Raw genomic sequence first — 115343 nt, 5'->3', positions numbered from 1 at the left:
TTCCCTTGGCTTTCCTGTTTGCAATTATTATGTTGAAAATCCAAGGACTTCCAGCCAACCTGATTTCCATGGGAGCACTGGATTTCGGATTGCTTCTGGAAGGAACGCTGGTGATTGTAGAACATGTCTTTGTCGCCCTCGAACTTAAAGCAAAAAAGATTGGATTGCGGAGATTTAATAAAATTTCAAAACTGGGAATCATCAAGAAAAGCGCAGGAAGTGTGGCAAGTTATATTTTCTTTGCCCTGTTGATTCTTATTGTTGCCCTGATGCCGATTTTTTCTTTCCAGAAAGTAGAAGGAAAAATGTTCTCTCCATTAGCATTTACGCTGGGATATGCATTGTTAGGATCATTGATCTTAAGCTTGACCTACGTTCCGGCCATGTGTAAACTTTTGTTGACGAAAAATATTGAAGAGAAAGAAAACTTTATTTCAAGATTCTTCAGAGTCAATATTTATAGAATTTATGAATTCAGTGACCGTCACAAAAAAGGATTCATCATTGGGTTCGTTGCCTTGCTTGCCATTTGTGGCTGGAGATTTTCCAATTATGGATCCGAATTCTTACCTAAACTGAACGAAGGAGCAATCTATGTAAGGGCAACACTTCCAAACAGTGTCAATCTGGATGAATCTGTAAGGTTAACTAAGGAAATGAAGGAGATTCTCATGAAGTATGATGAAGTAAAATTTGTCATGACCCAGACAGGCCGTCCCAATGACGGAACCGATCCCACTGGATTTTTTAATATTGAATTTAATATCCAGCTGAAACCTGAAAATGAATGGAAGAAAAAAATATCCAAAGAAGAACTTCTTGAAGAAATGAGGGTTTCCCTTGAAAAATATCCGGGCATCAACTTCGGATTCAGCCAGCCGATTCAGGATAATGTGGAAGAATATGTAGCAGGAGTAAAAGCTCCGCTGGTCATTAAAATTTTTGGAAATGATCTTTTTGAACTTGAAAATTACGCTAATAAAGTAGCCAATTCCATCAGAACAGTTCCCGGAATATCAGATGTGAATGTTTTCAAAAATATCGGGCTTCCGGAGTTGAGAATACAACTTCACGATTCCAAGATGGCAAAATATGGAGTGTCCACAGCTGATGCGCAGGCTGTTATTGAAATGACGATCGGAGGACAGGCTGCCACAAAGTTTTATGAAGAAGAAAGAATGTTTGACGTAATGCTTAGGTTTGAAAAAGATTACAGAGATACACCGGAAAAGATGGGAAATATTCTTATTCCGACTCAGGATAATAAAAAAGTTCCATTAAAAGAAATTGCAACTATTGATTATCACACTGGTCCATCATTTATTTACCGTGAAGGAAACAGCAGATACATCGGAGTTGGGTTCAATATTGAAGGGCGTGATCTTGGAAGTACCATCAAAGAAGCAAAAGCGAAAGTAGATAAAGAAGTAAAGCTTCCGAAAAATCATAAAATGACATGGGCCGGAGAATTTGAAAGTAAAGAAAGAGCTGCAAAACAGCTTGCAATGGTTGTACCGATTTCTTTAGTTCTTATTCTGATGCTGTTATATTTCAACTTCGGAAATATAAAAGACACACTGATTTCTTCCATTACATTGGCATTTGCATTCATCGGAGGATTTTTATCCCTTTGGTTTACGGGAACCATCTTCGGAATTTCAGCGGGAATCGGTTTCATCATCCTTTTCGGAGTCGCCACCATAGACGGTATCGTTCTGATTGGGGTAATGAAAGAGAATCTGCAAAACAGAATGTCACTCAAAGAATCTATTTCTCTGGGAGTCAAAAGCAGAATCCGTCCGGTAGTAATGATTGCCTTAATGGGATCTATGGGACTTCTTCCTGCAGCGATGTCAAACGGAATGGGCTCTGAAATTCAGAAACCTTTAGCCATTATGATTGTTGGAGGATTGATTGTCTGTATGCTGCTGTCATTTACAATACTGCCAATTATTTTCCATTATGCCTATCGCAAAAAGCATAAGGAAGCAATATAGTTTCTTTTATTTTGTTCATTATGAGGCCGGGATCCGTGAGGAAGATCCCGGTTTTTTTTTATGAGTTTTTTGTAGATTCTAAAATCTCAATATTCTTTACCACATCACTGCTTTCACAATTTTTAAGTTGTTTCAAAAGGGCAGGAGTGAGAATCTTTGGATTCAGAATCTGGGTAGCGACTTTAGCGGCTGCATAATCCACAATGCCGATTACAGACTCTCTTAAGAAATTAGGCGTGTTGGAAGCAATGACTGCCGTTGCCCAGGAAGTGTCTCTTGCTTTGGAAATGGCAAAATCTAGCACAGCATTATCTTTTCCGTTAGAAAGTTTGTCAATAAGATCTACGGGATAACAGATTTTGTTCAGAGAATCTTGTACATTCTGATTAATGGAAGCAATGACATTATTAATGTTTTCAAAATCTTTTTTCAACGGATTTATCTTCCGGTAAGGCATAACAGATGCCGCAGAGATCCCGAGATCCAGATTAATGTGAGCATTCATGCCGAGGAAAATATGCTGTAATATCAGGAGATTTTTATTTTTGGTAGCTTCAAAGGCAATATACCATGAGTTTGTACATTTTTCTCCTTTGTTATAATTTTCCCATGCCTGAAGATATCTTTGAGCAAAAGCAAGATCCAGCAAAGTCATTCTTGGATTATCTTCAAATTTTTTCTGCTGAATTCCTTTCAGAACCTGCGCAGTCATGATCCGATACGTACAGGCAAAATATCCTGCCGGGCTTTTGTTTTCTTTGCACCAGATGATAATTTCATCCAGTTTTTTTAGAACTTCCTCAATGGTTTTCATGATAGTTTTGTTTATTTAAAGATAATAAAAAAGTGAGCCGGAAAGCTCACTTTATGTATTGTTCGTTCAAATTATGGGGTAATGATAACCGGATCTGGGAAGGGTTCAAGAACCAGTGGTTTACACATTGCTGCCGGCTGGCAGGTGCCTCCCATGCATATAAAATTAGTCATTGTGGTAGTGCCGTCCGGACATCTGATCATACCTTCACCATGGCATCCACCAGGACATTCTGCCGGATAAAGGGTTCCTCCAAATACATCTTTGAGTTTTGTTCTCGAAAGTTTTGTAAAATTCATTTTTTTCATGAGATTAATTTTTAATTACGGTATTGGTTTGTTGATAACTCACTTATAATTAGATAAATAAGTTGCGTTGTTAATAAGCTAAAGTAATTAAATCAATTCATTGAAACAAGAGATATTGATTTAAATTTTCTTATTGTTTATAGATAATTATTTGAAATGTAACGGATTAAAAAATAAATTGTATATTTATTTCCATGTAAAGGGAAATATATAAGAAGTTTCCTGGAGATTATATGAAGGTTACCTCTTTATTTTTTTTGGCTGTATAATATAATTCTGATCTTGTTATTTTTAATTTCAATAATAGCTGGTTTAGGTTGTTGAAGATAAATCTTCTGATAAGTTTCTGATTCCTTTATAATAAATGGATTATCAGAAAAAAAATTTTTATCAATTTCCTTTATTGTATAGAATTTATTGTCCCGGAGCTCTGAAATTGTAGCTTGCTTAGTTCTGTGGTTTAATAAGATTGAATATAGCTTTTGTTTATATACAAAACTTGACATAATAATAACTCCACTGGTATCTATCAGTTTTTTTGTTCCTTTTGAGGAGTGATATTCTTTTCTCATAATGATGTCAGAAGGGGAGACAGGGATTTTAGTAACCTGTTCCATTGTTTCAGGATCGGTAATTTCTAGAATATCCGAACTTCCGAAGAGGTGTGAGAGAGAATTGGAGATATAATAGTTATTATTAATTTTATTTACAGAAACTGGGCAGGTTGCTTCTGCGCAATATATTTTTCCTGTTTTTTTATTTTTAAAATAAACTGTTCCTCCCCATTCTCCGGAACAGGTTTTCCATACTTCATATGTTGTATCATTATAAAGTAATCCAGGAGGGGGCGGGGCTTTTAATCTTTTCAGATCATCAACAATATCTCTGTCCACCTTTTCAGTTGTAAACTGAAAAAAGGACTGCTGTTTTGCACAGCTCGCCATTGCCAATAGAGAGAAAAGCACAAGTAGAATTGGTACTTTATTTTGTTTAAGGATTTTCTTTTGAGATCTCATCATGATGCTTAAGATACAAAGGCAGTGCTGCTGAGCCATACCAAGGGAAAATTTCATAACTAAAAATACCAGCCTGTACTGCGGGATCTGTTTTTACCCATTGTTCAGCTTCTTCTTTAGACTTGGTATTGAAGATAAACATACCACGGTAGTTTTCCTTATTCTTTTCAAGGAAAGGTCCGGCAACTACAATTTTACCTTCATCTGCCAGTTTACCGATATTGGCCATGTGGCCTTTCATAAGTTCGCTCATTTTTGCTTTATCTTCAATCTTAGCAGTGCCTGTTGTCAGCATGACAATAGTATAAGGTTTCATTCCATATTTATCAGCTCCTAAAGAAGTTGCCAGTTCCTGATTGAATTTTGTTTTTTCTGCTTTCTTTTCCTGAGCAAAAGATAATGCTGATATGAGAAGGCATGCGGTTAGTAATGTTCTTGATTTCATCTTGTTTTATTTTGATAAATATAATAAAACCTTAGATTTCTGAAAACTGAATTTCAAATGATAATATCGTACAAAAAAACCTCGATAGTTACGAGGTTATTATCTATTTGTTTTGATGAGGTTACTAATCTTTTATTCTTAAAAATTCTTTTGCCAGTTCAATCATCTTTGGATCTCCTGTATATTTACCGTGTTCATCAGAAAGTTTTACCGTAGGAATCCATTCTTTGTTTGGAGCCTGTACCCCGATAAGCTTCATCACAATGTTCATTGGTTTCAGTCCTACATCATTCGTAAGGTTGGTCCCTATTCCGAATGAGATACCAATTTTTCCTTTGCAGTAATTCGTAATTTCCTCTACTTTTTCAAGATTTAATGCATCTGAAAAAATAATGTATTTAAACATAGGATTGATACCATTCCTTTGGTAATGAGCAATGGTTTTGTCTGCAAATTCTAAAGCATCACCACTGTCATGACGTACACCGTCAAAAAGTTTTGCAAATTTTTTGTCAAACTGCTGGAAGAAAACATCTGTGGTGTATGTATCAGACAAAGCAACTCCAAGATCACCTCTATAAACGTCTACCCAATGTTCCAGAGCCATTTCATTGGCCATTTTGAATCCATATTCGGCAGCATGGAACATAAACCATTCATGAGCATGGGTTCCGATGGGCTTTACACCATACTTCATGGCAAAATGAACATTAGAACTTCCGATGAAAGTTGAGTCCCTTTTTTGAGTCAAAGCTTCCATTACCAGATTCTGTACTTTATAAGAATGTCTTCTTCTCGTTCCAAATTCTGCAAAAGTTACTCCTAGTCTGCCTAATGAGTCAGCTTTTTCTATTGTTTTACTCATTACCACTTCATTGGAATCTCTTTCCATGTGGTTCATTTCATAATGCAGTTCACTGATCAATGCCAGCAATGGAACTTCCCAAAGAATCGTTCTGTACCAAAGCCCTTCTACAATTACGGATAGGTCGCCTCCCTCCTGATGAATTTTTACTTCAGACGGATCATAATGATACCCTTCTAAAAAATCGAGATAAGGAAGATCTATATAAGGACATGTTCTTGCCATGAACTTTTTTTCGTCTTTCGTAAGTTTAAGTTCAGCCATTTTATTAACAGCCTCTCTTAAAGCAACGTCAAATCCTTCCGGAAAGTGGTGCTTCCCCCTGTTGATAAATTCATATTTTACAATAGAACTTGGGAATAGTTTTACCACTGCATTCTGCATGGTTATTTTATAAAAATCATTATCCAGGATAGAGTTTAGTCTTACGTCGTTCATAATATGTGTAATTTTAACGCAAATATAAAAATAAAAAATAAAATCGCCTAAATGTAAGGCGATTTTTTTGAAATATTTCAATGCTTTTGATGGAGTTATTTTCCAAGGTAAGAATTGTACATCCAAACTTCTTTCTCCTGTTCGGTAATATAATCGCTCATTTGCGAATTAGTACCTTCATCTCCTGCTTCATCCGTAATATCTAAAAGTTCTCTCTGCAGATCAATGACTACTTTGAATGAACTTAGAATCTGTTCAACGCTCTTGGTACCGTCAGTTACTTCTTTACTCTCTTTAATAGTTGCTATCTTTAAATAATCTGAGTAATTGTGTGCTGGAGTAGCTCCTAATGTCAGGATTCTTTCTGCAATTTCATCAATCTTTAAAACAAGACTGTTGTACAACTCTTCAAATTTTGGATGAAGGGTGAAGAACTGTTCTCCTTTAATGTTCCAGTGAGAACCTCTTGTATTCTGATAGAATACGGAATAATTAGCTAAAAGTGCATTTAATTTTTCTGAGATTTTTTTGCAATCGGCTTCTTTAAGGCCAATAATACTAGCATTTTTCATATGTATATATTTATTTTTTTTAAGATCAGATACAATCACTGCTTCAGTGGTATGAAGACTTGTTATGGTGATTGATAAGTTTATCATTTTGTATATCCCAAATTTACGAAATATCGTGCCTAACTCCTCTGATTATTAATAGATCATAACTATAAGAAAGTTTTTAAATATAGTTTGGATATATCGGATGAGGTTTTCGGAATCTGTTTTGGATTAAAAATTTATAGATAATTTTTTAATAAGGTAAATTTCATAATTATTTAATACAGTTTTTTTTAAATGTGAAATCTATTTTTTCAATCCTTTTTCCTTTTATATATTAAGTTTCTTTAATTGTTGTATTGAAACGGGTTGTATTTTCCTGTAAGTATTTGATTTTAATTTTTATATAAGTGTTTGCAGATTAAAAAAATATTACTATTTTTGCACCCTAAAATAAAAAGCAATTAAATGCCTACTATTCAACAATTAGTAAGAAAAGGAAGAGCCACGCTTGCCAAGAAGAGCAAATCGGCTGCCCTTGATTCTTGTCCACAAAGACGTGGTGTATGTACGAGAGTATATACAACTACACCTAAGAAACCTAACTCTGCACTTAGAAAAGTAGCAAGGGTAAGACTTTCTAACGGTAAAGAAGTGAATGCCTATATCCCGGGCGAAGGACATAATCTACAGGAGCACTCGATAGTATTGGTTAGAGGCGGAAGGGTGAAAGACCTACCGGGAGTACGTTACCACATCGTAAGAGGTGCATTAGACACCGCTGGTGTAAATGGAAGAACTCAGAGAAGATCTAAGTACGGAGCTAAGAGACCTAAACCAGGACAAGCAGCTGCTGCTCCTGCAAAAGGAAAGAAAAAATAATCATTAAATAAGGTACAAAAGCAATGAGAAAGACAAAAGCGAAAAAAAGACCGTTGTTACCAGATCCGAAATTTAATGATCAATTGGTAACGAGATTCGTAAACAACTTAATGCTTGACGGTAAGAAGTCAATCGCATTCAAAATTTTCTATGATGCATTAGAGATCGTAGAAACTAAAAAAGGAGATAACGAAAAAACTGCACTTGAAATCTGGAAAGATGCACTTACAAATGTAATGCCTCACGTAGAAGTACGTTCTAGAAGAGTAGGTGGAGCTAACTTCCAAATCCCTATGCCAATCAGAGCTGATAGAAAAATTTCTATGGCAATGAAATGGTTAATCAAATATTCTAAAGCTAGAAATGATAAGTCTATGGCTTTGAAATTAGCTAACGAAGTTGTAGCGGCTTCAAGAGAAGAAGGTGCTGCTTTCAAAAAGAAATCTGATACTCACAAAATGGCGGAAGCTAACAAGGCTTTCTCACACTTCAAATTCTAATCTGAAATGGGAAGAGATCTTAAATTTACAAGAAATATTGGTATCGCTGCTCACATTGATGCAGGTAAGACTACCACTACAGAAAGGATTCTATTCTATACAGGGGTAAACCACAAAATTGGAGAAGTTCACGATGGTGCTTCTACAATGGACTGGATGGAGCAGGAAGCAGAAAGAGGTATTACCATTACTTCTGCAGCTACCACTTGTTCTTGGAACTTTCCAACAGATCAAGGAAAAGCTTTACCTGAAACTAAGCCTTACCACTTCAACATCATTGATACACCGGGACACGTTGACTTCACTGTAGAAGTAAACAGATCTTTAAGAGTATTGGATGGATTGGTATTCTTATTCTCTGCAGTAGATGGAGTAGAGCCTCAGTCTGAAACAAACTGGAGACTTGCTGACAACTACAAAGTTGCTAGAATGGGATTTGTAAACAAAATGGACAGACAAGGTGCTGACTTCCTTAACGTGGTAAACCAGGTTAAAGAAATGTTAGGATCTAACGCAGTTCCAATCGTTTTACCAATCGGTGCTGAAGAAGATTTCAAAGGTGTTGTTGACTTAATTAAAAACAGAGCTATCATCTGGGATGAAGCAGGACAAGGAGCTACTTTCGAAGTAGTACCAATTCCTGAAGATATGAAAGATGAAGTTCTTGAATATAGAGAGAAATTAGTAGAAGCTGTTTCTGAATATGACGAAACTTTGATGGAGAAATTCTTCGAAGATCCGGATTCAATTACAGAAGAAGAAATCAATGCTGCATTGAGAGCTGCTACTATCGATTTATCTATTATCCCAATGACTTGTGGTTCTTCATTCAAGAATAAAGGAGTACAGTTTATGTTGGATGCAGTATGTAAATACTTGCCTTCTCCATTGGATAAAGATGATATCAAAGGTACTGACCCAAGAACTGACGCTGAAATTACAAGAAAGCCGTCTGTAGACGAGCCTTTCTCCGCATTAGCATTTAAGATTGCTACTGACCCATTCGTGGGAAGATTAGCATTCTTCAGAGCTTACTCAGGAAGACTAGATGCTGGTTCTTATATCTTGAACACTCGTTCAGGAGATAAAGAAAGAATCTCTAGAATCTATCAGATGCACGCTAACAAGCAAAACCCAGTAGAATATATTGAAGCTGGTGATATTGGTGCAGCGGTAGGATTCAAGTCTATCAAAACTGGTGATACAATGTGTGATGAGAAAAACCCAATCGTTCTTGAATCGATGGTTTTCCCTGATCCGGTAATTGGTATTGCTGTTGAGCCTAAAACTAAAGCTGACCAGGATAAAATGGGTAACGCTTTAGCTAAATTGGCTGAAGAAGATCCTACGTTTACGGTTAGAACTGACGAAGCTTCTGGACAAACGATTATCTCTGGTATGGGTGAGCTTCACTTGGATATCATTGTAGATCGTATGAAGAGAGAATTCAAAGTTGAAGTTAACCAAGGACAGCCTCAGGTAGAATACAAAGAAAACTTAACAAAAGTTGCTCAACACAGAGAAGTTTACAAAAAACAATCTGGTGGTAAAGGTAAATTTGCTGATATTGTATTTGAATTAGGACCTGCTGAAGAAGGTAAAATTGGTTTAGAATTCATCAATGAGATCAAAGGTGGTAACGTTCCTAGAGAATTTGTTCCTGCAATTGAAAAAGGCTTTAAAGCTGCAATGAAGAACGGTCCTTTGGCTGGTTTCGAAGTTGAAGGTATTAAAGTTGTTCTTAAAGACGGATCTTTCCACGCGGTGGATTCTGATGCTCTTTCATTTGAAATGGCTGCTAAATTAGGATTTAAAGAAGCGGGACGTGCTGCTAAGCCAGTAATTATGGAGCCAATTATGAAACTGGAAGTTGTAACTCCGGAAGAATATATGGGTAACATCATTGGTGACCTTAACAAAAGAAGAGGTACTATCAGTGGTCAGGAAGAGAAAAACGGTGCTGTTGTAATCAAAGGTTCTGTTCCACTTTCTGAAATGTTTGGATATGTAACAACTCTAAGAACACTTTCATCAGGAAGAGCTACTTCTTCTATGGAATTAGAGAAATACCAAGCTACTCCACAAAACGTTGCTGAAGAAATCATAGCTAAAGCAAAAGGTTAATTTTTAAATTAAAGAAATGTCACAAAGAATCAGAATAAAACTAAAATCTTACGATTACAACTTGGTAGACAAGTCTGCTGAGAAAATCGTAAAAACGGTAAAGGCTACTGGTGCTGTTGTAAACGGTCCAATTCCATTGCCAACAAATAAGAGAATCTTCACAGTGTTGAGATCTCCGCACGTAAACAAAAAAGCAAGAGAGCAGTTCCAATTATCAGCTCACAAGAGACTAATGGATATCTACTCTTCTTCTTCTAAAACTGTTGATGCTCTAATGAAATTAGAACTTCCTTCAGGAGTAGACGTTGAAATTAAAGTGTGATAACTGCATACTTTGCAATGATTATACAAATCCGTTCCTTTTTAAGGGACGGATTTTTTTATGCATAAAACCTAAAATGTTCAATCAAGAGAAGAAAAGCAGATTTGTATATCGACAAATCTGCTTTTTTTTGATTTTACTTTCTGTAACCATAAAAGGCCTTGGGAGGACAACCCTTAATGATGCTATAGATCTGTTTGGAGATCGCAAAGGGTCGTTGGATATGATTAATGATCTGATATTAATAGTTCTTTTTCAGGTGACATATGTCACGCTTGTTTATTTATTTAGAATTAATAAAAATAATAATTTTGCTAAAAATTATCAGATGAATAAAGTAGTATCCTTTTCTCTGCTATTGTTGGGTGGAGTTCTGGCCAATGCGCAGAAAGTAAATGATTCAGTTAAACACAAGAAAATTGAAGAAGTAGAACTGTTTGGTGAAAAAAAGAAACAGCCGCAAGGTCTGGACGCAATTACCAGATTGCCATTGAAAACCAGAGATCAGATTCAGAGTATTTCTGTGATTTCTCATAAAGCAATTGAAGAATTAGGAGCACTTACAGTCACTGATGTTGCCAAAAACGTTCCTGGGGTAACCCTATTTTCAAGCTATGGCGGAGGAAACGAAAGTATGTCCATCAGAGGATATCGTGGAGTTCCTGTACTGAAAAACGGAGTTCAGCTGGATTCAGATTTCCGTACTGCAGGGATGATCACTGATATGCAGGGAGTAGAAAGTATTCAGGTTATTAAAGGATCTGCTGCTATTGGTCAGGGAATAGGAAATGGTTTGGGATCTGCAGGAGGAGTGATCAATGTTGTAACAAAAAGACCTCAGTTTATTGATCAGACGAATGTAGGATTCCGTTACGGAAGCTGGGATTTTTACAGACCTACAGTAGACTTCCAGAGAGTATTAGATTCTCAGGGAAAAGTAGCTGTGAGATTCAATGGAGCATACCAGAATAATAATTCATTCAGAAGTCATGTACAGGGAGAAAGGATTTATGTAAACCCATCCATCGCTTTCCGTCCGGATGATAAAACATTAATCAATGTGGAAATGGATTATCTTCATGATAAAAGAACACCGGACAGAGGAACAATAAACCTTGCACCGGGAACTGTTGAAGCACTCTATCATATGCCAAAAGGTAAGTTTTTAGGATATACATCTGATTATTCAAAAACTGAAACATACAATTTTGCGACTACAATTGTACGTAACCTTACGGATAAATTAAAAGTTAGAGCAGCTTTCGTGAATTCCGTAAGCAATACAGACTCTGAAGCTTCATCTGTGTCACTGCCGGCTGGTGAAACCAACTATAATATCAGACAGCGTACTATAGGAAAATCACAGGGAGAAGATATCAACAAAGTATTACAGTTAGACTTTATTGGAGAGCAGATAAAGACAGGATTTATTAAACACACATTCCAGGTTGGTTTTGACTGGAGAGAAACAGAAACCTCTTCTACAACATTTGAAGCATACAAAAACTCTATTGCACCAGGGAATTTAATTACTGCACGTGCTACAAAAATCGGAAATACAACTTATGCGGCCAACCCTCTTGATATTGTAGACGTAGTGAACGGAAACATTCCGAACCAACTTCCTGCAAATGTCATCTATAAAAATCTGGGAAGATCAAACGCAGTATTGACACCAAGTATCGGTGCAATGGCTCAAGATGTGATGACGATCGGGAAATATGTGAAAGCTCATTTGGGACTTCGTTACAGCAGACTTAATGGTTCTGCCAATGAATCTGTAGATACATGGAATCCTAATTTTGGATTGATTGTTTCTCCGCTTCCAAATGTTAATGTATTTGGATCATATACAACAACAACATCTTTAAGATCCTCTAATAATTTCCTTTTAGACGGTGGAAGAGTAGGCCCGTCAATGACTAAACAATGGGAAGCTGGTATTAAATCAGACTGGTTTAATGAGCGTTTAAGATTTAACGTAACAGTATTTGACATTAAAACAGATCACCTTTCTTTCACTATTCTTGATGAAAATTACAACCCTGTTGTGATAGACAAACAAACAATGTACGGTCTTGCAGGAAACCTTAGAAGAAAAGGAGTGGAAGTAGAATTGATCGGACGAATTCTGCCGAACCTTCAGGTAATGTCCGGATGGGCATATCTGGATGCTCAGTATCAGGACAGCCCTGCTTACATGAACGGATCTGCACCAATGAACGCACCTAAACATACTGCAAACGGATGGCTGAATTATAAATTCAATAAAGGTACTTTATCAGGACTTGATGTAGGAGCAGGAATTTATTATGTTGGAAAAAGACCGGTTGACGAATGGACTCAGAAAACATTTACAGCAGGTCACCTGAACAGTGTGAAACCTGGAGACAAACCTTTCGATATGCCGGAATACACTACAGTAGATGCCCAGGCAGGATATACCCTGAAAAATGGAATGGGAGTAAGAGTGTTCTTTAATAATATTTTTGATAGTGTAGGGTATAGCTCTTATTTCAGAGGTGGATATATCGATCAGATTCAGCCTAGAAACTTTGCTGTACAGGTAAACTATAAATTCTAATCAACAAAATCATTCATTATGAAAAGTATCAAAACAATATTCTTTGCTTTAGCTCTTAGTGCCATTGCAATGTCATGCTCAGGAGATAAAAAGAAAGGAATAGACTATAACCAGTTTAAAACAGAAGTGAAGCTTACTGCTGAACAGGAAAAGAACTTCAATGAGATCACTGCAAAATATCAGCAGCTTCAGGAGCAGAACTTCCAGGCGGCAAAAGCTCAGGGTGGTAATATGGACCGCGTAGCTTTAGGTATAAAAAATGAAGAACTGAGAGCACAGCAGTCTATTGAAATGGCTACCGTTTTGGATGCTCCTCAGATGGAAAAGTTCAATAAGTTTGTGGATGAAAATTCCAGAAAGAGACCGAGATATGACAATGCATTGTTAGAAAAAATCAAAACGGAAGCACAGCTTTCTGAAGATGAGTTCAAAGTAGTAAATGCAGCGAATGATGCTTTTGAAAAAGCATTTAATGATGCTCATGATGTATATCACGGAAATAACAATTTGGCCAAAGAATACTGGGAGAAATTTGATACCCAGAGAAAGGCTGCAATTCAGAAAGCACTAAGTCCTGAACATTTTACAAAGTTTGAAGAAATCGTAAAAGAAGTTCAGTTCAAAGGAAGAAAATAAACGACATTGATACCAGTGAGGGCTGGAAGCAGGAGAAGGAGAGAGATATGATATTGGGGCAAAAGTTCTTACTACTTTTAAGAAAACTTATTCAATTTGGTGAATGTAGATTAAAGTTAAACCAGTAATCTTTTAGACTCAATAACTTCCATCAAAAGCTTCATGCTTCCTTACCCGAATTTGTATTAACTTTTTTTAATTTATTCATATCAATTTTAATTTAAAACATTAAGACGGTCATACTGTCTTAATGTTTTTGCTGTTAGATAATGAGAGTATTATTGAAAAGCCTTTACAGGAAAAGAAGAAAAAACGAATCAGTTGCAAAATACCTGATGTGGATCACTCATCTCTGGCTGGGACTTTTATCAAGTAGTGTTGTTTTTGTGATGTGTCTCACCGGCTGTCTTTATGCTTTCAAAAATCAGATCAGTGATTTTAGCAACAGAGATAAAATTTATATCAGTCCAGGCTCAGGAATAGCTATGAATCCAGACTTGATTCAGGCAGAATTATTAAAACAGAATAAAGAACTTACTTCCCTGATGATTCCAGACGATAAAGGGAAAAGCTATGTGGTTGGTTACCGTGAAAATAACCTGGATAAAAGTACTTACTATAATCAATACACGGGACAACTTCTGGGGCAGCCCAATACTAGTTCGGCTCAATTCTTTGAAATAGTTCTTGATCTTCATAGAAATCTGATGATGGGAAATGCAGGAAGACAGGTTGTAGGAGCTTCAGTTCTTATGTTTTGTGTTCTGCTGATTTCAGGATTGATTCTTTGGCTCCCGAAGAAACTGAAGTTTTTGAAACAGGGGCTGACCGTCATGTTCAAAGCAAAATTTCAAAGGGTTAATTATGATCTGCACAATACATTGGGATTCTATACCTTTCTGATACTGTTCTTTATTGCCATTACCGGATTGTATGTGACCTATCCCTGGGTGAAGAATGCTCTTATCATAAGTATGGGAGGATCTTCAATAGATAATCTTTCAAAAGAAAAAGACAGTGGAGATGATGCTTTCGGAGGGCTTCTGGAAGATATGCTTCAGAAACAGGACGAAAAGAAAAACCTGAAAGACATTCCTTCCGCTTCTGTAGATAAAATTTTGAAGCTGGCAGACTATCATCTTCCTTATACTGCTGTTACAAGTATAGAGCTTCCTAATAAAGAAAATCCGAGATATGTAGTTATCAAAATCAATAAACAAAACTCTCTGGGAATAATGTTCCCGGATGAAGTGACATTTGATAAAACCGGAGTTTTCAAAACAAAAGAACTGTTTTCGGACAAGCCTTTGAACAAACAGTTTACAGCTTTGGCAAAACCATTACATACAGGAGAGATCATGGGGCTGCCAAGTATTATTCTCTACTTTATAGTTTCTCTTATCGGTTGTTCATTGCCGGTAACAGGATTTCTGATCTGGTGGCATAGATTCAGAAAAATGAAATAAGAGAATGAAGGTGAAATCAATCCGAAATATTTATATACCTCATATTCATTATCTTTTCCTGTTTTCAGATTAATTTTTATACATTTATTATTCTAAAAACAGAGGCTATGGGTCATAAAGATCATCATTTTTTTGAGAAATTTTCAAACTGGGCTGTAAAATTTACAGGGAGTCCATATGCTTTTATGGGGGCTTTCCTTATCGTGGTGATATGGGCGGTTTCCGGCCCTTTTTTTGACTATTCAGAAACCTGGCAGCTGGTAATCAATACCGGAACTACAATCATTACCTTTCTAATGGTATTCCTGATTCAGAAAGCTCAGAATAAAGATTCAAAAGCAATACAGATCAAGCTGAATGAGCTTTTAGCCTCCCACGAAAAAGCCAGTAACCGCATTGTGGATATTGAAGATCTTACAGAGGCAGAACTTGATCAGCTGCATATCTATTATGAAAAACTTGGTCAGCTTGCCAAAAAAGATACAGATATTCATATGTCTCATTCTATTGACGCTGCACAGAGAAATCAGGATTATAAATATGAGTTTTTTAAAAGAAGACATGAAGAATGGATGCAGAAACAGGAACAAAAAAAGTAAATGGACTTTGATTGAAAAAATTTCTTAAAATTTAATAATTATAATATTTTTTCAATATTATTTCTTTTCTAACTGCTTTATTGCTATTTTATTTGACTTTTTGTTTGTTTTTTAGTGTTTTATTTAGCGAATATTTAAATTTGTTAAAAAATATTAAATGAAAACAAAATTATTTTGTTTGCCGGTATTATTTTTAGCAATATCAGCAAATGCACAATGGAGCAGAGGGCTGCCAGAGCAGAAAGTCATTAAGAGAAGTGATCACTCAGTTTATTATAAACTGGATATAGATCAGATAAGAACTCAACTTCTGAGAGCACCTAAAATAGGTGAAGGTACTCCCATAAAGGTTAGTATTCCTACTCTGGACGGAAAAATTGAGAAATTTACAGTAAACAGTTTTCCTGTCATGGATGAAACCTTGGCTAACAAATATCAGCTTGGATCTTATGTAGGAGTAGGAACTGATGACCCTGCCAAGTATATCAGATTTAGTGTTGCTCCAAATGATTTCCAATCTATGATCATTGGTGCTGATGGGAAATATGAATTTATAGAACCGGCAACCGCTGACAAATCTTATTATTCTGTACATGGAAAGACAAGCAAAAATGGGCATGCATTTGTATGTAGTACAAAAGAGGATAAAGAAGCTGTTGCTAATATTCAGAAGCTGATGAATTCCGGAGCTACAGCAAAATCAGGTAACAAAACTTTTCATACCCTTAGATTGGCAATGTCTGTAACAGGAGAGTATACGGCTTATTTTGGTGGGGTATCAGGTGCTTTAACGCAAATCAATGCTACCTTATCCAGAGTAAATGGTGTATTTGAAAAAGAATTTAATGTGCATGTTAACGCAATTAATGCTCCTAATCTTATTTTTACCAATGCTGCTACTGATCCTTATAGTATTTCCGATCTTATGTGTAAGTGGAATTATGAGCTGATGAATACATTACATGGGGGAGCTTATGGTGTTACGGATGCAGATTTTGATATCGGACATTTATTTGGTGCATCAGGCGGCGGCGGGAATGCTGGCTGTATTGGTTGTATAGGAAGTAATGATGTATCTACGCTTATTGATCCCAACTGTGGGAGCTCAAGTTCTCCCCAAAATTATAAAGGTAGTGGATATACTTCTCCGGTAGATGATATACCGCAAGGAGATAGTTTTGATATCGATTTTGTAGCGCATGAAATGGGACATCAATTAGGAGATAATCATACATTTAGTAGATTTGAACAAGGAACTGGTTCAAATACATATGTAGAGCCAGGAACTGGTAGCTCAATTATGGGATATGCAGGGCTTTGGGGAAGTATGTCTGTACAACCTCATTCGGATGCCTATTTTAATAGTGTGAGTATTGATCAGGTACAGGCTAATCTTGCAACAGTAACAGCAGATGTAGAAACACCAATTACCAATAATGCACCTGTGGTAGCGGCAATGTCTACTACTTATACTATTCCAAAATCTACAGCATTTGTTTTGACAGCATCAGCAACAGATCCGGATGGAGATGCTTTGACCTATTGTTGGGAGCAGGTTAATTCAAGTACTCTGTCAGGTGGAGTAACAAAATCAAATATAGGAAACACAACATCCGGAGCAAACTTCAGATCTTGGGCACCAACAGCCAATCCTACAAGATATTTTCCTAAGCTGACAACTGTTTTGGGAGGAGCTGTAAAAAATACTGCGGAATTTGAAGCAGCAAGCACCGTAGCAAGAACCACTAATTTCAGAGTAACAGTAAGAGACAACAGACCGGGACAGGCACAGACTGCATATGCAACACAAACTATTGTAGTGGGATCTGCAGCAGCATTTACTGTCAATACAACATCACTTAGCCCGAATGTGAACTCTACTATTACATGGACGGTTTCCGGAACTGCAGTCGCTCCATACAATGCAGCCAATGTTAAAATTGATTATACAGAAGATAATGGAGCCACTTGGAATACTCTTGCAGCATCAGTTCCGAATAACGGATCGGCAAGTGTTTTTATCCCTGCATCATTGGCGGGTAAGACTATTCATTTGAGAGTGTCTGCTATTGGAAATGTATTTTATGCAGTGAAACAAGCTACAGTATCCGGTACACTGGCTGTTTCTGAAGCAAAAAGTGATGTGAAATCCGTTAAGATCTATCCAAACCCTGTAGAAGATGTATTAAATGTTCTGAATGTATCTGCAAATTCATCTTACGAAATCTTCAATGCTCCGGGGCAGTTGATTTCAAATGGAAATATAGGTGATGGTAAAATTAATGTCAGTACGCTTGTAAAAGGTGTATACTTTATTACGATCAACAACGGTAAAGAAGAAAAGACTACCACTAAATTTGTTAAAAAATAATTGAACAAAATACAAATAAAAAACCTCTGAGTCATCAGAGGTTTTTTTATGGTTTGTATTATTTCATAAAATAGCTGAAATAACTACAGCTTCCCATCAGGTTTTTCGTTGTTTCAGTATCAGAATACTGAGCTTTCAACTGAGCAAAATAGGTTCTGTATTTCTGGTTTTTAAGATTATCCATTTCCTTTTGGCGGGCATCTTCTTTTTCAGACCACTTAGGATCGGAATAATCAAAATCTTTTGGGGCCTTCGCTTCGTACTGATAGTATTTACCCTGTTCAGCGCTTGCCATCTGGAATAAGATTCTTGCTTTTTCTTCCTTATTGGTGGAAAGTTTAAGCGCCTTTTGATAATAGTTGATTGACAGATCAAAATTATCAGGCTCAATATAAGAAGTGTCAAGGAAATTCTTATAATAATACTTGTAAGGATTCTTTCTGTCTGTGCTCCAGAAGTCATATTTACCTCCGTTGCTGTTGTCGATATCCATTACAAACAATTCACGGTAATATCCTAAAATAGAGGTGTTGTACAATAGGTTTCCGATAAGCTGGTTGGCTTTTGCTGCCTTTTCACCCGTTCCGTTTCCTATCTTTTTAAGCTGAATCAATGCGTCTGCTAATTCAAGTTTGTCCATGCTGGTTTTAATGAAAGGGAAATCAGTATAGCTCTCAGCTTTCATACTTTCTGTATCCGGACTTCCGAAGCTTTCCCAAACATTATGCCCGAATACAAGATCTGAAATATTTTTGAATCCGTCGTATTCAGCAGGAGCATATTGTTTGGCTGTGATGGTCTGTCCATTCTTTTCTGTCCATTCATAATTCTGTCTTGGGATACCAGCAAAGTTTTTTGCTTTTTCATAATAAGATTTCGCTTTTTCAAAATCGGCAAGTCTCATTGCTCTGTCCCCATAAATGGTACTGAAGAAGGCATCGATATTACCTACGCTGTCCATGTTTTTGGCAATAATCTGCTGTTCAAACTGAGTTTTATTAGGCTTTCTGTAAAATTCTTCCACACTTTTTACAAGGCCAGAATTCGGGTTGTACTGAAGATCCGAAAGCTTATTGTTCATCAGGAATGATTTTCCGTCTTCTCCCTGAAGGAAATAACGGTTTGCCATAACATCCTTTAGAAAATCGGCAGTAGACGGCACTTCACCATAATAATCGAAATTATCAGTAGTGGCTGTGTCTTTCTCTACCTTTTTCTCCACGAAATATTCAGCATAATCTTTCATCAGGTGATCTTCATAGGCGGCATCAATTCTTGGCTGGGAAACAATGTCATTCAGAACTTTCATTCTTTTGATCTCTTCCAGATATTCAGGGTTTGTTGTTTTGATGTCTTCCAGGATTTCTGTACTTCCTTTGTAATCTTTTTTCAGGAATTTAAGATAAGCATCTGCGATCTGCCAATATTCATCCTTAGACTTTTCTTTGGTTTTGTCGGTGAACTTCTGAAGATCGTCAAGATAGTCCTTCATCTTATCATCGTATCCATAGCCAGAAGTAGTATAGAACGGAATCCTGTTTGGATTGTCCAGCAATTCATCATCGCTTTGATCTGTTTTCTTTCCATCCGCAGATTCTTTAGATTTTGAACCTCCGAAAAGATTTTTAAAGAACTTTACTATTTTTTGCCAGAAAGAAAGTTTTTCCTCTTTTACTTCAGTTTTTGTCGTGGTATTGGCATCTTTTGAAGCAGCATTGCTATCAGCTTTTCCTCTTTGTATATACGGATTATTGGCTGCATCTGAAGTATAATAATAAGTAGGCAGATAGCTTCTTTCCAGTTCATTGATGCTCCTGGCTGCCATTACCTTCAGAATTTCAGAATCAGGATTAATTTCATACATCTTTTCCATCGTAGGAATAGGATTGTTGAAATCTTCATATCCTAAAAGAAAATAAGCCATATTCTTTTCTTCGTTGGTATTGGCTCTTTTCATGATATTACTGAAAGATGCCGTATCAGACAGTTTCATAGAAACAAATGCAGATTCCTTACGGTCTTTGCTGTTCATGAATACCTGAAAGAAATTCCAATTGGCATCACTGTTCATTTCTAATCCTCTTTGTGCTCCTCCCAGCTGATCCAGAGACATGAAATAAACTGATCCTTTCAGTTTAATCGGGGCAACATAGGTTTTAAAAGCCTGCACTGCAGAATCATAATTTCTTGTATAATGATTCAGACGTACCAGCTGATATCCGTAACGTTGTTTGATTTCCGGGTTTCTCGCGGCATTGTACAAAGAAGTTAAAGCAGCAATGGTTTTATTATAATCAAGAGCTGTGGCGTTTTTCCTGTTGGCATCTCTGTCATAATAAAATGAATTCTCATTTTCAACATAATTGATGCTCATATAAGGTTCCAGATACTTGGCTTCAATCAAATAATCAAGGCCTTCCTTATATTTTTGGTAGAATCCTGTTCCTAGCTTTTGTAGGAGTGGATTTGTCGGGCTTCCATTCTTTAAGGCATTCAGGTCGTTCATGCTGACTTTATATACCAGATTCTGAGTTTCGGTATAGCTAAGCTGATTGTTAAAGAACTTTCTCCATGTTTCAATATTATCATCAGGAATCAAAGAGGGGTTGTACCCTCCATAGAACCTGCTCGAATAACTGTGCAGAAAAGGAAGGTAGGCCTTATCCTTGATAATGCTTTGTGTAAAAAGGTTGAAGTAATCATAATCAGGATCTGACCACGCACAGGCGTCAGATTTTGTATAGAAAAGTGATACAACCGCAAGTGAAAGAATATACTTTTTCATAGGATTCGCAGTGTTTTTTTGATTTTTTATAATAGTTTATGGTTTGGTCTTGACAGTTGGTGTGCCTCTATCTCTGAGAGATTAAAATTTTCGATCTAACACAAATTTACTATCTAATTGATAATAAATAATATTAAAATGTGGGATTTTTTTCTGTAAAAAAGCGATAACCTCTTCAAGCTGTTCTTCGGAGATTTCCTCTACCTTTATTTTGAAACCTTTGTTTAAATAACTACCAAAGTAAAATCCGTCTTTCAAAATCTGAATCTCATGATCGGATATCTTTTTGAAATTTGGGTTTTCAAGATCTCTTTTGGATAAAGCATTGATGAGTTTATGCTTACCCAAATGATTGGTGACAATTCCCCAGGAGTAAATAGGAAGTGCTACTTCAATCTTTTTGATAGGATAGTCTTCCATTTTTGAAAGATAGCTTTTTAGAATGTTTACATCCAGAATCGAGTTCCTGTCAGATTTTTCCAGTGGTGATGAAGTGGAGTAGCACATGAGATATACTTTTTCCACGGGAGGAATTCCGGTCTGCTTTTTATCTTTCACCTGATGAAGACGAAGTGTACAGGTGACTTCCTTTCCGGAGACCTTTTTGAGCTCTTTCAGAAATTTAAAATAATCATTTCTGGTTCCGGCCGTCCAGTCACAGTCGATCTGAATTTCATTGTTGGTTTTCAAATGGTGTTCTTTCGATTTCTTTTGAATTAAAAGATGGACGCTTTCCGCAAGAAACCTTATCTCTTCTGCAGAAATACCAAGAAATGTTTGATTGGTAATGAAAACCGTGGGAACAATCTGCTTATCCGTTTGAAAACTTTTGTCTTTTGTGATGACAGCCACCGGCTGAAATTTTCTGTTCACTTTATCTACATCAAAAAATCTTGTGTACAAATAAGGAACGGTTGCCTGATCTAATGTTTTCTTTTCTTCGCGGTCCAGCTTCAGATTGGTTTTCCAGTAATAAAATGTGTAAGGATGATCCTCTTTCCCGCTGCATGATACAACGAGAAAAAGAAGGAATAGGAATAAAATTTTAAAATGTCTCATTGATACGAATCACTCTTGAAGCGACAATTCATTGTAGCTATATGTTTTTTCAAAAATAAAGATATTTAAGGAGAATGTAAACCGTAAAATCCCGGTGATTAATTTGACGGGATTGCTTTTCATAACAAGAAAGCCGCCCCGGATGGAGCGACTCTCTCTATATATTATTTTACTACTTGTAAAGTTCACTTTCACATTTGCAGGTCTCTTTATCGATGCTCTCCCTGGAAGAGCAGCAGCCATCAAGATGTAAAATATTTCCCCTTTCATCGGTAAGATAAATCTTGTCTTTGTCGAATTTCACAAGAAAAGTCTCTTCATATTTCTTAAAAACTACTTTCATTACTTTATTGGGGGCGTATTTTCCGGCATTTACTTCCTCTTCTGTCTTTTCTCCGTCAGCCTGATTCACCTGAACATATCCAAAATGAACATCGCCATTCGATTTTATATCCAGATAATAGTGGGGAGTACCGGTGCCACTATAACCTTTCATAATATCAAAGCTTCTGTGTCCGGTAAAAGGGACTTTTACCTGTTGTGCCAACGTAAAAATACTGATGCACAGGATCATTAAACTGAAAATCTTTTTCATTAATTTTTTTTCAAAAATAAAGATATTTATGCAAAATGTTCTCCGTAAAAACCCGGTTATTGGTGGTTTTTTTACCCTATTTTAAATTCATATAATGAGGAAGAGCAGTGTAACACAAAACCACCCCAAAAGGAGTGGTTTTTCTATAATTTAGTTTCATTCAGATTAAAAAACGGTTGCTGCAAGCTGAATTCTGGCGTATTTGTTAGAAGGATTCCACATGGCCATCATTGATACAGGAAGACTGTAGTGATCTGTGATCTTAACTACCTTACCTGCTTTTACACCTATATTGACAATGTCGAAGCTGTTCTTGCCGTTACCATACAAAAAGGTTTTGTCGTTAAGAGCAAATCCGGCTCCTACAAAAGCATCCAGGTTTACTTTCTGACCACTGATGACAGGATAACTTGCCTGAACATACGTAGAATATCTGTTTTTCTTATAACTTCCATCAGCTTCCAAAATGACTTCTCCCGCATTGGCTCCTCCATACAGCATAATGTCAGCTTCAATATTGATTGGAAAAGAAGGTCCGAAAGTATAATTTGTTCTTAAATCAATAATATGGGCTGTTCTTCTCTGTGAATAGCTGAAGATATCATCAGCGGCCACTGCAGTATTGATGTTTCTGGAGTTATAAAGATCCCATAATCCAATATAAAAACGCCCGTCAGAATACTGAACATAGTAATTGATCTCCTTATAATGAGTGTTGTCCTTATCATCCGCTAATGCAGAAGCTCCCCATATTCCCACTTTCCATTTCTTCTCCGCATCCAAAGCATATGAAAGATTTCCCATCACAACAGGCTTGTCTGTAATAATAAGCCCTCTCCATAAGTGATTGTTCTGAATGTTGGCTGTAAAATCAAGCCTTCCTTCTTTGGTTTCCTTGGTTTCACCATTTTCCTGTGAAAATAATCTTCCTGTGCCTATAGCAAGAAGAAAGATTCCCTTTAAGATTTTTTTCATCATTTGTTTTATTTTAAAAATCCATATATAACTGCTGCAATAATAGCACCTGTAATTGGGCCTATAACAGGAATCCAGGCATATCCCCAATCACTGCTTCCTTTTACAGGTAAGATGGCGTGCATGATTCTTGGGGCAAGATCTCTTGCAGGGTTGATGGCATATCCTGTAGTTCCTCCCAGGGATAAACCGATCGCCCAAACTACAAATGTAACAGGGATTGCTCCAATAGAGCCAAGGCCTACTTTGGCTGTAGGGTCTGCCTGTAAAGAAATACTAGGGTCTGCAAAGTAAAAGACACAGAATACCAGTACAAACGTTCCGATAATCTCACTGATAAGGTTGGAGGATGTTTTTCTGATAGCAGGACCTGTACTGAAGCATGCCAGTTTAGCTCCCTCATCTTCAGTAATCGCAAAATGATCTTTGTGGAACAGCCATACTAAAAATGCACCCAGCATTCCTCCTATCATTTGAGCTGCGATATAAGATGGAACCAAATCCCACGAAAATTTTCCGGCAGCCGCAAGACCAATGGTTACAGCCGGATTCAGATGGGCCCCGCTTATTGGCCCTGCAACGGTTACTCCCACAAATACGGCCAGTGCCCATGCGGTAGTAATAACAATCCATCCGGAATTATTTCCTTTCGTATCTTTCAAGACAACATTGGCTACAACACCGTTGCCTAATAATATAAGAAGCATCGTCCCGATAACTTCTGCGATAAATGGGGTCATATAAGTTTTTTTTGATAAGTGAATTAATCTTCTATCCAGCTTTGAGAACGTGATACAGCTCTTCTCCATGAGTGTACCATTTTATCAACATGTTCTTTTTCCAACTGAGGATGGAAATCTTTATCAACAATCCATTGAGACTGAATTTCAGCTACATCTTTCCAGTATCCTACAGCAAGGCCGGCAAGGTAGGCTGCTCCTAATGCTGTTGTTTCAAGTGTTTTAGGGCGTATGATTTTAAAACCGAATAGGTCAGACTGTATCTGCATCAGAAGATCACTTGCAGAAGCGCCACCGTCTACTCTTAATTCAAGGCTTGCTCTTCCGGAATCTGCTTCCATAGCTTTTACAATATCATAAACCTGAAATGCAATTCCTTCCAGTGTTGCTCTGGCGATATGTCCGTCAGTGGTACCGCGGGTGATTCCTACAATAGTACCACGAGCATATTGGTCCCAGTGAGGAGCCCCAAGCCCCGTTAATGCAGGGACGAAATAAACACCGCCGTTATCTTCTACAGAAGCAGCCAGTTCGTTCACCTGATCAGAAGAATGAATAATTTTAAGACCATCTCTCAGCCATTGAATAGCTGCACCTCCTACAAATACACTTCCTTCTAGTGCATAATTAACTTCTCCATTGATTTTCCAGGCTACTGTAGTAAGAAGATTGTTTTTAGAAGAAACTGCTTCAGTCCCTGTATTCATTAATAAGAAACATCCTGTTCCATAAGTGTTTTTTACCATTCCCGGAGTGGTACACATTTGTCCGAATAAAGCAGCCTGCTGGTCACCTGCAATTCCGGCAATCGGGATTTTGGTAGAGAATAGGGTTGTGGCAGTTTCACCATATATTTCACTGCTTTGTTTTACTGTAGGAAGAATAGTTTTCGGAATGTTGAATAATTCTAATAAATCATGATCCCATTCTAAAGTATGAATGTTGAGAAGCATTGTTCTGCTGGCATTGGAAACATCCGTGATAAACATTTTTCCGCGGGTAAGTTTCCAGACAAGCCAGGTATCAACAGTTCCGAAACATAATTTTCCTTCTTCCGCCTTTTGTCTGGCTCCTTCTACATTATCAAGAATCCATTTTAGTTTGGTCGCTGAAAAGTAAGCATCCAGAACAAGTCCGGTTTTTTCTTTGATCATTTCCGCGTGTCCCTGTTCTTTCAGTTCATCGCAGTATTTTGAGGTTCTGCGGTCTTGCCATACGATAGCGTTGTAAATAGGCTCCCCGGTTTCTTTGTCCCAAACGATTGTAGTTTCACGTTGATTCGTAATACCGATCGCGGCAACTTCCAGTCCGGAAATACCTGCTTTCGCTATACTTTCTGCGGCTACAGAGATTTGTGATGACCAGATTTCGTTGGGATCGTGCTCTACCCAGCCTGGAGTAGGGAATATCTGTTCGAAATCTTTTTGCGATACATATTTGATTTCTCCACTGTGGTTGAAGAGAATCGCTCTGGAGGAAGTTGTCCCCTGATCTAGAGCGAGAATTAGTTTTTCATTCATGTATATAATGCTAATTTAGGTTGATAACTTTAGGTGAATAGGGTGTTAATAAATACCCTCTTGCTAATTCAATAAATTCATTTTCCTGCTGCTGAGCCCATTCTTCAGAATATCCTTTTTCTTCAGCAATGATTCTTGCTACGTTATGAGCGCTGTCTATAGCAGCTCTTGCATCAAGGAACAGTAAGCGTACTCTTCTTGCCAGAATGTCTTCAATAGTTTCTGCCATCTCCGTTCTTACGGCCCATACTATTTCTGCTACTGTGAAAGGGTGATCTGGGTGGATTTTCTGAGCATAACGCGGATTGCTTTGCTGCAATGCTTTGATAGCTGGAATATCAGATCCGTAAACATATAGGTGATTTGTTCTGTCTACCTGTTCTGGCTTTACATTTCCATGAATGGAAAGATGTTCGGTTTTGGATTGGCTATTTCCCAACCTATGAATTTTCATAGCTTCATCTACGGTATCTTCTGCCATTTTACGGTAGGTAGTCCATTTTCCTCCGATAATAGAAACCAATCCTGTTTCTGAAGTAATAACCTTATGACTGCGGGAAACCTCTTTTGTGTTTTTGCTGCCATCTTTAGGAGCGGCAAGAGGTCGTAGTCCTGCGAAAACAGATTTTACGTCTTCACGAGTAGGTTTTTTAGCTAAATATTGTCTTGCTGTATTTAGGACAAAGCTAATTTCTTCTTCCAATGCACGAGGTTCAAAGCTTTCATCCTTTAAAAGAGTGTCTGTAGTTCCTACTAAAGCCCTGTCATGCCACGGAACAACAAATAAAACCCTGCCGTCTGAGGTTTTAGGAATCATAATTGCATCATCACTTTTCAGGAAAGACTTGTCTAATACAAGATGAATTCCCTGGCTTGGTACAACGAGTTTACCATGCTTAGGATTGTTCATATTAAGGATGTCATTCGTAAAGACTCCGGTTGCGTTAATGACTACTTTACCATGAATCTGATATTGCTGTTTAGAAAACTGATCTTCTGCAACCACACCGATTACCTTATCAGAAGCATCTTTCAAAAGGTTGACTACTTTTACATAATTAACCGCACTTCCGCCTTTTTCAATGATAGTTTGGGTAAGGTTGATCGCAAGTCTGGCATCATCAAATTGTCCGTCCTGGTAAACAACGCCACTCATCAAGTGATTTTGTTCAATAGTCGGAAGTTTTTCAACGGTTTTTGATTTGCTGATATACTTCGTTTTACCCAGACTCAATTTTCCGGCAAGGAAATCATAAATGGACAGTCCTATTTTATAGTAGATTCCTCCCCACCATGTGTAATTTGGAATAATGAAAGACTGATTTTTTACGATATGTGCTGCATTTTTTGCTAAGAGTCCTCTTTCCTTTAATGCTTCTTTTACCAATCCGACATCTCCCTGGGCAAGATATCTAACTCCACCGTGTACCAATTTGGTACTTCTGCTGGATGTTGCTTTTGCAAAGTCATGAGATTCAAGCAATAAAGTTTTGAATCCTCTGCTTACTGCGTCTAATGCCGAACCTAAACCACTGGCTCCTCCTCCTATGACAATAAAGTCCCATTCTTTTACTTGGGTTAACTTACTGAGTTCTTCGTTTCGTTTCATAAATGTTTCGTTTATGTTTCGTTTTCAAATATATAAATTAAAAATGAAAGCAAAAAGAAAATAAATGAAATTTTAAGATGTAAAAAAAAAACGGTATTTTTGATGAAACGAATAAAATGGAAAAGCTATTACCAAGGCAGGATGAAATACTGAAAGAGCTTGATGAGAAAGGACATGTACTTGTGCAGGATCTGTGTGAGAAGCTCAATGTTTCTTCAGTTACGATCCGAAAGGATCTGAATTATCTCGAAAGTCTTGGGCTTCTTTTCAGAAATCATGGAGGAGCAAGTAAGCAGGTAAGATATGCTTATGAAAAAAATGTTGGTGAAAAAGAAAATATCAATGTGGAAGCCAAACAGGCTATTGCTAAAGCTGCTTTATCATTGATTCAGGAAAATGACTGTATTATATTAGCTTCTGGGACAACAATGCATTATCTTGCCAGAATGCTGGTGAACTTTGGGCCGCTTACGGTACTCACATCTTCTTTGAGGGTAGCAATTGAGCTTTGTAATAATCCTAATATTAATATTATACAGCTGGGTGGAGAAGTGCGAAAAAGCTCTACTTCTATAGTAGGATCTATTTCTGAAGGAATTCTAAAACAGTTTTCCTGCAATAAGCTTTTTCTGGGAGTAGACGGTATTGATTCGGAGTTTGGAATTAGTACTTCCAATGCTGCGGAAGCTCACCTGAATCAGATTATGATGGAATGTGCGGATCAAACTGTAATTCTTGCAGATTCCTCCAAACTGAATAAAAAAGGATTTGGAAAGATTTCAGGATTGGATCAGGTGGATTATCTGATTACTGATAATGGAATTTGTGCTGAAGATAGGGCTGGGCTGGAAGAAGTTGGGGTAAAAGTGATGGCTCAATAAGGCCTTCATCTTGATTTCTTTTTTAAAATCAAAATAAATCTTTGAGAAATCTGTTCTGGATTTTTTCAAAATCACCTAATCGATTAAAAATCAAAATATTTTACTCAAAATATTTGTCAGTTATAAAATTATTCATAAATTTGCACACTCATTTTAGGAGCGTAGTATGCCTATATCAAAAGTAGAAATTACTTCAGACTTCCCAAAAATGGTGATAAATAAAGGATAAATTTTATTATAATATAAACAATGTCAGGTATTATTGGTAAAAAAATCGGTATGACGTCTTTGTTTAACGAAGAAGGAAAAAACATTCCTTGTACAGTTATTCAAGCTGGTCCATGCTCGATTTTACAGGTCAGAACCTTAGAAAAAGACGGTTATACAGCTGTTCAATTAGGTTTCGATGACAAGAGTGAGAAGAACGTTGGTAAAGCGTTAGCTGGTCATTTTAAAAAGGCTGGTTCTACTCCTAAAGCTAAATTAGTAGAATTCCACGATGGATTTACTGAAGCAAAAGTAGGAGAGGTAGTAAGTGTTGATCTATTCATCGAAGGTGAGTATGTAGATGTAACAGGAACTTCAAAAGGTAAAGGCTTCCAGGGTGTTGTTAAAAGACACGGATTTGGAGGTGTAATGCAGGCAACTCATGGTCAGCACAACAGACTTAGAGCTCCAGGTTCTATCGGTGCTGGTTCAGACCCTTCAAGAGTATTCAAAGGGATGAGAATGGCTGGAAGAATGGGAGGTGAGCAGGTAACTGTTCAAAACCTTCAAGTGTTAAAAGTTGATCAAGAACAAAATCTTTTAGTAGTAAAAGGTGCTGTTCCGGGAGCTAAAAATTCTTATGTAATTATCAGAAAATGGAACTAGTAGTATTAAATACATCAGGAAAAGAGACCGGAAGAAAAGTAACTCTAGACGAAACAGTATTCGGAATTGAGCCAAATCAGCACGCGGTTTACTTAGAAGTTAAACAGTATCTTGCTGCACAAAGACAAGGTACTCATAAATCGAAAGAAAGAAGCGAAATTACTGCTTCTACTAAGAAGCTTAAGAAGCAAAAAGGATCTGGATCTGCTAGATACGGGGATATCAAATCTCCAACTTTCAGAGGTGGAGGTAGAGTATTCGGACCAAAACCAAGAGACTACAGATTCAAATTGAACAAAGCTCTTAAGAGATTAGCTAAAAAATCTGTTTTATCTCAAAAAATGAGAGACAACAGCATTAAAGTTTTAGAAGATGTGAGCTTTGCTGCTCCTAAGACTAAAGATTTCATCAATGTATTAAATGCATTGGAACTTAACGGTAAAAAATCTTTATTCGTTCTTCCTGAAGCTAACAAGAATGTATATTTATCTTCAAGAAACTTACCTAAAACTAAAGTAATGAACTTCAACGAGATCAGTTCTTACGATTTAGTAAATGCAGGTGAAATTATTTTCTTCGAAGGTGCAGTTGAAAAATTCCAGGAAAATTTAAAGAAATAAGTCATGTCTATTATTATTAAACCAGTTATTTCAGAAAAGGCTAATTACCTTACAGATTTAAGAGGTTCTTATTCTTTCTTAGTTGATCCTAAGGCGAATAAAATCCAGATTAAAAAAGCTGTTGAAGCAGCTTACGGTGTAAAAGTAGCAGACGTTAACACAATGATTTATGCTCCGAAGGTTTCTTCAAAGTACACTAAAAAAGGTCTTCAAGTAGGAAAGACAAACAAATTGAAAAAAGCGGTAATCAAACTTGCTGAAGGTGAGGTTATCGATATTTTTGCTGTAAATTAATTATTAATTATAAATAATAGTAATGTCTGTTAGAAAATTAAAACCTATCACCCCGGGACAGAGATTCAGAATTGTAAACAATTTTGAGGAAATTACTACCAACAAACCAGAGAAATCTCTAACAGTTGGTATTAAAAAGTCAGGTGGACGTAACCAAACAGGTAAAATGACCATGCGTTACACCGGAGGTGGACACAAAAAGAAATACAGAATTATTGACTTCAAAAGAAACAAAGCAAACGTTGAAGCAACTGTAAAATCTGTAGAATACGATCCAAACAGAACTGCATTTATCGCTTTATTAGAGTACGCAGATGGAGAGAAGAGATATATCATCGCTCCAAACGGTATCAAAGTTGATCAGAAAGTAGTTTCAGGAGAAAGCGTTGAACCAAACGTAGGTAACGCAATGAAATTGAAAAACATTCCATTGGGTACTGTAATCTCTTGTGTTGAAATGAAGCCTGGTCAAGGTGCAATTTTAGCAAGAAGTGCTGGTTCTTCAGCTCAATTAACTTCTAGAGATGGTAAATATGCAATCATCAAGTTGCCTTCAGGAGAATCAAGAATGATCCTTACTGAGTGTATGGCAATGATTGGTTCAGTTTCCAACTCAGATCACCAATTAACTGTATCAGGTAAGGCTGGTAGAAGCAGATGGTTAGGTAGAAGACCAAGAACAAGAGCGGTTGTAATGAACCCAGTAGATCACCCAATGGGTGGTGGTGAAGGACGTTCTTCTGGAGGTCACCCAAGATCTAGAAACGGTATGCCGTCTAAAGGTTACAAAACTAGAAAGAAAAACAAAGTGTCTAACCGTTACATCGTATCTAAAAGAAAATAATTATGGCAAGATCACTTAAGAAAGGACCGTTCATTCATCATACTTTAGATAAGAAGGTTCAGGCAAATATAGAAGCTAACAAGAAAACTGTTATCAAAACTTGGTCTAGAGCATCGATGATCTCTCCGGACTTCGTAGGACAAACTATTGCTGTACACAACGGGAAATCTTTTATCCCGGTTTACGTTACAGAAAACATGGTTGGTCACAAGTTAGGCGAATTTTCTCCAACAAGATCTTTCAGAGGTCATGGTGGTAACAAAAATAAAGGAAGCAGATAATCATGGGATCAAGAAAACAAGATAGTTCAATCGCAAGAAAAGAAGCTAACAAAGACGTTGTAAAAGCTTCATTAAATAATTGCCCGTCTTCTCCAAGAAAAATGAGATTAGTTGCTGATATCATTAGAGGAGAGCAGGTAGACAAAGCACTTTATATCCTAAAATATTCTAAGAAGGATGCTTCTAACAAGTTAGAAAAATTACTTCTTTCTGCTATGGCAAACTGGCAGACTAAAAACGAAGGTGCTGATATTGAAGAAGCAAACCTTATCGTTAAAGAAATCTTCGTGGATAGTGCAAGACAATTGAAGAGACTAAGACCAGCTCCACAAGGTAGAGGGTATAGAATCAGAAAAAGATCTAACCACGTTACATTAATCTTAGGTAACAAAGAAAATTAATCAAGGTATGGGACAGAAGACAAATCCAATTGGTAATAGATTAGGTATCATCAGAGGATGGGATTCTAACTGGTTTGGTGGAAACGATTATGGAGACAGAATCGCTGAAGACTACAAAATCAGAAGATACCTTGAGGCTAGATTATCTAAAGGTGGTATTTCAAAAATCTATATTGAAAGAACACTAAAATTAGTAACAGTTACAATTACTACTGCTAGACCGGGACTTATCATCGGTAAAGGAGGTCAGGAAGTTGATAAATTGAAAGAAGAATTGAAGAAACTTACAGGTAAGGATATTCAAATCAACATCTTCGAAATCAAAAGACCTGAATTAGATGCTGTATTAGTTGCTGATAGTATTTCTAAGCAAATTGAAAACAGAATTTCTTACAGAAGAGCTGTTAAAATGGCAATGGCAAGTACTATGAGAATGGGTGCTGAAGGTATCAAAGTTCAAATCTCTGGTAGATTGAACGGTGCTGAAATGGCAAGATCAGAATCTTTCAAAGAAGGAAGAATTCCATTGTCAACTTTCAGAGCTGATATCGATTACCACTGGGCAGAAGCTCACACTACTTACGGTAGACTAGGTGTAAAAGTTTGGATCATGAAAGGTGAAGTTTACGGTAAAAGAGAACTTTCTCCACTAGTGGGACAACAGAAAAAAGGAGGTCAGTCAGACAGAGGAAACAGAGGAGGAGACAGAGACAACAGAAGACCTAGAAAAAACAACAACAATAACAATAATAATTAAAATTTTAGATTAGAAATTTTGAATTTTAAATTACCGTTACTTTTTTAAAATTAAAAAAAATCTAAAATCTAAAATCTAAAATCTAAAATTTAGAAATTATGTTACAACCAAAAAGAACCAAATTCCGTAGAGTTCACAAGATGAAGATGAAGGGGAATGCCCAGAGAGGTAGTCAACTTGCTTACGGAACTTTTGGGATCAAAGCAACGGAAGGAGCTTGGATCACTGCAAGACAGATTGAAGCAGCTCGTATTGCTGCGACAAGATATATGAAGAGAGAAGGTCAACTATGGATCAAAATCTTCCCAGATAAGCCAATTACTAAGAAACCAGCGGAAGTACGTATGGGTAAAGGTAAGGGTGCTGTTGAATACTGGGTAGCTGTAGTAAAACCAGGTAAGATTATGTTTGAAATCGGAGGTGTACCTTACGATATCGCTAAGGAAGCTTTAAGACTTGCTGCACAAAAATTACCAGTAGTTACTAAATTCATCGTTGCTAACGATTTTGTTAAACCTCTATAATCTTTGAATACAATGAAAAATGCTGATATTAAAAATTTAAGCGCGGGTGATATTCAAGCTCAATTAACTGAAGCAAAAGCTCAATATTCTAAATTGAAATTAGCTCATGCAATCAGCCCAATTGAAAACCCGATTCAAATCAGAGATTTGAGAAAAACAATCGCAAGACTAAACACTGAGTTAACTAACAAACAATAATTTCATTTTACAATGGATAGAAATTTAAGAAAAGAAAGAATCGGAGTGGTTTCCAGCAATAAAATGGAAAAAACTATTGTTGTTAGTGAAACTACAAGAGTAAAGCACCCGATGTACGGTAAATTCGTTTTGAAAACGAAAAAATATACTGCACACGATGAGAACAACGAATGCACAGAAGGTGATACAGTTTTGATCCAAGAAACTAGACCTTTGAGCAAGAGCAAGAGATGGAGATTAGTAAGAATCATTGAAAAAGCTAAGTAATAATGTTACAAACAGAATCGAGATTAAAAGTTGCTGATAACACAGGTGCTAAAGAAGTACTAGTTATTAGAGTTCTGGGAGGAACCAGAAGAAGATATGCTTCAGTTGGTGATAAAATCGTTGTTACTATCAAGGATTCTACACCATCAGGAAACGCTAAAAAAGGTCAGGTATCTAAAGCTGTAGTAGTAAGAACTAAAAAAGCAGTAAGAAGAAAAGATGGTTCATACATCAAATTCGACGACAATGCTTGTGTATTACTAAACGCAGCGGGAGAAATGAGAGGAACACGTGTTTTCGGACCGGTTGCTCGTGAGTTGAGAGACAAAGAATATATGAAAATCATTTCATTAGCTCCTGAAGTACTTTAATTTTTAAAATTTTTAAAAGAAATGTCAAAGTTAAAAATAAAAAGAGGAGATAACGTAATCATTACTACTGGTAAGAAAGATATCAAAGGTAAGACTGGTGAAGTTATTGAAGTGATTAAGAAAGAAGGAAAAGACCCTAGAGTAATCGTTGCAGGACTTAACATCGTTAAAAAACACGTTAAGCCTTCAGCTTCAAATCCTCAAGGAGGAATTACTGAAAAGGAAGCTTCTATTCATATCTCAAACGTAGCTTTAGTTGGTAAAGACGGAAAAGCTATCAAAATCGGTTACAAAATCGAAGGAGATAAGAAAGTGAGAGTTAACAAAAAAACGGGTGAAACTTTATAATTTGAATTAACATGGAATTTATAGCAAGACCCAAAAAAATATACAAAGAGCAAATTGTTCCTGCAATGATGGAAGAATTTGGGTACAAGTCTATCATGCAAGTACCTAGATTAGAGAAAATTGTTGTATCACAAGGTTTAGGAGATGCTACTGCAGATAAGAAAATCATTGATTATGCTGTAGAAGAATTGACAAACATTACAGGTCAGAAAGCAGTAGGTACAATCTCTAAGAAAGATGAAGCTGCATTCAAACTAAGAAAAGGAATGCCTGTAGGAGCAAAAGTAACATTGAGAGCTCACAGAATGTATGAGTTCTTAGACAGACTTACTTCTTCTGCTTTACCACGTATCAGAGATTTCTCTGGTATCAAAGCAGATGGTTTCGATGGTAGAGGTAACTACAACTTAGGTATTACTGAGCAAATTATCTTCCCTGAAATCGTAATTGACAAAGTGAAAAAAATCCAAGGGATGGACATCACTTTCGTTACAACTGCGAAGACAGATAAAGAAGCTAAAGCATTATTAACTCACTTCGGTTTACCATTTAAAAAGAACTAAGAAATGGCTAAAGAATCAATGAAAGCGCGTGAGCGCAAAAGAGAAGCACTAGTTGCTAAATACGCTGACAAAAGAAAAGCTTTAAAAGAAGCTGGTGATTACGAAGGACTTCAAAAATTGCCTAAAAATGCTTCTCCTGTAAGATTACACAACAGATGTAAACTAACAGGTAGACCAAGAGGATACATGAGAACGTTTGGTATTTCCAGAGTAACTTTCAGAGAAATGGCTAACAACGGTCTTATCCCAGGTGTAAGAAAAGCTAGTTGGTAATAATTACTAATTAAAAATCGGGACAATTAAGTTGTCAGGATACTAAAGAACAATAATATCAGACTGAAGTTTTCTGAAGTCTGATATTTTTCTCTTCAAGTCTTTTCAATACTGATTGTCTTTAACCAATAATTTATAAAAGAAAAATGGTAACAGATCCAATTTCAGATTTCCTAACAAGAGTAAGGAACGCACAAAGCGCAGGCCACAAAGTGGTGGAAATTCCTGCATCGAAAATCAAAAAGGAGATTACTAAGATCCTATTTGATCAAGGGTATATCTTAAACTTCAAGTTTGAAGATAACGCTGTTCAAGGAGTGATCAAAATCGCTTTAAAGTACGATAAGCAAACTAACAAACCTGCTATTAAGTCTATTCAAAGAGCTTCTAGACCAGGTTTGAGACAGTACAAAGGTTCTACTGAACTTCCAAGAGTACTAAACGGTTTGGGTATTTCTATCATCTCTACTTCTAAAGGAGTAATGACTGACAAGAAAGCTAGAGAAGAGAAAGTAGGCGGTGAAGTAATCTGCTATGTTTATTAATTTTTAATCAGAGGAAAATGTCAAGAATTGGTAAAGCAATTATAACAATTCCAGCTGGAGTTACAATCACTGAAAACAACGGTGTAGTAACTGTAAAAGGAGCGAAAGGAGAACTTTCTCAGGAGCTTACAGCAGGAATTACTTTAGAACAAAAAGATGGTGAGCTTAATGTAAACAGACCATCTGATTCTAAACAACACAAAGCGCTTCACGGTTTATACAGAGCGTTGATCGCCAACATGATCGTTGGTGTATCAGAAGGTTTCGAAAAGAAACTAGAACTAGTAGGGGTAGGATACAGAGCTTCTCACGCAGGTCAAAAACTTGAGTTAGCTTTAGGATTCTCTCACGGTATCGTATTAGAACTTCCAAGTGAAGTAAAAGTTGATACATTGACTGAAAAAGGTAAAAACCCAATTATTACTTTAGCGTCTCACGACAAGCAACTTCTAGGAATGGTTACTGCAAAGATCCGTTCTTTCAGAAAGCCTGAGCCATACAAAGGAAAAGGTGTAAGATTCGTAGGAGAAATTGTTAGACGTAAAGCTGGTAAATCTGCTTAATAAATTATAAGTATTATGGCATTAAGTAAATTAGAAAAAAGAATAAGAATCAAAAGAAGAGTAAGAGGGAAAATCTCTGGATCTTCTGAATTGCCAAGATTATCTGTATATAAAAGTAATAAGGAAATTTACGCTCAGTTAATCGACGATAAAAATGGTAAAACTTTAGCATCAGCTTCTTCTAGAGAAAAAGGTGTAGACGCTAAAGGTACTAAGACTGAAGTTTCTGCTGCTGTTGGTAAAGCTATCGCTGCTAAAGCTATCGCTGCAGGAATCGAAAGTATTGTATTTGACAGAAACGGTTTCGTATATCACGGTAGAGTAAAAGCTCTAGCTGATGGTGCGAGAGAAGGTGGACTTAAATTCTAATCATTAAATTTCGGAAAATATGTTAGGACTAGATAATATAGAAAGAGTAAAACCGGGAGGATTAGAATTAAAAGATCGTCTCGTAGCTGTTAACAGAGTAACAAAAGTAACTAAAGGAGGTAGAGCTTTCGGATTTTCTGCTATTGTTGTAGTAGGTAATGAAGAAGGTATTATCGGTTTTGGTTTAGGAAAATCTAAAGAGGTTGCTTCTGCAATTGCTAAAGCAGTTGAAGACGCTAAGAAAAACCTTGTGAAAGTTCCTGTAATGAACCACACTATCCCTCACCAAACTACTGCTAGATACGGTGGTGCAGATATCTTCTTAAGACCTGCTTCTCACGGTACAGGACTTATCGCCGGTGGTGCGGTAAGAGCGGTATTGGAATCTGCTGGTATTCACGATATCCTTTCAAAATCTAAAGGATCTTCTAACCCTCACAACGTGGTGAAAGCTACTTTCAAAGCGTTATTGGATATCAGAAGACCTGAAGAGATCGCAAGAATGAGAGGAATTTCTCTAAGTAAAGTGTTTAACGGTTAATATTAAAACAATGGCAACAATTAAAGTAAAACAAGTAAGAAGCGCTATTGGTAGAACAAAAACCCAAAAGAGAACGCTTGAAGCATTAGGATTAAAAAAACTTCACCAAGTTGTAGAACATGAAGCTACTCCTTCTATCTTAGGAATGGTAGCTGCAGTAAGCCACTTACTTGAAGTTCAAAAATAATTTTATAAAAGAGAATTAAAATGAATTTAAACAATATACAACCTGCTGCAGGATCTACTTTCAACTCAAAAAGAATTGGTAGAGGTCAAGGTAGTGGAAAAGGAGGTACTTCAACAAAAGGACACAAAGGTCAGAAAGCTAGAGCTGGTTATTCTCAGAAAATCGGTTTCGAAGGTGGACAGATGCCTTTACAAAGAAGATTACCTAAATTCGGATTCAAAAACGTAAATAGAAAAGAGTTTAGAGGAATTAACCTTGATACTATTCAAACTTTAATCGAGAACAAATCCATCACTGGAGATATCACGAAAGAAGTTTTAGTAGCAAACGGGATAGTTTCTAAAAACGAATTAGTGAAAATTATGGGTAGAGGAGAATTGAAATCAGCGGTTTCAATCTCTGCTGACAAATTCACTAAATCTGCTGAAGAGCTTATTGCTAAGGCAGGTGGAAAAGCAATTACCTTATAATACTTACTAATGAAAGAATTTATACAAACACTTAAAAATATATGGAGCCTAAAGGAGTTACGAGATAAAATTCTCTTTACGTTAGGTATTATCCTTGTGTATAGATTCGCATCTTATATCTCACTTCCTGCAATTAACCTTGCAGAGGTGGGAGATCTCTTAGAGCATTATAAAAATCAAGGCGGTAACAAGCAAGGAGCAGGTCTCCTTGGCTTGCTTTCGTCGTTTACGGGGGGAGCTTTCAGCCACGCTTCCGTAATGGCGTTGGGTATCATGCCTTATATTTCTGCTTCTATTATTGTTCAGTTGATGGGAATGGCTATTCCTTATCTTCAGAAGCTTCAGAAAGATGGAGAGTCAGGTAGAAATACATTGAACCAAATTACAAGATGGTTAACAATTGGAGTTTGTCTGGTACAGGCACCTTCTTATTTAACTTCTATTACTCAATTATTCTTACCATATGCTCAGTTCCAATCTGCATATTTTGTAGAGCCAAATTCTATCATGTTCTGGTTGCCAAGTATTGTAATCTTGGTTGCTGGTTCAGTATTCGCAATGTGGTTAGGTGAAAAGATTACCGACAAAGGAATCGGAAATGGTATTTCCATCCTTATTATGGTAGGTATTCTTTCAAGACTACCTGAAGCATTCGTACAGGAGATGGCCGTGCAGAACGGAAAAGGAGGAATGGGATCTATCATGATCCTTATTGAAGTATTATTCTGGATGGTAGTTGTTCTTCTAGCCGTGATTTTATCTGTGGCTGTTAGAAAAATTCCAATTCAGTATGTAAGCAGAGCTCAAGCAAGAGGAGGTGTAAACAAGAATCTTATGCAGGGCGCAAGACAATGGATTCCATTGAAAGTAAATGCTGCTGGTGTAATGCCGATTATCTTTGCTCAGGCATTGATGTTCGTACCAGGATTATTAACAAAATTCGATGAGTCTAACACTTTTCTTGCAGGTTTCAAGAATGTTTTTAGCTGGCAGTACAATGTATTGTTTGCGCTATTAATTATTATCTTCTCGTTTTTCTATACTGCAATTACAATTCCGGTGAACCAGATGGCTGATGATTTGAAGAGAAATGGAGGTTTAGTACCGAAAGTAAGACCGGGGAAAGAGACAGCAGATTACTTAGATGATATTTTATCAAAAATTACCTTGCCAGGTGCAATTTTTTTATCTATCTTTGCAGTCCTTCCAGCAATTGTGCATGGAAGCTTTGTTCAGACAGATGCGTTTGCCCTATTTTTCGGGGGAACGTCACTATTAATTATGGTAGGTGTAATTTTAGATACCGTTCAACAGATTAATACATATCTGCTGAATCATCATTATGATGGCTTAATGCAGTCTAAACTGTCTAGAACGACTGGATATTAATTTATGGCAAAACAAAAACATATTGAACAAGACGGCGTTATAACGGAAGCACTTTCGAACGCTCAGTTCCGTGTAGAACTTGAAAATGGGCATATCCTTATCGCTCATATTTCTGGTAAAATGCGAATGCACTATATTAAACTTTTACCTGGTGATAAGGTAAAACTAGAAATGTCTCCCTATGATTTAACGAAAGGGAGGATCACATTTAGATATTAAAACAATTAGCCAAATGGAAAACACTTTCCATTTGGCATTTGTAAAAAATAAATACTATCAAAATGAAAGTAAGAGCATCAATTAAAAAAAGAAGCGCTGATTGCAAAATCGTACGCAGAAAAGGTGTACTATTCGTAATCAACAAGAAGAACCCAAAATTTAAACAAAGACAAGGCTAACATTAAATTATGGCGAGAATTGCAGGTATTGATTTACCAAAAAACAAAAGAGGTGTTATCGGTTTAACTTACATCTATGGAGTAGGAAGAAGTACTTCTTCTGAAATCCTTAAAGCTGCCGGTATCAGCGAAGACAAGAAAGTCAACGAATGGAATGACGATGAATTGGCTGCAATCAGAACATATATCTCTGAAAACGTTAAAGTAGAAGGAGAGTTAAGATCTGAAGTGCAATTGAACATCAAGAGATTGATGGACATAGGATGCCAACGAGGAATACGTCACAGACTAGGATTACCTTTAAGAGGCCAGAGAACGAAAAACAACTCTAGAACCCGTAAAGGAAAGAGAAAAACAGTTGCTAACAAGAAAAAGGCAAGTAAATAATCGTTAGGAATTATGGCAAAACAAAGTAAAGTAGTTAAAAAAAGAAAAGTAAAAGTTGAAGCTATTGGTGAAGCACATATTCAAGCTTCTTTCAATAACATCATCATTTCTTTAACAAATAAAAGTGGAGAGGTTATCTCTTGGGCATCTGCCGGTAAAATGGGATTCAGAGGTTCTAAAAAGAACACTCCTTTTGCTGCTCAAATGGCAGCTGAAAATTGCTCTGCTGTAGCTCACGAAGCTGGATTAAGAAGAGTAAAGGTGTTTGTGAAAGGTCCAGGTGCAGGTAGAGAATCTGCAATCAGATCTATTCACAATTCAGGAATTGAAGTTAGCGAAATCATTGATGTGACTCCAATGCCGCACAATGGATGTAGACCACCAAAAAGAAGAAGAGTTTAATTTTTAGAATTTACCCATTATGGCAAGATATATTGGACCTAAAACTAAGATTGCTAGAAAGTTTGGTGCTGCAATCTACGGAGATGATAAAAACTTCGAGAAAAGAAAAAACCAACCGCCAGGACAACATGGTCCTAATAAAAGAAGAGGTGCTAAAAAATCAGAATATGCAGTTCAGTTAGCTGAAAAACAAAAAGCTAAATATACTTACGGTATTTTAGAAAGACAGTTTGCTAATTTATTTGAAAAAGCACACAGAAGCAAAGGAGTAACAGGTGAAGTTCTATTACAACTTTGTGAATCAAGATTGGATAACGTAGTGTACAGATTAGGTTTTGCTAAAACTAGATCTGGTGCAAGACAATTAGTTTCTCACAGACACATCACTGTGAACGGAGAAATTCTTAATATCCCTTCTTACTTGGTAAAAGCTGGTGATGTAATCACTGTAAGAGAAAAGTCTAAGTCTCTTGAAGTTGTTACCAATGCATTGGCTTCTAAGTCAAACTATGAGTGGTTACAATTCAACGATGAGAAGAAAGAAGGTACTTTCATTTCTGCTCCTGAAAGAATCCAGATTCCGGAGGACATTAAGGAGAACCTTATCGTGGAACTTTACTCTAAATAATTTTTTAATCAAATTTTTGCTCAACCCAATAATATGGCAATTTTACAATTCATAAAACCCGATAAAGTAATTTTACTTAACTCTGATGAATTTAAAGGTCAATTCGAATTCAGACCTTTAGAACCAGGTTTCGGGCTTACAATCGGTAATGCTTTGAGAAGAGTGTTGCTTTCTTCTCTGGAAGGATACGCTATTTCATCTATCAAAATAGAAGGTGTAGAGCACGAATTTTCAACTATTCCAGGAGTAATCGAAGATGTTACCGAAATTATTCTTAACCTTAAGCAGGTAAGATTAAAAGCTGCAGCAGAAGGCCAGGCTAACGAGCAGGTTGTTGCTAAAGTTTCAGGTCAGACGGTTATTACTGCTGGTGATTTAGGAAAGTCTATCAATGGATTTGAGGTTTTAAACCCAGATTTAGTGATTTGCAACCTAAACAGTGATGTAACTTTCGAAATTACTTTCAATATTGAAAAAGGTAGAGGGTATGTGCCTTCTGAACAAAATAAGTCAAACAATGCTCCTGTAGGAACTATTGCTATCGACTCTATTTTTACGCCGATCAAGAAAGTACAATATAGCATTGAAAATTATCGTGTAGAGCAAAAAACAGACTACGAAAAACTTGTATTAGATATAGAAACTGATGGGTCTATCAGCCCTCAGAATGCTTTAACAGAAGCTTCTAAGATATTAATTTATCACTTCATGCTATTCTCTGATGAGAGAATCACGCTTGAAACGGAAGCTGTAAAAGCATCTATCCAATATGATGAAGAAACTCTTCACACAAGACAACTTCTTAAGTCTAAATTAGCAGATATGGATCTTTCAGTAAGAGCCCTTAACTGTCTAAAAGCAGCTGAAGTAGAAACTCTTGGAGAATTGGTTTCTTACAGTAAGTCTGATTTGATGAAATTCAGAAATTTTGGTAAAAAATCTTTGACAGAACTAGAAGAATTAGTGCATTCAAAAGGTCTTAACTTCGGTTTCGACGTTGCAAAATATAAGTTAGACGCTGATAAATAATTAATAATGAGACACGGTAAAAAATTCAATCACTTAGGAAGAACAGCTTCTCACAGAAGCGCTTTACTTTCTAATATGGCTTGTTCTCTAATTGAGCATAAAAGAATCAACACTACTGTAGCTAAAGCTAAAGCTTTAAGAGTATATGTTGAGCCTCTATTAACAAAAGCAAAAGAAGATACTACACACAACAGAAGAATAGTATTCTCTTACCTTCAAAATAAATTTGCGGTTGCTGAATTATTCAGAACTGTAGCTCCTAAAATCGCTGAAAGAAACGGTGGTTATACAAGAATCATTAAGACAGGTTTCAGACCAGGTGATGCTGCTGATATGGCTCTTATCGAATTAGTAGATTTCAACGAGCTTTACAACCCTAATGCTGAAGAGAAAAAAGCTACAAGAAGAAGCAGAAGATCAACTGCTGCACCTAAAAAAGCTGAAGCTGTAGTAGCTGAAGCACCTGCAGTAGAAGAGAAAGTAGAAGAAGCTAAAGCTGACACTACTGAAGAAAAAACTGAAGAATAATATTCATTCAGATATATAAAAAAACCATCCGGAATCCGGATGGTTTTTTTATATATAATAATTTAAGCAATCATATTTTGTTGATAGAAATTATGGCTTAAAAAGATTTAAGATATATAAAAATAAAATGTCCCTTTATATTGAGGGACATTGCTATCTTAGATTTTTGTTCTTTTCAATTCTATCAGATTATTACCCTGTTCAAGATGAAGGCTATCACCTTTTACCCTTGCTGTCATATCATCTTTCTTGTAAATCGTTTCATCACCTTTGGTTTCTGTCTTAGGTAATGTAAATGTTTTCTTGTTGCTGGTAATGGCTACTGTACTTTCTTTCGGATCGTTTTTGAATACTACTTTTACCAATGTTCCATCAGTAGCTTTATAAACAAAATCTGTTTTCTCAATTTTCTTTCCGTTGATGTCTACAGTAGAAGAACTTTGTGTTACCGAATCTATTTTTCCATTGTTGTCTGTAACTACAGTTTCTGAGCTGTCTGTTTTGATAATGCTTTTGTTTCCGCTTTCACTTTTTTTACAGCTGACTACAAATAGTACCAATACGGCACCTAATGCTAAAAGACCTTTTTTCATGATTATATTATTTGATATTCAATATGATTTTTATATTTTAATTTTACAAAAATCATGCCTTACAATATGAGAAATTTTAACCGTTATTTATGTATAATTCTTTTATTTTTCTCCTTGAATACCATGTTTTCTCAAAAAGGGAAATTTGAAATTAAAGATGGGAGTTTCTTCTTAAACGCTAAACCATTTACAGTATATTCAGGAGAAATGCACTATCCGAGAGTTCCATCAGAATATTGGAAACACAGATTGGAGATGATGAAAGCAATGGGCTTAAATACAGTTACTACTTATGTATTTTGGAATTATCATGAAGAATCTCCTGGGAAGTGGAATTTTTCGGGTGAAAAAAATTTACAGAAGTTTATAAAAACGGCACAGGAAGTAGGATTATATGTCATTATCCGCCCTGGGCCCTATGTGTGTGCTGAATGGGAATTTGGGGGTTATCCGTGGTGGCTGCAAAACAATAAAGACCTTGAAATAAGAAGGGATAACCAAGCTTTTTTAGATGAATGCCGGAAATATATCAATCAGTTGGCAAAACAAATTGTACCGTTGCAGATCAATAATGGTGGTCCGGTAATTATGGTACAGGCAGAAAATGAATTTGGGTCTTATGTGGTTCAGAGAAAAGATATTCCTTTGGAAGAGCACAGAAAATACAGCCACAAGATAAAAGAGATGCTTTTGAAAAGCGGGATTTCAGTGCCGTTGTTTACCTCGGATGGGAGTTCACTTTTTAAAGGAGGCTCTATTGAAGGTGCCTTACCCACAGCAAATGGAGAAAGTGACATTGATATTCTAAAGAAAAGTATCAATGAATATAATGGAGGCAAGGGTCCTTATATGGTTGCTGAATACTATCCGGGATGGCTGGATCATTGGGCAGAACCTTTTGTGAAAGTTTCTACAGAAGAGGTGGTAAAGCAGACAAAACTCTATCTGGAAAATGGAGTCTCATTTAATTATTACATGATTCATGGTGGAACCAACTTCGGTTTTACAAGCGGTGCCAATTATGATAAAGACCATGATATACAGCCGGATCTTACTAGCTATGACTATGATGCTCCTATCAGTGAAGCAGGATGGGCTACCCCCAAATATAATGCACTGAGAGAAGTTTTTCAAAAAATAAACAAAAGCAGACTTCCTGATGTTCCCAGGCCGATGAAAGTCATCACAATTCCCACCATTAAATTTTCAAAAGTAAATAGTCTTTTTGATCTTACTGATCGGCAAAAACCAATTGTCAGTGACCAGCCACTCACCTTTGAAGATCTGAATATTGGCAGCGGATATATTCTCTACAGAAGAAATTTTGAAAAAGATCAGAAGGGAAAACTTGAGATAAAAGGATTACGTGATTATGCAAACATCTACATCAATGGGAAATGGAAAGGAGAGTTGAACAGGGTAAACAAAAAGTATGATCTGGATATTGAAATCAAATCCGGAGACCGGTTGGAAATTCTGGTTGAAAATATGGGCAGAATCAATTACGGGGCAGAGATTGTTCATAACCTAAAAGGGATTATCAGTCCTGTAAAAATTGATGGGGTTGAGATCTATGGAAACTGGGAAATGCTTCCTTTACCATTTAATACATTTCCTGAACATACTTTTAAAAATAAAAAAATTGAAGATCATTCACCCGTAATTCAGGAAGCAGAATTTACACTTGATGAAACGGGAGATACTTTTCTTGATATGAGGAAATTTGGAAAAGGAATTGTTTTCATCAATGGAAGAAATGCAGGCAGATACTGGAATACTGCTGGGCCCCAACAAACCCTTTACATTCCTGGAGTATGGCTGAAGAAAGGAAAAAATCTGATTCAAATATTTGAACAAATAGAATTTCATAATACAATAAGCAGTATTGATTATCCTATTCTTGATTATATTGTGAAATGATAATTAATTTTAAATTATTTATTTGAATTGTTTTCTTTTTGTTTTAATTTATTATTAATAATTAACTTTATGTTGTTTTTAAATGAAAAATTGATTAAATTTATTAAAAACTAAAGACTGAAATCATCATTGCAAACTCAAAGATTAATATTACCCAAAGGTGTAATTGATTTCCATTTGTTTTCTGTTGAAATTTGCTACAAACAAACAAAGTCATGAGCATTTCCATTGCCATAGTAGAAGATGAAAAAAACTACAACAACGCGTTGAAGAAAGTCATCAATTATCAACAGGATATGAAGGTAATTGCTCAGTTCTTTGACGGAAATGATGCCATGCAAAATCTCCCCGCCATTTCGCCGGATGTTGTGATGATGGATATCCAGCTGCAGGATATGCTCGGAATCGAAATCATAGAAAAGCTGCGAAAAGAGATGCCCGATACACAATTTATCATGTGTACCAGTTTTGATGATGATGAAAAAATCTTTAATTCTTTAAAAGCCGGCGCTATGGGGTATCTTGTAAAAGGAGAAAGTATGGACAAAATTCTCTCTTCTATCCGCGATGTATACCAGGGCGGAGCTCCAATGAGTTTTTCCATTGCCCGAAGAGTGCTCAAACATTTTGAAAGAAAACTTCCGGAAATTAAAGGTTTTGATGAGCTTACTGAACGTGAAAAGGAAATTCTCGAGTTACTTTCAGAAGGACTCCTTTACAAAGAAATTGCTGATAGAAAATGCATCAGCATTGATACGGTAAAAAAACACGTCGGAAATATCTACAGAAAACTTCACGTCAACAATAAAGTGGAGGCTATTAATAAATTAAACCAATCAAAAAACTAAGAAACAATGGAAAAAGAATTGCATGATTTTAAATGTGCTCTGGAGGCTGCTATTATTGCGATGCAAAAGGAAGGAACGATTAAAGACTTCTATGAAATGAAGGAGTTTACGGAACGTGAGCAATGGATAAAGGATTATATTACAAAGAATGGGGTGGATTTTTTCGTAACCCATCCTATAGGCGATGATGAATTCTTAAAAAATAGAGCGTTGTTTGAGCAGAGGGCTCCTGATATTAGCCAGGAATTGTACATAGATTTTCAATTATTTGAAACCCTTGTTAGGGACCATTTGAATGAGGGGTATACAATAATGAAAATATCTTTTAGAGAACTTACAAATACTACAATTAGTGAATTTTCTAGGATGATGCCTGAAAATCAATTAGCACTGAAAAGTATAGAAGGATACTTGTATGCAAGCCTTTCCTTCCATGAGGCATCAGATACAACTAAGTTGGATAAACATTATTTTGTTTTTAACCTGGATAGATTTTATGAGGTAGATGCATCCCAATTAGGAAGATTTGACAGTACAAATTTAGGGAGAACACTCACTAATGCATCCAATGACGCTTATGTAGCAAATTCTATACGCTATGAGTTGATTCTCGTAAAACAATATATTGATAGAATGCACATGTACCTGGAAGGATGTCTTAAAAAAAGTATTTCCAGACTTGACTTTATACCATGCATTGGAAGAAAAAAGACAGTAAGTTTTGGAGCAGGAAAACAGTCAATATATTTGGCAACTATGCCTTCAGATAATAATAAACAATTACTTAGTGCAGATTTCCCATATTATGATCAGGGAAGTTTAGAGCCATAAAATGCTTATTACAGCCTACTATATCATTTCTTCTATGGTGTTGATAAAAGGAATCATAGTTTTGAGAGGAAAAAAAATATCCTCTCAAGACTATTTTTTGTTATATCTCATCGTAAATTTTGTTGTAGATTTTTTTTCAGAAATTAATATTATTTCAACCAAATCAATTCAGTATAACTATTTGAATCTTTACAATAGCTTCTATTTTATCATTTTTTATTTTCGACACTTTAAAAATAGGAAGATAGCTGTTGTAATATCTACAATCGTCTTAATAGTAACAGTATTGAATATTGAACTTTTTTATGTTGATAAATATAATTTGAATATTGCTATTACGTATTGTGTTATCAATATATTACAGGTATTGTATTGGTGCAGTTATAAATTAAATAATATTAATAAGTCGAAAATTACAGACGATCCCGTTTTTTGGATCTCAACCTCGATACTTTTATGGAGTTGTTTTTTTCTTTTCAGGATTATCCCCATGTATCTGCTGAATGAAATTGATAAGCCATTTCTAAAACTGCTGAAACAAATATTAAATGTAATCAATATTGTATGCGGTGGTTTATTTTATATTGCTTTACATAAATATAACTCAATGAATAAAAAATGAAGTCTTTACCTTCAGAAATAAAACTTATTTTTTTAATTGCATTACTTTTAGTGGTGCTTTTGGTTGCTTTTACAATTTTCATCGTATTAATGTACAACCGAAAACAGCTTTTATATCTGAAAGAACAACAGCTCAAAGAAGCCGAACACCAAAACCAGCTCCTGCAGAAAGAACTCGAAAAACAAAAAGTTCTCGAACTGGAACGCGAACGTATTTCCCACGATATGCATGACGATCTGGGGGCGGGAATCTCTGCCCTGAAACTTCAGGCAGAATTTCTGAAACAGAAAGCTACAGATGACGATTTGGAAAGCGACATTGATGAACTTTTGAAAACCTCCGAAGAAATGAATATTTCTATGCGGGAAATGCTTTGGAGCTTGAATTCTGGAAATGATACGTTGGGAAGCTTTATTGATTATGCAATATTGTATACCGGAAACTTTTTAAAGAAAACAAAAATAATATTGCTTTCAGAATGTGAAGATATCACTGCGGAAACTCCTGTTTCTACTGAAATGAGACGTAATCTTTTTCTCTGCTTAAAAGAAGCGGTGAATAATGTATACAAACACAGCCATGCTGATACATTGAAACTTTCATTTTCACAGAAAGAAAATAACTTTTCTATGAAAATATCAGATAACGGAATCGGTATTCAGGAGGACCTGCCAAAAGGAAATGGCCTCAGAAATATGAAAAGAAGAATGAATGAATTATCCGGTGAATGTCATATTTCATCTGAAAACCCCGGAACCTGCCTGGTTTTTAAAATAATAGTATAAAAATTACCCTTTTGTGTAATTGACAGGTATGTTTTTTAGATGGAAATTTGATATATAAAATTAACAGCCATGAAAACTTTAATTAACGACAGTATTGGAGATTTGGAAGCTGCTTTAAAAAACAACACTGATCTTCAGGAGAAATTTAAAACCAATCCCATAGAAGCCATAAAAAATGTGGAAATCCGAAATGGGAGAGGTACAGATTATTGGATCTATAGAATTATAGTCATTATGCTTGGTCTGGCAATTATTGGAATTATTGCAGGACTTATTCTAATTTCTGCATGGAGTGGTGGAGAACCCAAAGATAATCAGCTGGTAACTATTTTTGCTACCATTTCATCTGGAGCCATAGGAGCTTTAGCCGGGCTTTTATCTCCTACACCCAGAAAATAAATAATAATAACTTTAAAAAACTTGATATCATGAAAACTATAACATTAAATATTACAGTAACAGGGGGCACTTCAATTTTAGGAATTATCTATAAAATTTTTAAAAAAGGGAGTACAGAACCACTTTTTGAACAAACAGAAAAAGGAACTTTTTCTGAAGAATTTGAATTAGAAGAGGGAGCAGATTATGATCTTTATATAATTGGGTCGAATCCATTATCAATAGATAGAAATACAAGAGTGAAAATTGATGGAGATATTGTCCTTAGTGAGGATTCTGATTTAAATCCAGCCAATAGAAAAGGGAATGGGTATTTATTGACGTATCATTTTAAAGTAAAGTAATAAAAGGAATCATGAAAACACTTATACATAAATTAGGGATTGTTCTGTTTTTCTTTAATGTATTATTGGTTTGTGCCCAGAATGGAGCCTTAACTAAAAATGATTTAAAATCAGATGATTTTTATAAAAAGATTGAAGAAACAAAATCGGGAAACTGGAAAGATGTATTGACTGATTATATGCAGGCTTCTTTTAAAGGATTAACAAGTGAAAACAAATCTTTTCAATTTAAAGCAAACATTTTTTCGTTGAGATCGAAAGTTGATAGTACTTTATTAATTGACTATAACTATGCAAGTAAACGAGAAACCTTTTATAGAAATTTTCAGATACAAATAGGATTAAACCTCGATAATGACTATAAATTTAAAGGATTTAATTATGGCTTCGATTGGGCAATCATTAACAAAAGAGATACAACTATAGCCAGTTTAGCCAGAGAAGAGTATGAATCCGGTAAATATTTTGCCAAATTAAGTTCTGCTTTAATTTTTGCCTTACAAAAATATAGAAACGTAGCAACTCCTGAAAACTATCAGAAAATTGAGAAATTAGCAAAGGCTTCTATTGAAAAACAGTATTACTTGCCAATAGATAACCTGCCGGAAGATTTTAAAAAGATATTGCTGGAAGAGCAGGATGGAATAGATGCTAAACAATTTTTAGATACTTTTCAAGATGAATTAGGGAAGTTAAAAAGGCGGCCTTTATTAACTGTAGGATTCCATAGTAATTTTCAAAAGGATTCTAAGTTCTTGGACGAGTTTGATGCCAATTTGGTTTATCTGCAAGGATTAAAATCTAAGAAGGGAAGTAAATTGGAAATAGACTTCCGGAATCAGTTTAAAGCAAAAGATAGTATCACAACTTCTGTGATAAAACGGAAAGAATTTTCGTCACAATTAGGACTAAATATTTCAATTTGGGAAACGAAGGAGAAATCTATTGTGGAACTTAAACCTAATTTTGAATATAAAAGAATTGTTTCAGGAATAATGACAGATGAAAAGAATGACCAGTTCTTAGCCAATGCAGATTTAAGAATAAGAATTTTAAAAAACCTTTGGGTTCCGTTGATTTTAAAATATGACATTAAAAACAATAATCTTTTTGGTTTCTTAAATGTCAGTTTCAATTTTGATGCAATGAAAAAAGAATAGCATAATAATTACTGAATAAAAACTCACCTTTTAAAATTTTAAGAGGTGAGTTTTTTTATCATTCTTTCCCTATTTTAAATCCTCAATCCAGCACAAAGAAATTGTGGAATTATCATAATATAAATTAACTAAAATTTAACTCGGATTTATTTCAAAAAAATCCCTCGAAATACCCCTGAAAGTTAAATTTTGATTAAATTTGTCTAAACTAAAAAAAATAAAAAATGAGTGCAATTTCTTATATAGAAGCAAGACAGATTTTAGATTCCAGAGGTAACCCTACCATCGAAGTAGATGTATTTACAGAAAGCGGGGCAATGGGCCGTGCTGCTGTGCCTTCAGGAGCATCTACAGGAGAACACGAAGCGGTAGAATTACGTGACGGTGGTTCAGAATATCAGGGAAAAGGAGTTCTGAAAGCTGTTGAAAATGTAAAAGAAGTAATTGCAGAGAATTTAGTTGGACAACCGGTTTTTGAACAAAACTATATCGATCAGATTATGATTGATCTTGACGGAACGGCTAACAAAGGAAATCTTGGTGCTAATGCTATTCTTGGTGTTTCTTTAGCCGTAGCAAGAGCTGCTGCTGCAGAATTGGGAATGCCACTTTATAAATATGTAGGAGGAGTAAACGCAAACACGCTTCCTGTTCCAATGATGAATGTAATCAATGGTGGATCTCACTCAGATGCTCCTATCGCATTCCAGGAATTTATGATCATGCCGGTAAAAGCAGATTCTTTCTCTCACGCATTGAGAAAAGGAACTGAAATTTTCCACAACCTGAAATCTATCCTTAAAGGAAGAGGTCTTTCTACAGCTGTAGGAGATGAAGGAGGTTTCGCACCTACTTTCAACGGAACTGAGGATGCTTTGGATACTTTACTTCAGGCGATCGAAAAAGCAGGGTACAAGCCTGGTGATGACATCATGTTGGCATTAGACTGTGCGGCTTCAGAATTCTACAAAGACGGAACTTACGATTACAGAAAATTTGAGGGAGATAAAGGAGCTCACAGATCAAGAGAAGAGCAGGTATCTTATCTTGCAGAATTGGCTGCTAAATATCCAATCATCTCTATCGAAGACGGTATGCAGGAAGATGACTGGGAAGGTTGGAAAATGTTAACTGATAAAATCGGTGACAGAGTACAGCTGGTAGGTGATGATTTATTCGTAACCAACGTAGACAGATTATCAAGAGGAGTAAAAGAAGGTATTGCAAACTCAATCCTTGTAAAAGTAAACCAGATTGGTTCTCTTTCTGAAACAATGGCTGCGGTACAAATGGCTCAGAACAACAAATTCACTTCAGTAATGTCTCACAGATCAGGAGAAACTGAAGATTCTACAATCGCTGATTTAGCAGTAGCAATGAACTGCGGACAGATCAAAACAGGTTCAGCTTCAAGATCAGACAGAATGGCAAAATACAACCAGTTGTTGAGAATCGAAGAAGCTTTAGGCGAAACTGCGATTTTCCCAGGATTGGAAGCTTTTAAAATCAAAAGATAATTAATTGAATTTATAAATAACGGCAAGCGAAATTTTTAGTTTGCCGTATTTTATGGAAAGTGGTATATTTAAAAAAAATAAATAAATAATGTCAGACAACAAAGTAATATTGAATTACGACGGTAATTCATATGAATATCCTATCGTGGATAGTACTATCGGAGACAGAGGGATTGATATTTCAAAATTAAGAGACCAGACAGGTTTGATCACTCTGGATTTAGGTTACAAAAATACAGGAGCTACCATTAGCGACATCACTTACTTAGACGGAGATAAAGGAGAATTATTCTACAGAGGTTATCCAATCGAGCAGATTGCTGAAAAATCTAACTTTACTGAAGTAATGTATCTTTTATTACATGGAGAATTACCTACTCAGGATCAGTTTACTTCATTCGACAATAATATTAAAAAATATAACTTCATCGCAGACGAAATGAAAAAAATCATTGATGTTTTTCCTCGTTCTGCTCACCCTATGGGAGTTTTATCTTCTATGACATCTGCTTTGACAGCTTTCAACCCAAAAGCAGTTAACGTAAACTCTAAAGAAGAAATGGATCATGCTGCAGAGCTTATGATCGCCAAGTTCTCTCACCTTTGTGCTTGGACTTACAGAAAAACTCAAGGTTTACCATTAAACCACGGGGATAACAACCTAAACTACGTAGAGAACTTCTACAAAATGGCATTCAGATTACCAAACGCTGATTTCGAAATCGATCCGGTAGTTGTAAATGCTTTAGATAAATTATTAATCCTTCACGCAGACCACGAACAAAACTGTTCTACTTCTACAGTAAGAATGGTAGGTTCTGCTCACACAGGTCTTTTCGCTTCTATCTCTGCTGGGGTATCTGCACTTTGGGGACCACTTCACGGTGGTGCTAACCAGGCGGTAATTGAAATGCTTGAACTGATCGAAAAAGATGGTGGTGACGTATCTAAATATGTTGCTAAAGCTAAAGATAAATCTGATAGCTTCCGTCTAATGGGATTCGGACACAGAGTTTACAAAAACTTCGACCCAAGAGCAAAAATCATCAAGAAAGCTGCTGATGATATCCTTAAAGCATTAGGAATTCAGGATAAAGCTCTTGATATTGCAATGCAGTTAGAAAGAGTAGCTCTTGAAGATGAATATTTCGTAGAAAGAAAGCTGTATCCAAACGTAGACTTCTATTCAGGTATCATCTACAGAGCGTTAGGTATCCCTACAGAAATGTTTACAGTAATGTTTGCATTAGGAAGACTTCCGGGATGGATTTCTCAATGGAAAGAAATGAGACTGAAAGGAGACCCAATTGGAAGACCAAGACAGGTTTACCAAGGTGCTCAGGAAAGAAACTACATCGACATCGCAAGCAGATAATATTTGCTTATACCATAAAAGAAACCCAAAGCTTGCTTTGGGTTTCTTTTTATTTAAAATGTTGTCTGAAATAAATAAAGTGATACTCAATGGAGTTTTTCCAGTATTCTGTATTATGATTTCCCGGTTGAGAAATAAATGTAATGGGAATTTTCAGACTATCAGCAATATCTCTGATTTCAATGGTGGAAGGATAAAGTATATCTTCCGAACCACAATCTATTAAAATAGGATTTCCTTTATTATAGGTTTTCAAAAGTATTGAAATATTATACTGGCTCCATTCTTCCGGTGAACCTAATATTTTGTTCAGGTCATCAGTAATCCTTGTTGTATTGAAGAATTGCAAGCTTGCATTTCTGATGATATTGGGATCCAGAGAAAAAGCGCCACTTGTGCTTCCTGCAGTATTGAAATAATCCTGATGAAGCAAAAAATATCGGATAGCACCATATCCTCCCATACTCAACCCGCTGATGAAAATATTTTTTTTGTCAATATTGAAATTTTTATGAACCTTGGGAACCAGTTCCTTAAAAAAGAAATCTTCAGCTCTTGCCCCTTTATCATAAGGGCTGTTTATATACCATGTGGTAAACCCATCCGGGCAGACGATGATCATTTTGTATTGATCAGACAACTGCTGAAGATTAGTTGTTTGTGACCATTGACGATAATTTTGACTGTACCCGTGTAATAAATATACTAAGGGATATTTCTCTTTCTCGTTATAGGTTTTAGGTTTGAAAACAAATATCGTATCCGGTTTTGACATAAATTCGGATTTCAGAATCCACTTCTCCTGCGCTTTGAGCAGTTGTAGGCTTATTACAAGACCAATAATCAACAGGATGTTTTTTGTACTCATAATTTTGTAATTTTAATGTAAATTTCTGTAAGCTGTTCGTATATTACAATAACGAACAAAATTGTGAGTGATAATTATGAGAAAAGAAACTTCAACCAATGCGGCAAACGAACAGTTTTTGTTTGGTATTTGTGAACTGAATTCCGCAGTAAGTATCATCAGTGGACGTTGGAAGTCACAAATTATTTACTCGATATCGGAGGGAAATAACAGGTTTCACCTTTTAAAGAAAGAATTGCCTAATATTTCTGAACAGGTTCTGGGGAGACAACTAAAGGAATTGGAAACCCATAAAATTATTATTAAAAAAGAAATTCCCGATACCACTCCTGCCGGAATTGAGTATGTACTCACAAACAAAGGACAAGACGTTATCCCGATTTTGAAAAACTTATGTGAATGGGGTAAAGAATATGCAGATGGAAAAGAGATATTAATCTGCAATATTTCTTAGAAAAAAATATATATTGATGAAATTGGATTCAATAATTTATTAATTTTACTTTTATGAAATTATTGGGAGCTCAAAGCCAAATGATTGAATAATCAGGCATTATAAGAAGCTGCAGTATTACTATCCCATTGTATAAAAAATAAATAACTGGATTATCATGACTTTCGGACAACAGATGTTATTTTTCTTCAGTGCAGTAGGGGCATTCAATGGACTTCTGCTGGGCATTTATCTGCTGTTTGTTAAAAAACTGAAATACCTCCCCGATTTTTTTCTAGGGCTTCTTCTCTTAATGCTAAGCTCAAGGGTAGGAATTTCTGTATGTATTTATTTTTATCCTGATCTGCCCAGAATTGTCCCGCATTTAGGACTATCTGCACTATTTTTCACCGGACCAGCTTTATATTATTACGTGAAATCTTCCTTTAAACAAGATCAGTTTGGCTGGAAGAACTGTCAGAAATGGTTTGGAATATTAACCCTTATTTTAGGAGTAGTAGGGTTATTATATCTGATCTTCCCCATTACATGGGATCACTATTTTGGTACTTTTATTTATACCGTTTGGTCCGCATTTGTGTTTCTTGCAGTCTATCAGTATTATATTTTCGTTAAACAGAATCATAAAAGTCCAAACAAATTTGTTCTTCCGGTTCTGGTGAGTAATGTGATTATCTTTTTAACGTATCAATTGATTTCTACAGGTTGGGTACAAATCTATTGTGCAGGTGGAAGTCTTGTGTTCTCGTTTGTGCTATATGCCAACTTTTTGATTTTATTTAATAAAAAATATCAGCAGCTTCCGGTAAAAGAAACAGAAAAATATTCCAATAAAAAGATTTCCGGAGAACAGGTGGATAGTTTTGTATCAAAATTAGAAAGGTTAATGGATACGGAAGAACTCTATAAAAATCCAAATTTAAAATTGAATGATCTTGCTTCAAGAATGAATATGTCAGCCCATCAGCTTTCCCAATTGCTGAATGATAATTTGGGGAAAAGTTTTGCGACCTGCATCAATGAATACAGGATCAATGAAGCCTGCGAAAAAATAGAAAATGGTTCCTATCTGAAAATTGAAGAGATCGGGTATGAAGTTGGATTTAATTCCAAGTCAACTTTCTTTTCAACCTTCAAGAAAATTAAAAATACAACCCCTCTTTTATATAAGCAGTCTCAAAGCCTTACTGAGCCAAGGTTTCAGAGTTCAAATTTATAATTCAGTACTGCGGAATTTCAATTTCAAAACCATACTGTTGCAGCAAGCCAATACTTTTGATGTCATAAAATTTAATATTTATGATTATCAAATTGTGGTTTTTGTTACTCCTGTTGTTTCTCTCAATTTTTGGTAAGGCACAAGAAATTGTAAAAAGGAACGTTTCGGATTCTCTGACTCAAGCAAAATCTTCCACCACGAATATTTCAGAAGTCATTCTTCAATCAGCTCCACGAAGGATGAAACTGAATAATGGAAACCTGGTTGTCTCTGTTGCCGGAAACAAAGACTTTAAAACCTCTATCCATCTTCTTGATGTTTTAAGAAAAACACCTGGTGTCGCAGTAGATCAGGAAGACGGAATTTTTATTGGCGGAAGAATTGCTCCGGCTGTTCTTATTGATGGAAAACCTGTTGTGATGAGTAATCAGGAGCTGCAGGCCTATTTACGGTCTTTATCACCTGAAATGGTAGAATCTGTGGAGGTAAATACCAATCCTTCTTCAAAATATGATGCAGAATTTAAAGGAATTATTGATATTAAATTAAAAAAGAATACCAGTCTCGGCTGGAAAGCCAGCTATAATGGTAATGTGTATATTAATAAATTCAACTACAGGGAAAATGCATTCAATACATCTTATCATACGGGAAAAGTGACATACAGCCTTCAGACAGGCTATAATGAAGGTATTTCAGCCTATCGTTATCAGGCTTTGCAGCGGCTGGCAAATACCAATATTATGCGTACCCATACCTATCAGGAGGATTTCGGGAAGGTCTACAATATTCAGATGGGAGCTGATTTCAGGCTGAATGATACAAACAGACTAGGGATTAATCTGAGAGGTAACTTCAGGAACAATGACCGTGCCCGAAACGGATCACTTTTTACTACCGATAAAAGTGAAACCCAAACAGTATTGAATACAGTCAGTGAAAATCCCACCTATTATTTACAGGATAATTATGGAATCACCACCGATTATTCTTTTCAAAGTAAAGGATTTAAACTCAGTTTTTTAGGAAACTATCTTTCAGTTAAAAACAAACAGAATGATGATTTTATCAATAAAGATCAGACTACAGCAAATCTTCTTTCTTATTGGAAATCTGACTTGATTAATAAAATAAATATCTATACTGCTCAGATAGATGTTTCACAGAAAATGGATAATGCAGATCTTGAGGCGGGAGTGAAATACAGCAATTCAGACACCCAAAACAATATCAGGTATGATACATTGTCTGCCGGAAACCGTTTTGTCTTTGATCCTACGAGAAGTAATGTGTTTTCATATAAAGAAAAAATTTTGGCAGGCTATCTGGCATACAGGCAGAAAATGGGAAACTTACAGATCAATGCAGGCCTAAGATTTGAAAATACAAACAGTATTTCCAATGCAATTACTGTAGATTCTGTTGTTGCAAGAAAGTATCTGAAATGGCTGCCATCATTAATTGCAAATTATACTTTTAACAAGTCCAGCGAACTTTTCCTTTCTTACAGTAGAAAAATAACAAGACCGGTTTTCTCACAGCTTAATCCGTTCCGGTTTTATTTCAGTCCGTTAAATTACTGGATTGGAAATCCTTATCTGCTTCCTTCCTTTACAAACCAGATCAAAGCTACCTATCGCTATAAAAACTGGATCACAAGTTTTACAGTCGGAAAAGAAAAAGACGTTATGACACGTTATCCCTTATACAATCCTGAAACGAATGTATTAGAATATCTGGGAACGAATCTTCCTTACCGGAACTTTGCTGTTTTGGAAACCAGTTTTCCAATCAGAATTACAAAATGGTGGAATCTCACCAGTCAGATCACAGGATATTATAATTATGAATTCAGACCCTATCTGGATGAGGTTTTTGCATTGAATATCTATAATTATGAAGTGAGACTGAATCAGGTATTTTCACTTCCAAAAGGATTTACCGCGAATATATTTGCCGGTTATGAATCAAAAACGGGAAACAGTCTTTACATTATCAAGCCAAGGTATACCATAGATGTATCAGTTCAAAAGTCATGGTTTGATAATAAACTGAACACTAAAATAGGTTTTAGTAATCTGCTGGATTCCTACGAACAACAATTGGAATTCCGGCACAAACAGATTATGGATAATCGCTTGACCCATTGGTGGGATAGCAGCAGACTTGTATTTTCGCTCAGTTATAATCTAGGAAGTTCAAAATATCAGGTAAAGGAAACCCAGAAAACAGAAGAAGAGAACAGAACGAGATAAGAAAACCTGCTTTTTCAAGCAGGTTTTCATTTTATATTATGGACATTGGCATCTGTCGCATGTCCAGATATAGCATTTTCCTGTATCATCCCACTCGCAGCATCTTCTGCCTGTTGAGATTGGAGCGCCTCCCATTACTGATTTTTGTTGTTCTCTTCCTAATTTTTGTGCGTTTTTCAGCACCGGATTGTTCTTGTTCATAACTTTGATTTTTGGTGTTAATAGTTAAGTTTTAAGGTATATAATTTCGCGAAAATTATATCACTAATATAGGAAATTAAATAATATAATTATCTGTTTTTTTGTTCTTATGTAGATGGAAAATAGTAAGTTGTAGATGTTTTTGGAGCTATTCACTGTAATAGACTGAACAGACAAGGAAATTTTATTGAAGAGTGTTGATTTTAGAAATCAAATTTAATACATAAAATAATCCAAAAGTTTTATAGGTAGAGACCTTTACTTATATTTGTAGTATTGCATAAATCTTTATGAGACTAAATATTAAAAACGAAACGGGGAGGCTGAAGTCAGTAGTTTTAGGCCAGCCTAATTCACTGGGAGCAGTTCCTACACTAGAGGAAAGTTATGACGCAAAGTCATATTACTCAATCGAACACAACATTTATCCTAAAGAAGAGGATATTATCAATGAAATGAATGCTTTTGAAGCAGTTCTGAAAAAGTATGACGTTGAAGTACTGCGCCCAAGTATCATCAAAGATTACAACCAGGTTTTTTCCAGAGATGTAGCCTTTGTGATTGATGACAAGATGATTATATCTAATGTGATTGCAGACAGAGCAGACGAACAGGAAGCATACAAAAGCGTTTTTGAGAAAGTAGCATGGAGAAAGATTATCAACCTTCCGGAAACAGCACATATTGAAGGAGGAGATGTTATCGTATGGAATGATTTTATTTTTATCGGAACCTGCTTCAGCGAAGATTACAGAAATTATAAGACGGCAAGAACGAATGAGTATGCCATTGAAATCTTAAAAGAATATTTTCCAAAGAAAAGAATCATCGACCTGGAACTGAAGAAAAATGATAAAGTTCCGTTTGAAGGGATTCTGCATCTGGATTGTACATTTAATCCGGTAGGAGAAGACAAATGTATCATTTATAAAAACGGATTCGTAGATGAAAGTGACTACCGCTTAATCATCGACATTTTCGGAGAAGAAAACTGTTTTCATATCAATGATGAAGAAATGTTTGAAATGTTCCCTAATATCTTCTCTATTTCTCCTGATGTAGTAGTTTCAGATAAAGCATTCACCAGAATGAATGACCATTTGAGAAACGAGTGGGGAATGACCGTTGAAGAAATTCCTTACAGAGAAATATCCAAAATGGGTGGTTTGTTGAGATGCTCTACAATGCCGCTTGTGAGAGAATAATTGGGTGGGAGAGTTTTAGGGTCTGAGAGTTAGAGTGTTGGTGTATTTGAATATTTTTTTAATTTTAAATAAATAGTAGTGTATGTCAACGATTAAATTTCATCAGGACTTAAAAGTTTTTCAAAAATCATTTGAAGCTGCACAGCTGATTTATGAACTCTCAAAATCTTTTCCAAAGGAAGAACTTTATTCACTTACAGATCAGATAAGAAGATCATCAAGATCTGTAACGGCAAATATTAGTGAGGCTTGGGGAAAAAGAAAATATGAAAAATCCTTTATTGCTAAGCTTACAGATTCGGAGGGAGAAGCAAGAGAAACCCAAACATGGCTTCAATTTGCTTTTTACCTGCCATTATATGAATGACGAGCAATACAATAATTTGCACAACAAGTATAACCAAATAATAGGGATGTTAGTTAATATGATGAGCCAGTCAGAAAAGTGGTGTTCATTTTCTTCAGTGAATAAAGAAGAGAATAATTTGTAAAATGCTGTTCAGCCTCTCCAACTCTCATACACTAACACCCTCAAACTTATAAAAAAATGCAAACAACAGATACAGTATTAATGATAGAGCCGATTGCATTCGGTTACAACGCTGAAACAGCAAAAAATAATTACTTTCAGGTAGAACAGACAGGATCGGATATCCAGTCAAAAGCCTTGGCAGAGTTCAATACCTTTGTCGGAAAACTGAGAGGAAAAGGAATCAATGTGATCACCATAAAGGACACACTGGATCCTCATACTCCGGATTCTATTTTCCCGAATAACTGGGTGAGTTTCCATAAAGACGGGAAGCTGGTTTTATATCCGATGTTCGCTTCCAACAGAAGAGTAGAAAGAAGAGAAGATATTATTGAAAGTATCAAAGATCAGGGCTTTGAAGTTGCAGAAATTGATGACTGGTCTTTTCCTGAAACTCAGGGACATTTTCTGGAGGGGACGGGAAGTATGATTTTCGATCATGATAATAAAATTGCTTACGGTTCTGTTTCTTTGAGACTGGATGAAAAACTGTTCAGAGAATTCTGTTCAAAATACGAATTCACCCCCGTTGTTTTCCATTCTTTCCAGACAGTTGGAACAGAAAGACTTCCTATCTATCACACCAATGTAATGATGTGTGTGGCAGATCAGTTTGTAGTAATCTGTCTGGACTGTATTGATGATGAACTGGAAAGAGAAAAAGTAATAGAAACCATTAAAGGTTCCGGTAAAGAAATCATCGAAATTTCAGAAGACCAGATGCAGCAGTTTGCAGGAAATATGCTTCAGGTTCAGAACAAAGAAGGTGAGAAATTCCTGGTGATGAGCCAGACAGCTTATCAGTCTTTATCTTCTGAACAGGTAGCTGCGATTGAAAAATACTGCGAAATTATCTATTCAGACCTGAATACCATTGAAGTAAATGGTGGAGGAAGCGCAAGATGTATGCTTGCTGAGGTTTTTCTTCCAAAAAAATAATATATTTACGAAAAAATTAATTGAACCCATTATCAAGTAAAGGTTTACATATTCTTCTGACTTTGGAAACAGAGTCAGAAGATTTGTTATTAGACAGCAAAGGTTTTCTGGCGTTTACAGAAGAAATTCTGAAAACAAAAGATGTAGAAATTGTAGGAGTTACCAATCATATTTTTGAAAACGATAGTTTTACTTCCGCAGTAATACTGAAAGAGTCTCACCTTTGTATCCATACGTGGCCGGAATTTAAACAGCTTACTTTTGATGTCTTTCTTTGTAATTATACACAGGACAATACCACAAAAGTAGAGCAGATTGCAGATGAAGTGGTTCAGTATTTTAAAGCTAATACCATTCAGAAACACAAAATTTACAGATAAAAATGCACTATGTCTGCCCAGCATGCGAATCAGAAAATAAATTAGATCTCACCTTTCCTGTTGAAGAATATGTTTGTAAAACCTGTTCCCATCTCATTGATGCAGCCGGAAACAAACAAATTAAACATTTGAAAGTGCCAACCGAAAACGTTGTGTTAGACGTTGGGCAAAAAGGAAAAATTGAAGGTGTAGAATATACGGTCGTTGCAATTACTGTCAGAAAATACGGAAACAGTATTTTCTGGAGGGAATATTCTTTAAAAGATAGTAAAGGAAATGATGCTTTCCTGAGTGAAAGTGATGGGCATTGGGTTTTCCTGCTTTCAATGCACCCCGATGATTTTAAAAGTAAAAGTTCTAAATTGGCAAGTTATGTGGGAAGAACTTATCGCTGGTATGAAAATACCCCATGCAGTATCGATGCGGCAGCTGGATTTTTTGATGAACATCTGGATTTCAGTATTGCTACTTACAAAGAATACGTCAATGGAACCCGTATGATCTCACAAGAGAAGGTAGGTAAAAAAAATCAATACTTCTATGGAGTCCACATTTCAAAATATGATATCAAAAGGGCTTTTAAAATAGCTCATATGCCCTATTATACAGGAGTAGGAATCGTACAGCCGTATTATTTTGATATTAAACAGGCTGTAAACATTTTTTGTATAGCAGCATTAATGATATGTCTGTTTCAGCTATATGTCTATACCTCAAGAACGAATGAGACTGTTTTTGAACAGTCAATAAATTTTGCCGACATAAAAGATAAAGAACTAGTCAGTAAAAGTTTTACCCTATCAGGAGGCTCAGCACCATTAAAAGTCAATGCTTTTTCAGCAGTGGATAATTCGTGGGCCAATGTTCAGCTAAGCCTTGTGAATGAGAATACCAACGAAGTTGTATATACTTCAAAAGATATCGAACAATACCACGGTTACGAAGATGGTGAAAGCTGGTCGGAAGGAAGCCAGTCTGAAAACTTTAATCTTTGCGGGGTAAGCTCAGGGAAATATCATTTTCTTATTTCAGCCGAAAAAGAAGGGGCTTTATTACCTGCATTTTCAGGTCTTCAGTCACCAGATTCAAAAGTATTGATCTCCAGAGATAAGTCAGGAATTCTAGATGTTACAGATATTTATAAAGCACAATCTACCACTTTCATAGATGGAAAGACTTTAGAAAAAGATACAACAGAATTGGGTAAACTGGTGAAAGCATCTTTTGGAACTTCAAAAATAGACTCTCTGATCAATGCTGAAGGGCTAAGACTTACAACAGATGTTATTGCATCCAATAACGATGTTAAAATCAAGGCAACCTGGCTTCCCGTTTCATTCTGGAACTTCGGATTTATTTTATTCATAATGGTTGCGCTCTTTGTGGCTATGTGGATAGGAAGACATTTCTTTAATGTCAATAAATGGAAAAACAGTTCAAATACCCCTTATGCTACATCATGATGAGCAAAATATTAAATTACATAAGACAAAACTGGATTCTCTGTCTGATCGGAGGACTTTTCATGACCTGGTTTGTGTACCTTACTTACCAGGGAAATCAGGTATGTGACTGTGCCAAAACGGAAACATACCGTGACGGAACTACCAGAAGCCATTCCAGAGTAGGATTTTACAGATACTATCACAAATAAAAATATAAAAACTATGGACAACATCAATTTCTTACCCATATTAAACTCGGTTCTTTACTCATTCTTAGGAATCGCAATCCTTCTTGTATGTTATTTCATCATCGAAAAACTTACACCGGAGAAAACATGGCATGAGATCGCTCAGAATAAAAATATAGCCCTGGCTATTGTCTTTGGAGCATTTATCATCGGAATTTCAATGATTATAAGCGCGGCAATTCATGGATAAGAAGAGGATTCCTCTTGAGCTGCTTTTATTGTTTTCAGTATTCGTCATTGCTACATGTGGATTGATTTATGAGCTGGTGGCCGGAGCCCTGGCGAGCTATCTTTTAGGAGACTCTGTAAAGCAGTTTTCTTTCATTATCGGGGTGTATCTCTTTTCAATGGGAGTAGGTTCCTATCTTGCGAAATTCATCAAAGGAAATCTTATTGATAAATTCATTGAGATCGAGATCCTGGTGGGAATTGTAGGTGGAATCAGCTCTGTGGTGCTGTTTATTTTGTTTAATACACTCGCACACTTTGAAAGCGTTCTCTACCTTTTTGTCTTCTTCACCGGATGTCTCGTTGGAGTGGAAATACCGCTCCTGATGAACATTCTGAAAGACAGAGTGCAGTTTAAAGATTTAGTTTCAAACGTCTTTGCATTCGATTATATCGGGGCTTTATTGGCTTCGATTCTCTTTCCGTTGGTTTTAATTCCAAAACTGGGAATTGTAAAAACACCTTTGTTTTTTGGGTTAATTAATATCTCTATTGCGATATTTCTTTGTTATTACCTTACAAAGGAATTATCAAAACCTTTATCACTGAAAGTAAAATCTATTACCGCATTTGCGTTTCTGCTAGGACTTTTCTTTTTCTCAGATACGATTTTATCTTATTCTGAAGAAAAACTATACGGTGAAAATGTAGTCTATACTAAAAGTTCACCCTATCAAAGAATTGTTTTAACGAGAAATACTCACGAATTCCGTCTGTATTTAAATAACAACCTGCAGTTTTCTTCCACCGATGAATACCGCTATCACGAAGCTTTAGTACATCCGGCGATGTCTATGGCAAAAAATATTGATAAGATTCTGATTCTCGGAGGTGGTGATGGTTTTGCTGCAAGAGAAGTATTAAAATACAAAGACGTTAAAAAAGTAACACTTGTGGATCTTGATGGAGAAATGACTCAGTTTTTCAAGACCAACGAAACCATGCGCAGGTTGAATCAAAGCTCTTTTTCTAATCCTAAAGTGGAAGTCATCAATAAAGACGCTTACATTTGGGTAAAAGACAGCAAAAAGAAGTTTGATGTCATTATCATAGACTTTCCGGATCCGTCCAACTACAGCTTAGGAAAGCTATATTCGCTGCAATTTTATAAAGAACTGGAGAAGCTGACTACCCTTGATACCAAAATTGTGGTTCAGACCACCTCTCCGTATTTTGCCCCGAAATCTTTCTGGTGCATTGAAAAAACAATCAATCAGATTTTTCCTTTCACAGCAGCATATCATACCTATGTTCCGTCTTTTGGAGAATGGGGGTTTTCTATGGCTTCATTTGAACCCATCAACAACAGGATTTACAGAAAGCTGCCTGGGTTAAAATATTATGATTATAACTTTTCACAGATGTCTTATTTCAGTAAAGATATGAAAGTGAAAGACGTAGAAGTTAACCGTCTGGATAACCAGATACTAGTCCGTTATTTCGATGAAGAGTGGGGGAAAGTACAGTAGAAAGGATTTTCTTAAAACTATATTTTTAGGTAGCCTTATGCTTCCTTTTTTGCAGTATTGCAGAAAGAAAGTAAAATCATTGCTGCTGAAGATCACCGGGACCAACCATGTTCTCGGGCATAAGTTGTGGGCAAAAGATTTTCCACAATTTTCAGAAGTTATCCACACCAAATATCTTATCGTAGGTGGTGGAATTTCCGGACTTTCGGCATGCAGATTCTTCAGCCAGAATAATGAACAGGATTATCTTCTCCTTGAAATGGAAAATCATCTGGGAGGAAATTCTTCCAACGGACAAAATTCATTTTCAAAATTTCCGTTAGGAGCTCACTATTTACCATTACCAAACAAAGAAAATACAGAAATTATAGACTTTCTGAAAGAATGTGAAATCTGCCTGGGAACTGAAGAGAATGGAGAACCTATTCTTGATGAATACCAAATGACTTTTCCACAACAGGAAAGACTGTTCTATAAAAACTCCTGGCAGAACGATATTGTTCCTCAAAGAGGAGTTTCAGCAGAAACCCAGCAGGAGCTTAACCACTTTTTTAAGTTGATGGATGAATTTCGTCTGAAGAAAGATGCTCATGGAAAATATTGGTTCGCTATTCCGGTACATGATTCCAGCAGAGAAGATGAGGTTTTAAAGCTTGAAAAAATCATTTTTAAAGATTGGCTCAAAGAAAATAACTATCACTCTGAAGAACTTCTCTGGCTCCTGGATTACTCCTGCAGAGACGATTTCGGATTGGGTATAGACTACGTTTCGGCATGGGCAGGAATTCATTATTTCGCAGGTAGAAAGAACAACTGGAGCACGAAATATAAAGATCAGGTCTTCACATGGCCGGAAGGAAATGCAAGACTTGCCAAACACTTTTCAAAATACACAGAGGGAAAACATATGTCTGAAAATCTGGTTTTTGATGTGAAAATCAATGATAAAGTTGAGGTACTGAGTTTTGATAATACCCAAAAGAAAACCAAAAAGATTATTGCAGATAAAGTACTGTTTGCATCACCACAGTTTGTGAATGAAAGAATTTTCAATCATCAAAAAGCGATTTCATTCAATTATGTTCCTTGGCTTTTAACAACAATTACGCTGAAGAATGAATTCGGAGGGGATGAAGAGCTGGCCTGGGATAATGTGATTTATGGATCTTCGGGATTGGGCTATATCTTTGATCAGCATCAGAATTTGAACCAGATTATGGGTGAAAAAGTAATTACCCATTATAAGAGCTTTTCAACCGGAGACTGTAAAAAAGCAAGAAAAAAGCTCTACGCCATGAAGGATGCTGAACTGAAAGATTTAGTTTTAAATGATCTTAAGAAAGCCCACCCTTTGATAGAAGATTTTATTCTGGAAATGCAGTTTCACAAAATAGGACATGCCATGATTGCTCCTGTTCCCAACCAGATTTTTGGAGAAGAAACCAGGATAGCAAAAGCACCTGTAGAGGGGAAAATTTTCTTTGCCCATTCTGATCTTTCAGGAATATCTATTTTTGAAGAAGCATTCTATCAGGGAATCCGGACCGCTGAAAAAATGATATAAAATTGCTATATGAAACAACCCTGGATACATAATGCAAAAACAGACTGGTGGTTTATTTTATCACCACCTTTTGTGGTATTGTTGATTATCTTTCTTTTTCAGAAACAGATTCAGGGGCTGGAAAATCATTATTCTTTTTACACATGGTTGTTTCTTATAGTTTTTGTAGATGTGGCCCATGTTTATTCTACATTGTTTAAAACCTATTTTGTAAAAGGAGAGATCCAAAAAAATAAACTGCTTTATCTCGGAATTCCTGCTGTAAGTTGGATTTTGGGAATCATTCTGTTTCAATTCGGAAATCTGACATTCTGGTCGGTACTGGCTTTGGTTGCCGTTTTCCATTTTATACGCCAGCAATACGGTTTCATGAGGATTTATGCGCGCTTTGAACCGAATAACTGGAGCAAGAAAATAGATGAGATTGCCGTTTATTCTGCAACAATTTATCCTATGTTATATTGGTTCAGGACACCTCGCGCCTTTACCTGGTTCGTTAACAATGAATTTGACTGGCTTCAAAATCTTCCGGATTACGTTCCTTTAATTACCATAATCTATTTTACAATTCTGATCATTTGGATTATTAAAACTGTTTTTGAAACTTTTAAAACAAAAAGAATTAATATTCCTAAAACGGCTCTGATCACCGGAACTTTTCTTTCTTGGTATTTTGGTATAGTGTACTTCAACAATGATCTTCTTTTTACTTTTCTGAATGTAGTTTCTCACGGAATTCCTTATATCGCTTTGATTTATATCCGGGAAATACAGCAAAAGGAAAATAGTAAGTTGAATGGAATGCAGATTTTTAAATCTTTTTCGGGAATATTTCTATTTATCGGTGTCATTTTATTGTTCGCCTTTCTGGAAGAATTTTTGTGGGAAACGCTGGTTTGGAATGAGCATTTTTCCTTGAATGTGATTGTTTCTGAAAAATTATTTCAGTTTCTTGTTCCGCTATTGGTTGTTCCGCAGCTTACCCATTATCTTCTGGATGGCTTTATTTGGAGAAAACCAAAAAAAGTTAGCTAACTTTGCGATAATCTTAAAATCTAAAAATGAGACAATACTTTCTGTCATTAGCAATTTTTCTCGGAATCATTGTAGGAGCGCAGCAGAAGACATTCTGTAATCCCATCAATATTGATTATGGTTATACTCCTTTTGAAGTTTTTTCAAAACAAGGGAAACACCGTGCTACGGCAGATCCCGTGATTGTTAATTTTAAGAATAAACTGTTTCTTTTTTCTACCAATCAGGAAGGGTACTGGTACAGTGATGACATGCTGGATTGGAAGTTTGTGAAAAGGAAATTTTTAAGAGATAATAAATATACCCATGATCTTAATGCTCCGGCGGTCTGGGCTATGAAAGATACCCTGTACGTTTATGGATCTACCTGGGAACAGGATTTCCCGATCTGGAAAAGTACAAACCCCACCAAAGATGACTGGAAAATTGCGGTAGATACTTTAAAAGTAGGAGCGTGGGATCCTGCATTCCATTATGATGAAGACAAAAATAAATTGTACCTGTATTGGGGCTCAAGTAACGAATGGCCATTGCTGGGAACAGAAGTGAAAGTGAAAAATCTTCAGTCCGAAGGTTTTGTGAAACCGATTATTAAATTAAAACCTGAAGACCATGGATGGGAACGTTTCGGGGAATACAATGATAATGTTTTTCTTCAGCCTTTTGTAGAAGGGGCCTGGATGACAAAACATAACGGAAAATATTATATGCAGTATGGTGCTCCGGCAACAGAATTCAGCGGATATTCGGATGGAGTATATGTAAGCAAAAGTCCTTTGGAAGGTTTTGAATATCAACAGCATAATCCATTTTCTTATAAACCGGGAGGTTTTGCCAGAGGAGCAGGCCACGGAGCTACCTTTGAAGATAATTATAAAAACTGGTGGCACATTTCCACCATATTTATTTCCACTAAAAATAATTTTGAAAGAAGACTGGGAATCTGGCCGGCAGGTTTTGATAAGGACGATGTAATGTATTGTAATACGGCATATGGTGATTATCCAACATACCTTCCGCAGTATGCGCAAGGAAAAGATTTTACAAAAGGCCTTTTTGCAGGATGGATGCTGTTGAATTATAATAAACCGGTTCAGGTTTCATCTACTTTGGGAGGTTATCAGCCCAACTATGCCGTAGATGAGGATATCAAAACTTACTGGAGTGCCAAAACGGGAAATTCCGGAGAGTGGTTCCAGACAGATCTTGGAGAAGTTTCTACCATCAATGCCATTCAGATCAATTATGCAGATCAGGATGCAGAGTTTATGGGGAAAACCTTAGGAAAAATGCACCAATATAAAATCTATGGTTCCAATGATGGGAAGAAATGGAATGTGATTGTGGATAAAAGCAAAAACACGAAAGATGTTCCTCACGATTACGTAGAATTAGAGCAGCCTGCAAAAGCCCGTTTTCTTAAAATGGAAAATCTTAAAATGCCTACAGGAAAATTTGCATTGAGCGGTTTCAGAGTGTTTGGAAAAGGAGCAGGGAAGCAACCTGCTAAAGTGGAAGGTTTTGTTCCTTTAAGAGCTGATCCAAAGAAATATGGTGAAAGAAGAAGTATTTGGATGAAATGGCAGCAGAATCCCGATGCAGACGGTTATGTAATCTATTTCGGAAAGTCTCCTGATAAACTGTATGGAAGCATTATGGTATACGGAAAAAATGAATATTTCTTTACAGGAGCAGACAGAACAGATGCATACTATTTCCAGATTGAAGCTTTCAATGCCAATGGGGTTTCAGAAAGAACAGCTGTTGCAAAATCTGAATAAATACAATTAAATTATAAATGAATAACACGTTTTGAATCATCAGAACGTGTTATTTTTTGTCAGAATTATCTATTAAATATAAAAAAATCCGCTGAAAAGAATCAGCGGATACTGTAAGAATAATTGAATATGAAGAAAGATAATTTTTATCTTGTTCTGCTTTTGATAGCATCTGATGCGCCTTCGATGTCTCGTACCTTTTTCACTTTCTGGTTTCCGAAATTGTAGGTAAGACTTACCGTAAAGCTTCTGTTGTAACGGTTTTGGTGGATGTAATTGTAATTTCCGTTCTCCTGGAAGTCTTCAATTTTAACGATGTTGGTATTCAGGACATCATTCACATTCACAGCAAAAGTCCAGTCGTTCCACATTTTCTTAAGGCTGAGGTCTAAGCTCATTAAACCTTTAAGGAGTCCAAGTTCGATTTGCTGTTTGTCAACGAAGAAATAATTAACACCAAAGAACCATGTTTTCTTTTTATCAAGACGGATCGTGTTGTTGGTCTGAATCAAAAGACTGGTAGAATTTGTTTTATTTGTGTATACTATATCTTTACCATCCTCATTTCTGAATCGGTCTCCTGTTGTAGGATCTGTATCAAGGCTTCCGTTATTGATGTTATGCTGTACTCCAATATTAAAGTTGGTGGTCCAGTATTGTTTAAAGAATGATTTCTGAATTCCCACCATAGCAGACATTTCCTGTTTATTTCCGAAATTGGTTCTTATATATCTAAGAACAGGATTTTCTCCTACTTTACCATCAGGTGATACCGGATAACCCTGCAGCGGAACCTGTGTAATAGCATCCTGAATGTAAGAATGGTTTAAAATCAGGAAGTATGAATTTTTGTACATGTATGTAAGCTCCTGATTATAGGTAGATGAAGCCTTTACAAATGGGTTGTTTTGAGTATAATTATCATCTGTAAGAATGTTTCTTACCGGATTGATTTCCCAGAAGCTCGGCCTTCTCATCCTGCTTGAAAAGGAGTAAGAAATATTGTTTTTATCATTAATGGCGTAGTTGAAACTCAGATAAGGAAGGATATTGTTGTAATTTCTTTCAATCCTTTTAAGTTCGTCTGTAGGAGCATTATCAGACGTTCCAAGACTGTTGGTGATCTCATATCTTGCTCCTACTTTTCCGGAAATTTTATCTGAGATCTTTTTCTCCACGGTTACATACATACCGTAGATGTTTTCATCATAGATAAAATGATTGGGTCTTGAATTCGGAGCTTCTACGGGATCAAAAGAATACGTTATGTTTTTAGAATCGTTGTCTGTTTTGGTTTTGTTATAATTTCCTCCTACAGAAATGGTCAGATCATTTTTAAACTTTTGAATATAATCTACCATTCCGGAGAAATTATTAATGATCTGTGGAAGGTCCTGAAGAACTTGTCTTGTTCTTTCCCCTACACCTCTGTTGATATCCGAAGCGAAGGTTTGGTTATCCGTGAACTGAAATCTTCTATAGTTAAGGTAAGCCGCATTTACATTCAGTTTGCTGCCTAATGAATCTGTTTTTAATTCATAATTTAGATTCACCGAATTGTTATAAGATCTTGCATCCTCTCTGTTTTTGGACCAGGTGTATTCTGGTTTTTCAGCATTTTCTTTTTTTATGGTATTAAATAAACCTACCGTTGAATTATAGCTTTTATTGGCCCAGGTATTCCATGATAAAGCTAAGTTACTTTTATCATTGAGCTGATAATCAATATTCAGATAACCTCCAATATTTTTGTTCGGATCATCAATATCTCCCGTAGATTCGTTAGATGTCTTGGCAGTTCCGTTTCTTAAAGTGTAGGTTTGTGCCTCTATATTTTCACCACCGCTAAGGTTAGCGCTCACACCCAGTTTACCTTTTCGGTAATTGGCTGAGAAGCTGGCCTGGCTTCCGTTGTATTTATTGGTGGTATTAGACATTCTCATGTTTCCGCTAAGACCATCACTCATTTTTTTCTTTAAAACAATGTTGATGATTCCATCCGAAGATTCCACCTGGAATTCACTTCCCGGAACGGTAATTACTTCAATTTTCTGGATGTTTTCTGCCGGAGTATTTTTCAGAAACTGAGCCAGAGACTCAGAATCCATATTGCTTTTTCTTCCGTTGATATAGATCAGGGCATTATTTTTTCCCGCAATTTTCAATGTTTTATCATCTGTTGAAGATAACAGAGGAGTCTGCTTCAGAAGGTCAAAAGTGGTATTTCCTTTAGCCACAGGTGATGCTGCTACATCATATACAAAACGGTCACTTTGTTTTTTGAAGACCTGTTTTGTAATGGTAATACCTTCTATATTTTTTGTTTTTGCCGTATCAGATTTCTTCTCCTGGGCAAATGCACAAGTACCGAATACGATGGCCATTGACAAAATTATACGTTTCATGTTTGTTTTATTTAAGAGTGGTTTAGTGATATAAGTTTTATAGATTAGGTTCTTGATTTTACAGCATCATTAGCCGATTTCATTTCCCTTGCTTTTTTCAGTTTCTGATTTCCAAAATTGTATGTAACTCCGATGCTCATTAGCCTTGGATAGTTGAAGTTGGTTATATTATTATATTTTCCATTTGGCTGTACTCCTCTCACCCTGTAAAAGCTTTGGTTAAATAGGTCGCTTACTTCTGCTACGATAGTCCAGTCTCCTACAATTTTTTTCAGACTAAAATCGAAGCTTTGTCTTGCTCCTATCATTCCTCCTTCCATTGCAGTCTGGCTTGCAAAGAAGTAATTCACTCCTAAGAACCAGTCTTTTTTGGATGAAAGTCTGATGATATTATTGATCGTTACAGACATATTATAGTTTTTAACGTCAATGATATAAGGATCTACAACTTCCGTTTCTCCAGGAGCCGGCATAGAAGTAGGATCTTCCCATACTCCGCCTGTATAAGTAACATACCCTAAGTTCACAGAATAGTTGGTAGTCCATATGTCTTTAAACCATGATTTGTTCATCCCGAGAGTTAAAGCAATTTCTCTGTTCTTTCCGTAATTGGTTCTGATGTATCTTAAGAATCTGGTGGTTTCCATAATTGGATTTCCTTTGATATCCTTTATGATTTTCCCCTGAGAATCTTTTTTAGGAGCCGTTACCGTTCCCTGTAATGGGAGCAGGTCTGATGCTGCGGCATCTTCTACCATATTGAAACTAAGATTGGCATAGAATGCATTTTTGTACATATAATTGAGCTCCTGATTATAATATTTGGAGGCCAGTATAAATGGATTGTTCTGTGTATAATTGGTTGGGGTAAAATACGTTCTCGAAGGATTCAGCTCCCAGAATCTCGGTCTTCTGATTCTGCTGGAAAATGTATAGCTCAAATTATGATCAGAATTGATGGCATAATTTAAATTCAGATAAGGCAGAAGGTTGTTGTAATTTCTTTCAAATCCTGTTTTGTCTACAATATCTCCGGTACTTCTGGTCATTTCATAACGCGCTCCTATTTTTCCTGAGATTTTTTCAGTCAGTTTACGTTCATAGTTCAGATAAATCCCCAGTATATTTTCTTTATAGATGAAGTGATTGGTTTGGTTGGGATCTATGATAAACTCTCCGTTTTTCAGTTTATCCTGCTGGGTATCATTGTCTGTATTCGTATGGTTGTAGCTGATTCCCATTAACCATGTTGCGCCTTTAGCCGTTTTTTTCAGATAGTCAATGTTTGCGGCATAATTGTTAATAATCTGAGGTACTGATTGATGAAGCGCTGAATACTTGTTGATCGTATCATTAGTTAAAGGAAAACTCTCATTAAAACTTACTTTATCTCTGTTGAACCATAGGTAAGAAACGTTTGAGGTAAGCCTGCTTCCCAAAGAATCGGTTTTCATTTCATAGTTTAAATTGAATGAATGATTTCTGGTCTGCGCATCTTCATTATTGACCGTTCTGTTATTTAAAACCCCATTTTGCCAGTTGGTAATATCCAGTACAGAGTTGAAACTTTTATTGTATCTCATATTGTAAGAGAATCCCAGACTGTGTTTTTTATTGATCTCATAATCTACGTTAAAACCTCCGCCGAAATTTTTATTAGGATCATCATTAAACCCAAATGATTCATTTTTGAAAGTAGGATCTCCGTTTGAGAGCGTATATCTTTGTCTGTCTGTCCAGCTTCCTGTTCTGAAGTTTGAATTACCAGACCACTTTCCTTGTCTGAAGTTAAAAGAAGCTCCTGCATTAGGATTATTGTAATAAGCCTGCTCATTCTGCATTTTCAACGTTCCGTTGTAACCGTTGTTCTTGCTTTTTTTCATCACAATATTGATTACACCTTCTTTGGATTCAACCTGGAATTCACTTCCCGGAACGGTAATCACTTCAATTTTCTGGATATCCTCTGATGGTGTAGACTTCAGCATTTCAATCAATGCCTCAGAATCCATATTTGTTTTCTTATTGTTGATGTAGATCACCGCATCATTTTTTCCCAAAATCTTCAGCGTCTTTCCATCAATGCTGGAAATCATTGGAGTTTGTTTTAGAAGATTAAAGGTGTTGGTCCCTTTAGCAATAGATGAAGAAGCTACATCGTAAACTAAGCGGTCCCCTTGTTTTTTGAAAACCTGCTTCTTGATATTCACTGCATCAATAGCATTTACTTTCAAACTGTCTTTTTTCTGCTGGGCAGTTACAAGTCCACCGAAAAATAGTGCTGCAATAAGAATTTGAGTTTTCATGATATTATTTTTTAATTAATAGCTTGTATGGTTTGTTATTTTACATTACAAAGATATATAATAAATTTAGTATCATGCAATGCAAAGTACTTAAAATGTTTTTAATTGTCATTTAAATAACTGATTATCAGTTACTAAAATTTCATGTTAATTTTTAAGTTTCAACGACTTTGTTACTTAATTAGACAATTTAAAGCTCACTTTTGTTACATGACAAAATGAAATTGATGGAAAATTGAAAAAAAATTGACGGAAAATCAGAAAAAATAATAATGATTGTGTTTTATTATTATTTTAGTGAAAACTAAAAATTAATACCATATGAGAAAATTTTACCTCTTATTATTGATGTTTGTATTGATGTTTTCATGTAAAAATGAAGATTTATCAGAAATATCCGACAACACAACAAATCCACCATCCAATTATAATTTTGGGAATACTGCGCAAAAGAACTTTCAGGGTGTAGTCCTTGATACAAACGGGCTTCCGGTATCAGGAGCAACGGTTACAATAGGAACAAGTACCGTTACAACCAATCTTAAAGGTTTCTTCACATTTAAAAACGCTTCGGTAAAAGAAAATTTTGCCCATATAAAAGTTACAAAATCCGGTTATGTAAATGCATCGCGGGTTTTGGTACCTACCAACGGAATCAATAGGGTGAATATCATGATGATTCCTGTAACAATAACATCTACAATTACCACTGGTTCTACATCTACCGTTTCATTACCCAACGGAACAAAAGTAAAATTTGACGGAAGTTTCAAAGATGCAAACGGAAATGCTTATTCAGGAAATGTGAGTGTTGCTGTCTTTCATTTAGCACCATCCAATCAATACCTAAATGAATTAATGCCGGGATCTTTATTGGCAACCAATTCAGGAGGTAATTCCAGAGTGATGGAAACTTTTGGGATGCTGCATGTACAATTAACAGGTAGTTCCGGACAAAATCTTCAGATTGCAAACAACCATACTGCAGAAATCACCGTTCCGGTGGATGCCTCACAAACTTCCAGCTCACCAGGCACAATACCATTATGGTCTTATAATGAAGACACCGGAATGTGGAAAGAAGAAGGCTCTGCAACAAAGATTGGAAATACCTATGTAGGAACAGTAAGTCATTTTTCCTGGTGGAATTGTGATGCACAGTTTGAACAGGCAACTATGAAAGTAACCGTAAAAAATTCAGCAGGGCAGGTTTTGCCTAATATTAAAGTAACTTTAAAGAGAAGCTCTCAAGCATATGAAACTTACGGAATAACAGATAATACAGGAATGGTTTCAGGAATTGTTCCGGCAGGTGAAGTTCTTAGTTTAAAAGTGTATGGTGTTTGTAATGATATATTGTATACCTCGAACGTTGGGCCATTCCCGGCCGGAGCTATTACAACAATTCCTGATATTACAATAAATCCTTCTACAACTACTAGTTATACCATTCAAGGGATTCTGAAGACATGTGCTAATGCCAATGTGAGTGATGGTTATGTAATACTGAAACCAACAGCAGGTACAAACTATTTCCAGTATTTGTCAGTTCCGGTAGACAGTAACGGAAGTTTTGTCTTCAACACCTATTCATGTACACCAAATCCACAGTTTAAGTATGAAGGATTTGATACCGTTAATTTTCAGACAACCAATGAAATTACTTTTACAGCAACCTCTAATAATGTAAATCTGGGAAATATCATGGCTTGTAATTCTTTGACTGAATTTATAAATTATAAGATTGATAATCAGCCTACGGTGTATGTGTTAGGACTGATCAATGCACAATGGACAGGGCTTACGTCTACATCACCGAATATGCCACCTAAACAATTGAGAATAAATTCAATGAGTGCCGCAGGACCATTTTTTTCTATGATCCAGAATAATATGCTGGGAGTTGCTGCAAGTTTTACTTCAAATTATGGGTTTGAATTTTCAGGAGGTGCTATTACATCAAATAATGGAAACCTCGTTGTAAATATAACTTCTTTTGGAGCTGTAGGAGACTATATTGATTTCACAGTTAATGGGACTTATACCGATAATTCAGGAAATCATACTTTCACTGCAACAGGACATGTAAAACGGGATTTATAACAACCGTAAAAATAAAAAGGACCGAAAAGGTCCTTTTTTTATTGTATGATTTATTCTCTGTCAAATCTGGCTAGCTTTTTATCTACCCAAACCGTTGCAAAAGGGAAGAATGCAGATAATAAGGCAAAAACAAAATCTTCATCATCCCAATGATAAATTTTTCTTGCAGGAAGGCAGAGTATAAGGTAAAGCGTAAAAAATAATCCATGTAAACTGCCAATAACGCTGATGAAGATAATGGAATATAAATTTTCATCATATCGGATCCAGATCATCGCAACACAGTACAGTAAAAGACATGAAATAGCTTCTGCAACACAAATCTGTTTAAACCATTTGATGATTTTTTCCTGAGAATATTTTGAGAAAAATTTTTCGATGAAGTCCATGAATAGTTATTTATAGTAGATAAGAAAGGATGTTTCACTTTTTACGGGATATCCACTGTATTTTACAGGCTCAAATTTAGTGTATTTTATAAACTTTTTGATTTCTTTTTCAAAATAAGGAATATATTTCAAATTGTGATCATTATAAATACGATGACTGAATTGGTGTTTCAAAACCTTTCCTTTTTGATCTAATATGAGCGTAACCAAGGTACTTGAACGGTATTTTTGAAAAGAAGGATTGTAATTTTCATAACCTTCCGGATAAATAAAATTATGGAAGAAATCTTTATTTAACTGATCATTATCATCTGTATAACTGAGATATTTACCTTTATAAGTCCATTCACAATGCTCATCGTTATCAAAGATTTTATCAGGGTGTTTTTTTACATACATAGCTACAGATTCTTTAACGAGACCGTCAATAAAATCTTTACCAAACTTTTTTTCAGTCAATTCAGTCATTACAGAATAATAACACTCACCTGAATAACCGCCCATATCACTGCCTATCCATTCTCCGCCCCAAATGATATTATGCTTTTTTAAAATCATTCTGAGTTCTTCTCCTGGCAAAAACTTATCACCAGCGGGAGCAGCAATATTGATAAAATATTTATTTTGAATTTCCGAAGCTTTTACAGCTCTGATTGAATCTTCGCTGCAGCGCTTTTTATTATAGATTATCCTTTCGGCCAAAGCAATTTTCTGTAATTCTTTAAGAGAGTCACTTTTTAAAGTTGTTAATTCCTGAGCATATAGAAAGCCTTGCAAAAAAACAGAGAATAAGAATAAATATAATTTCATTGCTTATTGATAAAAATTACTACCATCCAAATATTCAAAAACCTCAGGAGGTAACATAGGTCTTACATTTTTACCGTTTTTGATCATAGTACGGATTTCAGTGGCAGAAAGTTCTATAACCGGTGCCTTGATCAGAGAAATATTTTCATGCTGTAAATAGTCAGAATCAGCCTTTTCTCCTTCAAATACTCTTGGGTAAACAATGATATGATGATTTTTGATCAGTACATCAGAATTTTTCCACTTGTGAAGGCTCTTCAGATTATCTTCCCCCATAATCAGACTGAAAGAATAATCCGGGTATTTTTCATGAAGATAGGTAAGAGTATCAATTGTGTAACTTGGTTTTGGAAGAGAGAATTCCACATTGGAAGCTCTCATATTCGGGTAATTCTTTACTGCCAGCTGTACCATATCTAATCTGTTATGGTCATTCAGTAAAGATTTTTTGTCTTTAAACGGATTTTGTGGGCTCACTACAAACCAAAGCTCATCCATATCAGAATTTTCCAGAATATAATTCGCCAGAATAAGGTGTCCAATATGAATAGGATTGAATGAACCGAAAAATAAACCGATTTTTTTCATTGTTATAAGGAGTTAGATTGCAGGAATTAGGACTTAGGGAGTTAGAAGTTTTGTAATTACTGCATTCAGCATTTTTGATATTTCGGATGTTTTTTCGATTAAAATTTGAAAATTTTCAGGATTCAAATAATTTAAATTTTTTGAAATAATCAATTGGGTTTCCAATTCGGCACTGCTGCCTCTTGCAATTTTCAAAAACTGAAGATAGTCATTAGTAGATCTTCTGGAATGACCTTCTGCGATATTAGATGGAATTGAAATTGCGGATCTGCGGATCTGACTTGTAAGTCCATACAGTTCTTCTTTTGGAAAAACGGCAGTTGCCTTATAGATTTCTGTAACGAGATCTACAGATTTTTGCCAGACAATTAATTCCTTATAGTTTCCCATATCCGTTTCCCTATTCCCTTATTGCTAAATCCTAATCCCTGAATTTCACATCCTTAATATTTAAATAATGAGTGACGTTGCCCTTCCAGTGATTTTCTTCAAGGGTAAAAGCAAGGTCAAAATTTTTATTTTTAAAATCTTCAACAAACGGTCCTAGCTTGAATCCTACGCATTCAATATTTCGTCCTGTAGATTCCTGCTTGATATAAAATTTCAGATGGTTATTATCTTTCCCCATTGTTTTCACATAACCTGACAGTTTCTGATCAGTCAACGTAAAAATAGGTTTCATATTGTGAGGTCCAAATGGAGCCAGTTTTCTGTGAAAATTGATAAACTCTCTGTTGATTTCATCAACGGTAATTTCAGTGTCAATAGCAATGGAAGGCTCTTTTTGATGGTCTTTAATTTTTTCAGAAACAATTTTTTCAAACCTTTCTTTGAAAGCATCAAACTTATCTTTCTCCATAGAAAGTCCTGCCGCCGCGTGATGGCCTCCAAACTTAAGGAAGTATTCAGAACACATATCAAGAGCTTCATGCACATCGAAATCAGAAACAGATCTCGCAGAAGCTACCATTTCCCCATTATTACCATCAGTAAATACCAATGTGGGTTTATAATAAGTTTCAATAAGTCGGGAAGCTACAATACCAATCACTCCTTTATTCCATTCAGGATGATAAACGATTGTTGTATGCTTGGTTTCTTGCTGAGACTCTATAATTTGGTTCAATGCAGAAAGAGTGGAATTCATATCCAGTTCTCTTCTTTCATCGTTAAGATTCATGATATCGCTCACAATCTGATTGGCATGTTTCAGATTGTCGGAAACCATAAGCTCTACGGCTGCTTTACCATGAGATATTCTTCCGGCTGCATTAATTTTAGGGGCTATTTCAAAAACAATATTGGAAATTTCAAAATGAGAAAGTTTATCCTCAGGAATCAATAATCTTAATCCAAGATTTCTGGTCTTTCTAAGGGTTTTTAATCCCATTTTAGCCAGCACTCTGTTCTCTCCTGTCATGGAAACAATATCGGCTGCAATAGAAATGGCTAGAAGATCAGTCAGTTCAAATAATTCTGCTTCCGGTAATTTATAAATTGTATTTAATCCCTGGCAAAGCTTAAAGCCAACACCACATCCCGAAAGTTCTTTGAAAGGATATCGGCAGTCATTTCTTTTAGGATCAAGTACAGCCGCAGCATCAGGAATTTCTTCACCCGGAAGGTGATGGTCGCAGATAATAAAATCTATACCCAGATTACTGGCATAGTTGATCATGTCAAGGGCCTTTATTCCACAATCCAGAGCGATGATTAGTGAGAACCCATTTTCTTTGGCAAAATCAATTCCTTCAGTAGAAATTCCATATCCTTCAGAATTTCTGTCCGGAATATAATAGTCCAGATATTTTTTCTCAACAATCTTGCTGAGATAAAGGTACATCAATGCAACCGCCGTGGTTCCGTCCACATCATAGTCACCATATACCAATATTTTTTCACCATTTTCAATTGCTGTTGCAATACGCTCTACAGCCTTTTGCATATCGGCCATTAAAAACGGATTATGTATATCGTTAAGGTTCGGTTTGAAGAATTCTCTGGCCTTTTGATAGTTGTCAATCCCTCTTAAAACGAGGATTTTAGATTCAAAAGTACCAAAACCAAGTGACGAACTTAGTCTGTCCACAACTTCCTCATCGGGCTCAGGCTTATAAATCCATTTTTGACTCATTTCACAAAAATAAGGAAAAAAAATAGCATTCCGGAAAGAACTGGAACGAAGTTTCGACTTAATAATTGTTAAAAAAAGGCTATCTTCGTGCTCCAAATTTTAAATGACTATGAAAAAAATTACTCTATGCCTTATGCTACTTGGGGCTATGTATTCGATCAATGCACAAAAAATCAACCTCGGGAAAGCTGCCGGAATGGTTTCAAATGGTGCGAAAGCCTTAACATTTACCAACGAAGATGCGGTTAAGTTATCCAAAGAATCAGTAGACTGGATGGATAAAAATAATACCGTAGCAGGACCTAAAGATCCGTATACCGTGAGACTGAACAAGCTGTTTGGAAAACACAAGTCTCAGGACGGTCTTAATTTGAATTATAAAGTTTACAAAGTAAAAGATATCAATGCGTTTGCCTGTGCAGACGGAAGTGTACGTGTGTTCTCTTCACTGATGGATATCATGACAGACAATGAATTGCTTGCCGTTATCGGACATGAAATAGGGCACGTGAAAAATCAGGATACAAAAGATGCCATGAAATCTGCTTATCTGAAAGCAGCTGCATTGGATGCAGCGTCATCAGCTTCTTCTGCAGTAGCTACTCTTAATGAGAGCCAGGTAGGAAAAATGGCAAATGCATTTTTGGATGCTTCGCACAGCAAAAAACAGGAATCAGAAGCCGATACTTACTCATATGACTTTATGAAAGCTAACAAATACGATGTTGTAGGGGCTTATACGGCTTTCAAAAAGTTAGCCTTACTTTCAGAGGGAAGTACACAGACTAATTTTGAGAAAATGTTCAATTCTCACCCAGACAGTAATAAAAGGGCAGAGTCTATTAAAAAGAGAGCAGAAAAAGACGGGATGTGGAAAGATCCGGGAACAGTATCTTTGCCTACTGCAAAACTGACAAAATAATTATTTAATTTATTTTTCAATAAAAAAACCTCAAAGCAGCGCTTTGAGGTTTTTTGTGTATTATAATGCTGTATAGATTAAGAGTACATTTTTTCTCTTAATTCTTTTACTTTTTTATCAGCAAGATATTCGTCATAAGTCATTTCTCTATCGATAATTCCGTTAGGAGTCAGTTCAATGATTCTGTTACAAACCGTTGAAAGCATTTCGTGGTCATGAGATGCCAATAAAAGATTTCCTTTGAAGTTAGATAAAGAGTTGTTCAAAGTGGTGATACTTTCAAGGTCTAAGTGGTTGGTAGGTTCATCTAATAAAAGAACATTTGCTTTCTGAAGCATCATTCTGCTGAACATACATCTCATCTTTTCACCTCCTGAAAGTACTTTACAGGACTTTAAAGCTTCATCACCTGAGAAAAGCATTCTTCCAAGGAATCCTCTTACAAACTCTTCGTGACGCTCTTCGTCATTTTTTGTAAATTGTCTCAACCAGTCAACCAGGCTTAGATCTTCCTGGAAGAAGTTGGTGTTGTCCAATGGCATGTGAGACTGATTCGTTGTAACTCCCCATGCAACATTTCCTTTATCAGCTTCTACGTTTCCTGCTAAAATTTCGAAGAATTCTGTAATCGCTAAAGAGTTTTTGGAAAGTACAGCAACTTTATCACCTTTCTTAAGATTCAAATCAATATTAGAGAATAGCAACTCTCCATCTTTTGTTTTCTCAAGACCTTTTACATCTAAAATCTGATCACCAGCCTCTCTTTCCATTTCGAAAATAATAGCTGGATATCTTCTTGAAGACGGCTTAATATCGTCAATGTTTAATTTGTCGATCATTTTCTTTCTTGCAGTAGCCTGTTTTGCTTTAGCAACGTTCGAGCTGAATCTTGCAATGAAGTCCTGAAGTTCTTTTTTCTTCTCTTCAGCTTTCTTATTGGCCTGAGCTCTTTGTCTTGTTGCCAATTGAGAAGCCTGATACCAGAAAGAGTAGTTACCTGTATAAAGGTTAAGTTTAGCATAATCCAAGTCACCGATGTGCGTACAAACCGTATCCAAGAAGTGACGGTCGTGAGATACAACGATTACTGTATTTTCATAATCTGCAAGGAAATCTTCCAGCCATGAGATGGTATCAATGTCAAGGTCGTTGGTAGGTTCATCCAGAATCAACACATCCGGATTTCCGAAAAGAGCCTGAGCCAAAAGAACCTTTACTTTGTCTTTATTCTCAAGTTCGCTCATCATCTGCCAGTGCATATCATCTTTGACTCCAACGTTTGAAAGCATTGTCTGTGCATCAGATTCTGCAGTCCAACCTCCCATTTCATCATAGATTACACCTAGTTCACCTGCTTTTATTCCGTCTTCGTCAGAGAAATCTTCTTTTGCGTATAACGCATCCATTTCCTCTTTTATCTCAAATAATTTCTTGTTACCTCTCAAAACAGCTTCAAGAACAGTATACTGATCATATGCAAAGTGATCCTGTTCCAAAACTGACATTCTCTTCCCTGGTTCCAGAGATACATGTCCTGTTGTAGGATCTTGCTTTCCTGTTAATATTTTAAGGAATGTAGACTTTCCCGCACCGTTTGCTCCGATGATTCCGTAGCAGTTTCCTTTGGTAAACATAATATTTACCTCGTCAAAAAGAACTCTTTTCCCGAATTGTAAAGATAAGTTAGATACTGTTAACATATAGTTTTGTAAATTTGGCGCAAAAATACGAAAAGAATTTGGGTATTTTGTAATAATATAATAGTCAAGTTTTTAATTGTATGGTATTTTTTATATATTTCAATAACGAAATTTTAAAATGATGAAGATTGAGAAAACAGTTAGTATATTAAACAGAAGAGCCCGTTTTGAATACGAAATTCTTGAAGAATACGAAGCAGGAATGGTTTTGACGGGTACCGAAATAAAATCTTTACGTTCATCCAAAGCATCTATCACAGAATCGTTCTGTCAGTTTATTGATGGGGAATTGTACATCATTAACATGATGATTGATGAGTACAAATTAGGAACTTTTTACAATCATAAAACAAAAAGGGAACGGAAATTGCTCTTGCACAAAAAAGAATTACAAAAACTTGAAAAAAAGTTAAAGGATGCTGGGAACACCATAATACCTTTAAAATTATATATCACTGACCGAGGTAAAGCAAAGGTGCTGATAGCGCTTGGTAGAGGGAAAAAACTTTTCGATAAAAGAGAGGTGATAAAAGATAGAGAAAACAAACGGAACCTGGACAGAATATTAAAGAAAAGTTAAAAATCATTTGAAAAACTTTGTATATAAAGAAAAATTATATTTATTTTGCATTATCAATTATTTAATCATTTAATTCTATGAAAAATCTAAAATTAGGAATTTCAGCATTGGCGCTTACTGTTGCCTCTACTGTTTTCGCACAGACTACCAACAATCCGTGGTTAATCGGAGTTGGTGCTCATGCAGAAAACCACGTAGCAGCGAGAGGTACTTTCAGTAATACGTTCTCTGCTAACAATTTGACAAAGAACATGTTCAATGTGAACAACTTCTCTATTACACCTCCATTATCTAAGCTAACAGTTGCTAGAAATGTTGGTAAAGGTTTAGTAATTGACTGGCAGACTACTGTTGGAAATGTTGAAAACAAAAGATTCAACATGGGGAAAGAATTTTTCCTAATGACAGGTCTTGGTTTCCAGGCTCACGCTGCAGGTCTTTTATGGAACGAAGAATCTTGGTTTGATCCATATTTAAGAGTTGGTGCTAACTACTTAAGACATGACTATACTGCTCTTACTTTCCCAAGAACGGCTGTTGACGCTAACGGTAATCCAATCGAAAACATTGTTAACGGAAAAGACGGTAATGAGAATGGTAAAGCTAACCACTTTACTGTAGCTACAGGTGCTGGTGCTAACTTCTGGGTAACTAAGAACTTCGGTCTTGGTGTTCAGGGAGATTATGTGTCAACTCCAGGTGACCACTCTACAGTGGCTAACTTCTGGCAAGCTTCTGCTTCTATCTTATTCAGATTCGGAAACAGAGATAGAGATAAGGATGGTATCCTAGATAAAGATGACCTTTGTCCAGATACTCCAGGTTTACCAGAATTCCAAGGATGTCCTGATACTGACGGTGACGGAGTTCCAGATAAAGACGATCAATGTCCAGAAGTGGCTGGTCCAGTTGAAAACAACGGATGCCCTTGGCCAGATACTGACGGTGATGGTGTAATCGACAAAGATGACGCTTGTCCTACAGTAGCAGGTCCTGCTGAAAACAACGGTTGTCCTTGGCCAGATACAGACGGTGACGGTATCTTAGATAAAGATGATGCTTGTCCTACTGTTCCAGGTCTTCCTGAATACAACGGATGTCCTAAGCCTAAGAAACAAACTGCTATTGAAACTACAGAAGCTCTTAAAGGTATCTTCTTTGATTTCAACAAAGCGACTATCAGACCAGAATCTAGCGCTAAGTTAGATAACGCTGCTAAGATCATCAAAACTGACGGTGGTAACTACCTAGTTGAAGGTCAAACTGATGCTAAAGGTGCTGCTGAGTACAACTTGAAACTTTCTAGACAAAGAGCTGCTTCAGTAGTTGCTGCTTTAGAAGCTAGAGGTGTTGATGTTAACGCTCTTAAGTCAATCGGTGTTGGTGAAACTAAAGCTACAGTTTCTGAAAAAGCTTCTGATGCTGAAAGACAAGCTGATAGAAAAGTTATCGTAACTGCTATCGAAGATGCTAACGAGTGGAACGCAATCAAGAAAAAAGATTACGAAGATGCTCCAGTAAAAAAAGCTACTAAGAAAGCTACTAAAAAAGCTCCAGCTAAGAAAAAAGTTGTTGCTAAAAAGAAAAAATAATTAATTTTTCTAAATAATGAATACCTCCAATTTTTTTGGAGGTATTTTTTTTTTGTTGACTTTTGAGTAATTTTGTTGGAAATTTAAAAATTAAAATGGGAAGAGCATTTGAATATAGAAAAGCTTCTAAAATGGCCAGATGGGATAAAATGGCCAAAACATTCTCCAAAATAGGTAAAGACATTGCATTGGCTGTAAAGGCAGGTGGAACAGATCCTGAAGCCAATCCGGCATTGAGAAGATGTATCCAGAATGCAAAAGGGGCAAACATGCCTAAGGACAACGTAGAACGTGCGATTAAGAAAGCAAGCGGTGCTGATGCAGAGAACTATGAAGAAATCACATATGAAGGTTATGGCCAAGGTGGTGTTGCTTTTTTTGTAGAATGTACTACAAACAACACAACAAGAACTGTAGCGAACGTGAGAGCTATTTTTAACAAGTTTGATGGTAACCTTGGGAAAAATGGTGAATTGGCATTTATCTTCGATAGAAAAGGAATTTTCACACTTGATCTGGCTCAGATCAAAATGGATTGGGATGATTTTGAAATGGAAATGATTGATGGTGGAGCAGAAGATGTAGAAAAAGATGAAGAGGAAGTAATGATTACAACTGCTTTTGAAGATTTCGGTTCTTTATCTCACAAATTAGATGAACTGGGTATTGAAGCGAAGAGTGCAGAACTTCAAAGAATTCCAAACAATACAAAAGAAGTAAATGCAGAACAGTTTAAAGCTAATATGAAAATGCTTGAGCGTTTCGAGGATGATGACGACGTTCAAAACGTTTACCACAATATGGAAATCACAGAAGAGCTGATGGACTCTTTATAAAAAATAATATAGCATTCATATACAGTTAACTTTCAATTAGTTTCTTTGTACAAAACTATGAAAAGAAACGTTGAATTAGTTGTTATATCGGATGTTCATTTGGGAACTTATGGATGTAAGGCTAAAGAATTGTTGAGATATCTCAATTCTATCCAGCCTAAAACTTTAGTTTTGAACGGTGATATTATTGATATCTGGCAGTTTAAAAAGTCTTACTTCCCTAAACCTCATTTGAAAGTAATCAGAAAGATTCTTTCATTGGCAACAAAGAACACAGACGTCTATTACATCACGGGCAATCATGATGAAATGTTTCGGAAGTTCACAGATTTTGAACTTGGGAAACTTAAAGTCTGTAATAAAATCTGCCTGAATATTGACGAGAAAAAAACCTGGATATTTCACGGGGATGTTTTCGATGCATCCGTCCAGCACTCAAAATGGATCGCTAAACTTGGCGGAAAAGGGTATGACCTCCTGATTATAATCAATAATGTTGTAAATTGGTTCTTAGAAAAAATGGGTAAAGAGAAATACTCGTTTTCCAAAAAGATCAAAAACAATGTGAAAAAAGCGGTAAAATATATCGGAGATTTTGAACTTACAGCTTCTGAACTGGCTATTGACAATAATTATGATTATGTAGTTTGCGGACATATCCACCAGCCGCAGATCCGTGAGGTTGTTAATAAAAAAGGATCCTGTACTTATTTGAATTCCGGGGATTGGATTGAAAACCTCTCTGCCTTAGAATACAATAATAAAGAATGGACAATTTTTTATTATGACGAGCATAAACATTTGCTGAAAGATGATGAAATGGAAGAAATTCAGGAAATGGATAATTCTGCTCTTTTAAAAATTGTAACCAACTTTTCCTAGATGAAGATTTTATATGCATTTCAGGGTACTGGAAACGGTCACATTGCCAGAGCACAGGAAATTATTCCTCTTCTCAAAAAACATGCATCCGTTGATACGCTGATCAGTGGACATCAATCACAATTAAAGGCTGATTTTGACATCAATTTCCAATATAGGGGTATTTCCCTTCTTTACAACAAAACAGGCGGTTTGTCCTATCGAAAAACGTTTACCGAAAATAAATTCTTTGAAGCAGCCAAAACAATAAGAGAATTGGAGCTCTCACAATATGATTTAATCATTAACGATTATGAGCCTTTGACGGGCTGGGCCTCCAAACTGAAAAAGCTTCCGATGATAGAACTCAGCCACCAGGCTTCCATGAGTTTTCCGGAAACACCAAAACCCAAGAAAAAGGACTTTCTGGGAGAAATGATTTTAAAATACTATGTTCCCAGCGAAAGGAAAATAGGATTTCATTTTGAAAACTATCATCCTCAGATCAAAAAGCCTGTGATCAGAAGAAAGATCAGAAACCTTAATCCTTATAAACAGGGATATTACCTTGTATATCTTCCAAGTTTTGCTGATGAAAATATCATCAAGGTGCTAAGAAAAATTCCTGTTGAATGGAAAGTGTTTTCAAAATACAGTAAGGTTCAGGTCAAAGTAAAAAACGTGGAAGTATTTCCTATTGATGAAAGCCAATATCTGAAATATTTTGAAGGCTGCGAAGGGATTTTATGCAACGCAGGTTTTGAATCTCCTGCAGAGGCATTATTTATGGATAAAAAACTGTTCGTGATTCCTATCCATAACCAATATGAACAGGAATGTAATGCATGCGCTCTTGACAAAATGGGAATACCCAATTCTAAGGTTTTAAATCTTCAGGAAATTATGGAATGGGTGGCTTCTGATCATCATCTCAAAGTAGATTACCCGGATGATATTGAAGATATTCTATTGAATGAGGTTTTAATTCTTTAAAAAAATATCATCCACATCACTCATTCTCATCATCACAGATCTTGCGTAAGAACAGTGTGGGTATACTTTCCAGTTGTTTTCTCGGGCAAATTTTATGGCTTCTTCCACTAAGAATTTTCCCATTCCTCTGCCTTCAAATTCAGGATGTACCAGGACAAAAGAAATAATCAGTTTGCTGTCTTCAGGGAAAATAGTATAGGTAAGTCTGCCTACTTCTTTTATTTCGTTGTTTAGGATAAGAACTCCGCCGTTTCCGGATTTATTATTTTCAAATTTCATGATTCAAGACTTTAGGTTAAATATACAAAAACTACACCGACCTTTGCATAAGCAATAAGCAATAAGCAATAAGCAATAAGCAATAAGCTCCGTTGTAAATTTTTCAACATTTTTAAATTGACCATTCACTTGCGAAGCAAAATTGACAATTGACTCTCCTAATTGTCTTTTCCCGTATAATAGTTGTAATCTTTGATAATAACATTGATAAACTGTCTTTCCGTCATTTGAGTAGCATCTATTTCCAGTTTCAAAATGCTTTTAATTTTATTGGATAGTTTATTGATGATCTGTCGGTCATCTACTTTTAATGCTTTGGTATAATTATCTTTGATGATTCTCATATCATTATCACTCAAAGCAATGACTTGTGGAAAAGAAGGGATATAATCCTCGTGGATATTCTCCAGGATTGTATGCGAGATATTGATGTTATTTTTGAGGGAAATGACAGCAGTTCCGGAAGCAATGTCACCTAAGCGCTGGTTGTTTTTAGAAACAATCATAGAGATGAGCCCTATAACTCCGGCGAATGAAACATCAACAATTCTGAAAATCCAGCGGATCATATAATCTGCAAAACTGGCCTGATATCCGTCAATCTTTACCACTTTGATTTTCATTAGCTTTTTGCCCGGTGTCTGGCCTTCCATTAAACTTTCCAATACAAGCGGATAAATGTAGATAGGAAAAGTAAGGATAAGATATACAGCTCTTATAGACCATTCATCAAGGCCGTCTAATAAATATCCCAAGTCAAAAATATTGAAGAACAAATACAGGGTAATCACCACATAAGCTATCCTGATCAGAAGATCAATAATGAAGGCAAGCATCCTTTCTCCTACGCCTGCAATATTAAAATTAATATTTACATTTTGTGAGGTATTTATCGCAATTTGAGACATATTTTTTATTATTTTAGCCTTAACAATTATGAGAGAAGTTTATTTCATTAAACAAAATAAAGAAAAATGGTTGGGAATAGAACAGGTTATTCAAGGGAAAATTAAAAAAAATCCTGATGACCTGTCTTCATTGTATGTTAACCTGATCAATGATCTTTCTTTTGCCCAGACCTATTATCCGAAAAGTAATACTACAGTTTACCTTAATCATCTATCTGCCCAGATTTTTCAAAAGATTTATAAAACCAAAAGGGTGGAGGAAAACAGGCTGGTTTACTTTTTCAAAACTGAAGTTCCGTTGCTGATGTATCAGTACAGGAGATATCTGATGTATGCTTTTCTGTTTTTCATTTTGTTTACCTCAATAGGAGTACTTTCTGCAATCTATGATAAAGGTTTTGTAAATATTATTCTGGGTGAAGGATATGTGAATGAAACAGTTGAAAATATTAAAAATAATAATGCTGTAGGGGTTTATCAGAGTGGAAGTACCTGGGGAAGTACGATAGGAATTATTTTTAATAATATTCAGGTAGGAGCAAAACTCTATATTTACGGAATTGCAGGAGGCGTGGGAACATTGTTTGCTTTGCTTTCCAACAGTGTGATGCTGGGTGCTTTCCAATACTTTTTCTATGATTACGGAGCATTGAAAGAGAGTGCCAGAGGAATATGGCTTCACGGAGTTTTTGAGATCTTTGCCATGGTGGTGGAAGCGATGTGCGGACTGATCCTGGGAGCTTCTATTTTATTTCCGAGAACGTTTTCAAGGTTTAATTCTTTTAAAAAAGGATTTAAAGATTCATTTAAAATATTTTTAAGTACTATTCCTTTCACCATTTGTGCAGGAATTATAGAAGGTTATGTTACAAGACATGCTTTGAAGATGCCTTTGTTTCTGAATCTGATCATTATTTTGGGATCACTGGCAATTATAGGATTCTACTATTTTGTATATCCATCTATTGTCAACAAAAAAACTAATAAACACATCAATGATACAATTTTATAAAAAAAGAGATTTTGGAAACTTTATCAGCGATAGTTTTAATTTCTTCAAATTATACGGGAAGAATTATTTTAAGAACTATATTCTGATCAATGGCTTGCTGCTGATTTTAATGGTAACCGTTGTGATCTTCGGATATAAAGAACTCTTTTCGCAGATATTCGGGTCTAATCTTGGTGGAGAAACGTATTATTTTGAACAGTATTTTTCGGATAATGCCGGTATGCTGATTACGGTAGGATTGCTGACTTTTCTGCTTTTCATGGTTTTGCTGATTGTCAATTACCTGTATCCCGTTTTTTATTTAAAAAGAATTGCAGAAGGGGCAGAAAAAATAAAAGCTGATGAAATCCTTAATGACTTTAAAAGCAATGCAGGGAGAATAGCGAAACTGTGCCTTGGGATGATCTTTATTGTTACCCCAGCAATTTTATTTGTCGTAGGATTTTCCTATATCCTCATTTTTATTATTATCGGATTGTTTCTGATACTGCTTCTTTACCCAACGATATTTAATTTTACTACATTTCTGATGTATGATTATTTTAATTCGGACAGAGGTTTCTGGGGAAGTTTGAGCTATGCTTTACGTTCACAGTTTTCTTATCCGAACGGTAGTGAGAAATCTCCGTACTGGAAATATTGGGTATCGGCATTTGTGATGTTTATTATTATCTATATGATAACATCTGTATTCACATTTATTCCGATGATATTCTTTTACGGATCACTTCTTACTTCTACACCAGATGGAAATTTTGAGCAAAATCCTTTTACCGGAACTGCGGGAATCCTGTTTTTTGTATTGTACGGAATTTCGATGCTGCTTTCATTTTTTCTTTCAAACCTGATGTATGTGAATGCAGGACTGATGTATTATGACAGCAGAACAGATCTTCACCAGAAAGTAGAACTTGCAGAAATAGACACTATAGGAATCAATGAATAGAATTTTCTTTTTCTTACTGCTTTTTTTCTCTCTTGGGCTCGTTCAGGCTCAGGATGATAATTCTGCTGATGAATATCTGGGAGATTCCTTGTATACAACCGGGCATTACAGAAATATGCTGCGTGCAGATTCTGTACTGATGAAAAACCAGGTGTCAGAGAATGCAGTGTATCCGAAAACATTCAAAGAAAATATCCCATCAAGATATAAAGGAAACGAATTTGACTATTCCGTATCAAAGCCAAGAGAATCTTTCTTTCAAAAGTTGATGCGGAAGCTCAATCAGATTATACAGGGAATTTTCGGGGAAACTGCGCTGACTAAGTCAGCAGAGTTTACAACAGTCCTCATCCGTCTGTTTGCTATTATTCTTGTAGGATTTCTGCTTTATTTTATCATTAGATATGTCATGGGAAAAGACGGGAACTTTCTTTTTGGCAAAAAGAATAAAAAACTGGATATCAATGTGCAGGAACTCCATGAGAATATCCACGAAATCAATTTCCCTGAAAGTATTGCAAAATTTGAGATGGCGGGAGATTATCGTTCAGCAGTTCGTTACCAATTCCTGTTTATTCTTAAAAAACTGAGTGACAAAAAGCTGATCAACTGGAATCCGGAAAAAACCAATAAAGATTATGCCTCAGAATTGAAAGCTCTCCATCTGAAAAATGAATTTTCTAATCTTTCTTATATCTTTGATTATGTCTGGTATGGAGAATTCAGTATTGAAGAACAGAGCTATCAGAAATTTAAAAATCAGTATCAGGCATTTAAACCCTAACAATAGTAACCATGAATAAAACTTTCAAAACATATGCTGCAATTTTCATCATCGTGATGATTATTCTGGCATTGCTTGAAGTTAACAAAAAAGAAACGACAGACTGGCGCAAGAATTTTGATATCAATGAAAAGTCTCCGTTCGGACTATTTGTTTTTAATAATGAAGCTAAAAATCTTTTTAAAAATAACCTGAAGAAAATTGAGCAGGCACCTTACGAATACTACAGTCAGCATAAAAAGGATCCTCACAATATTGTTGTAATTGAAAATAATCTTGATAAAGAGTCCTGGAATAAAATCCTGACCCAGGTATCTGAAGGCTCGGATGCATTTTTAATGGTAGCTCGTATGCCAAAAGAAATTTCAGACAGTATCGGATATTATGATTCCGAAATCTCTTTTGAAGAGGAAAATGTACTGAAACTTACAGACAAAAAATATCAGAATGATTTTATTAAATTAGATAAATTCCCGTCAGGAAGAGGATTTTCATTCATTAAACCTAACGTTGAAGTCCTTGGAAAAACTGTGGAAAAAAAGAATACTGATCAAGCCAACTTTATCAAAGTGAAGTTTGGGAAAGGATATATTTACGCTCATACAGAACCTCTTTTTCTGACCAATTATTATCTTCTGAAACCTGGGAACGCAAAATATGCTCAGGATGTGTTTTCATATCTTCCGGATAGAGAAACCCTTTGGTTTGTATCCAGGAAAAGTTCAACATCACGTTTCTTCATGAGATTTGTATTGTCAAATCCGGCTTTAAAGTATGCGTGGTGGGTATTTTTGGGTGGATTTATCCTTTTTATTTTCTTTAATGCAAAAAGAAAACAGAGAATAGTACCGGTAACAGAGCCACTAAGGAATACTTCTCTGGATTTTGTAAAAAGTATTGGAAATCTGTATCTTCAGGAAGGTGATTTTCATGATATGATGGCAAAGAAAGCTCAGTATTTTCTGAACAAAGTAAGAATGGATCTGTTGATAGATACCCAGAATTTGGATGAAGAATTTGCAAAAAAACTACAGCTGAAAACCGGGAAAACCGTGGAGATGATTAATGAAGCGATAACGCTTGTAAAAAAAGCTCAGGATCCTTACGCCAGCGTAATGAAGGAAGACCTTACAAGGATCAATAAGCTCCTTGATGAAATATTTAAATAATACAATAATATAATGATGTAACAATGACCAGTACTAATAATTACCTTTCCAGGGAAAATATTTAATTATTACATTGACACCCATTGTTAGATCAGCCAATTAAAATTTATTATGGAAAACTTTGATAACCCTAATATAGAAAACCAAAGCTCTATAGACCTTAATAAACAGGAAGAGCAGTTTCAGTCGAGAATAGATATGATTGAACTTCGTACAAGCCTGGAGAAAGTAAAATCTGAGATCGGAAAAGTAATTGTAGGGCAGGAGAAGATGATTGAACATCTTTTGGCAGCACTACTTTCAAACGGCCACGTTCTTATTGAAGGTGTTCCGGGAGTTGCGAAAACAATCACTGCGAAGTTATTAGCCAAAACCATTGATGTAGGTTTCAGCAGAATTCAGTTTACTCCGGATCTGATGCCTTCCGATATTTTGGGAACATCTGTATTCAATGTGAAAAATTCAGAATTTGAATTTAAAAAAGGACCTATCTTCTCCAATTTCATCCTGATTGATGAGATCAACAGATCGCCGGCAAAAACGCAATCCGCATTATTTGAAGTAATGGAAGAAAGGCAGATCACCATGGACGGTACCCGTTATATTTTGGAAGAACCTTTCCTTGTTATTGCTACACAAAACCCTATAGAACATGAGGGGACGTACAGACTTCCGGAAGCTCAGCTGGATCGTTTCTTATTCAAAATTAATGTAGGATATCCTAATCTTGAGCAGGAAATAGCAATCATTAAAAATCAGCACGAAAGTAAAAAAGAAGATAAAACAGAAGGGGTAAACCGTGTTATCACATCTCAGCAATTGAAAAATTACCAGCATCTGGTAAAAGAAATCATTGTGGAAGCTCAGCTGATGGAATATATTGCTAAAATTATCATCAATACCAGAGAAAACCAGTTCTTATATCTGGGAGCATCTCCAAGAGCATCACTGGCACTTCTTACAGCATCAAAAGCGTTTGCAGCGTTAAGAGGAAGAGATTTTGTAACTCCTGAAGATATTAAAGAAGCAAGCTACGCTGTTTTAAGACACAGAGTAATCGTTTCTCCGGAAAGAGAAATGGAGGGTCTTACTGCAGATGAAATTATCCGTCAGATTTTAGAAGGAATAGAGATTCCGAGATAGGTAGTGGATAGCTGGCAGGGCATAACCCCTAATCCCTTTATCCTAAATCCTAATCCCTATAACCTGCCCCCCAACCAATGAAAAACTTATACATCAATACACGTCTCTTTTTTACACTCATCGGAGTGGGGATTCTGTATGTCCTTGCATTTTTCTTTCCTGTGATGATGTGGGTAGCCCATATTGTACTCCTGATTTGCTTTCTTGCGGCAATGGTAGATTTTCTGTTGCTTTTTAATCAAAAAAATGCATTACAGGTTCAAAGGATTCTTCCAGAAAAATTGTCCAACGGAGATGAGAATTTTGTGAAAATTGATATTAAAAATAATTACAGCTTTACTATAGCGACTAAGATTATTGATGAAATTCCGTTCCAGTTTCAGAAAAGAGATTTTTTGATTGAAAAGCAGATTGCTTCAGGTGCGAATACATTCTTTCAATATTCACTAGAGCCCAAAGAAAGAGGAGAATATCATTTTGGAGGTTTGAATATTTATGCATCATCACCATTGGGATTCATCTCAAAAAGATTTATTTTCCAGAAAGATGCTATGCTTCCTTCTTATCCATCCTTTATTCATCTCAGAAAATATGAGCTTATGGCCATTCAGAGTGAATTTTTATTAGGCGGAATCAAGAGAGTCAGAAAACTGGGACACACTATGGAATTTGAGCAGATTAAAGAATATGTTCCAGGAGATGATATCAGAACGATCAACTGGAAAGCAACATCCAAGACCAACCGTCTGATGGTAAACCAGTTTCAGGATGAAAAATCACAGCGTATCTTTATGTTGATTGATAAAGGGAGAACGATGAAAATGCCTTTCAACGGATTAAGTTTATTGGATTATTCTATCAATGCAACCATGGCGCTGTCTCATATCATTTTGAGAAAAGGGGACAGAGCCGGAATGATGACTTTTTCCAAAAAAGCTGAAAATAAAATTGCTGCCGATAACAAATCCGGACAGCTGAAAAAAATCTCTGAAGCGCTTTATAATATCAAAACAGATTTCTTTGAAAGTGATTTCAACCGTTTGTATCAGGATGTAAAATACTCCATCAATCAAAGAAGCTTAATTCTGCTTTTTACGAACTTTGAAACACTGGATGGACTCAACCGGCAGCTGAAATATTTACGTGGAATCGCTAAAAATCATTTGCTGGTAGTCGTATTCTTCAAAAACTCTGAACTGCAGACGCTGATTAACAAAAATCCTGAAAATATGCAGGAAATATACGATGAGATCATTGCCGAAAAATTTGAATTTGAAAAGAAACTGATCATTCAGGAACTCCGCAAATATGGAATTTATACCGTATATACACTTCCTGAAAATTTGAATATTGATGTTATCAATAAATATCTGGAGATAAAAGCGAGAGGAATTTTATAACTTTGCAGAAGCAATAAGCAATAAGCAATGAAAATTACACTTAACAGAATAAACGACGATTTTTTATTTGAATGTACCAACGCTCAGGGAAATTCTATTCTTTTGGATAACACTTCCCAGCCGGGAGCAAAAGGAGTTTCTCCAATGGAAAGTGTACTGATGGCAGTCGCTGGTTGCAGCGGAATTGATGTCGTTTCTATTTTAAAGAAACAGCGTCAGAACATTACAGGCTTCCAGGCAGAGGTAGAGGGGGAAAGAGTACAGGTAGATGATGCGAAACCTTTCAAATCCATCAATGTGAAATTTCTTTTAGAAGGAGAAATTGATCCTAAAAAAGCACTGAAGGCTGCAGAACTTTCTTTTGAAAAATACTGTTCCGTATCAAAAACTTTAGAACCGAATGTAGAAATCGGATACGAAGTCTATGTAAACGGAGAAAAAATTTAATCTCTTATTTAAAAATAGAAAAAGCCGGATGACTCATCCGGCTTTTTATTACTTATTACCAATTACTCATTGCTTATTAAAAGGTAAGTCTTGGCTTTATCAGTTTTGCTACAGTGGCTGTCCATCCTGTTTGGTGAGAAGCTCCTACACCACGGCCGTTATCTCCATGGAAATATTCAAAGAAGGTGATATAATCTCTGAAATGTTCATCATAATTGAATTTTGGATTGCCTCCATTGAAAGCCCGTTGCCCATGTTCATCCTTTAAAAATATCGAACAAAGTCTTTTGCTGATATTCTGGGCTACTTCATCAAGATTTCTTTTATCGCCGCTTCCTGTTGGAAGTTCTACTTTTAGGCTGTTTCCATAATAATAATGAAAGCGCTGCAGGCTTTCCACAATCAGGAAATTGATAGGAAACCAAATCGGTCCGCGCCAGTTGCTGTTTCCTCCAAACATTCGGCTGTCACTTTCTGCAGGAGTATAATAGACCATATTCTCATTACCATGCACAGAGAATACAAAAGGATTTTCTTCGTATACTTTAGACATGGCGCGGATTCCGTAAGAACTTAGAAACTCATTTTCATCAAGCATTCTTGTCAGAACCTTTGTCAGTCTGTTTTTGCGGAGGATGCTCATCAGGTGTTTTCTTCCATGACCTTCCTCGTCCCAGTGAGAAACAAGTTTAGTAAGTTCCGGTTTATTTTTTAAGATCCATTCCATTCTGCTTCTGAAATTCGGCATCTTTTCCAGTAGACGGTGGTCTACGATCTCAACAGCAAATAATGGGATCAGGCCTACAATACTTCTTAATCTCAAAGATACACTGTCTCCGTTTCCAAGCTGCAGTACATCATAAAAGAATCCATCCTCTTCATTCCACAGTCCTTTCGTTCCTTCGCCTAGGTTTTCCATAGCTTCAGCGATATAAAGATAATGTTCAAAAAATTTGATTGCCATATCTTCATACACCTGATAATATTGGGCAAGTTCCATAGCAATACGCATCATATTCAATGCATACATGGCCATCCAGCTTGTTCCGTCTGCCTGTTCAAGATGCTGGCCGTCTTTTAAAACCATATTCCGGTCAAAAGCTCCAATATTATCGAGCCCAAGGAAACCGCCCCCGAAAATATTTTTACCGTTTTTATCTTTTCGGTTCACCCACCACGTAAAATTCAGCAGCAGCTTCTGGAATACTTTTTCTAAGAATAATAAATCCGGCTTTCCATTGTTTTTTTCATCAATTTTAAAAACACGGAAGCAGGACCATGCATGTACAGGAGGATTCACATCACTCATATTCCATTCATAAGCTGGAAGCTGTCCGTTGGGATGCATGTACCATTCTTTGGTAAGCAACAAAAGTTGTCCCTTGGCAAATTCTGCATCAATGATGGAAAAAGGTACACAGTGAAATGCCAGATCCCAGGTAGCATACCATGGATATTCCCATTTGTCAGGCATGGAAATAATATCCTTATTGTGAAGGTGATTCCATTCCGTATTTCTTACATATTCATTGAAATTTCTCGGAGCTTCAAAGTTAGGATCACCTTTCAGCCATTTTCCGATGTTGTAATGATAGAATTGCTTATTCCAGAGAAGTCCGGCAAAAGCCTGTCTCTGAACATTTCTTTCATCTTCATTGACAGTATCATTCTGAATATCGTTATAAAACTCCTCAGCTTCAGCTTGTCGGGTATCGAAAATAGTATCAAAATTTTCAAAAGGTTCATCCGTTTTATCAGGACATAATCTGAATTCAAAAATTTTAGATTCGCCTGCTCCTACAATTTCATCAATCAGAAAAGAAGCTTTTGTACCCTTTTTTTCAGAGTTTACAGTGTTTCCCTGATGAATAATGAAGTTATTGATGCCATCTTTGAAATACATATTCTCCGTTTTAGGAGTTCCGTAAAGCTTGGACGTATTGGTTTCATTGTCACAAAATATACTTTGTGCATTTGAATTCCGGGTATAGATTTTTTTGATAGAAATACTGTCATGCCCAATGTTAATACTTCCGTCATGAGAAGCATTCAGTTCTCCTTTATAGGTATTGTATCCCCATTTCCAGTTGTTTCTGAACCAGGCAGTAGGGGCCACTACAATGGGAGCCCCATGCTGGCTTCGGTTACAGACAGTTACTCTGGCCAGAATATCATTGTGATCAGCTTTACAATATTCAATGAAAATATCAAAATATTCATCGTTATCAAAAATTCCGGTATCGAAAATCTCATATTCCGGTTCCTTTTTACTGCGTCTTCCGTTTTCAGCAAGAAGTTCATCATATGGAAACTCATTGATAGGATATTTATACACCATTTTCATATAGCTGTGAGTAGGTGTATTGTCCAGGTAATAAAAGATTTCTTTGATGTCTTCCCCATGATTTCCCTGTGGGTTGCTCAATCCGAAGAACCGTTCTTTTATCATTTTATCTTTCCTGTTCCAGAATGAAAAAGCAAAACAGAACAACTGTTTTACATCAGAAATTCCAGCGATGCCTTCCTCTCCCCAACGGTAAGCATAACTTTCGGCGTTATTATGATTGGTAAAATCCCAGGCATTCCCGTTTGAGCTGTAATCTTCACGTACATTTCCCCATTGTCGGTTGCTTACATAAGGTCCCCAGTTTTTCCATTTGGTATCTTGTAATCTTTCTTTTTCGGCGGTCATATCTCATCATTTTTCCATACGAAGTTAGTTTTTTTGAAAAATAATTCCAATTTTTTTCATCTGAACAATTATTAATATGGTCTTGAAATACTTGTATTTAAGGGCTTTTTTAAATATTAAAATAATTTTTTTTAAAAATTAAAAGAAAAGAACTACCTTTGCACTATTCGTTCATTCAAATATTGAAAATGTTATCAAGAAAGGTTGAGGGATTAGACCCTATGAAACCTTAGCAACCCTTTGCGCAAGCAAAGAAGGTGCTACGTTCTACCAAAGTATTTTGGACAGATAACTTACTGAAGTTCTTTTCAGCCATTTCCTGTGGCATTTTCAATTGTATTTGTATATAAAATATAATAGAATTGAAAACAGAACTAAACTATATTAATCTTTCGTATCAAACCAATTCCCAAAAGGAATACCATATCCTGTTAAGCTATCAGCTTTTTGGGAAAGATCTGTTTACAGCACCTATCATTTTAATCAATCATGCTCTTACCGGAAACTCAGATGTATCCGGAGAAAAAGGCTGGTGGAAACAATTGGTAGGAAAAAATCAGATTGTTGATACTGATCAATATACTGTTCTGTGCTTCAATATACCCGGAAACGGATATGACGATTTTTTAATTGAAGATTATGAAGATTTCACGCCTTCAGATATCGCTGCGATATTTCTGAAAGGGCTTGAAGTGTTACATATCAAAAATCTATACGCCATTATCGGAGGCTCTCTGGGAGGAGGAATAGCATGGGAAATGCTTGCCAAGCAGCCGGACCTCGCAAAAATATTTATTCCTATAGCCTGTGATTACAGAACACACGATTGGCTTCATGCACAATGTCTGGTTCAGAAATTTTTATTGAATGATAAAGAGGAACCATTACAGAAAGCAAGAATTCATGCTATGCTTTGTTACAGAACACCACAATCGCTCAATGACAGATTTCAAAACCAATATAACCAGGAAAAACAACGCCTGGAATCAGAAGACTGGTTGATTTATCATGGTAATGCACTAAACGAAAGATTTAGTTTAAAAGCTTACAAGCTGATGAATCATCTTTTGATGAATATCAATGCTGATGAATCATCTATGGAGAACATACAGGCACGAATGCACATGATCTCCGTAGATACAGACTTATTCTTCCCGGCTTCTGAAATCCGAATGTGTTTTGAAAACTTAAAAGAGAAAAATAAGGATGTTTCTTATTACGAGATCCAATCTATACACGGGCATGACGCCTTCCTAATGGAATATCAACAATTAAATAATATCATTAAAAACATTTTACAGAAGTAATGAAAAATGCTAACGAAATAAAATTTTTGAAGAACAGATCAATCGTCAAATTTGAAGGAGAAGATTTCCTGGGAGAAATCGGAATTGACGGACGAATTTTTAAAGCGCTTACTTTAGCGCGTATCAGTGTAGGAGTAATTTCTCAGCAAGCCGTAGAAAACGGAATTTCTATTCTGGTTCAGGAAAATGATGCAGAAAAAGCAGTAGCTTGTCTTATCGATGAATTTGAAGCAGAAAGAAAATCAGGAAAAGTTTCCCAGATTTACAGTATCAATAATGTCTCTGTTATCGGTTTTGTAGCAGAAGATTTCAATAAAGTCTTTGCTGAGCTGGCAAGAAACAATGTTTTCCCATTGCTTTTGAATCAGGTAGCAGGAGAAAACAGAGTCAACATCGTGGTAACTTCTTCACAGGACGAAAAAACAAAAAACATTATAGAATCTGAAATTTTCAAAAAACCAAAGACCGTTCATCTGGCGATCATAGGACACGGAAATGTAGGGAAAACCTTAATAGAGCAGGTGCTGGAATCTTCTGAAGAGATTAAAAGACGTAAGAAAATAGACCTTAAAGTAGTGGCAGTAGCCAATTCAAAGAAAATAGCCTTCAATAAGAAAGGATTTGATGCGAATTGGGGTGATGAGGTTTTGACAGCGGAACATCCTTCGAGTGTTCAGGAGCTGATTAATTTCTCTAACGAAAACCAGCTGGAGAACCTTATCGTTGTAGATAACACGGCAAGTAAGGATTTTGTGAAAAACTATCATGCTTTGGCAGAAAACGGATTCGATCTGGTTTCTTCAAACAAGATTTTTAATACCCTTCCGATTGAAGAATACAGAAAACTAAGATATACGTTGAGTAAAAACAACAGACGCTATCTGTATGAAACCAATGTAGGAGCAGGTTTACCATTAATTGATACGATCAAATTATTACACCTTTCAGGAGAAAATATCACAAGAATCAAAGGAGTGTTCTCCGGAACATTAAGCTATGTCTTCAACAATTTTTCTTTGAGAGATGATAAATTTTCAACCATCATCAACGAAGCTTTGGAAAAAGGATATACAGAACCGGATCCGAGAGAAGATTTATCAGGAAATGATGTAGCAAGAAAATTATTGATTCTGGCAAGAGAATTAGACTTAATCAATGAATTCGGAGATATCAATATTCAAAATCTGGTTCCGGAAAGCTTACTTGAGGTGTCAAAATCAGAATTCCTTTCAAGACTTGAAGAACTGGATGAAGAATACCAGAAAATAAAAGAAAATCAGGAACCCGGACATGTATTGAGATATGTAGGTGATCTACACGGTGATCTGCAGAAAGATAAAGGTGAGTTAGATGTAAAACTGATTTCTGTTCCGGCAACTTCAGCTTTAGGACAATTAAAAGGTTCCGATTCAATCTTTGAGATTTACACAGAAAGTTATGGTGAAAATCCAATCGTGATTATGGGAGCCGGAGCCGGAGCACAGGTAACAGCCAGAGGAGTATTCGGAGATATTTTAAGAGTAAGTGAAACCAAATAATTTGTACAGAGTAAAGTGTACAATGTATTAATGACGATGAAAACAATGCCGAAAGGCTTATTTAATCAAGTTTAAAATAATAGCCACAGATACATTGTACATTATTAAAATTAAAACTATATGGAAAATTTTGAAACATCAGCAATAAGAACTCAGACTGAAAGAACTCAGTTTGACGAGCATTCTACACCATTATATCTTACCTCCAGTTTTATATTTCAGGATGCGGAAGATATGAGAGCAAGCTTTGCAGAAGAAAAACCTAAAAATTTATACAGCCGTTTCTCTAATCCAAATGTAACAGAATTTACAGATAAGATCGCTAAAATGGAAGGTGCAGAAGCAGGATATGCCTTTGCAACGGGAATGGCTGCTATCTATTCTACATTTGCAGCATTGTTAAATGCCGGAGATCATATTGTAAGCTGTCAGTCTGTATTCGGATCTACGCATACTTTATTTACTAAGTATTTCCCGAAATGGAATATTGAAACCTCTTACTTCAAAGCAGGAGACGCAGAGAATATTGAACAATATATTAAGCCCAATACAAAGATCTTATATCTTGAAACGCCTACCAATCCGGCTATTGAAATTCTGGATCTTGAGTTCTTCGGGCAGATCGCCAAAAAACATAATCTTATTTTCATTGTAGATAACTGTTTTGCAACGCCTTATCTTCAGCAGCCTATCAAATACGGTGCAGATATTGTTGTACATTCAGCAACGAAACTGATTGACGGACAGGGAAGAGTTTTAGGAGGAATAGCAGTAGGAAAAGAAGATCTGATCAGAGAAATTTATCTTTTTGCAAGAAATACAGGACCTGCATTGTCTCCTTTTAATGCCTGGGTGTTATCAAAAAGCCTTGAAACGTTGGCTATCCGTGTAGAAAAGCACTGTGAAAATGCATTGAAGGTAGCTGAGTTCTTAGAAAACCATCCTAATGTTGAACTGGTAAAATATCCTTTCCTGAAATCCCATCCAAGTTATGAAGTAGCCAAAAAGCAGATGAAACTTGGAGGAAATATCGTAGCGTTTGAAATAAAAGGAGGAATAGAAGGAGGAAGAAACTTCTTAGATAAGATACAAATGTGTTCACTATCCGCTAACTTAGGTGATACAAGAACGATCGTTACTCACCCGGCATCCACTACCCATTCTAAACTGTCAGACGAAGAAAGAAATGAAGTTGGGATTACAGCAGGATTGGTTCGTTGTTCAGTAGGATTGGAAAATGTAGATGATATCATCGCAGATCTGAAACAGGCTTTAGATTAATTAATCGTTTACAGTTTATAAAGAGCCCAATGGATAGAAACTACACAGAATTAGAAATTTGGAGGGAAGGAAGAAAGTTGGTTAATCTAACTTATATCCTGACTACAAATTTTCCTAAAGAAGAATTATTGGCTTTAACGAGTCAAATAAGAAGAATGGCAACTTCAGTTTCGTTTAATATAACGGAAGGAAGTAGAAGACAGGCTCCGGAAGATACTTTACAGTTTCTACATATTGCCGGGAAATCTCTTTATAAACTGGAAACTCAATTCCATTTTGCTGAAGATCAACACTATATTTCTAAAGGAGATTTTGAAATCATCAATAAAAAAATCCTCTTATGTAAAAAACTGGTCAGCGGATTTATAAACTATAAATTGATAGAAAATGAAAAATTCAGAACAATTATATAAAGCTCTATCCAAAAGAATTTTAATTCTTGACGGTGCGATGGGAACAATGCTTCAGAGATACAAATTTGAAGAAGAGGATTACCGAGGAGAGCGTTTCAAAGAATGGGAACATCCGGTAAAAGGAAATAATGACCTGCTTTCTCTGACACAGCCTCAGGCAATTGAAGAGGTTCACAAGAAATATCTGGAAGCAGGAGCTGATATTATAGAAACCAATACGTTTTCAGGAACCACTATTGCGATGGCAGATTATCATATGGAAGACCTTGTATACGAGCTGAACTATGAATCAGCAAAAATTGCAAGAAAAGCCTGTGATGAATACACTGCGAAAAATCCGGATAAACCGAGATTCGTAGCCGGATCTATCGGACCAACGAACAGAACAGCAAGTTTAAGCCCTGATGTGAATGATCCAGGATACAGAGCCATCACTTTTGAAGAATTGAGAGTAGCTTACAAACAGCAGTGTGAAGCTTTGCTGGACGGAGGTTCAGATATCCTTCTGGTAGAAACCATTTTCGATACTTTGAATGCGAAAGCAGCCTTATTTGCGATTGATGAATTACAGGACGAAAGAGGAATAAAAATTCCAATCATGGTTTCAGGAACCATTACCGACGCCTCAGGAAGAACATTGAGCGGACAGACTGCAGAAGCTTTTCTGATCTCGGTTTCCCATCTGAATTTATTAAGTGTAGGTTTCAACTGTGCATTAGGTGCAGATCAGCTGACTCCTTATCTTGAAACATTGGCTCATAATTCAGAATTCTATGTTTCAGCATACCCGAATGCCGGTTTACCGAATGCTTTCGGGAAATATGACGAAACTCCTGAAGATATGGCAAGACAGATCAAAGAATATGTGGAAAAAGGACTGATCAATATTATCGGAGGATGCTGTGGTACAACTCCTGAACACATTAAAGCGATTGCTGATCTGGTAGAACAATGTGAGCCAAGGAAATTGAAGAAATTAGTGTGATTTGATAGATTTTTTTAATTAAAATCAAGAATGAAGGCTGAATTATAAATGTTAACTTTAAGTAAACCATAAAGTTAAACATATGGAAAAGCCAATTTACTTAAAAGATTCGGAGGATGTCAGACTATTTAATGAGCTAAGAAAGAAAGTGAACCAAAGAGTAGAAAACATTTCTGAGAATAGAGATATCTACATTCAGATTAAAGCGGTTATTCTGCCGCTGGTCTATATTGGTTTATATTTTCTGGCTGTTTTGAATGCCGGAAAACATTGGATTTATATTCTGAGTTTTGTTTTAATGGGAATTTCTTTGGTTTTAATTTATTTAAACTTAATCCACGAAGCTGCCCATAACAATATCTATAAAAGTAAAAGACTGAACGGGCTGGTTCTTCACATTTTTGATTTTATAGGAGCCAATTCCTACATCTGGAAAAAAAGACATATCGCAAGCCATCATGCTTACCCGAATGTGGATGGATGGGATACGGATATTGAACAGAGCGGTTTGCTTTTAATTGTACCGTGGATCAAAGCGAAAGGAGTACAGAAGTATCAGGATAAGTTTTTCTTTTTAGTATATCCGTTGTATTTGTTCAACTGGATGTTTATAAGAGACTTTAGAGACTTCTTTGATAAGGAAAGAGTGATTTTGAAAACCCAGGGAAAAATACCTGTTATTGAAAAAGTGAAAATGATAAGTTATAAGCTGTTCTATTTCTTCTATCAGATTGTGATTCCTGTGATGTTCTTTAAAGTATCAATAGGATTAGCCTTAGGAGCATGGTTTTTACAGGTGATATCAGCAAGTATTTTTGCATTGTTTGTTTTACTGCCTTTGCATCCCCTTCCTGATAATGCCTTTCCAAAATTAAATAAAGAAAAAGGTCTTCCATTCAGCTGGCTTCGTCATCAGTTTGAAGTGACCAATGATTTAAAAGAAAATAACTGGTTAGTAAGAAATGTGTTGGGAAATTTTAATTTTCATGTTGCCCACCATCTGTTTCCCAATTACAGTTATATGTATTACAACGAGATCACAGAGGAGATTGAAGAATTTGCTAAAGAATACAATTTAGCATATAAAAGATTTCCCCTGATTACAGCTTTAAGTAAGCATAGGGATTTATTGAGACAGAATGCCAATAATGCCTACTATATTTTAGAAGAATAAAATGAAATATTTAAGATTATCAGGCCTCGAGCCTCTTATCATAACGCCGGAGAGTAATTTCATCAATGTTGGTGAAAGGACTAACGTTGCCGGTTCCAAAAAATTTTTAAGATTGATCAAAGAGGAGAAATTCTCTGAAGCACTAGATATTGCCCGCCATCAGGTAGAAGGTGGTGCCCAGATTCTGGATGTCAATTTTGATGATGGATTGATTGATGGAAAAGCATCAATGATCAAATTTCTGAATTTAATTGCCTCTGAGCCGGATATCGCAAGAATCCCGATCATGGTAGACTCTTCCAAATGGGAAATTCTTGAAGCAGGTCTTCAGGTAGCTCAGGGAAAATGTGTAGTCAATTCTATCAGTTTAAAAGAAGGTGAGGGAGAATTTATCAAACATGCCAAAGCCATTAAAAGATATGGAGCGGCAGTCATTGTAATGGCATTTGATGAGGTAGGGCAGGCTGACAGTTTTGACCGAAGAATTGAAATTTCAAAACGGTCTTATGATATATTAGTCAACCAGCTTGGCTTTCCGGCAGAAGATATCATTTTCGATTTGAATATCTTTCCGGTGGCAACGGGAATGGATGAGCACAGAAGAAATGCTATCGATTTTATTGAAGCTACACGCTGGGTAAGACAAAATCTTCCTTATGCCTCTGTAAGTGGGGGAGTAAGCAATGTTTCCTTCTCTTTCCGTGGAAATGATACTGTGAGAGAAGCTATGCACTCTGTTTTTCTTTACCATGCCATTCAGGCAGGAATGAACATTGGTATTGTAAACCCGGCGATGCTGGAAGTGTATGATGAAATCAATAAGGAATTACTGGAGCTTGTAGAAGATGTAATTCTGGATAAAAGAGAAGATGCTACAGAAAGACTTCTTGACTATTCAGAAAAACACAAATCGGTCAAAAAAGAAAAGGCCGAAGACTTAGAATGGAGAAATAATCCATTGCAGGAAAGAATTACCTATGCACTGGTAAAAGGTATTGATCGTTTTATTGAAGAAGATGTAGAAGAAGCAAGACAATCAGCCGCACGTCCACTTCATGTTATCGAAATTAACCTGATGACCGGAATGGGTGTAGTGGGAGATTTATTTGGAAGTGGAAAAATGTTCCTGCCTCAGGTAGTTAAGTCTGCAAGGGTAATGAAAAAAGCTGTGGCTTATCTACAACCTTTCATTGAAGCTGAAAAAGACGGAGCAAAACCTGCCAATGGAAAGATCTTAATGGCCACTGTAAAAGGAGACGTTCATGATATTGGTAAAAATATTGTGAGTGTTGTTTTGGGTTGTAACAACTACGAAATTGTTGACCTTGGAGTAATGGTTCCTGCCGAAAAGATTATCCAGACTGCTATTGCAGAAAAAGTAGACGTTATAGGATTAAGCGGACTGATTACACCAAGCCTGGATGAAATGGTGTATATCGCTTCAGAATTAGAGAGACAAAATTTAGATTTTCCTTTATTAATCGGTGGTGCTACAACTTCAAAGGCACATACCGCTGTGAAAATTGATTTAAAATATAAAAATGCAGTCGTTCACGTGAATGATGCATCAAGAGCCGTAAACGTAGTAAGCTCATTATTGGGAGACAGAAATAAAGAATATGTTTCGGATTTAAAGAATGACTACTCCGATTTCAGAGAAAAGTTCCTGAACAGACAGGTAGACAAAGATTATGTTTCCATCAAAGAAGCAAGAGAAAATCATTTTAAAATTGACTGGGAAAATGAAGAAATCTTTACCCCAAATACGATAGGAATAAAAGTTATCGAAAATCAGGATCTGAGAGAACTTCTTCCTTTCATAGACTGGTCTCCATTTTTCAGAAGCTGGGATCTCCATGGGAAGTATCCAAATATCTTAGAAGATGAGGTAGTGGGGGCTCAGGCAAAAGAACTTTTTAAAGATGCACAGGTTATTCTAAAGAGGATTTTAGATGAAAAGCTATTGACAGCAAAAGCAATCTTTGGAATTTTTAAAGCGAATTCCAATGAATCTGATGATATCTTAATTTTTGATGAAAATAATAATGAGCAGGCAAAGTTTTTAACCCTTAGACAGCAGGCTCAGAGATCAAAAGGAAAAGATTATCTGGCTCTAAGTGATTTCATCGCCCCTCGAAGCTCAGGAAAAACAGATTATATGGGAGCATTCTGTGTAACAACAGGATTTGGAACCGATGAATTGTCTAATGAATATGAAAAAGCCAATGATGATTACAATTCCATCATGGTGAAAGCACTGGCAGACCGTTTTGCAGAAGCCTATGCCGAATTTTTACATAAAAAAGTAAGAACTGAATACTGGGGATATGCCAATCAGGAAAGTTTAAGCAACGAAGAACTTATTGCCGAAAAATACAAAGGAATCCGTCCGGCCCCGGGATATCCGGCTTGCCCAGACCATTTGGAAAAGAAAACCATCTGGGATCTTTTGAAAGTAGAAGAAAATACAGGTGTTTTCCTTACAGAAAGCTTAGCCATGTTCCCAACAGCATCTGTTTCCGGATATTATTTCGGAAGCCCGCATGCCAAATATTTCGGATTAGGAAAAATTACAGAAGACCAGCTTGAAGATTATGCCGCAAGAAGAAGTTGTAGCATCCAGGAAGCAAGAAAATGGTTATCACCCAATTTAGCAGATTAAAATTATGAAGAAGAATATTCTTATATGGGTTTGTTTACTTTTTTTTACTCGAAGTTATACCCAAAAATACAACGATAAAGATTTTATAGGATATGTAAATTATAATCAGATTCCTATGGTGGATGTAAGTTTTAATCCATTATTGTTTAATTATGTTTTGGATAGAGAACCGGAATGGTATTCAAAAAATAAAATTAAAAAAATTACTTATTTGTTAGATGGGCAGCTCTCCCAATCTGTTCAATATTCAGAAGACGGAAATGTTGTAGAAAGTAACTATAAAAGCGGTTCAAAATATATAACCTCTAAAAATAAGAATGAAATAATTACAACAGAATATAATAATAACATAGAGAATTTTATTATATCAAAAAAAATAACTCCTGATGGAAAATTGATAAGAATCAAAAATCAATATGTTAGAAGTAAAAACGATTCTACGGTCACCAAATTTTATTATGAAAATAATAGGATTATAAAAAAAGAACAATATTTCAATAATAAAATTCAAAGAAAAAGTGAGTTTAAATATGGTAAAAATGTATTGACAAGTATGATTAATACTGATTATGTGACGCAGATTCAACCAGGGCAAACCCGTGAATCAGAAAATGTTGTGTATTCATATGATGGAAATGAAAATTGTATTTCAATAGAAAGGGCTCATTATTTTGGTGTTTTAAAGAATAAGCATTCTTTCACTTACAACAATCAGCATAAATTGGTTAAAGAAAACTATGTTTTAGATGAAGGGGCAGGTTCTCAAACGAAGGAAGGCGAAATAGAATATACCTACGATGATAAAAACAGAATCAATAAAATTTCTGAGAAAAATAAACAGAAAGAAAGTACATCCGATATTCTTTATGGGGAAAACAGTAAAGTAATATCTGTTACTATCAATTGTAGCTCATGTTATTCTACCTATTTCCCGATAAACTTTTATCCGGGTAAAATGAAAAATGTTTATAGTTTTAAATATGATGAAAAAGGGAATATGATAGAAATGAGTAATATTATAAACGGAGAATTAAGGAATAAAACACAATTCATAATTGAATATTACTAAATCAAAGAAAGTAAGAATTACAGAATGAAGATAACAGAACACATTAAAAACGCAAATGGGAAGACTTTATTCTCCTTAGAAGTTGTTCCGCCACAGAAGGGAATCGGGATTGAAGATCTCTATACCAATATAGATCCGTTGATGGAATTCAAGCCACCTTTCATTGATGTTACCACATCCAGAGAAGAATATATCTATCTGGATAAAGGAAATGGTCTTATGGAACGCCGTATTACAAGAATGCGACCGGGAACCTTAGGAATTTGTGCTGCTATTCAACATAAATATAACGTGGATACCGTTCCCCATCTTCTTTGCGGAGGATTCACGAAAGAAGAAACAGAATATCTGCTGGTAGACTGTATGTACCTTGGAATAGATAATGTAATGGCTTTAAGAGGAGATGCCATGAAAGGGCATCAGTATTTTGAGCCTACTCAGGGAGGACATGCTAGTGCTATGGATCTTGTGGATCAGATTAATAACCTTGGAAGAGGGAGGTATCTTCATAACGAAGAACAGGTATGTGATGAATTGAATAAATTCTGCATTGGTGTTGCCGGATATCCGGAAAAACATATGGAAGCCCCTTCCATGAATTACGACCTGAAATGGTTGAAACAAAAAGTAGATGCCGGAGCAGATTATATTGTTACCCAAATGTTCTTTGACAATAAAAAGTACATAGAATTCGTTCAGAAAGCAAGAGAAATGGGAATTACAGTTCCGATTATTCCCGGAATTAAACCTATTGCCACAAAGAAACATTTGAAAATCCTGCCGCAGGTATTCAAAATAGATCTTCCCGAAGAGCTGATCAATGAAGTAGAAAATGCAAAAAATAATGAAGCTGTAAAACAGATCGGAGTAGAATGGGCTATTGCACAATGCAAAGAGCTTCTGGATTTCGGAGTTCCCGTTCTGCACTTCTACTCAATGGGTAAGAGTGACAACATAAAAAAAGTAGCTGGTGAGCTATTCTAATAAAAGTACCAAAATGAAGGAACCCTGCTGTAAAAAGCAGGGTTTTTATTTTTTAATCTGATAAAGAATTTCTTTTAAAAATAAAATGGATTAAATAAGCCACAGGCTATACATCCGCTTAGAAAGAATCAATAAAGTTGATTCTTTCTTTGCTTCCTCAAAAATATAAAGTCAGTAAATAAAAACTTTGCATCAAATAACCCAAAGCATCCAAGAAAAGATAAACTTCCATCTTCCAGTTGCCATCTTCTTTACCCTAAAGAATTGAGTGTCTCTCAAACTCTTTATTTCTGTCAAACAGATACCGGTACGTAGCCAGCTTTCGCGTTACTGTAGTATCCAGAGTTTCAGCAATCTTGACCATTTTAGGATTAAAATCACCAATCCACTGAAGTTCTGTAATGGTAAAATCCGTATGCTTTCTCAAATGTTGAGTCCCTTCCCAGATCATATATCCGTCAATACCTTTCTTCTGCCACTCAGGAACTACACCAAAAACAAGTCCCACCATTTTCTCATTCTTCTTAAATCGTTTTAAAAACAAGAACTTGAGCTTTTCAAAAAGTCCGAACTTTCCATTCAAATATTTAAACCACTGGTTGAGGTCCGGAATGTTGAGCCACATGGCAATAGGTTTTTCATTTTCATATACAAACCAGGAGATATGCTCATTGATAATAGGTTTCATCGTATTGAACATTTTCAAAACCTTTGCCTCTTCCAGATATTTCCCTTCCCCGTGGCAAGCCCATGCTTTATTATAAACTTCAGTGAAATCTTTTGCAAATTTGGCCAGATTATTCTTTTTCATAGGCTGGGCTGAAATTGCAGGATTTCTTCTGTTTTTTTCATGGGCAATCGTGAAGATCCGTGAAACTTCAGCAAAAACAGGTCTGGTAAAACAAAGCTGCTCAAAATAAATCTGAAACCCATAATTTTCAAAAAGTTCTTTGTAGTAAGGGAAGTTGTAATTCATTCCAAACAAGGGCTCAATAAATCCTTCAATTAAAAGTCCCCAGAATTTGTCCCTTTCCCCAAAATTGATAGGACCATCCATAGCTTCCATACCTTTTTCCTGAAGCCAGTTTTTACAATGATCAAAAATAAAATTAGCAGTTTCCTGATCATTGATACAGTCGAAAAAACCAATTCCTCCTGTAGGTTGCTTTTGCTCATAACAATGGTTAATAAAAACAGCTACTTTACCAACCGTCCTGTCATTCTTTTTAAACAGAAATCTTTTACACTCGCCGTTTTTAAAGAATTTATTCTTTTCAGGCTCAAAAATTTCCTCAATATGCTTATCTAAAGGGCGGATGTAATTTTTGTCATGTTGGTAAAGTTGTGCCGGGAATTCAAGAAATTCCCTTTTATGGAGTCGGTTTTGTACTTCTTCGACAATTATCATAGGCGTTTTTAATCAGAAATGGCTATAAAAGATAATGTTTTTCATCTTATTTGAAATAGAGAAATAGATATTATCCGTATTTTTGCTGCAAATTAAATAAAAATGGTTGATTTTACTGATAACGACGATGATATTTTCACTGGAAAAGAACATACGCCTATAAGGAAAGATGCTTTTGATAAATCGCCACAGGAAAAAATAGAAAAAATTACTGAGCTTTTTGGCGAAATCATGGAAACGTTAGGAATGGACATGACAGATGATTCTCTGAAAGACTCTCCAAGACGTGTTGCTAAAATGTATGTGAACGAGATTTTCGGGGGACTCCTTCCTGAAAATAAACCAGGGATTTCCACTTTCTCCAATAAATACAAATACCGTCAGATGCTTGTGGAGAAGGATATCACGGTATATTCTTTCTGTGAACACCACTTCTTACCCATCATAGGAAGAGCCCATGTAGCTTATATTTCCAATGGAGAAGTAATAGGTCTTTCAAAAATTAATAGAATTGTTGATTACTATGCGAAAAGACCACAGGTTCAGGAAAGACTTACGATGCAGATTGTAGATGCTTTGAAAGAAGCTTTAGGAACAAAAGACGTTGCTTGTATCATTGATGCAAAACACCTTTGTGTCAACTGCAGAGGAATAAAAGATACAGCAAGTTCAACCATAACTGCAGAACTAAGCGGTATTTTCAGAACGAATCCTATTACAAGACAGGAATTCTTGCATTATGTAGGAAGCCATGCAAAACTGGACTATTAAACAATGAACTACCAAATCCTTAAAAATATTATTGATGCCGAACTTCAGAGATTTCAAAACATCCCTGAAGAAGAATGGACATATAGAAGCGCTCCTGAAAAATGGTCCAAAAAAGAAATTATAGGACATCTTTGTGATAGTGCTTTTACAAATATTCGTAGATTTGTTGTCACTCAATATAAAGAGAACGAAAATATCGTATATGATCAGAATATCTGGGTAAAAGCTCAGAACTATCAGAATGTTCCTACTTCGGATCTTATTGATCTGTGGAAGTTTTTGAACTATCAGATTGTTCATGTAGTAGAAAATATTCCCGATGAAGCATTACAGAGAACTTGTGATACAACCAAAACAGAACCTCAGGTTTTTACATTGGAGTTTATTATTAATGATTATGTAGACCATTTACAGCATCATTTAAAAGCGATTTAATTATGATAAAATTTAAAAAAGTTTCAGATAAAATTTTTATCACAACAATTATTTGTTGTGACAGAATTATTTTTTAACTAATTTTTGAATCTTTAAAATCATTGAATCTTTTAACTTAAAAATAAATGCAATTAAAAATATATAACTCCCTTACAGCGGAAAAAGAAATATTCAAACCTATTTTAGATGGAAATGTCGGGATGTATGTCTGCGGGCCTACAGTGTACAGCAATGTGCATTTAGGGAACGTAAGAACCTTCCTTTCCTTCGATTTTATCTATCGTACCTTAATCCATTTGGGATACAAAGTAAGATATGTAAGAAATATTACTGATGCAGGCCACCTTACCGATGATGGAAACGTAGATAATGACAGATTCGTAAAGCAAACCAGGCTTGAAAAACTGGAGCCTATGGAAATTGTACAGAAATATACAGTAGATTTCCACAAAGTATTGGATATGTTCAATCTTTTGCCACCTAATATTGAGCCTACAGCTACAGGGCATATTGTAGAACAGATCGAGTTGACTCAAAAGCTCATTGAAAGAGGCTTTGCTTACGAAAGCAACGGTTCAGTGTATTTTGATGTATTAGAATACAACAAAAGAGGATTGAACTATGGTGAACTTTCAAAACGTAATATAGAAGAACTTTTTGCCAACACAAGAGACCTTGACGGGCAGGGAGAAAAGAAAAACCCACAGGATTTTGCATTGTGGAAAAAAGCCTCGCCGGCTCACATCATGAGATGGAATTCTCCTTGGGGAGAAGGATTCCCTGGATGGCACCTTGAATGTACTGCAATGAGTACAAAATATTTAGGTGAAACATTTGATATCCATGGAGGAGGGATGGACCTTAAATTCCCTCACCACGAATGTGAAATCGCACAAGGCAAAGCTTGCAACGATGCCGCACCGGTAAACTACTGGATGCATGCCAATATGCTGACGATGAATTCTCAGCGTATGAGTAAATCTACAGGAAACTATATCCTTCCAATGCAATTGGTTACTGGAGATAATGACTTCTTTGAAAAACCTTTCCACCCATCAATTGTACGTTTCTGCTTCCTGCAGGCACATTACAGAAGTGTTCTGGATATTTCAAACGACGCCATGATAGCCAGTGAAAAAGGATTTATCAGACTGATGGAAGCAGTGAAAGTATTAAATACAATTACTCCTGATGATACAAAGCAATCTGGTTTCAGTCTGAAAGAATGGAAAGATAAAGCCTATGAAGCATTAACAGATGATTTCAATTCACCAATTCTGATTGCCCATCTGTTTGAAGTAGTGAAATACATCTTTGCTTTAAATGATGGTAAAGAAACAATCTCAACAGAAGATCTTGAAGATTTAAAAACTACACTCAATGCCTTTATCTTTGATGTTTTAGGATTACAAACTGTAGAAGAAAACAACAATGAAAAGCTGGATCAGACCCTAAAAGTTTTGATCGAATTGAGAAATCAGGCAAGAAAATCCAAAAATTTTGACCTTTCAGATCAGATCAGAGACAAACTGCTTGCAGAAGGTATCGAATTAAAAGACGGAAGAGACGGAACATCATACGTTCTGAACTAAAAATATAACTTCGTTTTATCCCATTCCGTAGGAGTTCCAAACATAGGATTCTTACGGAATGTTTTTTTATTCCCTCCGGAAAATACATCAGGACTTCATATTTTTCTTTTTATTCTCCCTTCCCCAAAACTTTTACCCTCAAACTCTCTTACCCTTCCACCTTCCAACCCTCCTATTTTACTAGGAGCTTCATCCTGCTATCCATTTCTACTCCTCGCGCCAGAGCTTTTCCACGCTCAAACCCCTCACACTCCAACCTTTACTGCGGGGTAACCATTTCTATCAGGGCTAGGGAAGAAACAAATGATGAATTATGAATTATGAGTTGTGTGATACGTGGTTTCTGGTTGCGAGTTATAAGGTTCAGATGACAAATACTGACCTCATTATATTTAATAGACGAACTTTATCCCGCTATCATTAAAGCTTTCCCTCCATCTATAATATGCATCATCATCTGTGCAAATCTGCGTTATCTGCGGTTTACCATACTCACAACAAAGAATAACCTTATCTATTCAACTCTATATTCCATATAAATGGGCTTTATCCCAACCTTAAATAATCTGCTTTAAGAAAACTTTACTATTATATATATGTATACCTTCCATTACTCATTACTCATTACTCATTACTTGAACCCACTCTCCAACGCCCCAACTCTCCAACCCTCCCACCTACTCACCCAACCCTCCAAACAAATGTTTAAAATTTTTCTCACTGCATTCCAGGTGATTAGGATTAAATATGAATAAAATGTAAAATTTAAGTTAAATAAAGTTGTTTTGCGTTGCAATAAGTTGTTATCTTTGCCCCACTGAAAAACGAGAGTATAACAGTAGCGCAGAAGAGCCTTTAGATAGGCAGGAACATTATAAAACTTCAAAAAGATTCGAACGAAAAAAACTTAAAAACTTTTGACAAAAAAAGTTGTGAGATTAAAAAGAGTTTGTATCTTTGCAGTCCCAAATAAAGGGAGCGCAGGAGTTGATGGATTAAGGTTAATGAAGAGATTAAGGTTACTTAAAAAACTTTAAAATTTTCTTCGGAAACATTTGGTTAATTAAAAATAAAGTTTTACTTTTGCACTCGCAAATACGGAGCGACACTGACAGAAAGATTGCTTCGTTAAAAAGCGGAAGATATAAAGATCATTGACATACAATATAACAACCAAGTAAGGAAAAACTAAAGCGTTAAGAAACTTTGAGTGAGTCAGACAAACATACAATGGAGAGTTTGATCCTGGCTCAGGATGAACGCTAGCGGGAGGCCTAACACATGCAAGCCGAGCGGTATTGTTTCTTCGGAAATGAGAGAGCGGCGTACGGGTGCGGAACACGTGTGCAACCTGCCTTTATCTGGGGGATAGCCTTTCGAAAGGGAGATTAATACCCCATAATATATTAAGTGGCATCACTTGATATTGAAAACTCCGGTGGATAGAGATGGGCACGCGCAAGATTAGATAGTTGGTGAGGTAACGGCTCACCAAGTCTACGATCTTTAGGGGGCCTGAGAGGGTGATCCCCCACACTGGTACTGAGACACGGACCAGACTCCTACGGGAGGCAGCAGTGAGGAATATTGGACAATGGGTGAGAGCCTGATCCAGCCATCCCGCGTGAAGGACGACGGCCCTATGGGTTGTAAACTTCTTTTGTATAGGGATAAACCTACTCTCGTGAGAGTAGCTGAAGGTACTATACGAATAAGCACCGGCTAACTCCGTGCCAGCAGCCGCGGTAATACGGAGGGTGCAAGCGTTATCCGGATTTATTGGGTTTAAAGGGTCCGTAGGCGGATCTGTAAGTCAGTGGTGAAATCTCACAGCTTAACTGTGAAACTGCCATTGATACTGCAGGTCTTGAGTGTTGTTGAAGTAGCTGGAATAAGTAGTGTAGCGGTGAAATGCATAGATATTACTTAGAACACCAATTGCGAAGGCAGGTTACTAAGCAACAACTGACGCTGATGGACGAAAGCGTGGGGAGCGAACAGGATTAGATACCCTGGTAGTCCACGCCGTAAACGATGCTAACTCGTTTTTGGATTTTCGGATTCAGAGACTAAGCGAAAGTGATAAGTTAGCCACCTGGGGAGTACGTTCGCAAGAATGAAACTCAAAGGAATTGACGGGGGCCCGCACAAGCGGTGGATTATGTGGTTTAATTCGATGATACGCGAGGAACCTTACCAAGGCTTAAATGGGAAATGACAGGTTTAGAAATAGACTTTTCTTCGGACATTTTTCAAGGTGCTGCATGGTTGTCGTCAGCTCGTGCCGTGAGGTGTTAGGTTAAGTCCTGCAACGAGCGCAACCCCTGTCACTAGTTGCCATCATTAAGTTGGGGACTCTAGTGAGACTGCCTA

Annotated in this window: 116 protein-coding genes, 1 rRNA gene and 1 riboswitch (2 of these 118 running past the window's edge); of the genes, 89 read left to right on the top strand and 28 right to left on the bottom strand. The window is 36.1% G+C overall.

The annotated features are described in order from the left end of the window. Positions 1 to 1997 carry the 3' portion of an efflux RND transporter permease subunit gene (locus SFA27_RS21035; protein WP_407294670.1) on the top strand. Its footprint begins 1102 nt before the window's first position, so the window shows 1997 of its 3099 coding nt (coding positions 1103–3099); its start codon lies off the left edge, out of view; its stop codon occupies positions 1995 to 1997. Between the two features lie 58 nt (positions 1998 to 2055). Here the strand turns inward: SFA27_RS21035 and SFA27_RS21030 are convergent, their stop codons facing one another. From SFA27_RS21030 to SFA27_RS21005, 6 genes are all read right to left on the bottom strand, one after another. Then, positions 2056 to 2811 (bottom strand): DUF5995 family protein, encoded by a 756-nt coding sequence (locus tag SFA27_RS21030; RefSeq protein WP_407294668.1) that lies wholly within the window; start codon positions 2809 to 2811, stop codon positions 2056 to 2058. A 71-nt stretch (positions 2812 to 2882) separates the two neighbouring features. Then, complete coding sequence (locus SFA27_RS21025) at positions 2883 to 3119, bottom strand: hypothetical protein (RefSeq protein WP_047376553.1); 237 nt, start codon at positions 3117 to 3119, stop codon at positions 2883 to 2885. A 248-nt stretch (positions 3120 to 3367) separates the two neighbouring features. Continuing rightward, positions 3368 to 4138, bottom strand: coding sequence for a hypothetical protein (locus SFA27_RS21020; RefSeq protein WP_407294666.1), 771 nt, complete (start codon positions 4136 to 4138; stop codon positions 3368 to 3370). Further along, positions 4110 to 4580, bottom strand: a complete 471-nt coding sequence (locus SFA27_RS21015) for a YciI family protein (protein ID WP_407294664.1) — start codon at positions 4578 to 4580, stop codon at positions 4110 to 4112. The genes SFA27_RS21020 and SFA27_RS21015 overlap by 29 nt, the downstream gene beginning before the upstream one ends. A 124-nt stretch (positions 4581 to 4704) precedes the next feature. Continuing rightward, the gene (gene pncB / locus SFA27_RS21010) at positions 4705 to 5883 is read right to left on the bottom strand and encodes a nicotinate phosphoribosyltransferase (RefSeq protein WP_264518751.1); all 1179 of its coding nucleotides are present in this window, start codon (positions 5881 to 5883) and stop codon (positions 4705 to 4707) included. 95 nt (positions 5884 to 5978) lie between these two features. Next, complete coding sequence (locus tag SFA27_RS21005) at positions 5979 to 6455, bottom strand: Dps family protein (protein WP_047376557.1); 477 nt, start codon at positions 6453 to 6455, stop codon at positions 5979 to 5981. A gap of 450 nt (positions 6456 to 6905) precedes the next feature. On the opposite strand from SFA27_RS21005, the gene rpsL reads away from it, so the two are divergent. The 9 genes from rpsL to SFA27_RS20960 all read left to right on the top strand — a co-directional run bounded on the left by rpsL (position 6906) and on the right by SFA27_RS20960 (position 17921). Then, positions 6906 to 7319 carry a 30S ribosomal protein S12 gene (rpsL, locus tag SFA27_RS21000; protein ID WP_002983146.1) on the top strand — a complete coding sequence of 138 codons (414 nt, stop codon included), beginning with the start codon at positions 6906 to 6908 and terminating at the stop codon, positions 7317 to 7319. A gap of 23 nt (positions 7320 to 7342) precedes the next feature. After that, positions 7343 to 7819 (top strand): 30S ribosomal protein S7, encoded by a 477-nt coding sequence (rpsG, locus tag SFA27_RS20995; RefSeq protein ID WP_034694654.1) that lies wholly within the window; start codon positions 7343 to 7345, stop codon positions 7817 to 7819. A gap of 6 nt (positions 7820 to 7825) precedes the next feature. Then, complete coding sequence (gene fusA / locus SFA27_RS20990; RefSeq protein WP_047376558.1) at positions 7826 to 9943, top strand: elongation factor G; 2118 nt, start codon at positions 7826 to 7828, stop codon at positions 9941 to 9943. Positions 9944 to 9959: 16 nt separating this feature from the next. Next, the gene (gene rpsJ, locus SFA27_RS20985; RefSeq protein ID WP_002661363.1) at positions 9960 to 10265 is read left to right on the top strand and encodes a 30S ribosomal protein S10; all 306 of its coding nucleotides are present in this window, start codon (positions 9960 to 9962) and stop codon (positions 10263 to 10265) included. A gap of 328 nt (positions 10266 to 10593) precedes the next feature. Continuing rightward, complete coding sequence (locus SFA27_RS20980; RefSeq protein ID WP_407294659.1) at positions 10594 to 12849, top strand: TonB-dependent siderophore receptor; 2256 nt, start codon at positions 10594 to 10596, stop codon at positions 12847 to 12849. Between the two features lie 18 nt (positions 12850 to 12867). Next, entirely contained in the window at positions 12868 to 13485 is a 618-nt protein-coding gene (locus SFA27_RS20975) for a hypothetical protein (RefSeq protein ID WP_407294657.1), read from the top strand. A 269-nt stretch (positions 13486 to 13754) separates the two neighbouring features. Then, positions 13755 to 14951, top strand: coding sequence for a PepSY-associated TM helix domain-containing protein (locus SFA27_RS20970; RefSeq protein WP_407294655.1), 1197 nt, complete (start codon positions 13755 to 13757; stop codon positions 14949 to 14951). A gap of 107 nt (positions 14952 to 15058) precedes the next feature. Next, positions 15059 to 15550, top strand: coding sequence for a low affinity iron permease family protein (locus SFA27_RS20965; RefSeq protein ID WP_407294654.1), 492 nt, complete (start codon positions 15059 to 15061; stop codon positions 15548 to 15550). Positions 15551 to 15707: 157 nt separating this feature from the next. Then, the gene (locus SFA27_RS20960; RefSeq protein ID WP_407294653.1) at positions 15708 to 17921 is read left to right on the top strand and encodes a reprolysin-like metallopeptidase; all 2214 of its coding nucleotides are present in this window, start codon (positions 15708 to 15710) and stop codon (positions 17919 to 17921) included. Positions 17922 to 17979: 58 nt separating this feature from the next. Here the strand turns inward: SFA27_RS20960 and SFA27_RS20955 are convergent, their stop codons facing one another. The 7 genes from SFA27_RS20955 to SFA27_RS20925 form a co-directional block, all read right to left on the bottom strand. After that, positions 17980 to 20706 carry a hypothetical protein gene (locus SFA27_RS20955; RefSeq protein WP_407294650.1) on the bottom strand — a complete coding sequence of 909 codons (2727 nt, stop codon included), beginning with the start codon at positions 20704 to 20706 and terminating at the stop codon, positions 17980 to 17982. A gap of 81 nt (positions 20707 to 20787) precedes the next feature. Next, positions 20788 to 21765 (bottom strand): hypothetical protein, encoded by a 978-nt coding sequence (locus tag SFA27_RS20950; RefSeq protein ID WP_407294648.1) that lies wholly within the window; start codon positions 21763 to 21765, stop codon positions 20788 to 20790. A gap of 172 nt (positions 21766 to 21937) precedes the next feature. Continuing rightward, entirely contained in the window at positions 21938 to 22360 is a 423-nt protein-coding gene (locus SFA27_RS20945; RefSeq protein WP_264518745.1) for a hypothetical protein, read from the bottom strand. A gap of 165 nt (positions 22361 to 22525) precedes the next feature. Continuing rightward, complete coding sequence (locus SFA27_RS20940; protein WP_407294646.1) at positions 22526 to 23338, bottom strand: hypothetical protein; 813 nt, start codon at positions 23336 to 23338, stop codon at positions 22526 to 22528. Between the two features lie 5 nt (positions 23339 to 23343). Continuing rightward, positions 23344 to 24144: an MIP/aquaporin family protein gene (locus SFA27_RS20935; RefSeq protein ID WP_407294644.1), complete on the bottom strand. Its 801-nt coding sequence runs from the start codon at positions 24142 to 24144 to the stop codon at positions 23344 to 23346. Next, positions 24099 to 25595: a glycerol kinase GlpK gene (gene glpK, locus SFA27_RS20930; protein ID WP_047376566.1), complete on the bottom strand. Its 1497-nt coding sequence runs from the start codon at positions 25593 to 25595 to the stop codon at positions 24099 to 24101. The genes SFA27_RS20935 and glpK overlap by 46 nt, the downstream gene beginning before the upstream one ends. Positions 25596 to 25605: 10 nt before the next feature. Beyond that, the gene (locus SFA27_RS20925; RefSeq protein WP_047376567.1) at positions 25606 to 27204 is read right to left on the bottom strand and encodes a glycerol-3-phosphate dehydrogenase/oxidase; all 1599 of its coding nucleotides are present in this window, start codon (positions 27202 to 27204) and stop codon (positions 25606 to 25608) included. Positions 27205 to 27320: 116 nt separating this feature from the next. Between SFA27_RS20925 and SFA27_RS20920 the strand changes: the two genes are divergently transcribed. The 29 genes from SFA27_RS20920 (at position 27321) to rplQ (ending at position 42135) form a co-directional block, all read left to right on the top strand. Further along, positions 27321 to 28085 (top strand): DeoR/GlpR family DNA-binding transcription regulator, encoded by a 765-nt coding sequence (locus SFA27_RS20920; RefSeq protein WP_047376568.1) that lies wholly within the window; start codon positions 27321 to 27323, stop codon positions 28083 to 28085. 249 nt (positions 28086 to 28334) lie between these two features. Continuing rightward, entirely contained in the window at positions 28335 to 28958 is a 624-nt protein-coding gene (gene rplC, locus SFA27_RS20915; protein WP_047376569.1) for a 50S ribosomal protein L3, read from the top strand. Next, positions 28949 to 29578: a 50S ribosomal protein L4 gene (gene rplD, locus SFA27_RS20910; protein ID WP_047376570.1), complete on the top strand. Its 630-nt coding sequence runs from the start codon at positions 28949 to 28951 to the stop codon at positions 29576 to 29578. Before rplC ends, rplD begins: the two co-directional genes overlap by 10 nt. A 3-nt stretch (positions 29579 to 29581) precedes the next feature. Beyond that, positions 29582 to 29872 carry a 50S ribosomal protein L23 gene (rplW, locus tag SFA27_RS20905; protein ID WP_047376571.1) on the top strand — a complete coding sequence of 97 codons (291 nt, stop codon included), beginning with the start codon at positions 29582 to 29584 and terminating at the stop codon, positions 29870 to 29872. A 22-nt stretch (positions 29873 to 29894) separates the two neighbouring features. Next, on the top strand, positions 29895 to 30716 hold the full coding sequence (gene rplB, locus SFA27_RS20900; protein WP_034678013.1) for a 50S ribosomal protein L2: 822 nt from the start codon (positions 29895 to 29897) through the stop codon (positions 30714 to 30716). 2 nt (positions 30717 to 30718) lie between these two features. Further along, entirely contained in the window at positions 30719 to 30997 is a 279-nt protein-coding gene (gene rpsS / locus SFA27_RS20895; RefSeq protein ID WP_034678015.1) for a 30S ribosomal protein S19, read from the top strand. A 2-nt stretch (positions 30998 to 30999) separates the two neighbouring features. Further along, positions 31000 to 31398 (top strand): 50S ribosomal protein L22, encoded by a 399-nt coding sequence (rplV, locus tag SFA27_RS20890; protein WP_047096818.1) that lies wholly within the window; start codon positions 31000 to 31002, stop codon positions 31396 to 31398. Positions 31399 to 31405: 7 nt separating this feature from the next. Continuing rightward, entirely contained in the window at positions 31406 to 32155 is a 750-nt protein-coding gene (gene rpsC / locus SFA27_RS20885; RefSeq protein ID WP_034694675.1) for a 30S ribosomal protein S3, read from the top strand. Positions 32156 to 32253: 98 nt separating this feature from the next. Next, positions 32254 to 32679 carry a 50S ribosomal protein L16 gene (gene rplP, locus SFA27_RS20880; protein WP_029297776.1) on the top strand — a complete coding sequence of 142 codons (426 nt, stop codon included), beginning with the start codon at positions 32254 to 32256 and terminating at the stop codon, positions 32677 to 32679. Between the two features lie 12 nt (positions 32680 to 32691). Beyond that, a complete protein-coding gene (gene rpmC / locus SFA27_RS20875; RefSeq protein ID WP_034694678.1) occupies positions 32692 to 32877 on the top strand; it encodes a 50S ribosomal protein L29 in 186 nt (61 codons plus the stop codon). Between the two features lie 12 nt (positions 32878 to 32889). Continuing rightward, positions 32890 to 33144 carry a 30S ribosomal protein S17 gene (rpsQ, locus tag SFA27_RS20870; protein WP_027371715.1) on the top strand — a complete coding sequence of 85 codons (255 nt, stop codon included), beginning with the start codon at positions 32890 to 32892 and terminating at the stop codon, positions 33142 to 33144. Positions 33145 to 33146: 2 nt separating this feature from the next. Next, positions 33147 to 33515, top strand: a complete 369-nt coding sequence (gene rplN, locus SFA27_RS20865) for a 50S ribosomal protein L14 (protein ID WP_002983226.1) — start codon at positions 33147 to 33149, stop codon at positions 33513 to 33515. A gap of 21 nt (positions 33516 to 33536) precedes the next feature. Further along, positions 33537 to 33863, top strand: coding sequence for a 50S ribosomal protein L24 (rplX, locus tag SFA27_RS20860; RefSeq protein WP_047376572.1), 327 nt, complete (start codon positions 33537 to 33539; stop codon positions 33861 to 33863). Between the two features lie 11 nt (positions 33864 to 33874). Next, positions 33875 to 34426: a 50S ribosomal protein L5 gene (gene rplE / locus SFA27_RS20855; protein ID WP_047376573.1), complete on the top strand. Its 552-nt coding sequence runs from the start codon at positions 33875 to 33877 to the stop codon at positions 34424 to 34426. 3 nt (positions 34427 to 34429) lie between these two features. Further along, a complete protein-coding gene (gene rpsN / locus SFA27_RS20850) occupies positions 34430 to 34699 on the top strand; it encodes a 30S ribosomal protein S14 (protein WP_047376574.1) in 270 nt (89 codons plus the stop codon). Positions 34700 to 34845: 146 nt separating this feature from the next. Continuing rightward, positions 34846 to 35244, top strand: a complete 399-nt coding sequence (gene rpsH, locus SFA27_RS20845; RefSeq protein WP_047376575.1) for a 30S ribosomal protein S8 — start codon at positions 34846 to 34848, stop codon at positions 35242 to 35244. Between the two features lie 17 nt (positions 35245 to 35261). Beyond that, complete coding sequence (gene rplF / locus SFA27_RS20840) at positions 35262 to 35807, top strand: 50S ribosomal protein L6 (protein WP_047376576.1); 546 nt, start codon at positions 35262 to 35264, stop codon at positions 35805 to 35807. A gap of 15 nt (positions 35808 to 35822) precedes the next feature. Continuing rightward, the gene (gene rplR, locus SFA27_RS20835; RefSeq protein ID WP_034694689.1) at positions 35823 to 36176 is read left to right on the top strand and encodes a 50S ribosomal protein L18; all 354 of its coding nucleotides are present in this window, start codon (positions 35823 to 35825) and stop codon (positions 36174 to 36176) included. A gap of 19 nt (positions 36177 to 36195) precedes the next feature. Continuing rightward, entirely contained in the window at positions 36196 to 36717 is a 522-nt protein-coding gene (gene rpsE, locus SFA27_RS20830) for a 30S ribosomal protein S5 (protein WP_047376577.1), read from the top strand. A 10-nt stretch (positions 36718 to 36727) separates the two neighbouring features. Continuing rightward, entirely contained in the window at positions 36728 to 36904 is a 177-nt protein-coding gene (gene rpmD / locus SFA27_RS20825; protein WP_047376578.1) for a 50S ribosomal protein L30, read from the top strand. A gap of 20 nt (positions 36905 to 36924) precedes the next feature. After that, the gene (rplO, locus tag SFA27_RS20820) at positions 36925 to 37374 is read left to right on the top strand and encodes a 50S ribosomal protein L15 (RefSeq protein WP_047376579.1); all 450 of its coding nucleotides are present in this window, start codon (positions 36925 to 36927) and stop codon (positions 37372 to 37374) included. 9 nt (positions 37375 to 37383) lie between these two features. Continuing rightward, a complete protein-coding gene (secY, locus tag SFA27_RS20815) occupies positions 37384 to 38763 on the top strand; it encodes a preprotein translocase subunit SecY (protein WP_047376580.1) in 1380 nt (459 codons plus the stop codon). A 3-nt stretch (positions 38764 to 38766) separates the two neighbouring features. Beyond that, positions 38767 to 38982 carry a translation initiation factor IF-1 gene (gene infA, locus SFA27_RS20810; protein ID WP_034684855.1) on the top strand — a complete coding sequence of 72 codons (216 nt, stop codon included), beginning with the start codon at positions 38767 to 38769 and terminating at the stop codon, positions 38980 to 38982. A gap of 62 nt (positions 38983 to 39044) precedes the next feature. Beyond that, complete coding sequence (gene rpmJ, locus SFA27_RS20805; RefSeq protein WP_007839480.1) at positions 39045 to 39161, top strand: 50S ribosomal protein L36; 117 nt, start codon at positions 39045 to 39047, stop codon at positions 39159 to 39161. A gap of 9 nt (positions 39162 to 39170) precedes the next feature. Further along, entirely contained in the window at positions 39171 to 39548 is a 378-nt protein-coding gene (gene rpsM, locus SFA27_RS20800) for a 30S ribosomal protein S13 (protein ID WP_002983260.1), read from the top strand. Positions 39549 to 39560: 12 nt separating this feature from the next. Continuing rightward, positions 39561 to 39950, top strand: coding sequence for a 30S ribosomal protein S11 (gene rpsK, locus SFA27_RS20795; RefSeq protein WP_047376581.1), 390 nt, complete (start codon positions 39561 to 39563; stop codon positions 39948 to 39950). A gap of 19 nt (positions 39951 to 39969) precedes the next feature. Then, positions 39970 to 40578, top strand: a complete 609-nt coding sequence (gene rpsD / locus SFA27_RS20790) for a 30S ribosomal protein S4 (protein WP_047096812.1) — start codon at positions 39970 to 39972, stop codon at positions 40576 to 40578. A gap of 33 nt (positions 40579 to 40611) precedes the next feature. Continuing rightward, the gene (locus SFA27_RS20785) at positions 40612 to 41607 is read left to right on the top strand and encodes a DNA-directed RNA polymerase subunit alpha (protein WP_047376582.1); all 996 of its coding nucleotides are present in this window, start codon (positions 40612 to 40614) and stop codon (positions 41605 to 41607) included. A gap of 6 nt (positions 41608 to 41613) precedes the next feature. After that, positions 41614 to 42135, top strand: coding sequence for a 50S ribosomal protein L17 (rplQ, locus tag SFA27_RS20780; RefSeq protein ID WP_047376583.1), 522 nt, complete (start codon positions 41614 to 41616; stop codon positions 42133 to 42135). A gap of 158 nt (positions 42136 to 42293) precedes the next feature. On the opposite strand, the gene SFA27_RS20775 is transcribed toward rplQ, so the two are convergent. Beyond that, positions 42294 to 42728 (bottom strand): hypothetical protein, encoded by a 435-nt coding sequence (locus SFA27_RS20775; RefSeq protein WP_047376584.1) that lies wholly within the window; start codon positions 42726 to 42728, stop codon positions 42294 to 42296. Positions 42729 to 42794: 66 nt separating this feature from the next. Here SFA27_RS20775 and SFA27_RS20770 point away from each other — a divergent pair, with 66 nt between their 5' ends. From SFA27_RS20770 to SFA27_RS20730, 9 genes are all read left to right on the top strand, one after another. Then, positions 42795 to 44648 carry a glycoside hydrolase family 35 protein gene (locus SFA27_RS20770; protein ID WP_407294629.1) on the top strand — a complete coding sequence of 618 codons (1854 nt, stop codon included), beginning with the start codon at positions 42795 to 42797 and terminating at the stop codon, positions 44646 to 44648. A 215-nt stretch (positions 44649 to 44863) separates the two neighbouring features. Continuing rightward, positions 44864 to 45496 (top strand): response regulator transcription factor, encoded by a 633-nt coding sequence (locus tag SFA27_RS20765; RefSeq protein ID WP_047376585.1) that lies wholly within the window; start codon positions 44864 to 44866, stop codon positions 45494 to 45496. A gap of 6 nt (positions 45497 to 45502) precedes the next feature. Next, on the top strand, positions 45503 to 46327 hold the full coding sequence (locus tag SFA27_RS20760; RefSeq protein ID WP_047376586.1) for a hypothetical protein: 825 nt from the start codon (positions 45503 to 45505) through the stop codon (positions 46325 to 46327). Between the two features lie 618 nt (positions 46328 to 46945). Next, positions 46946 to 47734 carry a sensor histidine kinase gene (locus SFA27_RS20755; RefSeq protein ID WP_047376588.1) on the top strand — a complete coding sequence of 263 codons (789 nt, stop codon included), beginning with the start codon at positions 46946 to 46948 and terminating at the stop codon, positions 47732 to 47734. Positions 47735 to 47803: 69 nt separating this feature from the next. Beyond that, positions 47804 to 48133, top strand: a complete 330-nt coding sequence (locus tag SFA27_RS20750) for a hypothetical protein (protein ID WP_047376589.1) — start codon at positions 47804 to 47806, stop codon at positions 48131 to 48133. 29 nt (positions 48134 to 48162) lie between these two features. After that, on the top strand, positions 48163 to 48477 hold the full coding sequence (locus SFA27_RS20745; RefSeq protein WP_407294625.1) for a hypothetical protein: 315 nt from the start codon (positions 48163 to 48165) through the stop codon (positions 48475 to 48477). Positions 48478 to 48488: 11 nt separating this feature from the next. Beyond that, positions 48489 to 49637 carry a hypothetical protein gene (locus SFA27_RS20740; protein WP_407294623.1) on the top strand — a complete coding sequence of 383 codons (1149 nt, stop codon included), beginning with the start codon at positions 48489 to 48491 and terminating at the stop codon, positions 49635 to 49637. Between the two features lie 224 nt (positions 49638 to 49861). Then, on the top strand, positions 49862 to 51154 hold the full coding sequence (gene eno, locus SFA27_RS20735) for a phosphopyruvate hydratase (RefSeq protein ID WP_047376592.1): 1293 nt from the start codon (positions 49862 to 49864) through the stop codon (positions 51152 to 51154). An 88-nt stretch (positions 51155 to 51242) separates the two neighbouring features. Next, positions 51243 to 52529 (top strand): citrate synthase, encoded by a 1287-nt coding sequence (locus tag SFA27_RS20730; protein WP_264518736.1) that lies wholly within the window; start codon positions 51243 to 51245, stop codon positions 52527 to 52529. Positions 52530 to 52578: 49 nt separating this feature from the next. On the opposite strand, the gene SFA27_RS20725 is transcribed toward SFA27_RS20730, so the two are convergent. Beyond that, positions 52579 to 53397, bottom strand: coding sequence for an alpha/beta hydrolase family protein (locus SFA27_RS20725; RefSeq protein ID WP_047376593.1), 819 nt, complete (start codon positions 53395 to 53397; stop codon positions 52579 to 52581). Positions 53398 to 53473: 76 nt separating this feature from the next. Here SFA27_RS20725 and SFA27_RS20720 point away from each other — a divergent pair, with 76 nt between their 5' ends. From SFA27_RS20720 to SFA27_RS20710, 3 genes are all read left to right on the top strand, one after another. Then, positions 53474 to 53851 carry a helix-turn-helix domain-containing protein gene (locus tag SFA27_RS20720; RefSeq protein ID WP_047376594.1) on the top strand — a complete coding sequence of 126 codons (378 nt, stop codon included), beginning with the start codon at positions 53474 to 53476 and terminating at the stop codon, positions 53849 to 53851. Positions 53852 to 54008: 157 nt separating this feature from the next. After that, complete coding sequence (locus SFA27_RS20715; RefSeq protein WP_407294619.1) at positions 54009 to 55070, top strand: helix-turn-helix domain-containing protein; 1062 nt, start codon at positions 54009 to 54011, stop codon at positions 55068 to 55070. A gap of 80 nt (positions 55071 to 55150) precedes the next feature. After that, entirely contained in the window at positions 55151 to 57325 is a 2175-nt protein-coding gene (locus SFA27_RS20710; RefSeq protein ID WP_407294617.1) for a TonB-dependent receptor domain-containing protein, read from the top strand. Between the two features lie 36 nt (positions 57326 to 57361). Here SFA27_RS20710 and SFA27_RS20705 read toward each other — a convergent pair whose 3' ends face one another. Next, positions 57362 to 57526 (bottom strand): hypothetical protein, encoded by a 165-nt coding sequence (locus tag SFA27_RS20705; protein WP_156118387.1) that lies wholly within the window; start codon positions 57524 to 57526, stop codon positions 57362 to 57364. Between the two features lie 290 nt (positions 57527 to 57816). On the opposite strand from SFA27_RS20705, the gene SFA27_RS20700 reads away from it, so the two are divergent. The 11 genes from SFA27_RS20700 (at position 57817) to SFA27_RS20650 (ending at position 68352) form a co-directional block, all read left to right on the top strand. After that, the gene (locus SFA27_RS20700; protein WP_034694718.1) at positions 57817 to 58731 is read left to right on the top strand and encodes a dimethylarginine dimethylaminohydrolase family protein; all 915 of its coding nucleotides are present in this window, start codon (positions 57817 to 57819) and stop codon (positions 58729 to 58731) included. A gap of 82 nt (positions 58732 to 58813) precedes the next feature. Continuing rightward, positions 58814 to 59098, top strand: coding sequence for a four helix bundle protein (locus SFA27_RS20695; protein WP_407294614.1), 285 nt, complete (start codon positions 58814 to 58816; stop codon positions 59096 to 59098). Between the two features lie 180 nt (positions 59099 to 59278). After that, positions 59279 to 60202: a citrulline utilization hydrolase CtlX gene (gene ctlX, locus SFA27_RS20690; RefSeq protein WP_407294612.1), complete on the top strand. Its 924-nt coding sequence runs from the start codon at positions 59279 to 59281 to the stop codon at positions 60200 to 60202. A gap of 20 nt (positions 60203 to 60222) precedes the next feature. Continuing rightward, a complete protein-coding gene (locus SFA27_RS20685; RefSeq protein WP_223598563.1) occupies positions 60223 to 60582 on the top strand; it encodes an S-adenosylmethionine decarboxylase family protein in 360 nt (119 codons plus the stop codon). 134 nt (positions 60583 to 60716) lie between these two features. Then, positions 60717 to 62045 carry a DUF4178 domain-containing protein gene (locus tag SFA27_RS20680; protein WP_407294610.1) on the top strand — a complete coding sequence of 443 codons (1329 nt, stop codon included), beginning with the start codon at positions 60717 to 60719 and terminating at the stop codon, positions 62043 to 62045. Then, on the top strand, positions 62042 to 62236 hold the full coding sequence (locus SFA27_RS20675; RefSeq protein WP_047376601.1) for a hypothetical protein: 195 nt from the start codon (positions 62042 to 62044) through the stop codon (positions 62234 to 62236). Before SFA27_RS20680 ends, SFA27_RS20675 begins: the two co-directional genes overlap by 4 nt. A gap of 13 nt (positions 62237 to 62249) precedes the next feature. Beyond that, on the top strand, positions 62250 to 62465 hold the full coding sequence (locus tag SFA27_RS20670; protein ID WP_045491052.1) for a DUF350 domain-containing protein: 216 nt from the start codon (positions 62250 to 62252) through the stop codon (positions 62463 to 62465). After that, complete coding sequence (locus SFA27_RS20665) at positions 62458 to 63972, top strand: polyamine aminopropyltransferase (RefSeq protein ID WP_407294608.1); 1515 nt, start codon at positions 62458 to 62460, stop codon at positions 63970 to 63972. Before SFA27_RS20670 ends, SFA27_RS20665 begins: the two co-directional genes overlap by 8 nt. 37 nt (positions 63973 to 64009) lie before the next feature. Further along, complete coding sequence (locus tag SFA27_RS20660) at positions 64010 to 65536, top strand: NAD(P)-binding protein (protein WP_407294606.1); 1527 nt, start codon at positions 64010 to 64012, stop codon at positions 65534 to 65536. A gap of 9 nt (positions 65537 to 65545) precedes the next feature. Beyond that, the gene (locus SFA27_RS20655) at positions 65546 to 66571 is read left to right on the top strand and encodes a hypothetical protein (protein WP_047376604.1); all 1026 of its coding nucleotides are present in this window, start codon (positions 65546 to 65548) and stop codon (positions 66569 to 66571) included. Positions 66572 to 66597: 26 nt separating this feature from the next. After that, positions 66598 to 68352, top strand: a complete 1755-nt coding sequence (locus SFA27_RS20650; protein ID WP_407294604.1) for a discoidin domain-containing protein — start codon at positions 66598 to 66600, stop codon at positions 68350 to 68352. A gap of 146 nt (positions 68353 to 68498) precedes the next feature. On the opposite strand, the gene SFA27_RS20645 is transcribed toward SFA27_RS20650, so the two are convergent. Continuing rightward, a complete protein-coding gene (locus SFA27_RS20645; protein ID WP_407294602.1) occupies positions 68499 to 70757 on the bottom strand; it encodes a TonB-dependent receptor domain-containing protein in 2259 nt (752 codons plus the stop codon). A gap of 44 nt (positions 70758 to 70801) precedes the next feature. Further along, positions 70802 to 73063, bottom strand: coding sequence for an outer membrane beta-barrel family protein (locus SFA27_RS20640; protein WP_047376607.1), 2262 nt, complete (start codon positions 73061 to 73063; stop codon positions 70802 to 70804). Positions 73064 to 73384: 321 nt separating this feature from the next. On the opposite strand from SFA27_RS20640, the gene SFA27_RS20635 reads away from it, so the two are divergent. Next, the gene (locus tag SFA27_RS20635; protein WP_407294600.1) at positions 73385 to 75166 is read left to right on the top strand and encodes a carboxypeptidase-like regulatory domain-containing protein; all 1782 of its coding nucleotides are present in this window, start codon (positions 73385 to 73387) and stop codon (positions 75164 to 75166) included. A gap of 50 nt (positions 75167 to 75216) precedes the next feature. On the opposite strand, the gene SFA27_RS20630 is transcribed toward SFA27_RS20635, so the two are convergent. Genes SFA27_RS20630 through recJ form a run of 5 tightly spaced genes read right to left on the bottom strand, consistent with a single transcriptional unit; the run spans position 75217 to position 79087 of the window. Then, positions 75217 to 75555, bottom strand: coding sequence for a DUF3817 domain-containing protein (locus SFA27_RS20630; protein WP_047376609.1), 339 nt, complete (start codon positions 75553 to 75555; stop codon positions 75217 to 75219). Between the two features lie 6 nt (positions 75556 to 75561). Further along, positions 75562 to 76365: a hypothetical protein gene (locus tag SFA27_RS20625; protein WP_407294597.1), complete on the bottom strand. Its 804-nt coding sequence runs from the start codon at positions 76363 to 76365 to the stop codon at positions 75562 to 75564. A gap of 3 nt (positions 76366 to 76368) precedes the next feature. After that, positions 76369 to 76953, bottom strand: a complete 585-nt coding sequence (gene nadD / locus SFA27_RS20620; RefSeq protein ID WP_047376611.1) for a nicotinate (nicotinamide) nucleotide adenylyltransferase — start codon at positions 76951 to 76953, stop codon at positions 76369 to 76371. 33 nt (positions 76954 to 76986) lie between these two features. Further along, positions 76987 to 77343, bottom strand: coding sequence for a four helix bundle protein (locus SFA27_RS20615; RefSeq protein WP_407294595.1), 357 nt, complete (start codon positions 77341 to 77343; stop codon positions 76987 to 76989). Positions 77344 to 77374: 31 nt separating this feature from the next. After that, positions 77375 to 79087: a single-stranded-DNA-specific exonuclease RecJ gene (gene recJ / locus SFA27_RS20610; RefSeq protein ID WP_047376613.1), complete on the bottom strand. Its 1713-nt coding sequence runs from the start codon at positions 79085 to 79087 to the stop codon at positions 77375 to 77377. Positions 79088 to 79196: 109 nt separating this feature from the next. Here recJ and SFA27_RS20605 point away from each other — a divergent pair, with 109 nt between their 5' ends. Then, positions 79197 to 80009, top strand: a complete 813-nt coding sequence (locus SFA27_RS20605; RefSeq protein ID WP_264518721.1) for a M48 family metallopeptidase — start codon at positions 79197 to 79199, stop codon at positions 80007 to 80009. Positions 80010 to 80086: 77 nt separating this feature from the next. Here the strand turns inward: SFA27_RS20605 and SFA27_RS20600 are convergent, their stop codons facing one another. Further along, a complete protein-coding gene (locus SFA27_RS20600; protein ID WP_047376614.1) occupies positions 80087 to 81709 on the bottom strand; it encodes an ABC-F family ATP-binding cassette domain-containing protein in 1623 nt (540 codons plus the stop codon). Positions 81710 to 81830: 121 nt separating this feature from the next. Between SFA27_RS20600 and smpB the strand changes: the two genes are divergently transcribed. The 5 genes from smpB to SFA27_RS20575 all read left to right on the top strand — a co-directional run bounded on the left by smpB (position 81831) and on the right by SFA27_RS20575 (position 86571). Next, positions 81831 to 82289 carry an SsrA-binding protein SmpB gene (smpB, locus tag SFA27_RS20595; protein WP_407298185.1) on the top strand — a complete coding sequence of 153 codons (459 nt, stop codon included), beginning with the start codon at positions 81831 to 81833 and terminating at the stop codon, positions 82287 to 82289. Positions 82290 to 82366: 77 nt separating this feature from the next. Next, positions 82367 to 83881 (top strand): OmpA family protein, encoded by a 1515-nt coding sequence (locus SFA27_RS20590; protein WP_047376615.1) that lies wholly within the window; start codon positions 82367 to 82369, stop codon positions 83879 to 83881. Positions 83882 to 83976: 95 nt separating this feature from the next. Then, positions 83977 to 84717 carry a YebC/PmpR family DNA-binding transcriptional regulator gene (locus SFA27_RS20585; RefSeq protein ID WP_047376616.1) on the top strand — a complete coding sequence of 247 codons (741 nt, stop codon included), beginning with the start codon at positions 83977 to 83979 and terminating at the stop codon, positions 84715 to 84717. Positions 84718 to 84774: 57 nt separating this feature from the next. Beyond that, a complete protein-coding gene (locus SFA27_RS20580) occupies positions 84775 to 85599 on the top strand; it encodes a UDP-2,3-diacylglucosamine diphosphatase (protein WP_047376617.1) in 825 nt (274 codons plus the stop codon). Beyond that, positions 85600 to 86571, top strand: a complete 972-nt coding sequence (locus tag SFA27_RS20575) for a glycosyltransferase family protein (protein ID WP_047376618.1) — start codon at positions 85600 to 85602, stop codon at positions 86569 to 86571. On the opposite strand, the gene SFA27_RS20570 is transcribed toward SFA27_RS20575, so the two are convergent. Beyond that, complete coding sequence (locus tag SFA27_RS20570) at positions 86560 to 86850, bottom strand: GNAT family N-acetyltransferase (protein WP_047376619.1); 291 nt, start codon at positions 86848 to 86850, stop codon at positions 86560 to 86562. The genes SFA27_RS20575 and SFA27_RS20570 overlap by 12 nt on opposite strands. A gap of 158 nt (positions 86851 to 87008) precedes the next feature. Beyond that, complete coding sequence (locus tag SFA27_RS20565; protein ID WP_047376620.1) at positions 87009 to 87758, bottom strand: RDD family protein; 750 nt, start codon at positions 87756 to 87758, stop codon at positions 87009 to 87011. A gap of 28 nt (positions 87759 to 87786) precedes the next feature. On the opposite strand from SFA27_RS20565, the gene SFA27_RS20560 reads away from it, so the two are divergent. The 7 genes from SFA27_RS20560 to SFA27_RS20530 all read left to right on the top strand — a co-directional run bounded on the left by SFA27_RS20560 (position 87787) and on the right by SFA27_RS20530 (position 94659). Then, on the top strand, positions 87787 to 88770 hold the full coding sequence (locus SFA27_RS20560; protein ID WP_407294589.1) for a stage II sporulation protein M: 984 nt from the start codon (positions 87787 to 87789) through the stop codon (positions 88768 to 88770). Beyond that, a complete protein-coding gene (locus SFA27_RS20555; protein WP_407294587.1) occupies positions 88754 to 89716 on the top strand; it encodes a DUF4013 domain-containing protein in 963 nt (320 codons plus the stop codon). Before SFA27_RS20560 ends, SFA27_RS20555 begins: the two co-directional genes overlap by 17 nt. Next, positions 89709 to 90500, top strand: coding sequence for a DUF4129 domain-containing protein (locus SFA27_RS20550; protein WP_407294585.1), 792 nt, complete (start codon positions 89709 to 89711; stop codon positions 90498 to 90500). The genes SFA27_RS20555 and SFA27_RS20550 overlap by 8 nt, the downstream gene beginning before the upstream one ends. Before the next feature lie 11 nt (positions 90501 to 90511). Beyond that, positions 90512 to 91669 carry a DUF4350 domain-containing protein gene (locus tag SFA27_RS20545; protein WP_407294583.1) on the top strand — a complete coding sequence of 386 codons (1158 nt, stop codon included), beginning with the start codon at positions 90512 to 90514 and terminating at the stop codon, positions 91667 to 91669. A gap of 111 nt (positions 91670 to 91780) precedes the next feature. Then, positions 91781 to 92812 carry an AAA family ATPase gene (locus tag SFA27_RS20540; RefSeq protein ID WP_407294581.1) on the top strand — a complete coding sequence of 344 codons (1032 nt, stop codon included), beginning with the start codon at positions 91781 to 91783 and terminating at the stop codon, positions 92810 to 92812. A 77-nt stretch (positions 92813 to 92889) separates the two neighbouring features. Further along, the gene (locus tag SFA27_RS20535) at positions 92890 to 94212 is read left to right on the top strand and encodes a DUF58 domain-containing protein (protein ID WP_407294579.1); all 1323 of its coding nucleotides are present in this window, start codon (positions 92890 to 92892) and stop codon (positions 94210 to 94212) included. 27 nt (positions 94213 to 94239) lie between these two features. Then, complete coding sequence (locus SFA27_RS20530; protein ID WP_264518714.1) at positions 94240 to 94659, top strand: OsmC family protein; 420 nt, start codon at positions 94240 to 94242, stop codon at positions 94657 to 94659. Positions 94660 to 94735: 76 nt separating this feature from the next. Here SFA27_RS20530 and SFA27_RS20525 read toward each other — a convergent pair whose 3' ends face one another. Further along, positions 94736 to 97351: an MGH1-like glycoside hydrolase domain-containing protein gene (locus SFA27_RS20525; protein WP_407294577.1), complete on the bottom strand. Its 2616-nt coding sequence runs from the start codon at positions 97349 to 97351 to the stop codon at positions 94736 to 94738. A gap of 188 nt (positions 97352 to 97539) precedes the next feature. Further along, a riboswitch (SAM riboswitch) is annotated at positions 97540 to 97646 on the top strand. A 67-nt stretch (positions 97647 to 97713) separates the two neighbouring features. Here SFA27_RS20525 and SFA27_RS20520 point away from each other — a divergent pair. The 9 genes from SFA27_RS20520 (at position 97714) to metF (ending at position 108764) form a co-directional block, all read left to right on the top strand. Further along, positions 97714 to 98658, top strand: coding sequence for an alpha/beta fold hydrolase (locus SFA27_RS20520; protein WP_407294575.1), 945 nt, complete (start codon positions 97714 to 97716; stop codon positions 98656 to 98658). Continuing rightward, complete coding sequence (locus tag SFA27_RS20515; protein ID WP_047376630.1) at positions 98658 to 100196, top strand: ACT domain-containing protein; 1539 nt, start codon at positions 98658 to 98660, stop codon at positions 100194 to 100196. Before SFA27_RS20520 ends, SFA27_RS20515 begins: the two co-directional genes overlap by 1 nt. 120 nt (positions 100197 to 100316) lie before the next feature. Beyond that, positions 100317 to 101477 carry an O-succinylhomoserine sulfhydrylase gene (locus SFA27_RS20510; RefSeq protein ID WP_047376631.1) on the top strand — a complete coding sequence of 387 codons (1161 nt, stop codon included), beginning with the start codon at positions 100317 to 100319 and terminating at the stop codon, positions 101475 to 101477. Positions 101478 to 101506: 29 nt separating this feature from the next. Beyond that, positions 101507 to 101890, top strand: a complete 384-nt coding sequence (locus tag SFA27_RS20505; protein ID WP_047376632.1) for a four helix bundle protein — start codon at positions 101507 to 101509, stop codon at positions 101888 to 101890. Beyond that, on the top strand, positions 101865 to 102875 hold the full coding sequence (locus SFA27_RS20500; RefSeq protein ID WP_407294572.1) for a homocysteine S-methyltransferase family protein: 1011 nt from the start codon (positions 101865 to 101867) through the stop codon (positions 102873 to 102875). The genes SFA27_RS20505 and SFA27_RS20500 overlap by 26 nt, the downstream gene beginning before the upstream one ends. An 82-nt stretch (positions 102876 to 102957) precedes the next feature. Next, the gene (locus SFA27_RS20495) at positions 102958 to 104049 is read left to right on the top strand and encodes a fatty acid desaturase family protein (protein WP_407294570.1); all 1092 of its coding nucleotides are present in this window, start codon (positions 102958 to 102960) and stop codon (positions 104047 to 104049) included. 1 nt (position 104050) lies between these two features. Further along, complete coding sequence (gene metH, locus SFA27_RS20490; protein ID WP_407294568.1) at positions 104051 to 106711, top strand: methionine synthase; 2661 nt, start codon at positions 104051 to 104053, stop codon at positions 106709 to 106711. A 4-nt stretch (positions 106712 to 106715) separates the two neighbouring features. Beyond that, the gene (locus SFA27_RS20485; protein WP_264518708.1) at positions 106716 to 107780 is read left to right on the top strand and encodes a hypothetical protein; all 1065 of its coding nucleotides are present in this window, start codon (positions 106716 to 106718) and stop codon (positions 107778 to 107780) included. A gap of 24 nt (positions 107781 to 107804) precedes the next feature. Continuing rightward, the gene (gene metF, locus SFA27_RS20480) at positions 107805 to 108764 is read left to right on the top strand and encodes a methylenetetrahydrofolate reductase [NAD(P)H] (protein ID WP_407294565.1); all 960 of its coding nucleotides are present in this window, start codon (positions 107805 to 107807) and stop codon (positions 108762 to 108764) included. Positions 108765 to 109020: 256 nt separating this feature from the next. Here the strand turns inward: metF and SFA27_RS20475 are convergent, their stop codons facing one another. Then, positions 109021 to 110172, bottom strand: a complete 1152-nt coding sequence (locus SFA27_RS20475; RefSeq protein ID WP_407294563.1) for a hypothetical protein — start codon at positions 110170 to 110172, stop codon at positions 109021 to 109023. Between the two features lie 102 nt (positions 110173 to 110274). On the opposite strand from SFA27_RS20475, the gene folE reads away from it, so the two are divergent. The 4 genes from folE to SFA27_RS20455 form a co-directional block, all read left to right on the top strand. Continuing rightward, positions 110275 to 110943, top strand: a complete 669-nt coding sequence (folE, locus tag SFA27_RS20470; protein ID WP_047376638.1) for a GTP cyclohydrolase I FolE — start codon at positions 110275 to 110277, stop codon at positions 110941 to 110943. A 3-nt stretch (positions 110944 to 110946) separates the two neighbouring features. After that, positions 110947 to 111378 carry a DinB family protein gene (locus tag SFA27_RS20465; protein WP_047376639.1) on the top strand — a complete coding sequence of 144 codons (432 nt, stop codon included), beginning with the start codon at positions 110947 to 110949 and terminating at the stop codon, positions 111376 to 111378. Between the two features lie 125 nt (positions 111379 to 111503). Further along, positions 111504 to 112970 carry a cysteine--tRNA ligase gene (gene cysS, locus SFA27_RS20460; RefSeq protein WP_407294561.1) on the top strand — a complete coding sequence of 489 codons (1467 nt, stop codon included), beginning with the start codon at positions 111504 to 111506 and terminating at the stop codon, positions 112968 to 112970. Positions 112971 to 114197: 1227 nt separating this feature from the next. Beyond that, positions 114198 to 115343, top strand: a 16S ribosomal RNA gene (locus SFA27_RS20455) (it continues 371 nt past the right edge of the window).

The organism is Chryseobacterium sp. HR92 (assembly GCF_045689405.1).
GTDB classification, from domain to species: domain Bacteria; phylum Bacteroidota; class Bacteroidia; order Flavobacteriales; family Weeksellaceae; genus Chryseobacterium; species Chryseobacterium viscerum_A.
Note: the sequence above shows the minus strand (reverse complement) of the source record. Positions and strands in the feature narration are given on the sequence as shown.

Coding starts and splice junctions, on each gene's coding strand:
- SFA27_RS21030 (WP_407294668.1), bottom strand. CDS start 2,811: ATGAAAACCATTGAGGAAGTTCTAAAAAAACTGGATGAAATTATCATC.
- SFA27_RS21025 (WP_047376553.1), bottom strand. CDS start 3,119: ATGAAAAAAATGAATTTTACAAAACTTTCGAGAACAAAACTCAAAGAT.
- SFA27_RS21020 (WP_407294666.1), bottom strand. CDS start 4,138: ATGATGAGATCTCAAAAGAAAATCCTTAAACAAAATAAAGTACCAATT.
- SFA27_RS21015 (WP_407294664.1), bottom strand. CDS start 4,580: ATGAAATCAAGAACATTACTAACCGCATGCCTTCTCATATCAGCATTA.
- pncB (WP_264518751.1), bottom strand. CDS start 5,883: ATGAACGACGTAAGACTAAACTCTATCCTGGATAATGATTTTTATAAA.
- SFA27_RS21005 (WP_047376557.1), bottom strand. CDS start 6,455: ATGAAAAATGCTAGTATTATTGGCCTTAAAGAAGCCGATTGCAAAAAA.
- rpsL (WP_002983146.1), top strand. CDS start 6,906: ATGCCTACTATTCAACAATTAGTAAGAAAAGGAAGAGCCACGCTTGCC.
- rpsG (WP_034694654.1), top strand. CDS start 7,343: ATGAGAAAGACAAAAGCGAAAAAAAGACCGTTGTTACCAGATCCGAAA.
- fusA (WP_047376558.1), top strand. CDS start 7,826: ATGGGAAGAGATCTTAAATTTACAAGAAATATTGGTATCGCTGCTCAC.
- rpsJ (WP_002661363.1), top strand. CDS start 9,960: ATGTCACAAAGAATCAGAATAAAACTAAAATCTTACGATTACAACTTG.
- SFA27_RS20980 (WP_407294659.1), top strand. CDS start 10,594: ATGAATAAAGTAGTATCCTTTTCTCTGCTATTGTTGGGTGGAGTTCTG.
- SFA27_RS20975 (WP_407294657.1), top strand. CDS start 12,868: ATGAAAAGTATCAAAACAATATTCTTTGCTTTAGCTCTTAGTGCCATT.
- SFA27_RS20970 (WP_407294655.1), top strand. CDS start 13,755: ATGAGAGTATTATTGAAAAGCCTTTACAGGAAAAGAAGAAAAAACGAA.
- SFA27_RS20965 (WP_407294654.1), top strand. CDS start 15,059: ATGGGTCATAAAGATCATCATTTTTTTGAGAAATTTTCAAACTGGGCT.
- SFA27_RS20960 (WP_407294653.1), top strand. CDS start 15,708: ATGAAAACAAAATTATTTTGTTTGCCGGTATTATTTTTAGCAATATCA.
- SFA27_RS20955 (WP_407294650.1), bottom strand. CDS start 20,706: ATGAAAAAGTATATTCTTTCACTTGCGGTTGTATCACTTTTCTATACA.
- SFA27_RS20950 (WP_407294648.1), bottom strand. CDS start 21,765: ATGAGACATTTTAAAATTTTATTCCTATTCCTTCTTTTTCTCGTTGTA.
- SFA27_RS20945 (WP_264518745.1), bottom strand. CDS start 22,360: ATGAAAAAGATTTTCAGTTTAATGATCCTGTGCATCAGTATTTTTACG.
- SFA27_RS20940 (WP_407294646.1), bottom strand. CDS start 23,338: ATGATGAAAAAAATCTTAAAGGGAATCTTTCTTCTTGCTATAGGCACA.
- SFA27_RS20935 (WP_407294644.1), bottom strand. CDS start 24,144: ATGGAGAAGAGCTGTATCACGTTCTCAAAGCTGGATAGAAGATTAATT.
- glpK (WP_047376566.1), bottom strand. CDS start 25,595: ATGAATGAAAAACTAATTCTCGCTCTAGATCAGGGGACAACTTCCTCC.
- SFA27_RS20925 (WP_047376567.1), bottom strand. CDS start 27,204: ATGAAACGAAACGAAGAACTCAGTAAGTTAACCCAAGTAAAAGAATGG.
- SFA27_RS20920 (WP_047376568.1), top strand. CDS start 27,321: ATGGAAAAGCTATTACCAAGGCAGGATGAAATACTGAAAGAGCTTGAT.
- rplC (WP_047376569.1), top strand. CDS start 28,335: ATGTCAGGTATTATTGGTAAAAAAATCGGTATGACGTCTTTGTTTAAC.
- rplD (WP_047376570.1), top strand. CDS start 28,949: ATGGAACTAGTAGTATTAAATACATCAGGAAAAGAGACCGGAAGAAAA.
- rplW (WP_047376571.1), top strand. CDS start 29,582: ATGTCTATTATTATTAAACCAGTTATTTCAGAAAAGGCTAATTACCTT.
- rplB (WP_034678013.1), top strand. CDS start 29,895: ATGTCTGTTAGAAAATTAAAACCTATCACCCCGGGACAGAGATTCAGA.
- rpsS (WP_034678015.1), top strand. CDS start 30,719: ATGGCAAGATCACTTAAGAAAGGACCGTTCATTCATCATACTTTAGAT.
- rplV (WP_047096818.1), top strand. CDS start 31,000: ATGGGATCAAGAAAACAAGATAGTTCAATCGCAAGAAAAGAAGCTAAC.
- rpsC (WP_034694675.1), top strand. CDS start 31,406: ATGGGACAGAAGACAAATCCAATTGGTAATAGATTAGGTATCATCAGA.
- rplP (WP_029297776.1), top strand. CDS start 32,254: ATGTTACAACCAAAAAGAACCAAATTCCGTAGAGTTCACAAGATGAAG.
- rpmC (WP_034694678.1), top strand. CDS start 32,692: ATGAAAAATGCTGATATTAAAAATTTAAGCGCGGGTGATATTCAAGCT.
- rpsQ (WP_027371715.1), top strand. CDS start 32,890: ATGGATAGAAATTTAAGAAAAGAAAGAATCGGAGTGGTTTCCAGCAAT.
- rplN (WP_002983226.1), top strand. CDS start 33,147: ATGTTACAAACAGAATCGAGATTAAAAGTTGCTGATAACACAGGTGCT.
- rplX (WP_047376572.1), top strand. CDS start 33,537: ATGTCAAAGTTAAAAATAAAAAGAGGAGATAACGTAATCATTACTACT.
- rplE (WP_047376573.1), top strand. CDS start 33,875: ATGGAATTTATAGCAAGACCCAAAAAAATATACAAAGAGCAAATTGTT.
- rpsN (WP_047376574.1), top strand. CDS start 34,430: ATGGCTAAAGAATCAATGAAAGCGCGTGAGCGCAAAAGAGAAGCACTA.
- rpsH (WP_047376575.1), top strand. CDS start 34,846: ATGGTAACAGATCCAATTTCAGATTTCCTAACAAGAGTAAGGAACGCA.
- rplF (WP_047376576.1), top strand. CDS start 35,262: ATGTCAAGAATTGGTAAAGCAATTATAACAATTCCAGCTGGAGTTACA.
- rplR (WP_034694689.1), top strand. CDS start 35,823: ATGGCATTAAGTAAATTAGAAAAAAGAATAAGAATCAAAAGAAGAGTA.
- rpsE (WP_047376577.1), top strand. CDS start 36,196: ATGTTAGGACTAGATAATATAGAAAGAGTAAAACCGGGAGGATTAGAA.
- rpmD (WP_047376578.1), top strand. CDS start 36,728: ATGGCAACAATTAAAGTAAAACAAGTAAGAAGCGCTATTGGTAGAACA.
- rplO (WP_047376579.1), top strand. CDS start 36,925: ATGAATTTAAACAATATACAACCTGCTGCAGGATCTACTTTCAACTCA.
- secY (WP_047376580.1), top strand. CDS start 37,384: ATGAAAGAATTTATACAAACACTTAAAAATATATGGAGCCTAAAGGAG.
- infA (WP_034684855.1), top strand. CDS start 38,767: ATGGCAAAACAAAAACATATTGAACAAGACGGCGTTATAACGGAAGCA.
- rpmJ (WP_007839480.1), top strand. CDS start 39,045: ATGAAAGTAAGAGCATCAATTAAAAAAAGAAGCGCTGATTGCAAAATC.
- rpsM (WP_002983260.1), top strand. CDS start 39,171: ATGGCGAGAATTGCAGGTATTGATTTACCAAAAAACAAAAGAGGTGTT.
- rpsK (WP_047376581.1), top strand. CDS start 39,561: ATGGCAAAACAAAGTAAAGTAGTTAAAAAAAGAAAAGTAAAAGTTGAA.
- rpsD (WP_047096812.1), top strand. CDS start 39,970: ATGGCAAGATATATTGGACCTAAAACTAAGATTGCTAGAAAGTTTGGT.
- SFA27_RS20785 (WP_047376582.1), top strand. CDS start 40,612: ATGGCAATTTTACAATTCATAAAACCCGATAAAGTAATTTTACTTAAC.
- rplQ (WP_047376583.1), top strand. CDS start 41,614: ATGAGACACGGTAAAAAATTCAATCACTTAGGAAGAACAGCTTCTCAC.
- SFA27_RS20775 (WP_047376584.1), bottom strand. CDS start 42,728: ATGAAAAAAGGTCTTTTAGCATTAGGTGCCGTATTGGTACTATTTGTA.
- SFA27_RS20770 (WP_407294629.1), top strand. CDS start 42,795: ATGAGAAATTTTAACCGTTATTTATGTATAATTCTTTTATTTTTCTCC.
- SFA27_RS20765 (WP_047376585.1), top strand. CDS start 44,864: ATGAGCATTTCCATTGCCATAGTAGAAGATGAAAAAAACTACAACAAC.
- SFA27_RS20760 (WP_047376586.1), top strand. CDS start 45,503: ATGGAAAAAGAATTGCATGATTTTAAATGTGCTCTGGAGGCTGCTATT.
- SFA27_RS20755 (WP_047376588.1), top strand. CDS start 46,946: ATGAAGTCTTTACCTTCAGAAATAAAACTTATTTTTTTAATTGCATTA.
- SFA27_RS20750 (WP_047376589.1), top strand. CDS start 47,804: ATGAAAACTTTAATTAACGACAGTATTGGAGATTTGGAAGCTGCTTTA.
- SFA27_RS20745 (WP_407294625.1), top strand. CDS start 48,163: ATGAAAACTATAACATTAAATATTACAGTAACAGGGGGCACTTCAATT.
- SFA27_RS20740 (WP_407294623.1), top strand. CDS start 48,489: ATGAAAACACTTATACATAAATTAGGGATTGTTCTGTTTTTCTTTAAT.
- eno (WP_047376592.1), top strand. CDS start 49,862: ATGAGTGCAATTTCTTATATAGAAGCAAGACAGATTTTAGATTCCAGA.
- SFA27_RS20730 (WP_264518736.1), top strand. CDS start 51,243: ATGTCAGACAACAAAGTAATATTGAATTACGACGGTAATTCATATGAA.
- SFA27_RS20725 (WP_047376593.1), bottom strand. CDS start 53,397: ATGAGTACAAAAAACATCCTGTTGATTATTGGTCTTGTAATAAGCCTA.
- SFA27_RS20720 (WP_047376594.1), top strand. CDS start 53,474: ATGAGAAAAGAAACTTCAACCAATGCGGCAAACGAACAGTTTTTGTTT.
- SFA27_RS20715 (WP_407294619.1), top strand. CDS start 54,009: ATGACTTTCGGACAACAGATGTTATTTTTCTTCAGTGCAGTAGGGGCA.
- SFA27_RS20710 (WP_407294617.1), top strand. CDS start 55,151: ATGATTATCAAATTGTGGTTTTTGTTACTCCTGTTGTTTCTCTCAATT.
- SFA27_RS20705 (WP_156118387.1), bottom strand. CDS start 57,526: ATGAACAAGAACAATCCGGTGCTGAAAAACGCACAAAAATTAGGAAGA.
- SFA27_RS20700 (WP_034694718.1), top strand. CDS start 57,817: ATGAGACTAAATATTAAAAACGAAACGGGGAGGCTGAAGTCAGTAGTT.
- SFA27_RS20695 (WP_407294614.1), top strand. CDS start 58,814: ATGTCAACGATTAAATTTCATCAGGACTTAAAAGTTTTTCAAAAATCA.
- ctlX (WP_407294612.1), top strand. CDS start 59,279: ATGCAAACAACAGATACAGTATTAATGATAGAGCCGATTGCATTCGGT.
- SFA27_RS20675 (WP_047376601.1), top strand. CDS start 62,042: ATGATGAGCAAAATATTAAATTACATAAGACAAAACTGGATTCTCTGT.
- SFA27_RS20670 (WP_045491052.1), top strand. CDS start 62,250: ATGGACAACATCAATTTCTTACCCATATTAAACTCGGTTCTTTACTCA.
- SFA27_RS20665 (WP_407294608.1), top strand. CDS start 62,458: ATGGATAAGAAGAGGATTCCTCTTGAGCTGCTTTTATTGTTTTCAGTA.
- SFA27_RS20660 (WP_407294606.1), top strand. CDS start 64,010: ATGCTTCCTTTTTTGCAGTATTGCAGAAAGAAAGTAAAATCATTGCTG.
- SFA27_RS20655 (WP_047376604.1), top strand. CDS start 65,546: ATGAAACAACCCTGGATACATAATGCAAAAACAGACTGGTGGTTTATT.
- SFA27_RS20650 (WP_407294604.1), top strand. CDS start 66,598: ATGAGACAATACTTTCTGTCATTAGCAATTTTTCTCGGAATCATTGTA.
- SFA27_RS20645 (WP_407294602.1), bottom strand. CDS start 70,757: ATGAAACGTATAATTTTGTCAATGGCCATCGTATTCGGTACTTGTGCA.
- SFA27_RS20640 (WP_047376607.1), bottom strand. CDS start 73,063: ATGAAAACTCAAATTCTTATTGCAGCACTATTTTTCGGTGGACTTGTA.
- SFA27_RS20635 (WP_407294600.1), top strand. CDS start 73,385: ATGAGAAAATTTTACCTCTTATTATTGATGTTTGTATTGATGTTTTCA.
- SFA27_RS20630 (WP_047376609.1), bottom strand. CDS start 75,555: ATGGACTTCATCGAAAAATTTTTCTCAAAATATTCTCAGGAAAAAATC.
- SFA27_RS20625 (WP_407294597.1), bottom strand. CDS start 76,365: ATGAAATTATATTTATTCTTATTCTCTGTTTTTTTGCAAGGCTTTCTA.
- nadD (WP_047376611.1), bottom strand. CDS start 76,953: ATGAAAAAAATCGGTTTATTTTTCGGTTCATTCAATCCTATTCATATT.
- SFA27_RS20615 (WP_407294595.1), bottom strand. CDS start 77,343: ATGGGAAACTATAAGGAATTAATTGTCTGGCAAAAATCTGTAGATCTC.
- recJ (WP_047376613.1), bottom strand. CDS start 79,087: ATGAGTCAAAAATGGATTTATAAGCCTGAGCCCGATGAGGAAGTTGTG.
- SFA27_RS20605 (WP_264518721.1), top strand. CDS start 79,197: ATGAAAAAAATTACTCTATGCCTTATGCTACTTGGGGCTATGTATTCG.
- SFA27_RS20600 (WP_047376614.1), bottom strand. CDS start 81,709: ATGTTAACAGTATCTAACTTATCTTTACAATTCGGGAAAAGAGTTCTT.
- smpB (WP_407298185.1), top strand. CDS start 81,831: ATGAAGATTGAGAAAACAGTTAGTATATTAAACAGAAGAGCCCGTTTT.
- SFA27_RS20590 (WP_047376615.1), top strand. CDS start 82,367: ATGAAAAATCTAAAATTAGGAATTTCAGCATTGGCGCTTACTGTTGCC.
- SFA27_RS20585 (WP_047376616.1), top strand. CDS start 83,977: ATGGGAAGAGCATTTGAATATAGAAAAGCTTCTAAAATGGCCAGATGG.
- SFA27_RS20580 (WP_047376617.1), top strand. CDS start 84,775: ATGAAAAGAAACGTTGAATTAGTTGTTATATCGGATGTTCATTTGGGA.
- SFA27_RS20575 (WP_047376618.1), top strand. CDS start 85,600: ATGAAGATTTTATATGCATTTCAGGGTACTGGAAACGGTCACATTGCC.
- SFA27_RS20570 (WP_047376619.1), bottom strand. CDS start 86,850: ATGAAATTTGAAAATAATAAATCCGGAAACGGCGGAGTTCTTATCCTA.
- SFA27_RS20565 (WP_047376620.1), bottom strand. CDS start 87,758: ATGTCTCAAATTGCGATAAATACCTCACAAAATGTAAATATTAATTTT.
- SFA27_RS20560 (WP_407294589.1), top strand. CDS start 87,787: ATGAGAGAAGTTTATTTCATTAAACAAAATAAAGAAAAATGGTTGGGA.
- SFA27_RS20555 (WP_407294587.1), top strand. CDS start 88,754: ATGATACAATTTTATAAAAAAAGAGATTTTGGAAACTTTATCAGCGAT.
- SFA27_RS20550 (WP_407294585.1), top strand. CDS start 89,709: ATGAATAGAATTTTCTTTTTCTTACTGCTTTTTTTCTCTCTTGGGCTC.
- SFA27_RS20545 (WP_407294583.1), top strand. CDS start 90,512: ATGAATAAAACTTTCAAAACATATGCTGCAATTTTCATCATCGTGATG.
- SFA27_RS20540 (WP_407294581.1), top strand. CDS start 91,781: ATGGAAAACTTTGATAACCCTAATATAGAAAACCAAAGCTCTATAGAC.
- SFA27_RS20535 (WP_407294579.1), top strand. CDS start 92,890: ATGAAAAACTTATACATCAATACACGTCTCTTTTTTACACTCATCGGA.
- SFA27_RS20530 (WP_264518714.1), top strand. CDS start 94,240: ATGAAAATTACACTTAACAGAATAAACGACGATTTTTTATTTGAATGT.
- SFA27_RS20525 (WP_407294577.1), bottom strand. CDS start 97,351: ATGACCGCCGAAAAAGAAAGATTACAAGATACCAAATGGAAAAACTGG.
- SFA27_RS20515 (WP_047376630.1), top strand. CDS start 98,658: ATGAAAAATGCTAACGAAATAAAATTTTTGAAGAACAGATCAATCGTC.
- SFA27_RS20510 (WP_047376631.1), top strand. CDS start 100,317: ATGGAAAATTTTGAAACATCAGCAATAAGAACTCAGACTGAAAGAACT.
- SFA27_RS20505 (WP_047376632.1), top strand. CDS start 101,507: ATGGATAGAAACTACACAGAATTAGAAATTTGGAGGGAAGGAAGAAAG.
- SFA27_RS20500 (WP_407294572.1), top strand. CDS start 101,865: ATGAAAAATTCAGAACAATTATATAAAGCTCTATCCAAAAGAATTTTA.
- SFA27_RS20495 (WP_407294570.1), top strand. CDS start 102,958: ATGGAAAAGCCAATTTACTTAAAAGATTCGGAGGATGTCAGACTATTT.
- metH (WP_407294568.1), top strand. CDS start 104,051: ATGAAATATTTAAGATTATCAGGCCTCGAGCCTCTTATCATAACGCCG.
- SFA27_RS20485 (WP_264518708.1), top strand. CDS start 106,716: ATGAAGAAGAATATTCTTATATGGGTTTGTTTACTTTTTTTTACTCGA.
- metF (WP_407294565.1), top strand. CDS start 107,805: ATGAAGATAACAGAACACATTAAAAACGCAAATGGGAAGACTTTATTC.
- SFA27_RS20475 (WP_407294563.1), bottom strand. CDS start 110,172: ATGATAATTGTCGAAGAAGTACAAAACCGACTCCATAAAAGGGAATTT.
- folE (WP_047376638.1), top strand. CDS start 110,275: ATGGTTGATTTTACTGATAACGACGATGATATTTTCACTGGAAAAGAA.
- SFA27_RS20465 (WP_047376639.1), top strand. CDS start 110,947: ATGAACTACCAAATCCTTAAAAATATTATTGATGCCGAACTTCAGAGA.
- cysS (WP_407294561.1), top strand. CDS start 111,504: ATGCAATTAAAAATATATAACTCCCTTACAGCGGAAAAAGAAATATTC.